Genomic DNA, 115343 nt, shown 5'->3' on the forward strand with positions numbered 1-115343 from the left:
CAGATCAGCTCGCTGGACAAGGACATCGCGCGCGGGCTGTCGGTCAAGTCGGTGCGCGTGGTCGACGTGATTCCGGGCAAGTCGGTGGTCGGCTTGGAGATCCCCAACGTCACCCGCGAGATGATCTTCCTGTCCGAGCTGCTGCGCTCCAAGGAATACGACAAGTCGGCCAGCCCGCTGACGCTGGCCCTGGGCAAGGACATCGCCGGGCGCCCGACGGTGGCCGACCTGGCGCGCATGCCGCACTTGCTGGTGGCCGGTACCACTGGCTCGGGCAAGTCGGTGGCGGTCAATGCGATGGTGCTGAGCCTGCTGTTCAAGGCCTCGCACAAGGAACTGCGGATGCTGATGATCGACCCGAAGATGCTCGAACTGAGCGTCTATCAGGGCATCCCGCATCTGCTGGCGCCGGTGGTCACCGACATGAAGGAGGCCGCCAATGGCCTGCGTTGGTGCGTGGCCGAGATGGAGCGCCGCTACAAGCTGATGAGCGCGGTGGGCGTGCGCAACCTGGCCGGCTTCAACAAGAAGATCAAGGACGCCATCGACGCCGGCCAGCCGATGATGGACCCGCTGTTCAAGCCCAACCCCGAGTTGGGCGAGGCGCCGCGTCCGCTGGAGACGCTGCCGTTCATCGTGATCTTCATCGACGAATTCGCCGACATGATGATGATCGTCGGCAAGAAGGTCGAAGAGTTGATCGCGCGCCTGGCGCAAAAGGCGCGTGCGGCCGGTATCCATCTGATCCTGGCCACGCAGCGGCCGTCGGTGGACGTGATCACCGGCCTGATCAAGGCCAATATCCCGACCCGCGTGGCGTTCCAGGTCAGCTCCAAGATCGACTCGCGCACCATCCTGGACCAGTCCGGCGCCGAAGCGCTGCTGGGCAATGGCGACATGCTGTATCTGCCGCCAGGCACCGCGCTGCCGGACCGCGTGCATGGCGCCTTCGTCAGCGACGAGGAAGTGCATCGGGTGGTCGAGCATCTCAAGGCCAGCGGGCCGGTGTCCTACGTCGAGGGCGTGCTGGACGAAGTGCAGACCATGGGCGATGGCACCGTGGTCGGTGCGACCGGCTTGCCGGAAAGCAGCGGTGGCGGTGGCGACGAGTCCGACCCCTTGTACGACGAGGCCTTGCGCATCGTCACCGAAACCCGGCGTGCCTCGATCTCCGGCGTGCAGCGGCGCTTGAAGATCGGCTACAACCGCGCCGCACGCCTGATCGAAGCGATGGAAGCGGCCGGCGTGGTCAGCCCGCCCGAGCACAATGGCGATCGCACCGTGCTGGCACCGCCGCCGCCCAAGTAATCGGCGGCCGGTAACGCGGCGCGTATCGGCTTGGCCGTGGCGCCGCGTTCCGGGCTTGTTCGGATTGCGTATGCGTAGACGCGTGGATGCGGCGATGTTGGAGGCCGGTGCCTGACGCTGCGGCGCACACCGGCTACCCTGTTGCACGAGGGCTGCTCCGGCCCGCCGCGATCAAGACCCATGCTGCGTCGTTCCGTGCTGCTGTTGCTGCTGCTGATCTCATTGCCGTTGCTGGCCCAGGCCGAGCAACAGGCCGCGCCCGCCGCCGCTGCGGCGCGCACGCAGGCCGACACCAACTACAGCTTCGTGCGCTATCGCGCCGACTATGAAGTGCGTGCCGATGCCAGCAGCGTGGAAACCGACGAGTACGAGATCCTGCTCAAGACCAAGTCGGCAGTGGAGCAGTTCAGCCAGGTGCGGCTGAGCTACAGCGAGAAGATGGAAACCCTGGAGGTGCTGCAGGCCTACACCGTCACCGCCGAAGGACTGCGCCAGGACGTGGCGCCCGACAAGATCTACACCCAGGAAAGCTATTCCAGCGCAGCGGCGGCGATGTATGCCGATCGCAAGGTCAAGGTGGTGGTGTTCCCGAATCTGGCGCCGGGCGCGCGCATCGTCTATCGCGTGCGGCGTGCGCAGAACACCCCGTACTTCCCCGGTTATTTCAGCCTGTGGGAGACCTTCAGCGTGTTCGCGCAATACGACGATGCGGTGGTCACGCTGGTGGCGCCGAAGGCATTGCCGATGCATTTGTCGGTGCGCGGCTTGCAGGGCGGGACCAAGCCGGTGGTGCGTGGCGATCAGGCGCGCTGGGAGTGGCGCTATCAGCGCACCACGCCGATGAAGAACCAGAACTGGAGCGCGGCGACCTGGGAGTTCAGCCCCACCTTGATGGCCAGCACCTTCGACAGCTGGGCGCAGATGGGCCTGGCCTATCACGTCAAGGGCGGCCGCGCCGCTGCGGTGACGCCGGCGATCCAGTCGCTGGCCGACGAGGTGACCCGCGGCATCGACGCGCCGCGGGCGCAGGCCGCTGCGCTGTACGCGTGGGTGGCGCGCAATATCCGCTATGTGGCGGTGTACCTGGGCAATGGCGGACTGGAGCCCAACAGCGCCGACAGCATCCTGGCCAACCACTATGGCGACTGCAAGGATCACACCGTGATCCTGGAAGCCTTGCTGGCGGCCAAGGGCATCGCCAGCACCCCCGTGCTGATCGGTGCCGAAGGCGGGCCGACGCTGCCGCCGATCCCGGTGCTCGGCCGCTTCAATCACGCCATCACCTATATTCCGGCGTTCGATCTGTATATGGATTCGACCAACCCCTACGCGCGCTTCGGCCAGTTGCCGGCCGGCGACCTCGGGGCGCCGGTGGTGCATACGCTGGACGGCAAGGTCACGCATACCCCGCCCAACGACCGCAAGGTCAACCGCTACGTCGCGCGTACCGAGTACCGCTTTACCCCGCAGGGCGGGCTGCACGGCCTGACCACGCTCGACAGCGGACAGACCGGCGAGGTGGGGCTGCGTGCGATGTTCGTGCAGCTCAATGCGCAGAACCGCAATCGCATCGAGGAGTCGATCATTGCGCAGTCCGGCTTCGATGGCACCGGCGATCTGTTGATCCAGGGCGACCCGCTGGATCTGGATGCGCCGTTCAACTATCGCTACACGTTCCAGGCCGAGGATGCGGTGGATTTTTCGGTGGTCGGCGGCATGACCTTGCCCGATATGCCCGGTGCCGAATCCACCCGAGGCATCTATACGACCACCTCGGCCGACGACAACCTGACCCCGTTCTACTGCAACGACAGCGTGCGCGAAGAGACCTATGTGGTGAGCTTCCCGGCGACGGTGCCGATCATCGCAATTCCGCGCAGCAGCCGCTTTCGCAATGCCGCTGGCGAGTACGCGGTCGAGTGGACGCGCCAGGGCCAGACGGTGACGGCGGTGCATCGCCTGCAACGCGCGGCAGTACGTGGGCCGCAGGCGCTGTGTCAGCCGCAGGATTACCGCGCGTTTCGCGAGCTCTACCAGCAGGTGCGGCGCGGCTTTCGCGGGCAGATCGTGTATGGCGATCTGTCCAGGGTGCAGACGGCGCAGTGAGATGGGCTAGCTGGCGGCGGCCGCGATCTGAACGCCTTGTGCGATAGCGCTCGCCCATTCATCCATGAAGTATCAGAATTCACGCATACCCTTTCTGGAACATCGCGATGCATCGCCAGCTCCGTTATGCCGTTCTTGCCACCGCCCTGTTCGCCGGCACCGCGTTTGCCGGTGCGCGCCAGGAGCTGGACACGTTCACGCGCGGCCTGAAAGGCCTGGACGGGCAGTTCAGCCAGCAGGTCTCCGATGCCAATGGCCGGGTCAAGGAGCGCGCGAGCGGGCGGGTGGCATTGTCGGCGCCGCGCCAGTTCCGTTGGGAATACGCCAAGCCCTACAAGCAGCTGATCGTGGCCGACGGCAAGAAGGTGTGGGTGTTCGACCCGGACCTGGAGCAGGTGACCGTGCGTGCGCAGGGCAGCGAAGAACAGAACAGCCCACTGGTTGCATTGATCGACCCGGCGCGCCTGGACAAGCAATACGACGTCAGCGAAGAAGCGGCGCCACGTGACGGACTGCAGTGGCTGTCGCTGACGCCCAAGGTCGACACCGAAGCCAGTTTCCAGATGGCCTCGCTGGGGTTCGGCAAGGATGGCCTGGCCAGGATGGAAGTGGTGGATGCGGTCGGCCAGCGCACCGCGATCAGCTTCAGCGGCTGGAAGCGCAACCCGGCATTCGCCGCCGACACCTTCCGCTACACGCCGGGCAAGGGTGTGGACGTGGTCGGCGACGCGCAGTAAGCCGTTGCTTGCAGGAGTCGTGCAGCCAACGGCCGTGTTCGCAGAAGGTCGTTGGCTGACGCGATACAATGCCGCGTGGCACGAACCAAGCTCCCCATCACTCCCGAAGCCGATCTGCTTAGCGTAGACGGCGAGCATCTGCGCCCGCTTGCCGAGCGCATGCGTCCGCGCACCCTCGACGAGATGGTCGGGCAGAAGCGACTGCTCGCGCCCGACAGCGCATTGCGACGCGCGGTGGAATCCGGCCGTGTGCATTCGATGATCTTGTGGGGCCCGCCCGGCTGTGGCAAGACCACCCTGGCGCTGCTGCTGGCGCATTACGCCGACGCCGAATTCAAGGCGATCTCGGCAGTGCTGTCGGGTTTGCCCGAGGTGCGCCAGGTGCTGGCCGAGGCTGCGCAGCGCTTCGCCGGCGGGCGCCGCACGGTGTTGTTCGTCGATGAGGTGCATCGCTTCAACAAGGCGCAGCAGGACGCGTTCCTGCCGCATATCGAACGCGGCACGATCCTGTTCGTCGGCGCGACGACCGAAAATCCCTCGTTCGAACTGAATTCGGCATTGTTGTCACGCTGCCGCGTGCACGTGCTGGAAGGCGTTTCTCCGCAGGACATCGTCGAGGCCTTGCAACGTGCGCTGCATGATCCAGAGCGCGGGCTGGGGCAGGAGAGTATCCAGGTCAGCGATGCCTCGCTGCTGGAAATTGCCAGCGCGGCCGACGGCGACGTGCGCCGCGCATTGACCCTGCTGGAGATCGCCGCGGAACTGGCAGGCGGCGAGGGTGGCGAGATCACCCCGCAGACGCTGCTGCAGGTGCTGGCCGACCGCACGCGTCGTTTCGACAAGAACGGCGAGCAGTTCTACGACCAGATCTCGGCGCTGCACAAATCGGTGCGCAGTTCCAACCCCGATGCTGCGCTGTACTGGCTCACGCGCATGCTCGACGGCGGCTGCGACCCGGCCTATCTGGCACGGCGGCTGACCCGCATGGCGATCGAGGACATCGGCCTGGCCGATCCGCGCGCGCAGAGCATGGCGCTGGAAGCCTGGGACATCTACGAGCGTCTGGGCAGCCCGGAGGGCGAGCTGGCGTTCGCGCAACTGGTGCTGTATCTGGCCAGCACCGCCAAGTCCAATGCCGGCTATGCCGCCTTCAACCAGGCCAAGGCCGAGGTGCGCGCCACCGGCACGCAGGAGGTGCCGCTGCATCTGCGCAACGCGCCGACCAAGCTGATGAAGACGCTGGGCTACGGGCAGGACTATCAGTACGACCACAACGCCGAAGGCGGGATCGCGCTGGACCAGACCGGCTTTCCGGATGCGATGGGCGAGCGGGTCTATTACAACCCGGTGCCGCGCGGGCTGGAGATCAAGCTCAAGGAAAAGCTCGATCGCCTGCGCGCCGCGCGCGAACAGGCGCGGGCTGACAAGGGCGGCAAGCCCACGGCATAATCGGCCGCATAGGAGATGGCATTCCTCCTTGAACCGCACGCACCCTGCGCGCTGATGATGCCTGCCCACCCCCGCCGGGGCGGCAGGTCTGTGCCCCGGCATCTCTTCTTGCTCAGAAAACCGGATGATGCCGACATGCACGACACCTTGTTGAAATCCCCTTCGGCCGCCTGCGGAGTGCGCGCATGAACGCACCGGTGTGGTGGCAGCAATTGCTGCTGGCGATGACCGGCGGTGCGCTGGGTTCCGGCCTGCGCTTTGCCATCGGTGCCTCGTTGCTGCAGCGCTTCGGCAACGGATTTCCGTGGGGCACGCTGACGGTGAATCTGCTCGGCTCGTTCGTCGCCGGCGTGCTGCTGGTCTGGCTGGATGCGCGCGGCCCGGCGAGCTGGCCGCTGCGGGCCTTGCTGATCGTCGGCGTGATCGGCGGGCTGACCACGTTCTCCTCGCTGATGATGGAATGCCTGGTGTTCGCACGCACGGATCGGTCCGCGATGATCGGCGTGTATCTGGCCATCACGCTGGTGGCCGGACTGGCGCTGGTGTTCGCCGGTGCGCGTACCGGCCAGTGGCTGGTGACGCGTTAGGCGCAGCTCTGCCGTGTAATCGCAGCAGTGAAGCCAAGGCCGGGATGCGGCGGCGTTGCGCGCGTAGCGCCACGCCGACGATCGAATGGCTGGCATGTGTTGGCGCCGCCGGGCGACGGTCAATGTGCGATCAGGAGCCCATGCTCGGACGCGACGCCTGGCCGCGTGCCTGTCGGGCGCGCCGACGGATGCATGATGTCGCTGGCATTCGCTGACGACCGTTTGCACTGGCGCATAAAAAAGGCGTGCTTGCGCACGCCCTGATTGATCGACAGCTTGGTCAGCACTGCGAGATCGGCCCGGCGGCCGATCCCGCAGTACATGACTTACAGCGCTTCGATGATGCCCGCCGCGCCCATGCCGGTGCCGATGCACATGGTGACCATGCCGTACTTCTGCTGACGACGGCGCAGGCCGTGCACCAGGGTGGCGGCACGGATCGCACCGGTGGCGCCCAGCGGGTGGCCCAGAGCGATGGCGCCGCCGAGCGGGTTGACCTTGGACGGATCCAGTTCGCTGTCGCGGATCACCGCCAACGCCTGGGCGGCGAAGGCTTCGTTGAGCTCGATCCAGTCGATCTGGTCCTTGGTCAGGCCGGCCTGCTTGAGCGCCTTGGGAATCGCCGCGATCGGGCCGATCCCCATCACTTCCGGACGCACACCGGCCACCGAGAAGCTGACAAAGCGCGCCAGCGGGGTGAGGCCGTAATCCTTGATCGCCTGCTCGGAGGCCAGCAGCACCGCACCGGCGCCGTCGCTCATCTGCGAGGAGTTGCCGGCGGTGACGCTGCCGCCGAACTGGCCGTTGCGGAACACCGGGCGCAGCTTGGCCAGGCCTTCGAGCGAGCTGTCCGGGCGCGGGCCTTCATCGGTGTCGACCAGCCGCTTGCGCAGCGCGATGACATTGCCGGCCAGGTCGGGCTGGTGCGACAGGATTTCGTACGGAGTGATTTCGTCGCGGAATTCGCCGGCGGCAATGGCGGCAATCGCCTTCTGGTGCGAAGCGAGCGCGAATGCATCCTGATCCTCGCGCGAGACCTTCCATTCCTCGGCCACTTTCTCGGCGGTGATGCCCATGCCGTAGGCGATCGCGACATGGTCGTCGGCAAAGACGTTCGGCGACATGGCGACCTTGTTGCCCATCATCGGCACCATCGACATCGACTCGGTACCGCCGGCCAGCATCAGGTCGGCATTGCCCAGACGGATCTGGTCGGCGGCCATCGCCACGGCCTGGATGCCGGACGAACAGAAACGATTGATGGTCTGGCCGGCCACGCTATTGGGCAGGCCGGCGAGCAGCACGCCGATGCGCGCCACGTTCATGCCTTGCTCGCCCTCGGGCATCGCGCAGCCGATGATGGCATCGTCGATCCGCGACAGATCGATGCCCGGCGCCTGCGCCACCACCGCACGCAGCACGTGCGCCAGCATGTCGTCGGGACGGGTATTGCGGAACACGCCCTTGGGCGCCTTGCCGACCGGCGTACGGGTGGCGGCGACGATGTAGGCTTCTTGAATCTGTTTGCTCATGGCTATCTCCGATAGCCGGGATTGGGGAGTCGGGATTAGGGATTCGCAACAGCGGATCCTGATTCCTGAATGTTCCTGCCCGGCGGATGAATTTGGTGGAAGCGAGAATATTGGAGGGCAGGGGAGCCGCTGTTACGAATCCCCAATCCCAAATCCCGAATCTCAGTTCCTCAACGGCTTACCCGTCTTGAGCATGTGCCCAATCCGCGCCTGGGTCTTTTCCTGCTGGGCCAGTTCGACAAAGTGCTTGCGCTCCAGCTTGAGCAGCCATTCTTCGTCGACCAGTGCGCCGCGATCGACTTCGCCGCCGCACATCACCGTGGCGATGCGGGTAGCGATTTCATAGTCGTAGTCGCTGATGAAACGGCCTTCCAGCATGTTGACCAGCAGCATCTTGAAGGTGGCGATGCCGACGTCGCCGGCGACCTGGATGCGGCGTGCCGGCAGCGGGGCGCGGTAGCCGCCTTCGGCCAGTGCGCGCGCTTCGGCCTTGGCGATGTGCAGCGTCTCGAAGCTGTTGAACACCACCTTGTCGGTGGCGCGCAGCAGGCCCAGCTCCTTGGCATTGACCGCCGAATTGGAGACCTTGGCCATCGCGATGGTTTCGAAGGTCTTCTTCAGCTCGGCGAACACATCGCCGCCCGGACCTGCGGCCTGCGAGGCGCGCACGGCGATTTCCTTCAGGCCGCCACCAGCCGGCAGCAGGCCGACGCCGGCTTCGACCAGGCCGATGTAGCTTTCCAGCGAAGCCACGGTCTTGGCACTGTGCATCTGGAACTCGCAACCGCCGCCCAGCGCCAGCCCGCGCACGGCCGAAATCACCGGCACCTGCGCGTACTTGATGCGCTGGCTGGTGGCCTGGAAGTTGGCGACCAGCGCTTCGAATGCATCGACCTTGCCGGCCTGCAGCAGACCCAGCGCGCCGGCCAGATCGGCGCCGGCGGAGAAGGGCTCCTTCTGCTGCCAGATCACCAGCCCGGCGAAGTCCTTCTCGGCGCGGCCGACGACCTCCTGCAGACCGTTGAGTACGTGATCGGAGACGGTGTTCATCTTGGTCTTGAAGCTGACCACGGCGATGTCGTCGCCGTCATGCCACATGCGCACGCCGTCGTTTTCGAACACCGTCTCGCCCGGCGAGAACTGCTCGCCCAGCAGCGGATCGGGGAAGCGCTGGCGCTTGTACACCGGCAGTGCCGAGCGCGGCAACTTGGCATCGCGCGCCGGGCTGTACGAGCCTTCTGCCGCATGCACGCCATCGCGGCCGTCGAACACCCAGTTCGGCAGCGGCGCGCTGCTCATGCTCTTGCCGTTGGAGATGTCTTCGGCAATCCACTGCGCTACCTGCTTCCAGCCGGCGGCCTGCCAAGTCTCGAACGGGCCGAGCGACCAGCCGTAGCCCCAGCGGATCGCCAGATCCACGTCGCGCGCGGTTTCGGCGATATCGGCCAGGTGGTAGGCGCTGTAGTGGAACAGGTCGCGGAACGTGGCCCACAGGAACTGCGCCTGCGGGTGCTGGCTCTCGCGCAGTTTGGCGAACTTCTCGGCCGGGTTCTTGATCTTGAGGATCTCGACCACTTCCGGCGCCGCGCTGCGATCGGCGGTTCTGTAATCCTGCTTCTCCAGGTCGAGGACCACGATGTCCTTGCCGACCTTGCGGAAGATGCCGGCACCGACCTTCTGGCCGAGCGCGCCCTTGCCGATCAGCGCCTCCAGCCACTTGGGCGACTTGAAGTACTGGTGCCACGGATCGTCGGGCAGGGTGTCGCCCATGGTCTTGATCACGTGCGCCATGGTGTCCAGGCCGACCACGTCCGAGGTGCGGTAGGTCGCCGACTTCGGGCGCCCGACCAGAGGGCCGGTCAGCGCATCGACTTCATCGAAGCCCAAACCGAACTCGGCGGTGTGGTGGATGGTGGACAGGATCGAGAATACGCCGATGCGGTTACCGATGAAGTTCGGGGTGTCCTTCGCATACACCACGCCCTTGCCCAGCGTGGTGACCAGGAAGCTTTCCAGTCCTTCCAGCACGGCCTTGTCGGTGCCCTTGGCGGGAATCAGTTCGGCCAGGTGCATGTAGCGCGGCGGATTGAAGAAATGCACGCCGCAGAAGCGGTGACGCAACTGCTCGGGCAGCACGTCGGAGAGCTTGTTGATGCCCAGGCCCGAGGTATTGGAGGCCAGCACGGCGTGATCGGCCACGAACGGGGCGATCTTCTTGTACAGGTCCTGCTTCCAGTCCATGCGCTCAGCGATCGCTTCGATGATCAGGTCGCAATCGCGCAGCTGCTCCAGACCGCTTTCATAGTTGGCCGGCGTGATCGCCTCGGCCAGGGCCTTGCTGGCGAGCGGGGCAGGGCTGAGCTTGCCGAGGTTGGCGATGGCCTTGAGCACGATGCCGTCGGCAGGACCTTCCTTGGCAGGCAGGTCGAACAGCACGGTGTCGACACCGGCGTTGGTGAGGTGCGCGGCGATCTGCGCGCCCATGACGCCGGCACCGAGCACGGCAGCACGACGGACTAGCAACGGATTGGACATAGCGATGAGCCTTTGGTGTGAGCGACTACGGTGTGGAATGGGTACGGAAACCGGGTTCCGCAAAACGAATCAGTTCGCGCGCGGCGCGCGTGCGGTGGTCGGCCTCGCTGACCCCGGCCGGGCGCTTGATCAGTCCGAAATCGGCCATCGCATAGGTGAGCGCACCGGCGAGGAAGTCCAGGCGCCAGTACAGCTCTTCCTTGCTCAGGCCCGGCACGCAGGCAGCGATGGCCTTGCCGAACTCGCGCAGCACATGCCCGTAGTGGTCGGACAGGAACTTGCGCAGGTTGTCGTTCTTTTCGGCATAGGCGCGCGCAATCACCCGCACGAACGCGCCGCCACTCTGACGGTCCTGCGCCATTGCCAGGGCCGGCTCGACGAAGGCCGCCAGCACCGCGGTGAGTTCGCCCGGCTGTGACTTCCTGGCCGCCTCCAGTTGCTGCAGGCGCGCGGCGGTCATCTCGTCCATGCGGCGACGGAACACCTCGTTGACCAGATTTTCCTTGGAACCGAAGTGGTAATTGACCGCTGCAATATTGACGTCGGCCTGGGTGGTCAGCTGGCGCAGCGAGGTCCCGGCGAAGCCATGCTGGGCGAACAGCTCCTCGGCCGCGCCGAGGATGCGGTCCTTGGTGGAGAAGTGGGCGGGCTTGGGCATGCGCGGGGCGGAACTCAATCAAACGATTGTTTGAGTCTACGGGCAGGATGGCGCACCGGTCATGCGGCAACGCAGCACGATTCAGGGGCCGGTGTGCAAACGCAGCGATGAAGAGATAGAATTGACCATCGCAAAGAAGCCTAAGCCCGCGTTTTGACGCGGGTTTTTTTCATGATAATCTCGGGCCTTCAGTGGCCCGCCCAACGGAGATCCTCCCATGGCGCTGGAGCGCACCCTGTCCATCATCAAGCCCGACGCCGTTGCCAAGAACGTCATCGGCGAAATCTACAGCCGTTTCGAAAAGGCCGGCCTGAAGATCGTGGCATCCAAGTACAAGCAGCTGTCGCGTCGTGAAGCCGAAGGCTTCTATGCCGTGCACCGCGAGCGTCCGTTCTTCAACGCGCTGGTCGAGTTCATGATCTCCGGCCCGGTGATGATCCAGGCGCTGGAAGGCGAGAACGCCGTTGCCGCACACCGTGACCTGCTGGGCGCGACCAATCCCAAGGACGCTGCGCCGGGCACCATCCGCGCCGACTTCGCCGACTCGATCGATGCCAATGCCGCCCACGGCTCGGATTCGGTCGAGAACGCTGCCAACGAAGTTGCGTATTTCTTTGCCGCCACCGAAGTGGTCTCGCGCTGAGGCCGAGAGAGTCGAATCGTGAATGAGGTCGTGATCCCCTCCGTGCTGCAGGACGTCCCCGTCCGTACCCCGGAACTGCGCAAGCAGAACCTGCTCGACCTCGACCGCGAGGGACTGGAGCGCTTCTTCGCCGACACGCTCGGCGAGGCGCGCTACCGTGCCCATCAGGTGATGAAGTGGATCCACCATCGCTACGTCACCGATTTCGACCAGATGACGGACCTCGGCAAGGCGCTGCGTGCAAAGTTGCACCAGCACGGCGAGGTCCTCGTCCCGAATGTCGTGTTCGACAAACCCTCCACCGACGGGACCCACAAGTGGCTGCTGGCCATGGGCACCGACGGCAAGAACGCGATCGAAACCGTCTACATCCCCGACAAGGGCCGCGGCACGCTGTGCGTATCGTCCCAGGTCGGCTGTGGTCTGAACTGCACCTTCTGTTCGACCGCCACCCAGGGCTTCAACCGCAACCTCACCACCGCCGAGATCGTCGGGCAGGTGTGGGTGGCGGCGCGCCATCTGGGCAACGTACCGCACCAACAGCGCCGCCTCACCAACGTGGTGATGATGGGCATGGGCGAGCCGTTGATGAATTTCGACAACGTCGTGCGCGCCATGAGCGTGATGCGTGACGATCTGGGCTACGGCCTGGCCAGCAAGCGGGTGACACTGTCGACTTCGGGCCTGGTGCCGATGATCGACCGGCTCTCGACCGAAAGCGATGTCTCGCTGGCGGTCTCGCTGCACGCGGCCAACGACACGCTGCGCGAAAGCCTGGTGCCGTTGAACAAGAAATACCCGATCGCCGAGCTGATGGACTCCTGCGCGCGCTATCTGCGCGGCAACAAGAAGCGCGATTCGGTCACCTTCGAATACACCTTGATGAAGGGCATCAACGACCAGCCCGAGCATGCGCGCCAGCTGGCCAGGTTGATGCGTCAGTTCGACAATGCGGTGCAGTCCAAGGACGCCGGCAAGGTCAACCTGATCCCGTTCAATCCGTTCCCGGGCACGCGTTACGAGCGCTCGGGCGAGACCGAGATCCGTGCCTTCCAGAAGATTTTGCTCGACGCGCAAGTGCTGACGATGGTCCGGCGTACCCGTGGCGACGATATCGACGCCGCCTGCGGACAGCTCAAGGGGCAGGTCATGGACCGCACCCGTCGTCAGGCGGATTTCCTGCGCACCCTGGAAGGGCAGGCCGGTCGAGATGCGGCAGCGTGATCTAGCAGCCATGGCGGCCGTGGCGATCGCACTGTGCGCGGTCGGCTGCGGTGGTCGCAATGCCAAGGCGGGCTCGGTCCAGACGGTCGAGGAGGTCGCGCAGGTGCATTCGTTCCGCGACAGCGCCACGACAAAGAATCGTCTGGCGGTGCAGGAGAAGCTCGGCCTGGCCAATAATCGGCTGCAGACAGGCGACTACGCCGCTGCCGAAGAGCAGGTCCGTGCAGCCTTGAAGAAAGATCCCCAGTCGGTGGATGCCATTGGTCTATTGGCGCTGATTCAAGGCGTCAAGGGCGATGTCGCCGGCTCCGGCGCGTCATACCGCCGGGCCGCGGAACTTGCGCCGCAGCGCGGCGATGTCCTGAACAATTACGGCGCATGGTTGTGCGCGAACGGCTCGCCGGCCGAATCGCTGATCTGGTTCGATCGCGCCCTGACCGACAGAAACTACGCATCGCCAGCCTCCGCGTTGGGCAATGCAGGTGGCTGTGCACTCAAGGCGGGGCAGCCGCAGCGTGCGGCCGGCGACTTGCGCAAGGCGCTGGAACTGGATCCGCGGAATCCGTACGCACTCGAGTCGATGGCGCGCTCCGAAGCAACCAATCGCAATTATTTCGAAGCGCGCGCGTTTATTGAACGACGGCTTGCGGCTGCACCGGCAACCGCTTCCGTGTTACAACTCGCCATTCAGATTGAGCAAGGGCTAGGCGACAAGGTAGCTGCCAGCCGTTATCAACAGCGGTTGGTCAAGGAATTTCCTGACGCAGCGACCGCTAACCCCGGGGCCAATGCATTGTGATCAGTGATTCCAATCCGAACCCTTTCGAGCAGGAAAAGGGCTGCGGACAGCATTTGCGCGACGCGCGCGAAGCGGCAGGTCTGAGCGTGGACGATGTCGCCGGCAAGCTGCGCATGCCGGCGCGCGTGGTGCGCTCGCTGGAGCAGGAAGAGTGGCAACGCCTGGGTGCGCCGGTCTTTGTGCGCGGTCAGTTGCGCAGTTATGCGCGCTTGCTGCATGTGGACCTGGAGCCGCTATTGCAGCAGGCGGCGATTGCGCCGATCGAGCCGGTCAAGCTGGTCAGCCACACGCATACGCCGCGGGCGCGGCGCATCCTGGAAAGCACGGCGCGCAAGGCGATGTATGTGGTGATCACCGGTGTGTTCGCGGTGCCCGTGTGGTACGCGACCCGTTCGCATCTGGATGGCAAGGCGCCCAGCACGGTATCGCTGGACAGCATGCCGGAAGCGCCCGGGACCGGCACCCCGGCCAACGCTGCCACGCAGCCGGCCAGTGCGCCGCGCGAGCAGCCGGCGCCGTACATCGCGTCGATGACGCCGGTGCCGCGGGCCACGCCCGAGGTCGAGACCCCTACAGCGTCGGCCGCCAGTGGCGGCAGTTTGTCGTTGAGTTTCAGCGGCGACAGCTGGGTGCAGATTCTGGCACCGGATGGCAGCGCGGTCGAAAAAGCACTGGTGCGTGCCGGCGAGCGTCGCAGTTATTCGCCAGGGCAGGTGGGCCGCATCGTGCTGGGTAATGCGTCGGCGGTAGAGGTTCAGCAAGGCGGCAGTATCGTCGATGTGAAACCGTTCCAGCGCGCTAACGTGGCCCGTTTTGCGGTATCCTCCGACGGCTCCGTGGTACCTGCTTCCGAGTGAAGCGGACTGCGGTTTTTCATTTTTCCCTATTGATGTTCCGCGCCTCCGGGATGACGGAGCGAGAGTACGCATGGCGATCGACGATCTGCTGGACGAACACGAACAAGGCGAACGCGTTCGTTCCTGGTTGAGAAAGAATGGCGCAGGGCTGGTAGGCGGCGTCGTTGTGGGCCTGGCCCTGATCCTGGGCTGGCAGTGGTGGCAGAAGCACACCGCCACCCAATCGGTGGAAGCCAATACCCGTTACGAAGCGGTGGTCAAGTCCATCCAGGGCAAGGACCTGGACAAGGCGGCCAAGGACATCGTGGCGCTCGATGACGGCAAGGGCAGTGTCTACGCCGAACTTGCTGCATTGCGTCTGGCCAAGGCCCAGGTGGATGCCGGCAAGCATGCCGAAGCGATCAAGACCCTGCGCGACGTGCCTGCTGAAGGCGAGCTCAAGCAGATCGTTCAGCAGCGCCTGGCGCGCGTGTTGACCGAAAGCGGCAAGCCGGACGAAGCGATCAAGCTGCTGGCCGATGCGCAGGACCACACCAGCCTGGAGATCCGCGCCGATGCGCTGGTCGTGCAGGGCAAGCCGGATGAGGCGCGTGCGCTCTACGCCAAGGCCCTGACCACGGTGGACGTGGCCTCGCCGCAGCGCCGTTTGCTGGAAACCAAGCTGATGGATGTGGGCGGCAAGGTGCCCGATCCGGCGGAGCAGATTTGATGAAGCAGGTTGATATGTACAAGCGCATTGCATTGATCGCCCTGATGGGCGTGTCGCTGGCCGGTTGCAGCACCGTCAAGGGCTGGTTCGCCGGGAAGGACGCTGCTGCCAAGAAGGCGCAGGAACCTGCCGAGCTGGTCAAGTTCGAGCCGTCGGTCAAGGTCGACAAGATCTGGTCCACCGGCGTGGGCAAGGGCGAAGGCCATATCGGCGTGCGCCAGCGTCCAGCGGTGGCCGATGGCAAGGTGTACGCCGCGGCGATCACCGGCGGCGTACAGGCGCTGGACCTGCAGACCGGCAAGCGCGTGTGGGAATACAAGCCCAAGAAGGAAGAGCGTAACGATCGCAAGTTCAAGCAGCGCCTATCCGGTGGTCCCGGCGTTGGCGAAGGCCTGGTGGTAATCGGCACGCTGTCTGGCGACGTGATTGCGCTGAACCAAGCCGATGGCACCGAAAAATGGCGTGCCAAGGTGCCGAACGAAGTCATCGCCGCACCGGCGATTGCACAGAACCTTGTGTTGGTGCGCAGCAACGATGGTCGCGTCAGTGCCTTCGACGCGGCTACCGGCGAGCGCCGCTGGTTCCATGCCGAAGAAGGCCCGACCCTGTCGGTGCGCGGCAATGCGCCGATCGTGACCGGCCCGGGCGTGCTGTTCGTCGGCAACGACAGCGGCACCTTGAGCGCCCTGGCGCTGCAGGACGGCCGCCCGTTGTGGGAGCAGGCGATCGGCGTGCCGGAAGGCCGCACCGAGCTGGAGCGCATGGCCGATGTGGACGGTGCCCCGGTACTCGACGGCACCACGCTGTATGCGACCAGCTTCAAGAACGAAACCCTCGCACTGGAAGGCCCGAGCGGCCGTCCGCTGTGGACGCGCGATCACGGCGGAGCCGGTGGCGTTGGCGTGTCGTCGGCGGTGGTGGTGGTGTCCGACAACGCCGGCTCGGTCTGGGGCCTGGACAAGAGCAGCGGTGCGGCGATGTGGTCGCAGGCCGCGCTGGCGCGTCGCTCCCTGACCGGCGTAGCTATCCAGGGCGATTACGCTGTGGTCGGCGATTACAAGGGCTATCTGCACTGGCTGAAACTCAGCGACGGTGCACTGGCCGCGCGCGCTCGCGCTGGACGCGACACGCTGCTGGCGCAGCCGATCGTCGTGGACGGCATTCTGTTGGTACAAAACACCGATGGCGATATCACCGCCTTCCGGTTGGCACAATAAGGACTTCGCGATGCTGCCCCTGGTCGCCCTGGTCGGACGGCCCAATGTCGGCAAGTCCACCATCTTCAATGCGCTGACGCGCACCCGTGACGCGCTGGTCCACGACCAGCCCGGCGTCACCCGCGACCGTAACTACGGGGTCTGTCGTCTCGACGAGGAACGCCCGTTCATCGTCGTCGATACCGGCGGTATCGCCGGCGACGAGGAAGGCCTGGCCGGCGCTACCGCGCGGCAGGCCCGTGCCGCTGCCGGCGAAGCCGATCTTGTGCTGTTCGTGGTCGATGGCCGCGAAGGTGCTTCCTCGCTGGATGACGAGATCCTGGCCTGGCTGCGCAAGCTGGCGCGGCCGACCGTGCTGGTCATCAACAAGATCGACGGCACCGACGAGGAAACCGTGCGCTCGGAATTCGCGCGCTACGGTTTCTCCGATGTGGTGGCGTTGTCTGCCGCGCATCGGCAGGGCATCGACGAACTGCTTGAGGAAGTCGGCGCACGTCTGCCCGAGGAAGGTGCCGGCGAGCTGCTGGATACCGACCCGGCGCGTGTGCGCATCGCCTTCGTCGGCCGCCCAAACGTGGGCAAGTCGACGCTGGTCAATCGCCTGCTCGGCGAAGAACGCATGATTGCCTCGGAAGTGCCGGGCACCACGCGCGATTCGATCGCCGTGGACATGGACCGCGACGGGCGTCAGTACCGCTTGATCGATACGGCCGGCCTACGTCGCCGCGGCAAGGTCGAGGAGGCGGTGGAGAAGTTCAGCGCGTTCAAGACGCTGCAGGCGATCGAGCAATGCCAGGTCGCGGTGCTGATGCTGGATGCCGGTGAAGGCGTCACCGACCAGGACGCGACCATTCTGGGCGCCATCCTGGACGCTGGCCGCGCCCTGGTGGTGGCGATCAACAAGTGGGACGGGCAGAGCGACTACCAGCGTGCGCAGGCCGAAGACCTGCTATCGCGCAAGCTGGGCTTTGTCAGCTGGGCCGAGGCGGTACGGATTTCCGCGCTGCACGGCTCGGGCATGCGCGAACTGTTCCAGGCGATCCACCGTGCACACGCGTCGGCCACGCACGAGTTCAGCACCAGCGAAGTCAACCAGGCGCTGGAAATCGCCTACGAGACCAATCCGCCACCGAGCATCCGTGGTCACGTCTCCAAGCTGCGTTACGTGCATCCGGGTGGCGCCAATCCGCCCACCTTCATCGTGCACGGCACGCGCCTGAAGGTGCTGCCGGAGTCCTACAAGCGCTATCTGGAAAATTTTTTCCGCAAGCGCTTCAAGCTGGTCGGCACGCCGGTGCGTTTCATCTTCCGCGAAGGTGCCAATCCTTACGAGGGCAAGAAGAACACGCTCACCGAACGGCAGGTGGCGCGCAAAAGACGGTTGATGAAGCACGTCAAGGGCAAGTAAGCAGGGAACGGTGCGTGCCTGGGGAATGATCGTCAGGTGAGGTGGCCGCAGCGCCTGCAAGCGTGGTCGAGTGCCGCGAGCTACGCCAGGAAAGTGAAGTGACTCCTTCTGGCATCTGCACTGGCAGCGCCTGGCGTTCTGAGTCGTCGTGGTGCACTGGTATCCTGCGTGCCATGACCGACTATCCCTCCCGCATTCCCTATGCACAGGCGCTGCAGATCCTGCAGGCCGTCGCCGCCAATAGCCGTCCGCCCGACGAGAACATCGCCACCTCGCGTGCCGACGGGCGAATCAGCGCTGCCGATTTGATCGCACCGATCGCATTGCCGCCCTTTGCCAACAGCGCGATGGACGGCTTCGCGTTGCGGCATGCCGATGTCGCTGGCGGCGATGCGGCGTTGCAGCTGGTCGGCGAACAGTTCGCTGGCGAACGTTGGACCGGCACGCTGAGCGCCGGCCAATGCCTGCGCATCACCACCGGTGCACCGCTGCCCGATGGCGCCGACACAGTGATCCCGAAAGAGGATGCGCAGGAACGCGATGGCGTGGTGCGTTTCCATAGCATGCCTGCGCCGGGTGCGGCGGTGCGTCAGGCCGGCAGTGACGTGCGCGCGGGCGATCTGGTGGTACAGAGTGGCCAGGTGTTGACGCCTGCGCGGATCGGACTGGCGGCTGCGCTCGGTCTGTCGCGGCTTGCGGTGGCGCCGCGGCCGACCATTGCGGTGCTGGCCACCGGCGATGAGCTGGTGGAGCCGGGCATGCCGTTGGGGCCGGGACAGATCTACAACAGCAACCGCGACATGCTGATGGCGCAGCTGCGCGCACTAGGCTACGCGCCGACCGCATGGCCAACCCTGCCGGACGATCCGCAACGCATCCGCACCATGCTGGAGGACGCGGCTGCGGCCTTCGACGTGGTGATCACCTGCGGCGGCGTCTCGGCGGGGGAAAAGGATTATCTGCCGCAGCTGATCGGCAAACTGGGCCGCATCCACTTCTGGCGCGTGCGCATGCGCCCGGGCATGCCGGCGGTGCTGGGCCAGATCGGCCGCTGCCTGGTGCTGGGCCTGCCGGGCAATCCGGTCTCGGTGCTGGCGACGCTGATCGCCTACGGCGTGCCGCTGCTGGATGGCCTGCAGGGACGTAGCGAGCCGCGCCCGCTGTGGCATGCAGCCCTGGCCAGTCCGTGGGAAAAACGCCACGAGCGCCTGGAGTTCCTGCGCGGGCGGCTGGAGTGCGGCGAAGACGGGCGTCTGACGGCGTTGCCGCATCGTGGTGATGCATCGCATCTGCTGCGTGGCGCGGCCGACAGCAATGCCTTGATCGTGTTGCCCGAGCAGGCACGGCGTTTCGAGGCGGGCGAGATCGTGCGGGTGATTCCTTACGCGCTCTGAGCGTTTGGTGCAGCACGCGCGACAGACAGCGGGGCCGCGCTCGCCGCCAGGCGGGCGCTATCGGCTGTACGCCGGTCCTTTCGCGCCTTCGACACTAAAAGCCGACGCTGCGCGAGCTGATGGCAACCACATGGAGGGCGCAGCCCGGTGTGGCAGACCGCCCCGTCCATGTCACACGCGGGAACGTGGCGTCTGGACGCGAGGCTGCAACCAGCACCGATCAGGCCGTTCTCAGCCGACGGCGCTGCCGCAGAACGCGGCGTAATCGGCATACCCGGTGAATGCGACACCGGGAGCACACACCGGGCAATGCGGGTCGGGCGGCAGCCGGATTTCGCGAAAGCGCATCGCCAATGCATCAAAGCTGAGCAAGCGCCCGGTGAGGGTCTCGCCGATGCCCAGCAGCAACTTGATCGCCTCGGTGGCCTGCAGCAATCCGATCACTCCGGGCAGCACGCCCAGCACGCCGGCTTCGGCGCAGCTTGGCGCAAATTCGGGCGGCGGTGGCTCGGGAAACAGGCAGCGATAGCACGGTGCATGGCCGCGCTTGCGGCCGGCATCGAATACGCTCAATTGCCCTTCGAACTGCTGTACCGCGCCGTAGACCAGCGGTTTGCCGATTTTGACGCAGGCATCGTTGAGCAGATAGCGCGCAGGAAAATTGTCGGCGCCGTCGACCACGACATCCACGTCCTTCAACAGGGCTTCGACATTGCCGGCAGTCACGCGTGCCTGCAGCGCCTCGACCTGCACGCGTGGATTGAGCGCGGCAATGCGCTGCGCGGCCGAGCTGACCTTGGCGACGCCGACGCTGTCTTCCACATGCAGGATCTGGCGCTGCAGATTGCTGCGGTCCACCACATCGTCATCGGCGATCCGCAGGTGGCCGACACCGGCGGCAGCCAGATAGAGCGCCGCCGGCGAGCCGAGACCGCCTGCACCGACCAGCAACACGCGCGAACGCGCCAGACGCTGCTGGCCTTCCAGACCGACCTGCGGCAGGCGCAGATTGCGCGAATAGCGCTCGAGAAAATCCTGCTCGTCGGGCGGCAGGGTAGGGCGCACCAAGGGAAGGCCGGCGCTGGTCCACGCGGCGGTGCCACCGAGCACCGAAGACACCTGCGTATAGCCGTGCGCGCGCAAGATCTCCGCCGTGTGTGCCGAGCGCTTGCCGCTCTGGCAGATCAGCACGATCTCGCGCGCCTGCTCCGACAGATGCTGTACGGGTGCGGCTTCCAGATCGTGTTGCGCAATCGCCAACGCGCCTTCGGCCTGGCCGCCGGCACGTTCGTGCAACTGCCGGATATCGATCAGCAAAGCGCCTTGCAGGGCGCGCAGGCGGGCGTCTGCGGGGGAGATGTGGTAGCTGCTCATGGCGTCATTGTCGCGCAAACACAGGCCGTGCGATGCACGGGATTGTCATGTTGGCATCAGGCTCACCAGCACGGCGGTAGCGTGGGCACACAAGGAGACCCTCAATGACACCCGATATCGACGCGCAATTGAAACAACTTGCCGACGCATTGCCTGATATTCGTCGCCAGCATCCGGACGATTTCTGGGATGTATTCCATGCACGTGCGGAGAAGATCACTGCTGCCGCAGAGTCGCAGGAGCAGGCGGCGCAAATCGTCAAACGCATCGACGAAATCCTGTCGGCGCATCAGTTGGGCCCTGCGGATCCCGGCGCCTGACCCAGCAGTCTTCGATGCGCGGGCGCTGTCGTAGCTCAGGTTGGCCTGCGCCCACTCCGCGTATCCATAACATCGACCGGCAGCAAGCTGGCGCAGCATTACGGTAGCGCCGGCTTGCCCTTGGCATCGCATAACGGTGCACGAAGGGATCCTGCATGGCACGCAGTCGCTGCATGCAATCGATTAGCGCATGGGGTCGGCCATCTCCGCAGATATGCGGATCGGTCGGCGTGGTAACGCTCGGCCTACTGCGACACCATTACGCCCGCCGTGCACGCGGCCGTTGTAAGCATATGCTTACAGCGCTTGATCGCAGCATCGGCGGTGCTGAGTGCTGGGTATTCCAAAGCAGTCTGACGGTCCCAACCATCTTCCGTCGGCGTAGGAGCCTGTTGCGCAACTTACCTGCACTATACGTAGCGCCGCGCCGAACAGGGACGCCACACCACCTTCACTCCATGTGAAACGCACTGCGGTGCAGCACCGTTTCCTCTCCGTCTTTCGACATCGGTACGACGATCGGGTCACGCAACCAGGTCCAGCATGGAGGCACACCCTCTGGCTGGAGATTTACATGAAAGTACGTCACCCGATGTTTGCGGCGCTGACCCTGTGTTTAGGCATCACCGCCGCTGCGCATGCGCAGAATGCAACGCAGGCCGGCATGCCCGCCACCACGCAGCAACAGGCGGGCAATAGCGCCCCGAGCGCGAAGGAGCGTGAGGCACTGGGCACCTTGAGCGCCATCAATACCAGTGAAATCAGTGCGGCCAATCTGGCGCTGCAGAAGCAGGTGCAAGGTGGCGTGCGCGACTATGCAATGCAGATGGTCAAGGAGCATACCGACAACAATCAGAAGCTGGCCAAGTGGTCGCCGGACCTGTCTGCTGCCGCTGCCAAGGCGCAGATGAGCAAGGGCAAGACCGAACTGGCGATGTTGCAGAAGCTCGATACCAAGGCCTTCGAGGCCGCGTACGTCACGGCAATGGTCAAGGACCACACCGATGCGCTGGCGGCGCTGGACAAGCAACTGATTCCTGCGGCCAAGACGGCACAGGTGCTGGCGCATCTGCAGACCACGCGCAGCCATGTCGCCGAGCATCTGGCGGCTGCCAAGACGCTGCAGGCCAGCAGCAAGGGTGCTGGGCGCTGAGGCATGCCTGGCTTGCCGGCAATACCGGTTGCCGTTGTTGAAGACCCGATGCTGCGGATACGTCGCCTGATCATCCTCGCAGAGCCGCACCAGATCCTGGATGCGTGGTGCGATGCCAATGTGCAGCGACGCATCCTGCGTGGAGTGGCGGAGCTGGTCGCTGGCGATGGGCATGCATCGCGCTGGGTGCCGCAGGCCACCTGGTGCCGGCGCGGTATTGTCGGGTTGCAGCGTGGTGAGGCGCGCCTGGGTGAATCGGTGCGTTACCAGGTTGATGGCGGTCGCGGCCTGCAGCTGGGCGTGTTGCTGCATGTGCAGACTGCGCCTGGATGCGAGGGCAGTTGTGTCACGTTGAGCCTGCAGGGTGCAGATGAGCGAGAGCGCGCTGGGCCATCGGTCGAGCGCATGCAGCGTGTCCGGCATCTGTGGATGGGCAAGGCGTTACGGCGCCTGCGTGACGGTATGGACGTGTGAGATCGCGTCCGCTAGGCAGCATCCTGTCGATGACTTCGAATACCTGGCCGCCCGATTGCAGTTGCAACGGGCGACCAGGTTTTGAGGATTCAGTGGGGTGAGGTGCTTGCGTCGACCACCCCGGGGATCGGTTCGGCATTGCCGAAGTGCGGCCGCAAGGCATCCACTCCGTGCTGCGGCCTGGCCAGCGGGGTCAGGTCCTGGCGATTGGCGCGACGTTGCGCCGTAGAGAACGTGGCCAGCTTGTCGCGCTGATCGATCAGCGGTTGCTGGACCTCGCCATCGCGATTGAACGACCAGGCCAGCATCGGCTCGCCCAGCGGCAATGCATCGCCCGCGGCGGTGCCGTTGCGCGAGTGCCAGGTCTTGCCATAGCTGTTGAGCTTGCTGCGCATCAGTTCTTTCTCCGCAACCAGCGGCAGGTTGGGCGCGGATAGCTGGCCCGACAGGATTTCGCCATTGTGCGGATGCCAGAAGCTACGCTCTTGCTGCGGCAACTGTGCGAACAGTTGTTCGGAAATGATGTACTCGATACCGGTCAGGTTGGCCTGATCGGTATTGCCGTCGTAGAGCGCGCATTGCGCCAGGTCTTCGTTGACCTGATGGCAGTAGTGATGCGCCTCCATCTGTACATCCGGTGCGTCTTTCATCGGATGGAAGCCCACCAGGTAGATGTCGAGCTTGCCGACCGGCCCGGTCGGTTGCAGGACCCTGGCGCCGGCTTCCAGCACATTGGTCTTGGCGCTTTCAGGCGCGCCCGGTGGGGTAACCGAAGGCGGGCTGCGCGAGCAGCCGGCGCACAGCAGGGCGATCCAGAGCGCGGACGGTCGCATGCGATCTCCAACAATGAGTAGTGGGGCCAGGCTACGGAGGCTGATGGTCTGCGAGGCGTGAGCGCGTGCGCAGATACCCAGCGGAGCTTCACCTCGCTTGAGCATCTGCTTAATGCCATGGCGGCGATGCTGGTTCCCTACGCACGCCTGGTCGCTCACCCATGTCCGCCACTACCCGCAAGATCGCGACATTCAATGTCAATGGCATCACTCGCCGGCTGCCGCATCTGCTGGGATGGCTACAGCGCGAGCAACCGGACATCGTCGGCTTGCAGGAATTGAAAGCCACGCAGGACGTCTTTCCGCAACAGGCGCTCCGCGATGCCGGCTACGGCGTGATCTGGCAAGGCGAGAAGTCGTGGAACGGTGTGGCATTGCTGGCGCGCGGCGCCGATCCGGTGGAAATCCGTCGTGGGCTGCCGTGGGACCGCGGCGATACGCAGAGCCGTTATCTGGAAGCTGCAATTCACGGGGTGGTGGTGGCCTGCCTGTATCTGCCCAATGGCAATCCGCAGCCCGGGCCGAAGTTCGACTACAAGCTGGCGTGGTTTCAACGCCTGATCCGGCATGCCAAGACGCTGGTGGACCTACCGCACCCGGTAGCACTGATCGGCGATTTCAACGTGGTGCCGACCGACGCCGACATCTACGACCCCAAGGGCTGGCGCAAGGATGCGTTGCTGCAGCCGGAGAGTCGCCAGGCGTACCAGACCCTGCTCGAGCAGGGCTGGACCGACAGCCTGCTTGCAGTGCATGGCGAAACGCCGATCTACACCTTCTGGGACTATTTTCGCCAGCATTTTGCGCGCGATCGTGGTTTGCGCATCGACCACCTGCTGCTCAACCGCACCCTGGCGTCCGAGTTGCAGGACGCCGGCGTGGACAAGTGGGTACGTGCATTGGAAAAGGCCAGCGATCATGCGCCGACCTGGATCAGCGTGCGTGTGCCCGAAGCGGTAGCCGAGCCAGCAACGCAGGCCAAGGCCGTGCCCAGGCCACGGAAGCGGGCCATGGCAAAGGCAAGCCCGGCACGCAAGTCCACGACGAAGAAAACGCCCAAGACCGCGGCAAAGACGGCCGCAACGCGGCCCGCCGCCAGCAAGTCAACCGGACCCACCAAGCCGCGCAAGCCGGCGAAGGAAAGCGCTGGGTGACGCTGCAGCGCTAGCCGATACTGCCCGCGTGATGCTCCATCCGACGCTGCTTGATCCGGTGCAGCACATGCCCGGTGAGGGCGGTCAGCAGGATCAACACGTTGCTGACGATGAACACGGCATTGCCGACCAGGTAGCTGTAGAGGATGAACAGCACCGAGGCGCTGATCTGGCCGGTGAACAGCCAGCGCGAAACGCCCTGTGCCGCATCCGAGCGCCATTGCTTGTAGATCTGGCGGATCAAGGTTGCAATCAGGATGGCGCTGGCGAGCCAGCCCACAAGGTCGACGAGTTGCATGCGGCACAGATACCGTGGGGGGAACTGCGTGCCACTGTGCGATCTGCCGTGTAGGCGCTGCGTTCTAGCGGCTTCAAGCGACGTGCGCACTGGTCGAGACGAGGGCATGCATGCAGCAGGATGCGGTGATGCCGCGATCGCCACGCCTGTACCGGCCGCGTCGGGGGCCGGTATCCTAGCCAGGTCATCCACCGGTCGACCGTGCCTTTCTCATGATCAGCTACGCCGACGCACTTGCGATTGTCCATCAGCAGATCGCCGTGCTTGCCGGCGAGTGGGTGGACAGCGCCGATGCCGAGGGACGGGTGCTTGCGCAGGCGTTGTCGAGCCCGGCCGAGTTGCCGGCGTTCGACAACAGCGCGATGGATGGATTTGCGTTGGTCACGGCCGGCCGTGGCGCGATCGCCGGCAGCGAACACGAGATCGGTGGCAGCGTTGCTGCGGGCGAAAATGTAGTTGGCATTGCGGCGGGCAGCGCGTGGGAAATCATGACCGGTGCCGGCTTGCCTGCCGGTGCAGATGCCGTGGTGCCAATCGAGCAGGTGGACGTGCTGGCGCACGATGGCGCGCGGCCCGGCCGCATCCGGCTGCGCGCCGATATCCGCGCCGGTCAGCATATTCGTCGACGTGGGGAAGATGTGGCCTTGCACGACCGCGTGATCGAGGCCGGTACCGTGCTGCGCGCCGCGCACCTGATGCTGCTGGCCGGGCTGGGCTGTGCGCGGGTGCAGGTGGTGCGGCGTCCGCGTGTGGCCTTGATTGCGACCGGCCGCGAGTTGATCTGTGATCCGGCGCAGCCGTTGCGGCCTGGCCAGATTCGCGATGGCACCAGCAGCTATCTGCTCAGCCAGCTGCGGGCAGCCGGTGCCGAACTGGTCTGGCATGGACAGGTGGGCGATGACGATGCCGGTTTCGATCTGGCGCTTGCGCAGGCGCGCGATGCGGGCGCCGAGGTGATTCTGAGCACTGGTGCGGTGTCGCGCGGTCGCTACGATTTCGTGCCCGATGCCTTGGCACGGCATGGCGCGGCGGTGCTGTTCCACAAGGTTGCGGTGCGGCCGGGCAAGCCGGTGTTGCTGGCGCGCTTCGCAGACGGTGCGCTGTATGTCGGTTTGCCGGGCAATCCGATGGCAAGCGCTGCCGGGCTGCGCTTTTTCGTGGAGCCGGCGCTGCGCGGTTTGCTTGGCATGCCGGCCGAGCGCGGCTTGCAGGTTGCGCTGGAGACGCCAATGCAGGCACGGCCGCTGTGGCGGCAGCATCTGCGCGCACGCTTGACCTGCAGCGCTGCCGGAGTGCTCTACGTGCAGATCCTGCCGCAGCAGGAGTCGTTCCGCGTGGCGCCGTTGTTGCAGGCCAATGTGTGGGCGGTACTGGAGCCGCAGGACGAAGGCGTCGCGCCCGGTACGACAGCGCAGGTGTTCGGGCTGGGGCATCTGCAGCCGGCTGCACCGGCGATTGCGCCATGAGCCAGCACTTGCACGTCGTGCGATGCCATGCCGGCAAGCAGGCGGTATGAGCGCGAGGCCTGCATGGACGGGCGTGGTGCTGGCCGGCGGCCGTTCCTCGCGGATGGGGCAGGACAAGGCGCTGCTGCACTGGCGCGGACGTCCATTGCTGGAGCACATGCAGGCGTTGCTTTGCGAGGCTGGCGCGCACAAGGTGGTGATCAGCGGCGATCGCCCGGGCTATGCCGGCATTGCCGACGCGCAGCCGGACCTGGGGCCGCTTGGCGGCCTGGCTAGCGTGATCGATCGGCTGGCCGATGCAACGACACTGGTGGTGGTGCCGGTCGACATGCCGCTGCTGTCCCGGTCATTGCTGGATCGGCTGCTGGCGCCACCGCATCGGCGCTGCGTTACCTTTGAAGACCAGATGCTGCCGATGCGTCTGTACGTGGATGGCGTTGTGCGTGAGGCGCTCACTGCGTTGATGGCCGGCCCCGGTTCGTCACGCTCGCTGCGCGCCCTGCAGGCTGCGCTGCAATGCCATCGCATCGCTGTCACCGCCAGCGAACGCGCCGCGTTCGTCAATTGCAATACGCCCGAGCAGTGGAGTCAGCTCATTCATGAAAATCCAGATTGAAGCTCAGCAGCTGCGCTTCCGTATCGACGAAGCCGAATTGGCCGACTTGCTTGCCGGGCGCACGGTCGAGAATCTGAGCCGTTTGCCGAGCGGGCAGGGCGCGCGACTGTTGCGCCACAGCGTCAGCCTGAGCGATGGTGACGCGGCCTGCAATTGCACTGCCGAGCATTGGCAGTTGTCAGTGCCGCGCGATGCGCTGGAACAGCATGCACGGCAATTGCCCAGCCGCGAGGGATTGCGCTTCAGCTTCGATGCCGGTGCTGGCCATGCCGAACAGACGGCGTTGCAGGTGACCTTCGATATCGATGTGCGCGACAGTGCGCGCAAGCGCTTTCCGAAGGCCTGACGTGCCGTAGACGCATACGCGCCGCGCTCATGCGTTGATTTCAAGCCCCGCAGCAATGCCGGGCACTCGATCGCAGGCCATGCCGCGCGCCTTTAGCGCCGCTTCGATGGCAGCAGCATCGGCATCGCTGTAGCCGGCGCCGCTGCGCAACGCGACCACGTGCAGGCCTTCTGTGGCCAGTTGCAGCACCAGATGCTGTTGTGCGTCGGCCTGCTGCGGCAAGGCGCGGCGTGCCGCATCGCGTCTTGCCAGTTCCAGTACCGCATCGGGGATGTCGTCGCCGATCAGCAGGACGTCGGCCAGATTCATCGCACGCAGCGCCTTGATGGTGAGCAGGCCGGGATCGCCCGGGCCGGTGCCGACCAGTTGCACGCTGCCGCGCGCCGGCACCGCGCCGGCATCGTCCAGTGCGGCGATAAAGGCGCTTTCGGCTGCGTCGTCGTTGCCGGCCTGCAACATCAAGGGCACGTCGCCGTCGATGACGCGATCGAACCAGCGCCGGCGCCGGTTCATGTCGGGGAACTGGCTGCGGATGCGCTCTCGGTGACGCGCGAACATGCCGGCGAAGCGGCCGACCGAGACATCCAGTTCGCGTTCCAGCCGTTCGCGCAGGCGGCGTGCCAGCATCGGTGCGGCACCGGCGGAGGAAATGGCGATGACCAGCGGGTCGCGATCCACGATGGCCGGCACCTGATAGGTCGACAACTCTGCATCGTCCACCACATTGACCAGGCGCTGACGCGCACCGGCGGCAGCGGCGACGCGTTGATTCAACTCGCCATCGTCGGTGGCGGCGACCACCAGCCACACGTCGTCGATCCAGGCGGGATCGAACTCGCCGTCCAGTTGTTCGAAACGGCCGGCCTGCATCAGTTCCGCCAGTTCGGGCGAGAGCGCATGCGCATACAGGCGGATCTGCGCGCCCGCCTTGAGCAGCGCCAGCACCTTGCGCGTGGCGACCTCGCCACCGCCGATGACCAGCACGGCGCGCGCTTGCAGGTTTGCGAACAGCGGGAACAACGGCATCAGACGTACTCCGAAAGGATGGCTCGCACCGACGGCATGTTGCATGGCACCATCAGGCCACGTCCACGCCTCGCTGCCGCCAATGCGTGTCTTGCTGGTCAACGATACCGAAAAGCCGATCGGCGAACTGCGTCAGGCACTGACACGCGCCGGTTACACGGTGCTCGACGATGTGGCCTCGGTCGGTGCACTGCTGCACGCGGTGCAGAGCCAGCAGCCGGATGTGGTGGTGATCGATGTCGACTCGCCCTCACGCGATACCCTGGAGCAACTGTCGATGCTGCGTGCCCATGCGCCACGGCCGGTGGTGATGTTTTCCGGCGATGGCGACGATGCCTTGATCCATGCGGCTGTCGGCGCCGGCGTCACCGCCTATGTGGTCGATGGCCTGGCGCCGGCGCGGCTGGCGCCGATCGTGCAGGTGGCGCTTGCGCGGTTTGCGCAGGAGAGCAGCATGCGCAAGCGCCTGGACGATGTGCAGCAGGCGCTGCAAGACCGCAAGCTGATTGATCGCGCCAAGGGCCTGCTGATGGAAAAACGCGGCCTGAGCGAGGCCGATGCCTACGCGGCGCTGCGCCAGCAGGCGATGAAGCAGGGCGTCAAACTGGCCGAAGTGGCGCGACGCATCGTGGCCATGGCCGAGTTGCTGGGATGAACACATGAGCCAAGCCGACCTCCCCGTATTGCGCGTGGCCTACATGCCGCTGATCGATTGCGCGCCCCTGGTCGCGGCGCAGCGGCTGGGCCTGGATCGCGTCCATGGGCTGCAACTGGACTTGCAACGGCAGGCCTCCTGGGCAGGCGTGCGCGACCGTCTGCTGGCCGGCGAGGTCGATGCGGCACATGTGCTGGCCAGCCTGGTGTATGCGATCGACCTGGGCATTGCCGGGCCGCAATGCCCGATGGCGCTGTTGATGACGCTCAATCACAACGGCCAGGCGATCACGCTGGCGCCTGCGCTTGCGCAGGCCATGGAAGAGGGGCGGAGCTTGCCGCAGGCGCTGGCCAGCCTGGGCCGCCGCGCCGTGTTTGCGCAGACCTTCCCGACCGGCACGCATGCGCTGTGGCTCTATTATTGGCTGGCGGCGCGTGGCGTGGACCCGATGCGCGACGTGGAGGTGCTCAGCATCCCGCCACCGCAGATGCCGGACGCCCTGGCTAGCGGCCTGGTCGACGGCTATTGCTCTGGCGAGCCGTGGGCTGCGGTTGCGCAGGCGCAGGGCAGCGGTCGCCGGGTGATCCGCAGTGGCGAGCTGTGGGCCGGCCATCCGGAAAAGGTGTTGGCCTGCCGACGCGAATTCGCCGCGCTGCAACCCGAGTTGAGCGAACGCCTGACCGCCTGCGTACTGGATGCCTGTCGCTGGCTGGATGCGGACCCGGCAAATCGGGCGCAATGTGCGCAATGGCTGGCCGAGCCCAAGCATATCGGGGTGTCGGCCGCGCATCTGGCCGCCTGTCTGGATGCCGATGTCGAAGCCGAGGCACATGCGAAGGATGTGACAGCGCTGGCCTTTCATCGCGACGGCGCGGTCAACATGCCGTGGCTGTCGGACGGGGAGTGGTTCCTGACCCAGTTCCAGCGCTGGGGCTGGCACGACATCCAGGAAGACGACATCGCGCGGCTGCGCGACATCCATCGACTGGACAACTATCGGCGCGCTGCCGCACGCGTGGGCGTGGTTTCCTCCGAGGGCGACCACCGCAGCAATCGGTTGTTCGATACGCCCTGAGCCCGGGTGCCGAGCGCATCAGGCGGTAAGTCAGGCTGGGGTGCGCTGGATGCATTGGATCGGACAGAAGCCGAGGCAACGGCAACGGCGCGAGGCATGTGGTCTGCGGCTTGGTGCAGGGCCCTTGCCCGCCCACCCTCGCAAAACACGCTGCAAGTACGTCCCTGTAGGCTCTTACGCGGCATCCATGCAGTGTAAGGTCCCGCGACGGTGGGCGGGCAAGGACTTGTCGAGATGCTCGGTGTGCATAGTTCTCAATAAAACAGCCTGCAAACTTCCTGGTGCGGTGTCCTCGCCGATTGCGGGACCGTGTGGCGGCATGGATGCTGCCACCGAGTCTCCACGGACGGATTCACGGCGTGTCCCGCGGGCGGCGAGGGCACCGCGCGCTCGACTGACACGGCTTTTGACCTAGATATTTGATCGGTATGCACGCGTCCTAGATGAGGCTTACGAGCACAGCCGTGTATTAGCTCTGTTGGGCGCTGTTAGTCATGCCAAGCGACAGAGCCTGCGATACAGGGTGCACGCTGTTGGTGCAAGGCTGCACGAAAGACGGGACTGGTGAGCTGCAATGGCGTGTCGGTAGGCTGTCGTGAAATCGGACGGACTGCATCCAAAGCGCTATTTTTCAATGACTTGTATCGTCGTGATGCTCGGGTGAGCAAGTTGGCACGTTGATTGCGTAGTGATTCCGTGCAGGTGCAACGGCGTACCTGCCACAACACGAACACGATGCAGCGGATCAACGGCGATCCGCACGCATCCAGGACAACGGCGTCCTTCCGGTTTTACCGGAGGGGCGCCGTTTTTTTTGGCCATCGCATTCGAAGAGGTCTCTATGCAGCGCTCGTTCTGGCGATCCGGGCACACGCCCACCTTGTTCGCATCCTTCCTGTATTTCGACCTGAGCTTCATGGTGTGGTATCTGCTCGGTCCGCTGCAGGTACCGATTGCGCAGTCGCTGGGGCTCGATACGCAGCAGCGCGCCTTGATGGTGGCGGTGCCGATCCTGTGCGGCGCGGTGCTGCGGCTGGTGCTGGGCATGCTGGCCGACCGTATCGGTGCCAAGCGCGCGGGTGTTGTTGCACAACTTGCGGTGATCGCTTCGTTGTTTGGTGCCTGGCAGTTCGGCGTGCACAGCATGGGGCAGGCGTTGCTGCTGGGCGTATTGCTCGGCATTGCTGGCGCTTCGTTCGCGGTTGCGCTGCCGCTGGCCTCGCGCTGGTACCCGCCCGAGCATCAGGGCACCGCGATGGGAATTGCCGGGGCGGGCAATTCCGGCACCGTGCTGGCGGCGTTGTTCGCACCGATGTTGGCGTTGGCGTTCGGTTACCAGAACGTGTTCGGACTGGCATGCATTCCGCTGCTGCTGACGCTGGTCGTATTCGTCCTGATTGCGAAAGAAGCGCCAGTACCGGTCGCGCGCAAGCGCTGGTCCGACTATGGCCGCGTGTTGGTGGCTAATCGCGACGCATGGCGCTTCATGTTTTTCTATTCGGTGACCTTTGGCGGTTTTTCCGGGTTTGCCAGTGCATTGCCCGGCTACTTCCACGACCAGTTCGGTTTCGATGCGCGTACTGCAGGATGGGCGACGGCTGCCTGCGTGTTGGCGGGTTCGGTGATGCGTCCGTTGGGCGGTGTGATTGCGGACCGCATTGGCGGCACGCGCGCCTTGCTCACCGTCTATCTGCTGGTGGCTGCGCTGGTGTGCATCGCAGGCTTTGGCGCGGGTGGGGCAATGGTGACGCTGGCCTTGTTCGTACTGACCTTGCTGTGCCTGGGTGCCGGCAATGGCGCGGTGTTTCAGCTGGTGCCGCAGCGGTTTGCGCAGGACATCGGCGTGATGACCGGCTTGATCGGCATGGCCGGCGGCATCGGCGGGTTTGCGCTGGCTGCGGGCCTGGGCGTGCTCAAGCAGCACACCGGCAGTTATGCGATGGGCATGTGGATGTTCGCGGCGTTCGCACTCGGTGGTTGGGCGCTGCTGGCCGGGGTCAAGACACAGTGGCGTAGCGAATGGTCCAGCGCCGGCGCGGCGCGGGTCTGACATGTCGACAGGAATCCAGGCAATGAAGCAACCCAGACTGGTCGTCATCGGCAATGGCATGGCCGGCATCCGCACCGTGGAGGAACTGCTCAAGCTGATGCCGGGCATGTACCAGATCACCGTGTTCGGGGCCGAGCCACATCCCAACTACAACCGCATCCTGCTGTCGCCGGTGTTGGCCGGCGAACAGGAGTTCGACGATATCGTGCTCAATCCGTTGCAGTGGTATCAGGACAACGGCATCCGCTTGCATCTGAACAAGGAGGTCACCCGCATCGATCGGGTACGTCGCCGCGTGATCGCCGCCGATGGCACCGAGGCGGAATACGACCGCTTGTTGATCGCCACTGGTTCGGTGCCGCTCGTGTTGCCGATTCCCGGTAACGAATTGAAGGGCGTGATCGGCTACCGCGATATCCAGGACACCCGCACGATGATCGAGACCGCGCGCAGCAAGCGGCATGCGGTGGTGATCGGTGGCGGTCTGCTTGGGCTGGAAGCGGCCAATGGCCTGAAGCTGCGCGGGATGGACGTGACCGTGGTGCATCTGGCCGGGTGGTTGCTGGAGCGCCAGCTCGATCCGGTAGCCGGCAATCTGCTGCAGCAGGCCCTGCGCGCGCGCGGGCTGGAGTTCAGGCTGAGCACGGCGACCAGTGCAGTGCTGGGCAACGCGCAGGGCGAGGTGATTGGCGTGAAGTTCGCCGATGGCAGCGAGATCCCGGCCGATCTGGTGGTGATGGCAGCGGGCATCCGCCCGAATACGCGGCTGGCCGAAGAAGCCGGCATCCACTGCGCGCGCGGCATCGTGGTCAACGACAGTCTGCAAAGCTTCGACCCACGCGTGTACGCAGTGGGCGAATGCGCAAACCATCGTGGCATTGCCTACGGACTGGTGGCGCCGCTGTTCGAGCAGGCCAAGGTGTGCGCGAATCACCTGGCGCAGTTCGGCATCGGCATCTATCGCGGCTCGGTGGCGTCGACCAAGCTCAAGGTCACCGGGATCGATCTGTTTTCCGCCGGCGATTTCATGGGCGGCGATGGCTGCGAGGAGATCGTGCTGTCCGACCCGGCCGGCGGGGTCTACAAGAAGCTGGTGATCCGCGACGACGTGCTGGTCGGCGCCTGCCTGTACGGCGACACCAGCGATGGCGGCTGGTACTTCAAGCTGCTCAAGGACGGCACGCCGATCCAGGCGCAGCGCGATCAACTGATCTTCGGCGAAAGCGCGCTGGGCGATGCCGGCACCGGCGGACAGGATCGCGCCAGTGCGATGGCCGACAGCGACGAGGTCTGCGGCTGCAACGGCGTGTGCAAGGGCACCATCGTCAAAGCCATCAGCGAGCAGGGGTTGTTCACCGTCGACGAGGTGAAGAAGCACACCAAGGCCGCCAGTTCCTGCGGGTCGTGTACCGGCCTGGTCGAGCAGATCCTGATGAACTGCCTGGGCTCCAACTTCCAGGAAACGCCGAAAACCAAGGCAGTTTGCGCCTGCACCGATCTGAGCCATGGCGATGTGCGGCGCGCCATTGCCGAACACAAGCTGCTGACCCATGCGCAGGCGTATGCCTTCATGGAATGGCGCACGCCCAACGGCTGCGCCACCTGCCGGCCGGCGATCAACTACTACATGTTGTCGAGCTGGCCGCATGAGGCCATCGACGATCCACAGTCGCGTTTCATCAACGAACGTGCGCACGCCAATATCCAGAAGGACGGCACCTTCTCGGTGATTCCGCAGATGAAGGGCGGGGTGACCAACGCCGGCGAGCTGCGCCGCATCGCCGATGTCGCCGACAAATACGCGGTGCCGATGGTCAAGGTGACCGGTGGCCAGCGCATCGACCTGCTCGGGGTCAAGAAGGAAGATCTGGTCGATGTCTGGCGCGATCTGGGCATGCAGTCCGGGCATGCGTACGGCAAGTCGATCCGCACGGTGAAGACCTGCGTGGGCAGCGAGTTCTGCCGCTTCGGCACACAGAACAGCACGCAGATGGGCATCGACCTGGAAACCATGCTGGCCAATATGTGGAGCCCGCACAAGGTCAAGCTGGCGGTGTCCGGCTGCCCGCGCAATTGCGCCGAATCCGGCATCAAGGATGTCGGCATCATTGCGGTGGATTCTGGGTGGGAGCTGCATGTGGGCGGTAATGGCGGCATCAAGACCGAGGTCGCCCGCTTCCTGGTCAAGGTGAGCACCGCCGAGGAAGTGCGCGAATACACCGGTGCGTTCCTGCAGCTGTATCGCGAGCAGGCGTATTACCTGGATCGCACCGTGCACTACATCGCACGGGTGGGGCTGGATTACATCCGCGCACAAGTGGTGGACGACGCGGCCAATCGGCGTGCGTTGTACGAACGCCTGCTGTACTCGCTGGAAGGTCTGGTCGACCCGTGGAAGGCGCGTATCGCCGGCGAACGGCGGCAGGAGTACCAACCCTTGCGCATCGCCGCGCCGGTCGCAACGGTGGAGGAATGAGCATGCAACAGGCCGCGTGGATTCGCGTGTGCGCGCTGCAGGAGCTACCTGCATTGGGTGCGCGCGTACTCGAGATCGAGGGCATTGCACCGATCGCCTTGTTCCGCACCGCCAGCGATCAGGTGTTTGCGTTGCGAGACCGTTGCCCGCACAAGGGCGGGCCGTTGTCGCAGGGCATCGTGGCCGGCGAAACGGTGACCTGCCCGTTGCATGGCTGGGCGATCGCCTTGCAGAGCGGCCAGGCCTGCGCACCGGATGTGGGCTGCGCGCCGCGTTACCCGGTCAAGGTGGAAGCCGATGCGGTATGGATCGTGTTGCAGCCGGTATCGCTGCCGGATGCAGTCGCCGAGCCGGCCGCATGAGCGACGGCCAGCAGCTACCTTTGATCGGTGCGGCGGTACAGCCGCATACGTCTGCGCCGATGCATCGCATCACCCGGTCGACCTGCTGCTACTGCGGGGTGGGCTGCGGGGTGCTGATCCACAGCGAGCACGACACGCATGGCGAACGCATCGTCGGCATCGAAGGCGACCCGCTGCATCCGGCCAATCATGGCCGGTTGTGCAGCAAGGGCCTGGCCTTACCGCAGACCGCCGCCGGTACGCAGGGGCGCGTGCTCGCGCCGGAGCTGCGTCGTCATCGGGAGGCACCGCGGGCGGCGGTGAGCTGGGATCAGGCGCTCGATCACGTCACCGGCAAGCTGGCGGCGATCGTCGAGGAGCACGGCGCGGACGCGGTGGCGTTCTATCTCTCGGGACAGCTGCTGACCGAGGACTATTACGTCTTCAACAAGCTCGCCAAGGGCCTGCTGGGCACCAACAACATCGACACCAACTCGCGCCTGTGCATGTCCAGCGCGGTTACCGCCTACAAGCTGGCGCTGGGCGCCGATGGCCCGCCCACCTGTTACGAGGATCTGGAGCTGGCACAGACGGTACTGTTTGCCGGCAGCAACATGGCGTATGCGCATCCGGTGCTGTTTCGCCGGCTGGAAGAGGCGCGGGCGAAAAATCCCGCCATTCGCTGGGTCGTGATCGATCCGCGTCGCACCGACACCGCGGCCATGGCCGACCTGCACCTGGCGATCGAACCCGGGACAGACGTCGCCCTGTTCAACGGCATGCTGCATCACCTGATCTGGGAGGGTCTGGTGGATGCGCGTTTCGTTGCGGCGCATACCGAGGATTTCGACGCCCTCAAGCACATGCTGCGCGAGTACACCCCGCGCATGAGCGCCGAGATCTGCGGTATCTCGCACGAGGACCTGGTGCAGGCGGCCGAGTGGTTCGGGCGTAGCCCGGCGGCGCTGTCGCTGTACTGCATGGGCCTGAACCAGTCCGCGCAGGGCACCGACAAGAATCTGGCCCTGATCAATCTGCATCTGGCGACGGGGCAGATCGGCAAGCCGGGCGCAGGGCCGTTTTCGCTGACCGGCCAGCCCAATGCGATGGGCGGGCGCGAGGTCGGCGGCATGGCGACGATGCTGGCGGCGCATCGCGAGATCGGCAATGCCGACGATCGTGCGGAACTGGAACGTCTGTGGCATTTGCCCGCCGGCCGTCTGAGTGCCACGGCCGGCACACCGGCCGTGCAGTTGTTCGAGCGTCTGCGTGCGGGCGCGTTGAAGGCGGTGTGGATCGTCTGCACCAACCCCGTGCATTCGATGCCGGAGGTGGAGGGCATTCGCGCCGCACTGGAACAGGCCGAACTGGTGATCGTGCAGGATGCGTTTTCCGGCACCGACACCGTGCCGTATGCCGACGTGCTGTTGCCGGCCGCCAGTTGGGGCGAGAAGGACGGCACCGTGACCAATTCCGAGCGCCGCATCACCCGCGTGCGCAAGGCGGTGGACGCGCCGGGCCAGGCGCGCGCGGACTGGTGGATCGCTCGCGAAGTGGCACGCCGGCTCGAAGCGCGTCTGGCACCTGCCAGCGGGGCGGGGCTGTTCGGGTTCGACAGCACCGTGCAGATCTTCGACGAGCATCGCGCGTTGACGGTGGGGCGCGATCTGGACATCGGCGGGCTGGATTACCCGCTGCTGGATGACGCGCCGCAGCAGTGGCCGTTCCCTGCCGGTGCCGCATACGGGCAGGCGCGGCGCTATACCGATGGCGTGTTCGCCACCGGCAACGGGCGCGCGCGCTTCCACGCCACGCCGTATCGCAAGGTGGCCGAGCCGACCTCGGCCCGCTTTCCGATGCGCTTGCTGACCGGCCGCCTGCGCGATCAATGGCATGGCATGTCGCGCAGCGGACGCGTGCCGGCAGCGTTTGCGCATAGCCCCGAACCCGCGTTGCGCATGCATCCGGACGACGCAGCGCGGCGCGGCCTGGTCGCCGGCGAGCTGGTGCAGATCGCCAGCAAGCGCGGTGCGCTGGTGCTGCCGCTGGAACTGTCCGACGAGCTGCGCTCGGGCAGCGTGTTCGCCGCAATGCATTGGAGCGGGCAGCACCTGTCCAGCGGCGGCATCAACGAAGTGAGCAGCCCGGCGGTGGATGCGCGCTCACAGCAGCCCGAGCTCAAGCATGCGGCGGTGCGGGTGGAGAAGGCGGCGTTCGGCTGGCATCTGCTCGCTGCCCGGCGCGGCGATGCGTTGGCCTTGCAACAGGCACTGCAGCCGCTGTTGCGCGACTGCGGCTATGCATCGCTGCGGCTGCATGCCGAGCCGCTGGCCGAGGCCGGCGGGCACTGGGCGGTCTTGCATGCGGCCTGCGAACGCGCGCCGGATGCGCAATGGCTCGATCGCCTGATCGTCGCATTGCAATTGCCGGCCGGCGCAGACGTGCTGGAGTACCGCGACCTGCGCCGCGGGCTGCTGCGTCGTGTGGGCTGGCGCATGCAGGACGGCCACAGCCATATCGACGGCCTGCTGCTCAGCGCGGCGCAGCCCAGCGAGGCCAATCAGGCGTTGCTGCGCAGCGCATTGGCAGGCCGGCCCTGGCGCGGTCCGCGGCTGGCGGTGTTTGCGCAGACGCAGGGCGCGCCCAGCGACCCGATCGTCTGCAGCTGCATGCAGGTGTCGACTGCTGCGATCCATGCCGCCATCGACGACGGCGCCGACCTGCACCAGCTCAAGCAACGCCTGGGCTGCGGCACGGTCTGCGGCTCCTGTGTTCCGCAACTCACCCGGCTGTGCCGGCAACCCCGACACGCCTGAGTGCCTGTCCCGACCTCCACATACTGCGAGACCTGCTCATGTCAGCCATTCCTTCCTGCGCACGTGATGTGGTGTTGTTGTCCGCCGGCCCCGGCGATCTGGACCTGCTCACCATCAAGGCGGTCAAGGCGCTGGCTGTCGCGCAGGTGGTGTTGCTGGACGATCTGGCCAACCCGCAGATCGTCGAGCTCGCGCCGCAGGCGCGGGTGATCAGGGTCGGCAAGCGCGGTGGCTGCCGCTCGACGCCGCAGGACTTCATCTGCCGGCTGATGCGGCGCTACGCCTTGCAGGGCTTGCGCGTGGTGCGGGTCAAAGGCGGCGATGCACTGCTGTTCGGGCGCGCGGGCGAGGAGATCAGCTTCCTGCGCCGCGCCGGTGTGGGCGTGCAGATCATCAACGGCGTCAGTGCCGCATTCGCCGCCGCATCCGCACTGGAAGTGTCGCTGACCCATCGCAGCCATTGCCACGGCATCACCTTCGTCACCGCGCATACGCACGATCACGGCGAGCCGAATTGGGGCGCACTGGCCGCCAGCGGCACCACGCTGGGCATCTACATGGGCCTGCGGCGTGCCGATGCCTTGGCCACCGCGTTGCTGGCGCATCTGCCGGCCAGCACGCCGGCGGCCATCGTGCAGGCTGCCACCCGGCCCGAGCAGCAGCGCCGGCTGACCACCCTGGGCGAGCTGGGACTCACCGCCGCCGGCATGCTGCCGGGCTTGCCGACCTTGCTGCTGGTGGGCGCTGCCTTGTCCGAGGCGGCAGCCCATTGCGACGATCGCTTCGGTATGGCGCTGGAGCAGGCGGCGGGGTGAGCGCGATTTGCCTAGCGCCGTGCGCGCCGATCACGCGCGGCTTGGTCGTAAAACTTCAATGGATCACGCGGCGTGCCAGCACGCGGCGCGCATGCCGCAATGCGATGCGCTCGTAGCACAGGTGATAGATCACGCCGAGCAGCAGCGCGGCGCTCACGCTGAGTAGCAGGTTCACCGGCCAGGTGGCCAGCGGCCCCATCCGCCGCGTGGTGCGTGCCACCAGCGACATCAACGGCATATGCACCAGGTAGATCGCATACGACGCATTGCCGAGCAATAGCAGCACCGGGCCGATACGCAGCCAGCCGCGCCATTCCGCGCGCACCAGGCCGACCACTGCGCCGGCGATCGCCAGGCCAAACAGCGGCGAATGCACGCGTTGCATGCCATCGAGCACGAAACACGCCGATGCCACGACCGCGACTGCAGCGCTCACCCACAGCGTCCATGCTGCAGCGCTCAATACCGCGCGTGCCGCCAGCATGCCGAACACGAATTCCAGCGTGATGGGATGCAGCAGCAATGCCCGCCAGGAAACTTCCACCGGTTGCGCGAACGGCGCGCCAAGCGCCGCGTACAGCAGCGTCACGCCGGCCCAGAGCAGCGCGCAGCGCAGCGGATGCCCGCTACGGAAGAACAGCCACGCCAGTGCATAGAATATCAGCTCGTAACTCAGCGTCCACGCCACGCCCAACGCGGATTGCCCATCGACCGGCAGCAGGGTCAGCGTGGCAAACCAAGACCAGCCCATGTCGCCATCGTCCAGACTGGGCCGCAGCGTATAGGCCAATGCCAACGCAACACCCACCGGCCAGTACGGCAGATAGATGCGGCTGATGCGGCTGCTGGCGTAATCGCGGCTCCAGCCCGGCGTGTCCGCGCCGGGCTGGTTGACGTAGTAGATGATGAAGCCAGACAGCACGAAGAAGAAGTCCACGCCCAGATAGCCGTGCGCCAGCGCCGCGGCCAGCCATGCCGGTAACGGCTGCACCAGATGCGTGGTGGGCAGCACGCTGTGGCTGAGCACCACCATCGTGGCGGCCAGCGCACGCCCGGCCTGCAGGACGCGGATGGTGGGACGGGCAGGCAGCGCGACCATCGGCTGCGACATCGCTACGCGGACGCCGGCCGATGTCCCTGCGCTCAGGCGGCCAGTTCCGCAGCGTCGGCGAAAACGCTGGCCTGCTCGGCACGCAGACGATCGATCAGGCGGTTGGCCGGCAACTGCACATCGTCGTAGGTCAGCACTTGGTCCTTGGCCACCGCATGGCGGAGTACACAGCCTTCGGCCACGCCCATCGGCAGCAGCCCGGCGTTTGCGGTGATATCGGCGCGCTCGCACTGGCCGTAGCTCATGTAGCCGCCGAGTCCGTCGATGGTTTCGCCAATGGCCAGGTCGCGCTTGGCGGTGGCAATCACTTCCACCAGCGGTGCCCCCAGCGGTTGCAGCACCGCATCGCCCAGCAGCACCACCCGCGCCACCGACAGCGGGACTTCGAAGTGGCAGAGGTGGTACGGGGTGTAGAAGCTGTACAGCGGGCCTTCGCCGAGCTTGTAGAGATTGAGGTAGTGCTGCTGCCTGGCATCGTCGTGGCTGGCCAGCACGAACACGCCGGGCGAGGGCAGGGCGCCGACCACGTAATCAACCGCGCCGCCCACCGCACGCAAGGCCTCGATGTCGTAGCGCCGGGTCAGTTCGTCGACATGTGCGCGATGCTCATAGCCGGTCATGCCGCGCTGCAGGATCGACATGCCGGTGCCATTGGCCACGATCGCCTGCTCGAAGCTGATCTTGGTGCCGTCGGCAAAACTGGTGACCATATGCGGGTCCTGGCCCCACTTCGCTGCAAAACCGGCCTGTGTCGCCGGTGTGCGATACGGGTCCTGCAAGCCCTTGATGTTGCCGCACAGCAGCGGCGTCAGACCGATCGAACGCACGAACCGGTACAGGTTCATCTGCACGCCGGGCTGGTCGCCATCGCAGGCGCTGAAGATCACCCCGGCTGCATCGGCCTTGCGCTTGAGCAGCGGGCCGACGGTGCCGTCGAGTTCGGCATTCATGGTGACCATGTGGCGGCCGTGGGCGATGGCGCCCAGACTGATGCGCGCACCATAGTCGATGGCGCCGGTGGCATCGATCAGGCAATCCAGCGCATCGCATTCGTACAGCAGTGCAGGGGCACCGGTCACGGCGGGAATGCCGGCAGCCATCTGGCGCTTCAACTCGCTGGCGCCATCCACCACGCGTGCGTGCTGGCCAGCCTGGCGGTAGGCTTCCAGCGCCTTGTCCACGCTGCGGTTGCAGATCACCGACACCCGCATGCCCGGCACCGAATGCGCTATCTGGTTGACGATGCCGCGCGCCATGAAGCCGGCGCCGTACAGGCCAACACGCAACGGGCGGCCTTCGGCGGCACGGGCCTGCAATAGACGATCAATATTCATGCGCGCTCCCGCGGGGTGAGTCCGGCAAGGGTGGGGATGCCGTGTTGTTGTTCGTTGAAATCCGGCCACGCGGCATCCTTTTCGGATACCAGCTGTGGTTCAAGCGGCCACTGCACGCCCAGGCGCGGATCGTTCCAGCGCAAGCCGCGCTCGGCCTGCGGCGTATACATCGCACTGGCGAAATAGAACGCCTCGGTCTGCGGCTGCAAGGTGATGAAGCCATGCGCAAAGCCGCGCGGCACGTACAGCGCCAGGCGATTGTCGGCAGTCAATTCGGTGCCGTACCACTGCAGGTAGGTGGGCGAATCCGGGCGCAGATCCACGATCGCATCCCACAGCGCACCGCGGATGCAGCGCACGATCTTGACCTCGGCAGCGGGCGGCAATTGGTAATGCATGCCGCGCAAGGTGCCGGCCTGTGCATTGAACGAGTTGTTGACCTGCACGAACTGATCGACCAGGCCGGCCTGCGCCATTTCCTGGGTGCAGAACACCCGTGCGAACCAGCCGCGTTCATCACCGCGTTGTTCCGGCTCGATCACGAACGCACCCGCCAGCGGAGTGGGGTGGAAGATCATGCCGCCACCCTCAGATCCGCTGCCAGGGTTCCGGTGTCGACCAGCTGCTGCAGGATGCGCAGACGAATGAAGTCCGACCGCTGGCGGAAGTCGCCATCGCTGAACCCGGCGCGCTGCAGATCGTCGCGCAGCTCGGTGATGGTGGAGCGCAGGGTTTCCTGCGGTTGATGTTCCGGCGCCAGGCGTTCGAACAGAGAGAAATCCACGCGATAGGAGCGGTTGTCGCTGGGTGCGCTGGTGGAGATCGCAACATGCGCAGAGGGGATCGCCACGCCGACCGCGTGGGCAAGATCGCGGATCTGCACGTTCCAGCGCTCCGAGCCGGCATTGACGAACAAAAACTGCCCGCCTGCTGCTGGCGTGCGGCGCAATGCCCAGTCGATGGCGCGCGCCATGTCGCGCACATGGATCAACGGCCGCCATGGCGAGCCGTCCGACAGCACTTCCACGGTGCCGTTGGCCACCGCGCTGGCGACGAAATCGTTGAGCACCAGATCCAGCCGCAGACGCGGGGAGGCACCGCAGGCGGTGGCAAAGCGCAGGCAGGTGATCACCATGTCGGTGTCCAGCTGCGCAAGCGCGCGTTCGGTGTCGATCTTGGAATGCGCATACGCGGTCAGCGGTGCGATCGCGCTGGTTTCCGAACGTGGCGTGCCATCGGCGGCGGCGCCGTACACGCTGCAGCTGGAGGCAAACACGAAGTGCCCCACACCGGCCTGCGCGGCCGCTTGCGCCACCGCCACGCTGGCGCGGCAGTTGATCGCATCGGTGACCAGCTCGAAACGCTTGCCCATCGCATCGTTGGAGATCGCGGCCAGGTGCACCACCGCGTCGAAGCCCTGCAATTGCTGCGCGGTGAGATCGCGCACATCGCCGAACCATTGCTGGTCCAGCACCACTTCCGGCAGGCGGCGCGGGTCGGACAGGCAATGCGCGAACCAGCCGCGATCCAGCCCAACCAACCAGGCCTGCGGATAGCGCTGCCGCAAATGCGCAGCCACGACCGGGCCGATGTAGCCCATGTTGCCGGTGATCAGAATACGCATGTTGTTACTCCCACACGCGCCAGGGCGCGCGATTGGACGACCAAAGGGTTTCGAGATGATTGCGGTCGCGCAGCGTGTCCATCGGCTGCCAGAAGCCGTCGTGGCGATACACGCTCAGCTCATCGCGATCGACCAGTGTTTCCAGCGGGCTGTTCTCCCAGACGGTGGCATCGCCGTCGATCACATCGATCACGCGCGGGTCCAGCACGAAGAAACCGCCGTTGATCAGGCCGTCGCCGTCCAGCGGTTTCTCGCGGAATCCGGTGACCTGTTCGCCTTCCACACGCAGGGCGCCAAAGCGGCCGGGCGGTTGCACTGCGGTGACCGTGGCCATGCGGCCTTCGCGCTGGTGCAGTGCGATGGCGGCGGTGATGTCCACATCGGCCACACCATCGCCATAGGTCATGCAGAACGCCGCCTCGTCGCGCAGATGCTCGCGTACCCGGCGTAACCGGCCACCGGTCATGGTCTGGGCACCGGTATCCACCAGCGTCACGCGCCAGGGTTCTGCGCGGGTGTTGTGCAGGGTGGTGGTGTTGCTGCCCAGGTCGCAGGTGACGTCGGATTCGCGCATGTGGTAATTCATGAAGAAATCCTTGATCACCTCACCGCGGTAGCCCAGACAGACGATGAAATCCTGGATGCCGTGGTGTGCGTAGATCTTCATGATGTGCCAGAGGATCGGCTTGCCGCCGATCTCCACCATGGGCTTGGGGCGGATGGCGGTTTCTTCGGAAATGCGCGTTCCCAGGCCGCCCGCCAGAATGACTGCTTTCATTGCTATTCCTTGAACTGACGCGCCAGTGACTCGGCGCAGTGCGATGGAGCGCTAGGCGGTCATGCTCAGCGCAATCGCCGGCGGGCAGGCGGCCTGTTCGGCCATCGTGGCCAGGTTGTCGAGCATGGCAAAGCGCTCGGCCATCAGTGGCGGGCGCGGCAACTGCAGCGTCTGCAGGATCTGCGCCCATCGGTGTGCCCAGTCGTGCCGTCGCAGGCATTGCACGGTGTTGTGCAGGCGGGCACACTCCAGTCGGTCGGTCTGCTGCTCCAGATCACGCAGGAACAGGCCAATCTCCTTGCCATCGGCCGGCAGTTCGATCACTGCATCTTCCCAATCGAAGTGCTCGGCAAATTCCGGGCATGCCTGTGCGGAGCCAAGAATCACCGCACCCCCGGCGGCACCTTCGAAATAGCGCGTTGCCAGCGCCTGTTTTTTCACACCCTTGAAAAATCCTTGGGTGTCGACCACGAAGTCGTGCGCCATGAAGAACTTGGCGCGTTTGATCATGGCTGCCGACTGCAGCCGATGGGCAGCCCAGTCCTGCACCGCGCCACCGCGCAGCACATCGTGCAGATAGAAAAAATCCGGGTTGGCCTGTGCATGCGCAAGCAACTGCGCGTGCACCTGCGGCATGCGCCGGCCGATGCTGACCACATCGATGCAGCGCTGCGGTGGCCGCGGCTGTGGCGTTGCCAGCAGGGTGTCGCAGGCGCTGGCCAGAAACGATACCGGCGTGCTGGTATAGCTACGCAGCGCATCGACGCAACTGGCATTGAGCACGAACACATGGTCGAACTGATCCAGCAGTTTCAACTCGGCTTTCTGCGATTCCAGCAATTCCGGCCAGGTTTCCAGCAGATACACCACGCGGGTACGGCAGCGCTCGCGCCGTCCCTTGATGCGCCCCAGCGTGCTCAATTCCCGGGGGAACTGGCACACGTAGAAGAACAGGTCATAGTCCTGTTCGACCACCCGTGGCTGTGCGTTGGAGAGCGCAGGTTGCCCGCTCAGCCGCTGCAGCGCAGAGACACTGCGGTATTTGAGTTCGTTGAGCAGATACGACACGCCGGGATTGACGCCGCGCCCGCGGGTGTAATCGGCCGCGGGCGGGCACAACAGCTGCGCGTGTTCCAGACTGCGGACCACGTTGAGCAATGCATATGCCTGCCCATTGAAGGCCTCTGGCCATGAAGGCCTCTGGCCATGCCTCGTAATTGGAGGCAAGCAGGACCGAACGCGTTGCGTCCATTCAAACTCCTTCGGTGATTGCAGCTTCGAACCGGACGCGACGGGGTGCGCTCGGGTGGGGGAAGAATGCACACCGCAAAATTCGGAAAACGTCTGTCGGCGTTGAATAACGTGATTTACGTCATGGCTTGAGCTGAATATAGAGCTGGATAGTGAGAAAACAGTGATAACGGTCGCGACAATCCTGCCCGTTCTAGTGTGCGGATAGACTGATCGGCCATCGTGTGAGAGCGGCCATGCAAGACGTCGAGTGCATCGTGATAGGTGCCGGAGTGGTGGGGCTGGCAATTGCGCGCGAGCTGGCGATGCGAGGGCACGAGGTGCTGGTGCTGGAATCCGACAGCGCCATCGGCACCGGCAGCAGCGCACGCAACAGCGAGGTGATTCATGCCGGCCTCTACTATCCGGCCGCTTCCTTGAAAGCGCAGCTGTGCATCAGCGGCAACCCGCTGTTGTATGCGTACTGCGAGCAGCGCCACGTGCCGCATCGGCGCTGTGGCAAATTGATCATCGCCTGCGACCACGCGCAGCGCGACCAGCTCGAGCAGTTGCACCGCAGTGCCATCGCCAGCGGCGCGCACGGCTTGCTGCCGCTCGACGCTTCGCAGGTACAGGCGCGCCAACCGGCCTTGCGCTGCGTGGCGGCGCTGGAATCCACCACGACCGGCATCATCGACAGCCATGCGCTGATGCTGGCGTTGCAGGGCGATGCCGAAGCGCATGGCGCCACTGTGGCGCTGCGCGCACCAGTCGCGCAGGTCGAGCCGCTTGCGCAGGGCTTGCGCGTGAGCGTCGCGGGCCAGGCGCCGGCAAGGCTGACCTGCGCCTGGCTGGTGAACGCGGCCGGCCATGGTGCGCCGCCACTGGCCGCGCGGATCGACGGTCTGCCTGCGCATGCACAGGTGCGCGGCTATTTCGCCAAGGGCAGCTACTTCACCCTGGCGGGGCGCTCGCCCTTCCAGCAGTTGATCTACCCCATGCCCGAACCCGGCGGCCTGGGTGTGCATCTCACGCTGGATCTGCATGGGCATGCGCGCTTCGGCCCCGACGTGGAGTGGGTCGCGCAGCCCGACTATCACTGCGAGCCAGCGCATGCGGCGCGTTTTGCCGCAGCGATCCGGCGTTACTGGCCTGGCCTGCCGGACGACGCATTGCAGCCCGGCTATTGCGGTGTGCGGCCGAAGATCAGCGGGCCGGGCGAGGCGGCGGCCGATTTCCGCATCGACGGTCCGTCCATGCACGGCATCGCCGGTCTGGTGAACCTGTTCGGGATCGAGTCGCCAGGCTTGACCTGCTGCCTGAGCATCGCGCGGCATGTGGCCGCATTGCTGGCTGACGGGCGCAGCGCCACTACGCTGCCGGTCTGACATCGCCGAACCTTGCGCCTGGTTGCGGTTCGCTGACGCATTGTGCGAGCCAGGCATCGATCGATCTGACGATGCTGCATGCCTGGGTGCTGCCGGCGGCGGCCGCATGGGCAGGCGGTTCGTGCGGGCTGCGTTGGTAGCGCTATCGGTGCCTCACGTGTGCAACATCAGCCCACGCAAGGCAGGAGTGCAAGATTTGCACAGCGAGCGCAGCTGTTTTTTCCTGCATCGTGCGGCGTGGCGCCGTCCGGCAAGGCTTTATGGGTTGGCACGATAGTTGCTTTCCCCCTCCTACCAGTGGCGTGATCGACGCATCGAGAGGAGGCACAGTGGAAGACGGACAAAGCAGTACTCGTAGCCGGCGCGGTTTTGCCGCATTGGATCCTGAAAAGCGCCGCGTATTGGCGAGCAGCGGCGGCAAGGCAGCGCATGCCAGCGGCAACGCGCACGAATTTACCAGCGACGAAGCACGCGAAGCTGGCCGCAAGGGCGGCCAGGCCGTCAGCCGCGATCGCGATCATATGTCGCGGATCGGCAGCAAGGGTGGGCGTTCCAAGCAGGCCAAACCTCAGGAAGAGGCCGTCTAGGCAAGAGTGCGGCGCGCATCTGGCGCGCCGTTCTTGCTGCAGCGGACTGCAGGCCCTGCACGCCATGTGCGGGGCCTGCTTCGTTTTGCGGAGCTGTCCGCAGCGCTGGCAGCATGTCTGGAACAATCGATTGCAGCGACATGTTGTTTTTAATCTGCTTGTGCGTTGCTTGGGTTGATTGAGACCTGATAAAGATATTGATGTGCAATGCATCACGACGAGATCGGAAGTTTTTTCACTCGTTGTCGCACGCACGCTATCGATTGCAGGGAAATATTTCGCGATTGCCTGGTGCACCTACCCAGGTGAATGCAGGATTTGCACCCACTGCAGAGTTGCAAAACCGGCAGATGGAGTAGGAGCCAAGCGCGTTCGGTGGAAGGCTAGGGATGCCACTGCATGGCAGCTCGCCTGTCTTGAACCCTTCGACCGCCCAACACTGAAACCGGGTCAGCGAATAGGGCAGGCCCAACCGCGGCCACAGTTGCGGCAATCCTTATCCAAAGCGGTATCGCGCCCAATGTCGACACAGCCTTGTTGACAGGCAAATTTGAAGGTCAGCAGCAACCGGGCTCGACCTTACGGGTCGTCACCATCATCGCATCTTCCGCCGAATGGACCGCCCGGCGCGCAGCGCTTACCCTGGCCGTCTTTCAATGGACGGCACCGGTAATGACAGAACGCATGGCCTATCCGATCGGCACTCCACAACAGGCCTGGGGCGAGGCGGAGCGCGCCGCATGGCGGGCACGTCAGCTGCGTCAGCGCAGTCATGCCGACGATGTGGTGCAGGTCATCGATGTACTGGATGCCAGCTATGAGCGTGTGCATTACGGGACGATCCGGGCGGCAGCCGAGCAATATCCGCTGATCGCGCTGCGCAGCGCGCAGTGGGACGCCGGTTTACCTTGCGCGCTGGTGACCGGTGGCGTGCATGGCTATGAAACCAGCGGCGTGCAGGGCGCACTGCAGTTCCTGCAGCAACGCGCGGCGGCCTACGCAGGCAAGCTCAATCTGCTGGTGGTGCCTTGCGTCAATCCGTGGGGCTACGAGCGAATCCAGCGCTGGAATGCCCATGCCATCGACCCCAATCGTGCGTTTCGGCCGGACAGCCCGGCCGCCGAGTCGGCGGCCTTGATGCAGCTGGTCGCCACAGTGGCCGGACAGATGCTGGTGCATATCGATCTGCACGAAACCACCGACAGCGACGAGAGCGAATTTCGTCCGGCCCTGGCCGCACGTGACGGCGTCGATTTCGTGCCCGGCAGTATTCCCGATGGCTTTTACCTGGTGGGCGATAGCGACGATCCGCAACCGCAGTTCCAGCAGGCAATCATTGCCGCCGTCGCCGAGCTCACTCATATCGCACCTGCCGACGCGAACGGCCAGATCATCGGCGCAGCGGTGGTCGCTCCTGGCGTGATCAACTACCCGGTACGGCGTCTGGGCCTGTGCGCGGGCGTCACCGACGCGCGCTATCGCACCACCACCGAGGTGTATCCGGACAGTCCACGCGCGACGCCCGCGCAGTGCAACGCTGCGCAGGTGGCTGCGATCTGCGCAGCGCTGGAATACGCGCTCGCACAGCGCTGACAGCGTGGGTTGGCGCCAGCACTGAAGCTGTTGCCGCAGCGACGCCAGCCATCCGCAGCACTGCCCAGGCACACGCGTTTTTGCCCGATCGCGCGGCTAGACTATGCAGTTCTTCAAATGCATGGACGACACTGAATGACCCACGATGCGATAGACGGTGCACGCAGACGCCTGCTGGGCGGCGCGATGGGAATGGCCATCAGCGGCGGTGTGCTTGCCAGGCAACCCAAGACGGAGAACACGATGGCGCAGGACACGCAGTGGCAGAATGGCAGCTGGCTCAATCGGCCACGGACCGTCGCAATCAGCGGCGGCACTTTGGACGTGGTCACCGACAAGGCCACCGATTTCTGGCGCAAGACGCATTACGGATTTACGCGCGATAGCGGGCATTTTCTCGGTATCACCGCCGCAGCGCGCTTCACTGCGCAGTTGCGGGTGCGTGCGCAATACGAGTCGCTCTACGATCAGGCCGGCATCATGGTGCGCGTGGACGAGCAGCACTGGGTCAAGGCGGGCATCGAGCTTAGCGATGGCCGTGCCATGCTCAGCAGCGTATTGACCAACCCGGTCTCGGATTGGGCGACCGGCCCTTACGAGGCCGACCCCAAGGACTTCTGGATACGCGCCACCGTTGCCGACGGCGTCCTGCGTCTGCAGGTATCGGCCGATGGCCGGACCTGGCCGCTGGTCAGGCTTTGCCCGTTTCCCGTCGCCGACGCGTACCAGGTCGGGCCGATGTGCTGTACGCCGGAGCGTGCCGGGCTGAAGGTGCGGTTTTCCGACTGGACGCTAGGTCCGCCGCTGGGCAAGGACCTGCACGATCTGAGTTGATGGTCGCGTGGCAACGCAGCGTGCGCGCTGCGTTGCCACGCGTATCACTGCAGCAGGCGAGGGCGGCGCTGTGTGAGTCGATCAAGGACGATGCACGCGCCTACTTGAGCAGATCGCATCACGGCAAGCGCTGTTCGGCCACCGCGCCTGCCACATAGGCCGCCACCAGCTCCGCTTCCATCGGCCGGGCCAGCAGATAGCCCTGCGCTTCATCGCATCCCCAGCTACGCAGCAGCGCAATTTCGTCGGCGTGTTCGATGCCTTCCGCAACGGTGCGATATCCCAGCGCGCTGGCCAGGCGTACCACCGCCTCGGCGCGCAACTGCATGCCGGCCTTGGTGGCGATGCCGGTCACCAGCGAGCGATCGAGCTTGAGCACGTTGACCGGCAGCTCGGTGAGGTAACCGAAGTTGCTGTAGCCGGTGCCGAAGTCGTCGATGGCCACACTGACCCCGGCGTCGCGCAGGGTGCGCAGCCGGGGCACGGCCTCGACATTGCTGCGCAACCAGCGGCCCTCGGTGATCTCCAGCTCGATGCGATGGGTGGGAATGGCCAGTTCCCTGCAACGTTGGATGACGTCTGCGGCGAGATTGCGGTTGCCGAAATCGCGCGAAGACAGATTGATCGACATGGAGAAATCCAGCCCCTGCGCACGCCAGCTGGCCAAGTGCACCAGCGCGTTCTCGATTACCCAGTTGGTGACGGTGCACATCAAGGCGGTCTTTTCGAACAAGGGAATGAATTCATCCGGGCCGATCGGGCCGAGGCTGGCATGCCGCCAGCGCAACAGCGCCTCGAAGCCGGTCACCGACATGTCTGCAAGATTGATCCGGGGTTGGAACACCAGGCGGAAATCGCCGGCTTCCAGCGCCTTTTCGGCATCCAGTGCCAACCGGTACGAGCGCTGGATCGCATCGTCGTGGGAGGCGCTGTACCAGCACACGATGGCGTGATTACTGATCGCATCGCCCAGCGCCACCAGCCCCTTGCGCATGACATCGTTGGTGTCCGGTTGCTGCGGTGCAAAGCGCACCACACCGGCATGAAAGGTCAAGGACATGGGGATGCCGGCCGCATCCATCGGCGCATGCAGCATGTCGCGCAGATCGAGCAACAGGTCTTCCATCTCGTCTGGCGCAGAATTCAACAGAAAAAACGCAAAGCGCATCGGTGCCACGTGATAGACGGTGGCTTTGCCGCGCAGCGCGCGCGTCAGTACATAGCTGGCGTGGCGCACCAGTTCTTCCAGCGGCTGCATGCCCAGTGCCTGACGTGCTTCATTGGCTGCCTGGGTGTCGTAGACCTCGATGAAGGCAGCGATGGTCGGTACGCAGTGGCTGCCGAAGGCGAGGGCATCCAGGTCCGATTGCAACTGGCGTGCATTGAGCAGGCCGCTGTGCGGTTCGCGCCGCCCGGCGCCGAACTGCAGTTCCAGTTGCGCCGCGGCCACATTGGCGAACATCAGCAGCTGTTGGTGTTCCTGGCTGGCCAGGCGACGCTCGCGCGTATCGATCACGCACAAGGTGCCGAAGACGCCGGTCTGCGGTGCACCGACCGGGACGCAGGCAATAAAGCGCGCCGGCAAGCCCGGGAAGGCGGCGTCGCCCAGTTGGATCGGGGCAAGGGCGGCAGGTTCAATCAGTTCCGTCACGCCATTGGGCGCCGCAGACGCATGCCGGCACAATTCAATGGCCTGCTCGACATGGGCGGCACTGATGCCGCGCGCCGCCAGCACGCGCACGCGGCCGCCCTCGACGATGGTCAGTGCGGCCGCAGGCGCAACCAGGGCGTGGCACAGCAGGCGCGCGATCTGATCGAGCGGCTCCATGCCACCCAGGTCGATCGGCACACCCGACCAGTCGAAGTGCTGTTCCTGCCGTTTGGTATCCAAAGCAAGCGTCATGTCGTCAGATTCCGTGTTGAAGATCACACACTGCATGGCTACTAGAAACAAACCGAGGTCATCGACAGGTGACGATCATCGGGCACTAAAACCTTTTCGAATAAGCCGGCCTCTTCAATAAAATCCACCGCAGGCTATCGAACGCGACAATAAACTGGACAGGCGGAGTGGCCGAATACAAATACCGCAATCAATGAGCGGCGTCGACGGTTGATGGTGGTCTTAATGGTGAAAGCGGGCTCATTAAAACAACTGGCGGCACTGCAGTGATCGGGAATTCATTCCTGCGCCGCAGCATTCCACACAAAGTTGTAGTCGAAATGGTTCGGTTCGCTAATATCCAGGCTGCCGCATCAGATCGCTTTAAATCATTCGACCTCATCCAATCAAATTCCGCTTTACAGCTGAATTATGCCATTTTTTTACTTGAAGCCTGCCGCGCATGATCTGTGGCGCATGCCGCATGAGGTGGCGCGACAACACTGACGGGCACGAGCAAACCAGTCGACAGTTTCGACGTGTGTCATGGATAGTTTTGTGGTTAGTGATATTCAGCACAGTTTCATGCATGGCGCTTTGCCTATTAATCTCCCAATATTATCCGCAGGGAATGGTATTAAACGTACTCATCCGTAGGCGATACCGGTTGGTGCGGCAAAAGCTGTTTTAAACCGACTCGACAGTAAATCAACTTTCTGCTGTTGGAGAGCGCGTGTGTGTGTGTGCGTCTCTGCACGGCGATACAGGGGGAATAAAATGAATCGTGCATTTGCGCTGGTCTGGAACGCGGCGATTGGCAATTGGGTGGTGACGCACGAGCTGGTACGTCGGCGGCGCAAGCCCGGTTCAACCCGCCGCAGTGTGGCGAGCCTGGTCGTCCTGGCGATGGGAGCCACCGCACCGATGCTGGCCTGGGGGGCATGCACACCTGCGCTCCCCACAGCGGGTGCAACCGTCACCTGCACAGGGTTGCCAATCACCAGCAACAGCTTCGCAAGCAACGCAAACAACCTGACCATCAACGTTGCGGCTGGCACGCAAATGACCGCCGGGCTGCTGGGTGGCACCGCCATTGCGCTCAGTGGCACCAATGCCACGCTCAACAACAGCGGTACGATCGATCCCTCGGTGCTCGGCCTGTTGTCGGTGTTGAGCACCGGCGTCACCATGGGCAACGCCAGTTCCACCACGGTGACCGCCAATAATCTCGCCACCGGCGCGATTTACGGTACCGGCGGCCTGCTGGGAGCGAACCTGCTCAATCTCGACGGCATGGCGCTTGGCATCACCTCGGCCAGCAATGGCGTCGTGCAGATCAACAATGCCGGCCTGATCGATAGCCGTGCATTGTTGAACCTGTCGGTACTGAGTGCGGATACGCCGGTGATTGCAGTCAGCGGCGGCGGTACCGTCAATGCGGTCAACACCGGCACCATCAACGGGCGTGTGGGCTTCCAGAGCTCGGCCACCGGCAACAGCTTCGTCAACGCCGGCACCATCAACGGCAGCGTGTCGATGGGGGCGGGCAGCACCAACAGCTTCACGGCGGTGACTGGCGGCAGCGTCAACAGCGGCGGCGGGCTCGCGCTCGAACTGCTCGGGCCGGGTGGCTTGCTGAGCTTTGCGCAGACCGGTGTGGTGGATGGCGGCGCAGGCGGCACCAATACGCTGATCCTGCAGAATTCGCCCACCGGCACTGGCAGCGGCAGCACCGGAGTCGGAACACTCAGCACCGCGCAGTACATCAATTTCGGCAGCCTGCGCGTCAACAGCGGCACCTGGTCGGTGGGGGGCGGAAGCAACTTCGGCAGCAGCGCGCTCAATGGCGGCGTACTGCAGTTTGCCAATCCTGCGCAGCTAGGCACTGCCATCACCGCCAACGGCGGTGCGCTGGAGGCGACGGCCGCCGGCCTGACCCTGTCGCCTGCCGGCGGCATCACGTTGGGAACAGGTGGCTTGATCTTGCAGGGCGCCAATGCCCTGACCGTTGCCAGCCCCATCATCGGCACCGGTGCGCTGACCAAGACCGGGACCGGTGCGTTGGGCCTGACCGGCAGCAATACCTTCAGCGGTGGCATCAACCTGCTCGGCGGCTCAGTGACCGTTGGCACCAATGGCGCACTGGGAACAGGCGCCGTCAATGCATCTGCCGGCAGCGTACTTTCCAGTGCGGCAGTCGACTTGCCGAACGCGTTCGTGCTCAACGATTTCATCGGCATCGGCGGTGCCAATAACCTGCGACTTGGCGGCGGCATCAGCGGTGCCGGCGCGCTGAACAAGATCGGCACCGGCACGCTCACCCTGGGCGGCAGCAATACCTACGCAGGCGGCACGACGCTGAGTGCGGGGACGCTGCTGATCGAAACCAACACCGCGCTCGGAGCGGGCACGGTGACAGCCGCCGGTGGGCAGCTGGATACCAGCGCTCCACTGACCCTGGCCAACAATGTTGCCTTGACCAATACGCTGGGCCTGGGTGCCAGCGGCAATGCGCTGACCCTGACCGGCACGCTTGCCGGTGCGGGTGGCGTCAACAAGACCGGCACCGGCACGCTCGCACTCAACGGCACCAACACCTTCGCTGGCGGAACCACACTGGCATCGGGCACCTTGCAACTGGGCAGTGCCTCGGCACTGGGAACCGGCGGCTTGAACGTCACCGGCGCGTCCAGCCTCAGCAGCAGTGCGCCACTGACGGTGGCCAACGGCATCAGCCTTGGCGGACCCTTGAACTGGACCGGCGCGCAGGCGCTGACATTGAGCGGTGCCATCAACGGTGGCGGCAGCCTGATCAAGAGCGGTGCGGGCGACCTCACCCTGACCGGTAACAACGCCTACACCGGTGGCACCAGCTTGAATACCGGGCGCCTGGTGGTGGGCTCGAACGCGGCACTGGGCACCGGCACCCTGACCGCAAGCGGCGGCGAGCTGGATGCCACCGCTGCGGCAACCCTGGGCAACACGATTGCACTCACCGGTAGCTTGGGCGTGGGCAGCAGCGGCAATGCCTTGAACCTGACCGGCGCCATTGGCGGCACCGGTGCGTTGAACAAGCTCGGCACCGGCAGCTTGACCCTGAGTGGCCTGAACACCTATGCCGGCGGCACCAACCTCAATGCCGGCATCTTGCAGGTGGCCAGCGGCACCGCGCTGGGCACGGGGGCGTTGAACGTCACCGGCAATGCGGCCCTGCAAAACACGGCGGCCACCTCGTTGAGCAACGCGATCGCGTTGACTCCAGGTGCGCTGACACTCAGCGGGGCGCAAGCACTGACACTGGGTGGCGCGATCAGCGGCACCGGGAGCCTGATCAAATCCGGCACCGGCGACCTCACGCTGAGCGGCAACAATCTGTACAGCGGCGGCACCACGCTCAGCGCCGGCAAGCTGACGGTAGGCAGCGACACCGCGCTCGGTGTTGGCGCGCTCAGCGCAGCAGCCGGTACCACCCTGGACAATGCAACTGTCAGCACGCTGGCCAATGCCATTGCGTTGGCAGGCCTGGTCAATGTGGGTGGCAGCAACGCGCTCACGCTTACCGGCGCCATCACCGGCGTGGGCAGCCTGGACAAGCTGGGGCCCGCCAGACTGACCCTGGCCGGCAACAACAGCTACACCGGCGGCACGCGCCTGAGTGCAGGCAGCCTGATCCTGGGCAGCGACACCGCCTTGGGTCTTGGCACCCTGACCGTCGGCGGCGGACTGCTCGACAGCACCGCCGCACGCGTGCTCGCCAACAACGTGGCGCTGGAAGCGGACCTGCAGCTCGGCGGCAGCCAGGATCTCACTCTCACCGGTGCGGTCAGTGGCGTGGGGGGCGTGGTCAAGGACGGCAATGCTGCATTGACGCTGGCTGGACCCAACAGTTTTGCCGGTGGCGTGGATCTCAATGCAGGCGTGCTGCTGATCGGCGACGGCGCAGCCCTGGGCACCGGGGCGCTGACCGCTGCCGATGGCACGCAGCTGCAGGCCACCGCCGCGACCACGATCGGCAACGCTGTAGTGCTCAACGGTGCGCTTTCGCTCACCGGCAACAACGATCTGGGCGTCACCGGCATCGTCAGTGGCGCAGGCAGCCTGATCAAGCAGGGCGCCGGTGCGCTGACCCTCACCGGCAACAATGTCTATACCGGCGGCACCTTGCTCGACACCGGCATCCTGTCGGTCGGCAGCGACAGCGCACTCGGCACCGGCGCGCTCACCGCTGCCGATGGCACGCAGCTCACTGCCAGCACTGCGGTGACCTTGCAGAACGCGGTCAATGTCGCCGGTCAACTCGCCATCGATGGTCAGGACCTTACCCTCGATGGCGTGGTCGACGGCACCGGTCGCCTGATCAAGAACGGCACGCAAACGCTCACGCTCAATGGCAACAATACCTGGGCGGGCGGACTGCAACTGCAGGGCGGCGCAGTGGTGGTCGGCAGCGACACGGCACTGGGCTTGGGCACGCTGAGCGCCGCCGCGGGCACCACACTGGATGCCAGCAGCGCGGTGACGCTGGGCAATGCGCTTGCCTTGAATGGCGCACTCACCTTGCCTGGCACGCAGGACATCACGCTCAACGGCGTGGTCAGCGGCAGCGGCAGTCTCGACAAGCAAGGCGCTGCCACGCTGACCTTGGCCAATGCCAATACCTTCAGCGGCGGCGTTGCGCTGAATGCGGGGCGTGTGGTGCTCGGCAACGACGCTGCGCTGGGCGTGGGTGCGCTGCTGGTCGGCGGCCCTGCCGAACTGGATGCCGCTGCCGCGCTGACGCTGGGCAATGCGGTGCAGTTGAACGATCAGCTCACGCTGGTCGGCAGCAACGATCTCGGCTTGAACGGTGTCATCACCGGCACCGGCAGCCTGATCAAGAATGGCGCCACCACGTTGTCGCTCAACGTGGGCAACAGCTATAGCGGTGGCACCACGCTGACGGCCGGCACCATTGCGGTCGGCGCCAACGATGCACTCGGCACCGGCAGCCTGTCGGTGGTCGGCAATGCAGCGCTGAGCAACGCGATTGCGGTGGCGCTGGGCAACGACATCGCACTTGGCGCAGCGCTCACCGTGGACAACGGTGCGGACATGCTGGTCAGCGGCAGCATCAGCGGTACAGGGGACTTGATCAAGACCGGTGCCGGCACCCTGACCTTGAATGGCAGCAACACCTACACCGGCCCGCTGGCGATCCAGGCCGGCACGCTGGTGGCCAGCACCGCCGCCTCGCTTGGCAACGCCAGCAACGTCGATGTCGCTGCAGGTGCGGTGCTGAATCTCAGCAACGGCGGCCTGATCAGCGCGCTCAGCGGCGCCGGCAATGTCAACACCGATGCCGGCGGCACGCTGCAGTTGGGCGGTGGCGATTTTGGCGGCAGCCTTGGCGGTGGCGGCAATCTGGACAAGGTCGGTGCCGGCACGGTGCGCCTGCTCGGCAACAGCGCGATCGGCGGTGCCACCCAGGTCAGCGGCGGCACCCTGGATGTGATCGGCACCCTGGGCACCAGCGCATTGAATGTGGCGCTGGGCGGCACGCTGACCGGCACCGGCACCACCGGCAATGTGGGAAGCAATGTGACCATCGCCGACGGCGGCCGGCTTGCATTGACCAGTGGCTCCTCGCTCAGCGTGGGTGGTCTGACCCTGGCACCGGGTGCGTTTTTGGATGTCGCACTGGCAGCGCCGAGCAATACGCGGCTGCTCGCGGTCAATGGCGACCTCACCCTGGACGGCACGCTCAACATCACCGACATCGGTGGGTTCGGCACGGGTGTGTACCGGCTGATCGACTACACCGGCCTGCTCACCAACAACGGTCTGGCGATCGGCCTGTTTCCGGGCAGCGTGGATCTCAGCCAGCTCGCGCTGCAGACCGCCATCGGCCAGCAACTCAACCTTGTGGTGACGGCGCCGGGCAGCATCGTGCAGTTCTGGGATGGTGTGCAAACCACCGCCAACGGCACCGTCGACGGCGGTGCAGGAACCTGGGGTGCGGCGACCAACTGGACCAACCAGGACGGCAGCGCCAACAGCACCTGGCAAGGCGATTTTGCGGTCTTTGCCGGCAACGCAGCCACCGTCGGCGTGGTGGGGACGCAGAGCATCGGCGGCCTGCAGTTCGTCACCGATGGCTATCAGTTGACCGACGCCGGTGCGGGTGGACTGGCTGTGACTGCGCCGTTGACCGCGATCCGTGTGGATCCGGGTGCAACCGCCAGCATCGATGTCGCCATTTCCGGCAGCGGTGGCGTGGAAAAACTCGACACCGGCACGCTGGTGCTCGATGCGGCCAACAGCTATACCGGCGGGACCGCACTCAGCGGCGGCACCCTGGTGCTGGGCGACGCGCAGGCGCTGGGCACCGGCACCCTGACCGCAGCAACCGGCACCAGCCTCGATAGCAACCAGGCATTGGCGGTCGGCAATGCGGTGGTGCTGGATGGTGCGGTCAATCTGGTCGGCAGCAACGACCTGCGCTTGTCCGGCCCGATCAGCGGCGCGGGCAGTCTGATCAAGAACGGCGCGTCCACGCTCACGCTCGACGGCGCCAACAGCTACGTCGGCGGCAGCGTGTTGAACGCAGGCACCCTGGCGGTTGGCAGCAACACCGCGCTCGGTGTCGGCAGCCTGTCGGTGCTGGGCAATGCCACCTTGAGCAACGCGATTGCGCTGGCACTGGGCAATGCGGTCAATCTTGGTGCCGATCTGACCATTGCCAGCGCGGACGATCTGGCCCTGACCGGGGTACTGAGTGGCGCAGGTGCCTTGACCAAGACGGGCCTGGGCACCTTGACCTTGTCCGGCGGCAACACGTTCACCGGCCCGGTGTCAGTGCAGGCCGGCGTGCTCGCCACCGGCGCCCCCGGCGCATTGGGCAACACCAGCGCCGTGGACGTTGCCGCAGGTGCCGGGCTCTCGCTCGGCAGCAATGCGGCCTTGGGCGCAGTGACCGGGCAGGGCAATGTCGCGGTGCTGGGCGGCACCACGCTGCAGCTTGGCACCAACAACGTCGGCAGTACTTTTGCCGGCAGCCTGAGCGATGCAGGCAATCTGGACAAGGTCGGCATCGGCACCTTGCAGCTCACCGGCACCAGCGCGCTCGGCGGTACCACCCAGGTCACCGCCGGCACGCTGGACGTGGATGGCACGCTGGCCAGTGCAGGTGGCCTGACCGTGGGCAGCGGTGCCAGCTTGAGCGGCAGCGGCGTGGTCGATGCGGCGGTCACGGTGAATGACGGCGGCCGTCTGGTGGTGACCAGTGGCGCAGTGTTGACCACCGGCAGCCTGAGCCTGGCTCCCACTGCCACGCTGGACGCGTTCCTGGGCATCCCCAGCCAGACCGGCGTGTTGGCGGTCAATGGCGATCTCACCCTGGACGGCACGCTCAACATCACCGACATCGGCGGCTTCGGCACCGGTGTGTACCGCCTGATCGACTACAGCGGTGGCTTGACCGACAACGGCCTGGGCATCGGCACGCTGCCCGGTACGATCGATCCCACCCAGCTGACGTTGCAGACCGCGCTGGCCCAGCAGATCAACGTGGTGCTGCTGGCGCCCGGCAGCAACGTGCAGTTCTGGGATGGTGCGCAGACGGTTGCCAATGGCAGCATCGATGGCGGCGCAGGCATCTGGGCTGCAGGCTCTACCAACTGGACCTCGATCGATGGGCTGAGCAACAGCGACTGGCAGAACAGTTTTGCCGTGTTCGCCGGCACCGCCGGCAATGTAGGCGTGCAGGGCACGCAAGGCATTACCGGCATGCAGTTCGTCAGCGACGGGTATGTGCTGAGCGATGCCGGCGGCGGTGCATTGAGCGCCAATGCGGCCACCACCATCATCCGGGTCGACCCCGGCGTCACCGGCACCATCGATGTGGGCATCGGCGGCACCGGCACGCTGCAGAAACTCGACACCGGCACGCTGGTGCTGAGCGCCGCCAACACCTACACCGGCGGCACCGCGCTCGGCGGCGGCACGTTGGTGCTGGGCGATGCGCAGGCATTGGGCACCGGCACGCTGACCGCGGCAGCCGGCACCAGCCTCGATACCGATCAGGCATTGGCCGTGGGCAATGCGGTGGTGCTCGACGGTGCGGTGACGCTGCTCGGCAGCAACGATCTGGCCCTGACCGGCGCCATCAGCGGTGCCGGCAGCGTGATCAAGGCCGGTGCATCCACGCTCTCGCTCAGTGGCAACAACAGCTATGCCGGCGGGACCGCGCTGAGCGATGGCACCTTGTCGATCGGCAGCAACAACGCGCTGGGCACCGGCAGCTTGTCGGTGGTCGGCGCTGCGGTGCTGACCAACCCTGTTGCCGCAACCGTGGGCAATGCGGTCGCCCTGGGCGCTGCGCTGAGCGTCGACAATCCGGCAGACCTCACGCTTGCCGGCGATATCAGCGGCAGTGGCGCCTTGATCAAGACCAACACCGGCACGCTGACACTGGACGGCAGCAACAGCTACATCGGTGGCACGACGGTCAACGCCGGCACGCTGGTCGGCGACAGCGACAGCCTGCAGGGAGCCATCGTCGACAATGCGACGCTGGCGTTCAACCAGGCGGCTGATGGCGTGTTCACCGGCTCGATCACCGGCACCGGCAGCGTGATCAAGGACGGCGTCGGCGCACTATTGCTCAACGGTGCGAACGGGTACACCGGCGGCACCACGATTGCGGCCGGTACCTTGATCGGCGACACCACCAGCCTGCAGGGCGATATCGCCAACAACGCGGCACTGGTGTTCAACCAGAACACCAGTGGCGTCTATGCCGGCACCCTCAGCGGCACCGGCTCACTGCAGAAAGCCGGTACCGGCGCGCTGCAACTGCTCGGGCCCAACACCTATACCGGCGGCACCGTGATCAGCGCCGGCAGCCTGATCGGCAACACCACCAGCCTGCAGGGCAATATCGTCGACAACGCCACGTTGGTGTTCGATCAGGCCAGCGATGGTGTGTTCGCCGGTGCAGTCAGCGGCACCGGCAGTGTGGTCAAGCAGGGAGCGGGGGCGTTGACGCTGGTTGCGCCCAATACCTATAGCGGTGGCACCACCATTGCCAGCGGCAGCCTGATCGGCAACACCACCAGCCTGCAGGGCAACATTGTCGACAACGCGACACTGGTGTTCGACCAGGCCGGCGATGGCACGTTTGCCGGCAACGTCACCGGTACCGGTACGTTGATCAAGAACGGCGCGGGCGCGTTGACGCTGGATGGCGTCAATGCCTATCTCGGCGGCACCACGATCAATGCAGGCACATTGATTGGCGATACCGACAGCCTGCAGGGCAATATCGCCAATGCCAGCGCGCTGGTGTTCCAGCAAACCGCCAATGGCACCTACGCGGGGACCTTGTCGGGTACCGGCAGTCTGCTCAAGGATGGTGTGGGCACCTTGCTGGTCACCGCAAACAGCAGTGGCTTCACCGGGCCGATCACGATTGCCGCAGGAACCTTGAGTGTGGGTAATGCTGCCAATCCAGGCGCCGCATTGGGCGGGCCGGTCACGGTGGGTCCGGGCGGCACGCTCACCGGCAGCGGCAGCATCGGCGGCCTGACCTCCGGTGGCACCGTGGCGATCGGTGGTACGGCTGGCACGATCAGCGTCGGCGGCAATGCCGCGCTCGGAAATGGCTCCACCCTGCAGGTCACGCCGGGCGCAGGCGGCACGGTGACACCGATCAGCGTGGGCGGGGCGGCCACGCTGGCACCGGGCAGCACCCTGCAACTGGTGCGTGCGACTGATCTGCCGTTGTTCACCGAGATCCCGGTCATCAGCGCCGCTGGCGGGCTGACCGGGCAATTCACCAACGTCGTTTCCGACTACGCCTTCGTCACGCCAAATGTCAGCGCCAGTGCCACTGCGCTGTCGGTGTCGTTTGGCCGCAATACCGTGGCCATGGTCGATGCAGTCACCGCGCCCAACCAGCAGGCTGCCGCAGCTGCGGTGGATGGCTTGCCGACCACCAGCCCGGTCTACCAAGCGGTAGTGCGTCTGCCCGACGACCCGCAAGCGATCAGCACGGCGTTTGCCTCGCTGTCGGGCGAAAGCCATGCCAGCACGGCGACCGCTTTGCTGGATAGCCGCTTCCTGCTGAGCGGCGTCGGCAATCATCTGCGTGGCGACAGTCAGGATGCGCGGGTGGGCGACACCACGGTCTGGATCACCGGCCGTAGCCTGCCCAATCGTGTCGATGGAGATGCCAACACCGCCTCGGTGCGGCGCGAGGACAACGGCATCATGGCCGGTGCAGAACGGCGCATTGGCGAGCGCAGCGTGGTCGGTGTCGCGGTCGGTAATCAGGATATCGAAACCCGCTCGCGCGAATCCTTGGATCGTTCCGATATCGATGGCACCCATGCGGGCATCTACGCCCAGGCCGATTGGTCCGCTTTCGCTGTGCAGGCTGCGGTCGACTATGCGGACTACAGCGTGGACAGCAGCCGTCGGGTGATGTTGCCCGGCGTGCTCGAAGAGCGGCTGACCAGCAATTACGATGCGAAGGCCGTCACCGTGTCGCTGGAAGCGGCCTGGAATCTGCGCACCGGCAATGCGGTGTACAGCCCGTTTGTTGCGGCGGACTACACGCACCTGAAGACCGACGGCTTCAACGAGCGCGGCGGCATAGCCGGGCTGTCGGTGGATAGTGCCAAGGACGAGTACACCACCAGCACGGTGGGCGTACGCGGGCGTTGGCAGTTGGGTGCGGCGGCCGGGGTGTACGCCTCGGTGGGTTGGCGGCATGCGTTCGGTGACCGCGCTGTGGAGCGGTCGGCCGGTTTCATCGGCACCGGCTCGCAGTTTTCGGTGCAGAGCGTCACGCTGGCGAAGAACGCGGTGGTCGGCGAACTGGGCGTCAGCCTGATCACCTCGCCCAACAGCCGCATGGCCTTGTCGTTGCAGGGACTCAACGGCGATGGCCAGACCGCATACGGCGGCCAGGTCACCTGGGGCTGGAGCTTCTGATTCACCGCAGACCAAAAAGCCCCGGCATTGCCGGGGCTTTTTTTTTGCCTGATGCGCAGTGCTGCATGGCATCAGTGGTTGCAGTGACCAAGTGCGGTCGGGTGCCGGTCGCGATCAGAACTGCCAGCGCAAACCGACATTGGCATTGATGCTGTTGGCATCGGAACGACCGCGCTCGGCGCCCACGTTGCCATAGATGGAGAAGGCATCGTTGAGCTGGTAGCGCACGCCCACCGAGGCACGCGCCGACTGCTTGGACACCGGCTCGCCGGCCACGTTGAAGCGCGCTTCCGGCAGACCGGTGAACCAGGCGGTGAAGTCCGAGTTCGGATTGCCGAGCAGCGAACGGTAGGCGATCAAGCCATCGAAGCCCCACTTGCCGCGCACCAGATGACCGCGCACACCCACCTCGCCGTAGCCGGCGCGCAGCGTGTCGCTGTTGGCGCTCAACCCCAGCCCGGTGGCCGAGGCTTCGCTGAAGGCATCCTGGGTCTGGCTGACCACGCCTGCGGCAATGAACGGCGACAACCCTGCCTGCGGCATCAGGCCGACTTCGGCACGCAGCGACCAGTTGGTGTCGTGGCGGCGATCCTGCAGGCGCTCGCCGATGCTGCCGGCCTGCACCGTGCGTTCGGTGTCCACATTGCTCATGCCGTAGGAACCGATCCCGGACACGTACGCCTGGCCGATCGGCTGATACAGATACGCGGTCATCGCGTAACGGTCCGAGCGCAGGCGGCTGGCCGATGCATCGATGTGCGCACGGTCCTGCCCCGAACTCAGCGCCGCACCCACGATGGTGCCGGCGTTGCCCATCGGCAGATCCACGCCGACGGTGGTGGCCTGCTGGGTGTAGTCGGCCGAGTCGAAGCCCTTGCCGCCCAGTTCGCCGTCCAGATAGCTGCCCTGCATCCAGGTGGTTAGCGTGGTGGTGTCGGCCAGGTAGGGCAGGCGATCGGCCGCCACGCGTGCATCGTTAAGTGCGGACTGGAAGCCCAGCGTGCGCTCGATGCCGTGTACCTGGCCGGCCAGGGTCGGCAGCGATGCGGCAACCTGCGCATCGTTGGCCGCCAGCAGCGCGCCGGTAGCGCTGATCAAGCCACCCAGGTTATCCGTATCGCCGGAGGCCACACGCGTATCCAGCACCTTGACCAGCGTATCGGCCTGCGTGGCACCGTTGACCACCGACTGCGGCGCACCGGCCGCTTGCGCGCTGGCAGCGGAGGCATTGCGGGTCAGCGTGGCGGTGACGGTAGTGGGGTCGTAGGCGAGCGAAGCAGTCCAGAAGAAGTTGTTGGCGTACTGCACGCGGTCGAAGGTGCCCTGCAGCGCGCCGGCCTTGACGATCTTCTCGCTGCTGCCGACGTTGTAGCCAGCCGCTTCCGGCAGTAACAGCAGGTTGCCCTTCAGGCTGGCCTGGCCGGTGACGGTCAAGCCCTTGCCCAATTCGATGGCGGTGGTGCCGGTGTTGTTCGCCAGGCTGTAGCCGCCGTTGATGACACCGCCGCGCGATTCGAACGTGGCCGAGTTGAGCACAATGACATCCGAACGCAGGCTGCCGGACAGTGCGAGCACGCCGTCGCTGACGCTGGTGCCGCCGGTGTAGGTGTTGTTGCCGCTGAGCGTGAGCTTGCCGGTGCCGTTCTTGGTCAGGCCGCCGGCGCCGGAGATGTCATTGCTGAAGGTGCTGTCGTAGCCGGAGGTCACATTCGCCGACCAGTTGCTGGCGAACTGGCCCGGGCCCTTGATCGCCTTGGCCGCATTGACCAGGCCGAAGCCGTACAGCGCATCCACGCCGGGGTCGCCCAGGTCGGTGGCGGTGGTCAGCAGGGTCTGCTGCAGGTTGGAGGCGCTCATCCACGGATACACGCCCAGCACCTGCGCCGCGATGCCGCTCACTGCGGCAGTGGAGAACGAGGTGCCGGCGATCTGGCCCTGCAGCTCGGTGCCGGCCAATGCCGGTGCGAAGTAGCTGCCCGGCGCCACCAGGCACCACTGTGCAGCGGCGCCGCAATGGTTGGAATAGCTGGTCAGACCGGCGGCATTGCCGGCGCTGTCGATGTTGACCGCGCCCACGGCCAGCCAGTTGTTACGCAGGCTGGCTTCCTGCACCGGCGTCGCTGCAGGGTAGGAGGCTTCCGCCGCGCCTTCGTTGCCAGTGGCGGCCACGATCAGCGCATCGGCCTGCACCAGCGGGGTCAGCGCGTACTTCCAGGCCAGCGCGGCATTGGCACTGCTGGCCGCATCTGCATACGAGGCGCCGATCGACAGGTTGGCGATCCGCACGCCGGCTGCCGCCAGGTCCACCGCCGCGCGGCGGGTCTGCTGGGTACCGCAGGAGTTTTCGGCGCAGATGCGCGCATAGAACAGGTCAGCATCCGGCGCGATGCCGCCGGCGAAGCCATCCTGCGCGGTGCCCAGCACCAATGCCGAGATGACGGTGCCGTGGCCGCGCAGCGCGTTCGACGTGGATTCCGGTGTGCCGGGGCTGGCGGTGTAATCGTTGAAGGAATCGACCTTGCCGCTGATCGGCGCGTAGCTGCCGTAGAGGTTGTCGTCCAGCACTGCCAGCTTGACGCCCTGGCCCCTGGCACCGGCCTGCTGTGCCAGATCCGCATTGGTCGGCACCAGCAGGTTGCTGCCCAGGCCCTGGTAGCGGGCGGGCGCAGGTGCCGGCGTCGGCGCGGTCTTGGGCAACGGGTCGGCCGTGGTGGTGCCCGGCGTCGTCGGCGTCGTTGGAGTTGTCGGGGTTGTCGGCGTAGTAGGCGTCGGAGCGACCACCGTGGTCTGCGGCGGATCACTGCGGACATTGCCGCCGCCGCCACCGCCGCCACAGGCAGTCAGGACAAGGCAGGAGGCGATCGTGGTTGCGAGTAGCGAGCGATTCATAGGTTGGTCGATTCCGGTAGTGGCGCGCCGCAACTGCAAAAGATCTAAAATTTGGCGCAGACGATTCCATCACCGGGGATTACCGGCGTGGCATTTGATTTCACGTGTTATTCACTTTATCCGCCGCGAATCCGTCCCCTCAGATAAGCGCTTCGGATAACACGGTGATGCGCCGACGCATTGAACCGTGTGCTTGCGAGATTGTTTAACGGCGCTATCCGTAAACTCTAAAACCTGAACGGACAGTTGCTATTCAGAGAAAAACATCACGCATAGGGTTTTACGATTTAATCCATAGCCAAATTGGATTAGAAAACTCCTTATCAGGCCCGACTGCAAAGAAATGTCAGAGCGGACGCGACAATAAGCGGTCACGAATCTCCGGGGGCGGCAATCCTAAATGCGATGCATATCGCAGGTAATCGGGAAATGCGTCGAAGATGTCGGTGAATTGCCCACACGCCGTAGCGGATTCGACTGTAAGTTAGCAGCTCTAACGGACTCTTCCGTATCAGGCCTGACCGGGTGCGGTTCATCGAAATGACACCGGTGTTATATTAAATTTTCTGCTACTAGACGAATATATCCGCCGGATTTATATTGACCAAAAACGAGCAAGCCCGGCCATTGTGCCCAATTCTCCGCATTTCCTATATGAAATTCGCAAGGAGATATGCTCGAAGAAACGATGGATGTTCAATGCGCCGAATAAAAATTCGAGGCCGGTGCGCCTTTGCTTCAGGCCATCAAAGCTGAATGCCAGGGGAATATTCAAGCCGATTGTTTCCGGGGGGAACTCAAAATTCGGCGTTCCCCTACAGCAGATTATTCTGATGATGTCTCTCGTCGGTGCCGCTGCGTGCACCACGCAGGGTGCGACATCGGTGTCATCGCAGCATGGTGGGCCTGCTCAGGCTGCGGCAGTCCTGTCAGGAGTGCGCCGCTGGTGCTGCGCTAGCGTCTGCATAAATTGTTCAAATTGCCACGCCACCAAATTTGGGCATCACAGCTATGCTCGAGCCCGATGAGTACCCACTGCACCGAAAGAATGTCCACGGAAGGCACCGACCAGGGCCTGCCGTACCGCGTGGTCGCTCGACAGCTCGGGCACCGGCGCATCGTGCTGGAGACCTTGCAGGTCTGTGGGCATCCCGTGCCGCTGCCGGCTGCGCCCACCTTCGGCTCGCTACAGACCGCGCTGGAGATCGGTACCAGGCTGGCCGAGCAGTACATCGGCCAGTTGGTCGTCAAGCAGGCCGGCGTGCGGCCTGCGCTGGCGGCTGGCCCGGCGCCGCTTTAGCGGGGTCCGATCGGTTTCGACGTGGTGCCGTGGGCAGCCGCATTCGCGCCGGCAGCATGCGCTGCGGTTGTCGAATCCCGCCGCAAGTTCACTGGGCCCTGGCTTTGGCCAGCGCCGCCTTGGCGCGTGTGCCGGCGGCCGCACCGACGCGCTTGTCCAGCACCTGGGCCAGTTCGTGCAGTTGTGCCTCGGTCACACCGATGTTCAGGCCGATCTTCAAATGCGATTGCAGCTGCGCCTCCACGCCTTCCAGGGCGGCGAGCACGCTGATCGTGGCCAGTTCACGGCTCACCCAGTCCAGGTTGTCGCGGGCAAAGATGTCGCCGAACAGATGCGTCTTGAGGTACTGATCGATTGCCGGCGCAAACGTAAACAACGGCCCGGTCACCGGCGCGCCGGCCAGGCGGGTCTGGTTGGCAGTGCCCAGCGCCAGCAGCGCATCGCCGCTCGGTACCGGGCCGGGGTCGTGTCCCGGCGCATCGGCGATGCCGCGCTGCTTGCGTGCATCGGCGACCTGCATCAGCGCAGCCAGTGCATTGAGGCTGCGCGGAAACCCGGCGTACGCGTACAGCTGGACCAGTACCTCCTTGCAGTCGCTGATGCTCAAGCCAGCATCGAGGCCCGTCTCCAATGCGGTGTTCAAGCGGTCGATATCGCCGGTGGCCGCAAACGCGGCAATCGGCGCAATGGCCTGCTGCGTGGGCGACAAGGTGGCGTGTGTCGTCATGGACGTGATCTCCGAAGGGTGTGCTGCCGCGGGGGAGGGGGCAACAGAGAGCAAGACAACTGCGCCCAACAACAGCGCAGCCATGGAGGGGAGAGTGCGGCGCAGCGCGCTTGCGCATGGCATCGCATCTCTCCACCGATTTAGGGGCAAGGCAGCGCGAATCCAAGCATCCGATGCCGGACCATGCGGTACAGATGGCGCCCCAGCTGTGCGTACACCATGCCGAGTCGAATGCACCAGGCTTGCGTTTTTCATCGCCGTCTCCTCGCCGTACATACCGGCAAAGAGCATGACGCAGATGCAACGCCGCTCCATCCATCCAGCTTGCATGGTCCTATGACCGGCGCTCATCACTGCAGACCCGCACTGGAACTCAAGCCATCCTGGATGCGTGCTGCTGGCGACACCGGCGGCTAACGCTGACGTGGTGCCGGCAAGGCGCGCAATGGACAGCGCCATCTTCATCAAGGACAGCGAGCACTGCTTCTGGTCAGGCCGTGCGATGTGCGGGTGATCGAGGCGGTCGGCGATACAGCCGGGACTATTTCCAGGCGTATGCGCCGCTGCTGTATCGTCCGCTGGGTGCGATCGAAAACGCAGCTGGTGCCGGAGAAGTTCTTCGCGCCAGCCGATTGCGAAGGCTTTCATCTGTCTGTTCCTCCAGTGGATGGGGCCCAGCGTAGAGAGCGGCCTGGAGCACGCACATCTTTCTATGACCTTTGGTCACGGCGGCGGTCCAGCGGTCACTCGGCAGGATGAGTGGTTTTGGGTTCCTACTTTTTTCGCAGCACCCATCGCGTAGAGAAGACTCAGCATCACCGCGCTCATCACGTGGCAGCTGGCAGCATCGGGGCACGTTTCACCAACGCGCCCAATGAGTCCGCCATGAATTCAACTGCCACGCCCGCCCGATCCTGGGCAATCCATCCGTTCCATGCAGCCGTGCTCGGCGGTGTGTGGCCGCTGTTTCTCGGTGCCTTGCTGAGCGACTACGCGTACTGGAGCAGTCATCAGATCCAGTGGGCCAATTTTGCTGCGTGGCTGCTGATCGGCGCGATGGTATTGACGACCATCGCCTTGCTGTGTGCGATCGTCGGCTTCGTTCGCGGAAGCCGCAACGTGATCTATGTGATCGCGCTCGGTGCCGCATGGATTGTCGGCTTCTTCGACGCCCTGCATCATGCCCGCGATGCCTGGGCCATCATGCCGGCAGCGTTGGTATTTTCTGCGATTGCGACCGCATTCGCGCTTGTTGCAACCTGGTCGGGGCTGTCCAGCCTGCGCGTGGGAGGTGCCCGATGAAGCGTCATACCATTACCGTCGTGTCGGTTTCCATCCTCGCTGCCGCACTCGCGTCTTGTGGCAAGGCACCCGAGCTCAAGCAACACGGCACCAGTCCCGAGCTGCCAGCGCCGGATCGCGGCCTGCTGCCCGACATGACCATCGCCGAGCCGGCAGCCTGGGGCGAGCGCAAACCCACCGTGCCTGCGGGTTACCGCATCACTGCAATCGCCACCGGTCTGGGCATTCCACGCCAGACGCTGGTGTTGCCCAATGGCGACATCCTGGTGGCCGAAGGCCGCGGCGGCAATGCACCCAACCTCAAGCCCAAGGACGTGATTGCCGGTGCGATCAAGGCCAAGGGCAACACCTCGGTCAAGAGCGGCAACCGGCTGACGCTGCTGCGCGATGCCGATGGCGACGGTACCTATGAACTGAAGACGGTGTTCGCCGACAAGCTCAATGCACCGTATGGCTTGGCGCTGATCGGCAACGCACTGTACGTGGCAAATCAGGACGCGCTGGTGCGTTTTGATTATCAGCCAGGGCAGACCAAGGCCAGCGCCGCGCCCAGCAAGGTCACCGACTTGCCGTCGGCCATCAACCATCACTGGACCAAGGCGCTGACCGCCAGTGCCGATGGACGCTATCTGTATGTTGCGATTGGCTCCAACAGCAATATCACCGAGCGCGGCATGATTGCCGAAGTCGACCGCGCCCAGGTCTGGCAGGTGGATCCGGCAACCGGCGCCCACAAGAGCTATGCCACCGGGCTGCGCAATCCCACTGCATTGGCGATCCAGCCAGGTAGCGGCGCACTGTGGGCGGTGGTCAACGAGCGTGACGAGATCGGCCCGAACCTGGTGCCCGACTACCTCACCTCGGTACGCGAAGGCGGTTTCTACGGCTGGCCCTACAGCTACTGGGGCAAGAATGTGGACACGCGAGTCATGCCGCAGGATCCGCAGAAGGTCGCCTCGGCCATCGTGCCCGACTACGCGCTGGGCTCGCATGTCGCCGCACTCGGTGTCGCGTTTTCGGCGACTACGATGGGAGCGCAGTTCGGCGACGGCGTGTTCGTCGGCGAGCACGGCAGCTGGAATCGCGACCCGCCGGTGGGCTACAAGGTGGTGTTCGTGCCGTTCCGCGATGGCCGCCCGGCGGGCGACCCGATCGACTTCGTCTCCGGCTTCCATGGCGACGATGGCCTGACCCGCGGCCGCCCGGTCGGTGTCACGCTCGATCCACGTGGTGCGTTGATCGTCGCAGACGATCTGGCCAATACGATCTGGCGCGTGACGCCGGATGCGGCGCCTGTCGCGCCGCAAGCGGCCGCGCAGTAAGCCTGACTGCATGCCCGGTTCTGCAAAGAACCGGGCAGTACTCGGTGTGTTACTTGCGCCGAGGGTGAGGGGGCAGGGGCTATCTGTAGGTCTCATCAGGAACAGTCCAACTTTTCAGAGGCACCGGCCTTCAAGGCAATGGGTTTCTATTCGCCGTCTATCGGCACCGCGATTGATCGGCCTCCAATGCAGCCGGAACGAATGCGCATCGATGAACACCGAGCGCAACACCGTCTTCGCGGACCACCGCAAGGGATAGGCATCGCCGTCCCGTTGGCATACAGTGCCGGCCCCGCGTCGGCCTGGACGACGCAGGCATCAGTGCGACGGATCTCTGGTGAGCCAATCGGCTAGACGCTGTCACCAAGGCAAGAACAGACGGACCATGCTCTGCCGATCACCCGAGGCTTGTCGTTGATGTTGTTCAGATGTTCGGTTGTGGTTGTCGTTGCACTCTTCGCTTCACCCCTTACTGCAGCGGAGTTGGTCGGCCGGGCAACCGTGACCGATGGCGACACCATCACTGTCGCGCAGAAACGTATCCGTCTGTGGGGCATCGATGCACCGGAAAGCGCGCAGCAATGCACCAGCAACGCTGGCAGCGCATGGCCTTGCGGCCGACGCTCCGCTGCCGCACTGGATGGCTATCTGCTCGACAAGACGGTTCGCTGCCAAGCCAAGGACACCGATCGCTATGGACGGATCGTGGCGGAGTGTTACGTGCAGGGGCAGTCGGTCAACCGTTGGATGGTGCAATCCGGTTGGGCGGTGGCCTACCGCGAGTACGCCACAGCGTTCGTTGCCGACGAACGCAACGCGCAGCAACAGCGGCGCAACCTCTGGGCCGGCAGCTTTCAGATGCCTGCCGATTACCGACGCAGCAAGCGCACGCAATCGGCACAGCGTGCACAGGCGGCAGTGCAGACGCAAACGCCTGCGCACTGCGCCATCAAGGGCAATATTTCTAGCAAGGGCAGCAAGATCTTTCATATGCCCGGGCAACGCGATTACACGCGGACCAGCATCTCACCTGCCAAGGGTGAGCGTTTTTTCTGCACCAGCCAGGAAGCCATCAACGCAGGCTGGCGGCGTGCGGTGCGCTGATGGCTGGCAATGTGTTCGATCCAGCATCGAGCAACTTACCGCGACGCCTGTCGATCCTGCTGGGGTGTTTTGGTCAATCAACCCAGCGCGGCGCAATGACCACGACCTGACACATGCGCATGCGCCGACAGGTAGCTGCGCTCTGACCGTCACGCCAAGAGCGGCTAACAAAATGTAGCCAGCGTTCGTCAGGTGATGCGGGCGGCGTGCTCAGGCCCGGAGTGTACGAGCGGTACATGCCGATGCCGGGCACCGGCCGCCCGCCTGAGGGCGGCGCAAGAGTCTTGTCAGCCACTCTAATGCCCGACAAAGGCCTCAATATTTTGGACCAGGCTGCGGCGGGTGTAGGGCTTGCTTAAGAACGTCGTCCGGCTGGGTAACCCATTGGGGGAATGTCCCAGACCCGATGTCAGGATCGCCGGCAGATTGTTGCCATCCGCGCGCAGATACGAAATCAGGCCGTATCCATCCAATAACCCCGGCATCTGCAGATCGGTAAAAACCAGCGCGATCGCCGGGTGCTTATCGATATGCTCCAGCGCGCCCTGCGCATCGGTTGCGGTGACGACCGCATAACCGCTCTCGGTCAGCAGCAGCGTGGCCAACTCGAGAGTGTCAGCATCGTCCTCGACGACAAGAATCAGTTTTTCGTTTGTAGAGCCCATAAAGCAGGTTTTCTGAGGATGCATGCATCACACTACGTTTCCCACGCGAAAAACACGTGATCGATTTGAGAACCATGAACAGCACGCAGGACTTTCCCGACCATCGCTATCGACAGGTCGTCGAGCTGTCGCTGGATTCCATCAAGGAAATTGCCTTGGACGGACGCGTCAGGTTCGTCAACGCGCATGGTCTGGCGCGCGTGGCGTCTGTCGATGCCGCCTCTGTGGTGGGTCTGCCCTGGGTATCGTTATGGCCGAAGCGATTCAGGCCGCGCGTGCGGCAGGCGCTCGCCGCTGCCGAGCGTGGCGAGTCGCAGCAGTTCGAGACCGAATGTACGAATGCAGACGGGCAGCTCCAGAGCTGGTTGGTATCGACAAGCCCGCTGCGTAACGCTGATGGCCAGATCGAGGGCGTGCTGGCGGTCAATCGCGACATCACCGAACGCCGGCAGTCGCAGCAGGCATTACGCACGCTCAACCAGACGCTGCAGGCCCGCAGCGAGGCTACAACCAGGCACGATGAGCAGGCTGCTGCGGCGACGCACGACCAAGTACGTGCAGAGGCGCAGTCTCCAAGCATCGAGGTTGAGCTGGATATTGCACGCGCCGCGCAGCGTCTGGCTGAGCGCGTAGCCGAGCGTGCGCAGGAGGGCGAGGCAGTCGGTCAACTGTTGGCCGGTGTCGTTCACGACCTGAACAATGTGCTGCAAACCGCGGGCGCTGCCATCGATGTGGTTCAGTCGCGTGGCTCGATCGTAGAAGAGGATCAGAAGATTTTGCGCATGGCAGAGACCGCTCTGCAGCAGGGCTCGGTCATGGCCCAACGCCTGCTGGGCTTTGCACGCAAGCATCCTTATGCTCCCGAACGCGTCGAGCTCAATGCGCTGGTCGCGCGCCTGCTGCCCCTGCTTCAACAGGCAGCAGGCGCTGCGGTATCGGTCGAGTGGGAAACCACGACTTGCGACAGTGCCATACTGGCGGATCCACACACGCTGGAACGGGCCTTGTTGAACCTGGTGATCAATGCGCGCGATGTCTGCGCGGTGCGTGGCAGGGTCTGCATCACCGTGGCGACGCGGACGCTAGCAGATGTGGAAGCCGCCGGTCGTCGCGCCGGCGATTATGTCACCCTCTCTGTCCAGGACAATGGCAGCGGCATTGCGCCGGAGATCCGCGACCAGCTGTTCGACGCCTACTTCACCACCAAACCGGCAGGCAAGGGTACCGGGCTGGGCTTGGCGCAAGTGGATGGGGCGGTCAGGCAGGCCGACGGCTATATTGAAGTGCAGTCGATGCCAGGGCAGGGCGCCTGTTTCACGCTTGGCTTCCCGGCAGCGGAGCCGTCTGGTTCCTGACATCAGAGGTAGCGGCGTCGCTCAGAGACTCTCGAGAATGCCCAGCGACGTAATGGTGCATCTGCCCATCCATTGTCTGGCGTAGTGGTGCGCGGCAAGTTGCGTGTCGAATCGCATCTCGCGCCTGTGCCCATACAAGGTGATCCCATCGTCGAACGACACCAGAATCTCCGGGAAGAAGACGCCGTCCAACGGAACCGTATGTGCAGTCAAGCGATAACGACCAATCTGCCGGAACATCGTGGAGTCCATCATGACCTCGGTAGCGGCAGTGGCCGGCGTGTGCTGGCGCATTAAGTCGAGAACAGTTGCACCTTGAGCGCTATTTTTTCAACTTGCAAGCGATAAAGGCAATAATCAGCAGATGACGATTAAATCAAAAAGAACACGACCGCAGTGGATTATGCACAGCTCGCTTATGCAGATAAACGCAGCTTCCATTGTCGCGACAGCTGGTGGTGATCGAGGTATCGATCGCTGGATAAACTGATTTATTTGCGCCGTTTCCAATGGCGATCCCATCCAATGCCTGGAACCGACGCGACTGCTTGCTGCTGAACAATAGTCGGCGACACACCCAATGATTAAGAGTGACCAGCAAGGCGCAGTAGGCAGTCGCCACGCGAGTGCGGATGACGCGCAGGAATCGCAGTGCAAGAGTGGTGCATGTAATTTCCAGCACCAGCCACGCCCGCCTGGCGGCTACGCAGTAATGTTGATAGCCGCTTTAAACCTGATTACCCAATACCGGCTCGCCTGCCAGTACGGCCATCTCCAGTCGAGCCAGGTGATCGCTGAATCCGCCGGTCGCACGGGCGATGCGGCGGGCGCTGGTATTGACGACCGGCTTGACCAGGCGGGCAATCTGCATGCCCGCGCGCTCCAGTGCCGAGACCAGCGCCACGTCTTCGCTGCACTTGAGCGCAGAGAAACCACCGGCTGCCACGTACGCAGCCACACTCATGCCGAGATTGGCGCCATGCACATGCGGATGCCCATCGCGGCGAATTTCCTTGGTCAGGAAGGCCTGCCGTGTCTCAGGACGGAAATCGTGCCAGTCGGTCACCTCCACCACGCCACAGAACACATCCGCAGCGCAATCGAGCTGTGCCGAAAGCCAGTCCGGCGGCACGCAGGTGTCGGCATCGGTAAACGCGAGCCAGCGCGCCCCGCGCGCAATCGCCGCCGATGCGGCCGCTGCACGCGCAATGCCGACACCACCGGAGGTGGTGACGGTTCTTGCGCCGTGCGCGCGTGCGATGGCGCCGGTGCCGTCGCTGCAGCGATCGAGCGCGACATGGATTTCCACGCGCTCTCCAAACAGATGCGGATGCGCGGCCGCCACCAGAATGGATTGCAGGCACTTGCCGATCAGATCCGCTTCGTTATGCGCCGGGATGGTCACCGCGATCATCGCAGCTGCTCCTGTTGCGCAATCGACGGCCCGGACATCCAGGCCTGCAGCACGAAGTCCGCATCCTGATAGGAACACAGCGTGTCCATTGCCAATGCCTGGTTCAGTGCGCTGTGGACCTGCTCGGCACTGCGCAACGCACCGTCAAAGTCATGCCGCCAGTGACATGCCACGAGACAGCCCTTGACGGTGAGCGAGCGGGCGAACAGCGCGACGGTCTTTTCGAAAGCCGGAGTGTCGAGGTAATAACCCACTTCACTGAAGACGATCAGGTCGAACAGCCCTTCCGGCCAGTCCGACGGATGCGCCGCCTGCTGCAGCGTGACCGCAGGCAGCGCCTGCACGCGCACGCTCGCCAGCTCGACCGCCTGCTGCGACAGATCCGTCGCCAGCAGCGTGTCGCAGCGCTGCGCCAGCTGCGCGGTCAGCTCGCCATTGGAACAGCCAAATTCCCAACCACGCGCGAACCTCGGGTAGGGCAGGACACCGAGCAGGATGTCGCGCTTGCGTTGCTCGTACCAGCGCGAGCGATAGCCGAACGGATCTGCATCGGCATACATCTGCTCAAAGTGCTCAACGCTCAGCGCGGTCATCGGATGAAGACCTCGAACGGCCGCGCAAAGCGCTCCAGCACCGAAGGCGGCAGGATCGGTGCTGCAACGGCCGGCGTGCAGTTGCCAAGCTGCGTGGCAAAGCACGCAATGGCGCGCTGCTTGGCACTCAGCACCGCAGGCGATAGATCGAAGCGCACGGCAGTGCCACCGGCAAATACCCCATCTTCCGGACGCGACCAGTGCCACGCCCAGACCGGATATTGCAGACGCCGCGCCGACTGCGCCTTGCACGCGGCATGGGTCGCACGCGATGCGGCTTCATGATCGGGATGGCCATCGCGGTCCCAGGTCACCAGCACTGTGTCCTGCGCAGTGATCAGATCGCCGAGGGCCTGTGCCATGCGCGCTTCGCATGCCGCCAGCGCGCCATCGCCCAGTGCGAGATGGGTCAATGTGCCAGGCACTACACCCAACTGCTGCGCGGCAGCTTCCAGTTCCAGGCGCCGCGCCGGGCCCAGCACCTGTGGATGCCAGCCGGGTTCGTCGGGATAGGCCTGCTCCCCATCGGTCAACGCAATGATCAGCACCGGTACGCCTGCGGCACGCGCGGCGGCAATCAACCCGCCACATCCAAGCACCTCATCGTCCGGGTGCGGCGCCACCACCACCAGGCGCTGGCCGCCTTGCATCAGTTGCAACAGCGTGGCGCGTGACAGCTCGCTCAGGTACGGCGAGGCGCGCCATGCGGCTTCCGGCGTGCCTGTGCCCTCGATGGGCTGCCCGGCTAGATCTTCCAAGGCGATGTCTCCTGTTGGCACAACTCGCCCAGGGCCTGCAGGTCGCGTTCTGCATGGTGTTGCCGAATGAACACCGACAGGTCGGCACAACGCTGCGCATGCGCGCGGTTGCCGCACAGCGGCCCTGGACCCAGCGCACGCGCGACCCTATCCAGCGTGTCACGTGCCACCGCCTCGACCACGCTGCGCACCTGCAGTACGTCACGCAGATGTGCCTGCTCCGGCTGCGCATCGATGCGCATTGCCAGCTGACGCAACAACGCAGCGGCAGATGCCAGGCCTGCATCGATGGCGCCCAGGTGCGCGGCGGCATGCGGATCCTTGCTCACACGCGCAGAGGCACGCAGCACATCGGCAACTGCAACGGTGGCGCCGAACCAGCAAGCAGCGATGCCGGCACCTCCGTGCCAGAATCCAGGCCGGGTCAGGTACGCATCACTTGCGCCAATCTGCCGCGCAGGCGTATCGGTGAAGCGGACATTGGCCGTCTCGATGCCTTGCATGCCGACCGCCTGCCACGCACTGCTGTCGATCTGAATGCCGGGCTGATCCAGCGCCACGGCAAACAGGCAACTGGCGCCTGCATGACGCGTCGTCACCAGCGCATGCGTCACTTGCGCGGCACCCGAACACCATGCCTTGGTGCCGTTGAGTACTTGTCCGGAAAAACGCATATCGGAGCCAGGCGGCTCGGCCGCCCACACCGCCCAACGCTGGGTCGGCGTGATGAGATCCACGCCCAGATCGGCGCAGATGGCTTGCGCGTCGTAATGCGCTTCCAGGAACTTGGCCGCGCACAGGTCATCTGCCGCGATATCGGCAAGCGTCTGCCAGCGTTCTATGGTGTGACCGCGCCCGGGAAGCGGCAGCGTCGGATAGGTCTCGAGCCACCTGTCCGCAATCGAATGCTTGAGTCCGGCAGTAGGGGCTGAATCCGTGGGCGATGCAAAGGCAAGGGTGTGCGATGAAATACGTGCGCTCATTGGAACAAGCTAAGCAGCACACGGTGCAAGGCGTGTGACGCGTGAAGAGGGCTCTCCACGTGAAAAGCGAGCAGAAGTGCAGGGGTATTGTCGCAACTTGCTGCGCGAATCGATGCACAGACGACAATGTCGCTCCAGTGGAATATGTGGTCACTGACTCGTCTGCGTTGTGCCACCAGTCAATAGCAGCGCGCTAATCGGCGCGATGTATCTCGACCACAGGCTCCGAATCGGGAGCGATCACAGCGACGCGATGACGAACTTGATCGCCCACGCGTTCGACGCCAGCGCTGCGGCGTCGATCGACTTCTGGTGCAGGGAGTTCCAAAGATGCAGAGCATCAAAAGGCAAATGCTGCAGCCAAAGACCTAAGATTGACAATATGTTGTCAAATAGGCAGCATGTTGCTAATGAGCACTCAAGACGATTTACTGGCTGTCCGCAACCTGGTGATCAAGATCTTCGAAACGAACGGCCGTCTGGTCGAGACCGGTAATGCATTGGTACGCCCTGCCGGGCTGACCACCGCGTGGTGGCAGGTCCTGGGCGCGTTGGGCTATTCACCGATGCCACTGCCGGTGGCGCATATCGCGCGCAACATGGGCATCACCCGGCAGGCGGTGCAGCGTGTCGTCGATCTATTGCTCGAGCAAGGCTTCGTTGCGCTCCAGCCCAATCCCCACCACCAGCGCGCAAAGCTGGTGGTGCTCACGTGCACCGGCCGCGCCGCGCTGGATGCAGCCGAAGCCGCCGCCGCTCCGCTGGACCAACGCATGCTGGACCGCATCGGAGCCAGACGCGTGGCAACCGCGCTCGCCGTGCTGGTCGAAATGAACGAAGTCATGGCGGACGACGTCAGTGCGCCGAGCGCGACCACCGACGCAACACACGTCTCCCGAAAAAAAGGCGGGCCATGAACGCTTCCGTACAACGCGACGTCGACACCGACGTCATCATCGTCGGAGGCGGCCCGATCGGTTTGACCACCGCCTGTGCGCTCGCCCATCACGGCGTCGACTTTCGCGTCTTCGAACAACGCGTGCAAGCCAGGCCGCATTCGCGCGCCAACAACCTCTGGGCGCGGCCGCAGGAGCTGCTCCACAGCATTGGTATCCGCGATGCGCTGGCGGAAAAGTCGTATCGGATCACTAAGGTCAACACCTTGCTCAACGGGCAGACCGTCGACCCGGTGGAAATTGCCGATATCGCCAGCCCCTATGCGCAGGTGCTTTACAGCGGGCAGGACGTCATCGAAACCGTGCTGGCCGAGCAGCTCGAGGCGAAAGGCGGCAGCGTCGAGCGCGGCCGCAAGATCATCGGCTTCGAACAGGATGCCGACGGCGTCACCGTCACGCTTGCAACCTGCGGCAGCGGCGACCGGGCCGACGGCCCGACCGAGCAATTGCGCTGCCGTTACCTGATCGGCGCCGATGGTGGCGACAGCGCCGTGCGCAAACAGCTCGGACTGGATTTCGAACCGAAAAAGCTACCCAATCGCATGAACCGTCAGGTCGATGCCAAGCTGCGTTGGCGACGTTCCACCGATTTCGATCAGCTCTGGTTTTTCTATTACCCCAAGGGTTTCTGCGGTGTGCTGCCGGTATGGGGCGGCTACCACCGGCTGTTTTTCCTGGCCGACGACACCGGCATCCCGGAGCGGGACCCGACCCTGGAGGAAATGCAGACCATTGCGCGCGAGGTGACCGAAGACCCGACGCTGACGCTGAGCGATCCGATCTGGCTGACGCATAGCCGCTTCCAGCATGGCACCGCCGCGCATTACGCCAAGGGGCGCGTACTGCTGGTCGGCGACGCCGGCCACCGCACCTTGCCGATCGGCGGGCAGGGCATGAATGCAGGCCTGCACGATGCGATCGGCCTGGCATGGCGGCTGGCGATGACCTTGCAAGACAAGACCGCGCCGGTGGTGCTCGATTCCTACGACGTGGAGCGTGGCGGCGAGCACCGTGAACTGGACGAACGACAGGCGCGTGGCTTCCACAACAGCGTCTACCGCGGCCCGATCAAGGATGCGGCCATGGGCATCGCCGCCAAGCTCATCCCCACCATCGGCACACTGATTCAGGGCTCGGATGATCTGCAGCAGTTGTCGGTGGCGTATCCGCAAAGCCCGCTCAACGACGATCATCTCGGCGGCCTGCGCGAGCTGCTTCAGCGCCGCGTGCCGCACTGCGGCGACCGCGCGCCAGATGCGAATGTCGTCGCCGCCGATGGCACCTCGACAACGCTGTTCGCCCATCTCTACAACCCGGATGGATGGAGTTGGGGATGGGCGCTGCTTGCCTTCGACGGGCGGCAGCACGATGCCATGCCACAGCTGCGGCTGGCGCTTGCCGGGCTGGAGGCGTGGCCGTGGCTGCGGCCCAGACTCATCCTGGGCGCCGCCGTGCCGCAGCCCGACGACGCCACCGCACTCTCGGATCTGGACGGTGCTGCGCACGCCGCCTATGGCATTGCGGACGCCAGCGCGCTGATCCTGGTGCGGCCGGATGGCCACATCGCCTTCCGCGGCCGTGCCGATACGCCGGAACTTTTGCGCGCGTACTGCGAGCGCGTCTTTCGCCCGGCGACAGAAGGCGCTGCACGCTGAGCCTGCCGTGATCCATCCAAACCGCTCGATGACGCTGCGCAAGCTGACACCACCGGGAACGCTTCCCCCACTTTGCTAGCATGCGTGCACATGCTACCCAGGAGGCCAATCGCATGACGCCCACAGTGTTTCCCGAGCCCGAGCTGTTCCTGCCGCAGCGCGGCGAGCCCTCGTTGCGGTGGGGAGTGCTGGGGCCTGGAGCAATCGCCTCCGCGTTCGTAAGCGCGCTGCGCCGCCATACCAGGCAACAGCCATTTGCAGTGGCCTCGCGCACGCGTGCGCGTGCCGAGGCCTTTGCGAGCACCTGGGAGATACAGCGCGCCTATGACAGCTACGAGGCGCTGGTCGAGGACCGCGATGTCGACATCGTCTATATCGCCACACCGCACAGCGAACATCTGCAGCAGGGTTTGCTGGCGCTGCGCGCCGGCAAACATGTGTTGATCGAAAAGCCCATCACCACCTGCGCCGACGATGCGCGCGTGCTGGTGCAGGAGGCGCGGCAGCGCGGTCTGTTCCTGATGGAAGCCATGTGGAGCCGCTACTTGCCGCATACCTCGGTGCTGCGGCAACTGCTGGCCGATGGCGCGTTGGGCGAGCTCCGCCATGTGTTCGCCGATCTGAGCCAACGCGGCCCTGACGATGCGACGCACCGCCAGCGCAATCCTGCGCTCGGCGGCGGCGCGCTGCTGGATCTGGGCGTGTATGCGGTGCAGTTCTCTTCGATGATCCTGGGCGCACCGACCGCGATCACGACCACCGGCGCGCTGACCGACACTAGCGTGGATGCTTTCTCCACCATGGTGCTGTCGCATGGCGGCACCGCGCAATCCACGCTGATCAGCTCCATCGTGGCCCGCAGCAGTTCCACCGCCTATGTCACCGGCAGCAAGGGCCGCATCGACCTTGCCGGCGAGTTCCACAACCCGACCGCGCTGAGCCTGGTCGGCAACGACCACGCCGGCACGCCCGCGATGTGGACGGATCCGACCGGAATCAGCGGCTACGCGGGCCTGTCGTGGCAAGCGACAGCCGCGGCGCGTTACATCGGGGAAGGGCGCAAGGAGTCTCCGCTCCATCCGCTGGATGAAGTGATCCAGATCATGACCACCCTGGATACCGCGCGGGCACAGCTGGGATAGCGGGTAGGGCGTCTGCATCAGCCAAGGCGCGTTTGCAGAGAGTGCAGCGCATGGTCATGCACGATGTTCAAAAACCGCATTGCCAAGTGCAGCACGTATTGCAGCTGATGCAAGCCCGCCCGCGCAGGCGAGCTGCGATCAACGCGTAGTGCGCCGCAATGCGGTTTTTTACGAACAGGAAGAAATCGACGCTCTTCAAGCGCCACCCCGACGCGCAGGGCCGGCCGCCGTAAAACAAAACCCCGCGTGTGCGGGGCCTTGTGGTGATCTAGGTGCCCGATGCGCGATGGACGCGCTTTGGCACTGCCAGGCGCGTTTAGTTAGCCGCGCTTAGGGCAGGTCGCATTTGATTTTCGCGTCCACATAATAGGGCTTGGGAACATCCGGGTTCTTGCTGGTCTTCTCGAACACCACCTCGAACGAATCCAGATCCACGCTGCCGTTGCGCGACTTGCAGGCATCCTGCAATTTCTGCTTTACCGCCGCGATACCCGCATCGCGATTGGCGCCATCGGCGCTATTGGTCAGATTGGCGATCTCGGCAAATGCAGGCGAACTCAGACCCAGCAGGCAACCGACAGCCATAAGCGTGTGCAGCTTCTTCATACAGTCTCCTTTGCGATGTCTTTGATCTTCCGGGGGCATGGACGACAACGGCGATCGATATTCAGCGCGACAGGGCACCGCGCGGTCCAGCCCGGCGCAGCATAGGCCGGGCGGGTTAAGGCATCGTGCAGGCGTTCGCACATCCGGTACCGGATCGCTTTGGCGCCAGAGTTAGCTGCATTCGCTCAGCCCTCAAAAGCAAACGGCCCGGACTAGCCGGGCCGTTTGCGATGCGACAGATCAGAACTCCTGCCAGTCGCTTGCATCATGCGATGCGCCTGCGGCCACCGCCCGTTTCGCTACAGGTGCCTGGCGTAGCGGGCTTCTGACAGCGGCCGGTCGGCCGGCAATCTCGGTGAGCTTTGCCGCAACCGGCGCTGCCGGCCGCGTGGTGCGCGTGCTGCCCTCGCTGATCTTGAACACCGATACTGCCTGCGTCAGCTGCACGGCCTGTTCTTCCATCGAGCGTGCGGCGGCGGTGGCTTCTTCCACCAGCGCTGCGTTTTGCTGCGTGGTTTCGTCCATCTGTGTCACGGTAGTGTTGACCTGTTCGATACCGGCCGACTGTTCCTGCGATGCCGCAGAAATCTCGCCCATGATGTCGGTCACGCGCTGCACGCTGGCCACGATTTCGGCCATCGTGGAACCTGCCGTATGCACCAGCGTCGAGCCTTCGGCGACCCGCTCGACCGAATCGTCGATCAGGCTCTTGATCTCCTTCGCCGCAGCGGTGGAGCGCTGGGCCAGGGTGCGGACTTCCGACGCCACCACCGCAAAGCCGCGGCCTTGTTCGCCGGCACGTGCGGCTTCCACCGCCGCGTTCAAGGCCAGGATATTGGTCTGGAACGAGATCCCGTCGATGACGGAGATGATGTCGGCAATCTTCTTGGACGAGGCCTCGATACCGGCCATGGTGCCCACCACCTTGCTCACGATCTCGCCGCCCTGCGATGCCACGCCGGCCGCACCGATCGCCAGTTGATTGGCCTGACGGGCGTGTTCGGCATTCTGGCGCACGGTGGAGGTGAGCTCTTCCATCGACGCGGCGGTTTCTTCCAGATTGGCCGCCTGCTGCTCGGTGCGCTGCGACAGATCCTGATTGCCTGCGGCGATTTCGCTGGCGGCAGAATTGATCGACACGGCCGAGTGCTGGATACGGCCGACAATCTCGGCCAGCTGCGCGGCAGTGGCGTTGGCGTCGTCACGCATCTGCGCGAACACGCCCTTGAATTCGCCGGTCATCCGCGCGGTGAGGTCGCCTGCGGCGATGGACTGCAGCAGCGACGACAGCGATTGCAGGTTGCCGTCGGCAGTGGCCATGAGCTGGTTGAGGCTGTCGACCATCACATGGAAGTCGTACTGGAAACGCTCGGCATCGCCGCGTGCGCTGAAGTCGCCGTTGGCTGCGGATTGCGCCAGCTGCTTGATCTCGCGGTTCATCGCAGACAGGTTGGCCTTTACCTCGTCCATGGTCTGCGTGAGCACGGCCTTCTCGCCGGGCAGGCGGTCCATGCTCTCGCTGAGGTCGCCGACGGCGTAGCGCCCCATGATGCGTGCCAGGTTAGTCTGCACCGCCAGATGCGACGCCACCAGCGTATTGGTGTCCTTGGCCATGCGGCCATAGTCGCCAGGAAACGCCGCGGCATCGATGCGGAAACTGGTCTGGCCATCATCGTGGCGTCTGGCCATGTCGCTCTGCGCGTCGAGCAAGGATTGCAGCTGCCTCTGCATGCCACGCATCGCGCGCAACAGACGGCCGGTTTCATCCTTGGCGTCGCTTTCCACGTCATTGTCCAGCTGGCCGTTGGCAATCGCCTCTGCGGCCTTGGTTGCGCGTGCGAGCGGCTGGGTCAGGCTGCGGGTGATGAGCCAGGCAAGCAGGCTGCTGATCACCACCACGGCAACGCCACCGGAGATGATCAGCAGCTTGCCGCGGTTCATCGACGCCACTGCGTCGGCATAGGCTTGCTGGCTCTGGTTTTCCTGACGCGTCACCAGCTCGCGGATCTTGTCCTGCCATGCCATCGTCGCCGGGCGCGCCTTTTCGCTGAGCAAGGCCTGCGCCGGCGCATTATCGTTTTTAGCGGCAAGTACCATGACCTGGTCGTTGATCTTGCCCGAGATGGCACGTCGCGCATCCATCTCGGCGCGAATCTTGCGACCTTCTTCGGAGCTGGGCAGCGTATCGAGCTTGGCACGCAACTCGTTGTAGCGCTGGCGCTGCGCCTTGATGGTGGTCAGCGCTTCGTTGTTGAGTTCATCGCTGGTGGCCATGGCATAGGTGCCCAGCGCGATCAGGATCGATGAGTTGGCATCCAGCATGCCATTGCCGATCTGGATCTTGGCCATGCGATCGAGCACGATGAAATCGAATTGCTGCCTTGCATTGGCCATGGTGACCAGGCCCGTCGCCACCAGCAGGCTCGACAGCAGAATCAGGATTCCGAAGGCGACGCCGAGACGGCGCCCGACGTTATAGCGTTGCAAATAGGCAGTCATGCGAGTCGTCCTGATTTCCAGTGGATGGCACCGGCGGGCAGGCCACGTGATGTTCGCGTGAATGCCTCGGCAACGTGATAACGACGCAAAAAACAGAAACTTAAACCGCCCGCTCCAGGCCGCGTTTAGCTCGCATTTTTGTTCACGCAGGTCAGGAAAAAACCGACTTTCGGCGCAGCGATTCGCAGCGTGATAATGCTGACGTTGCTTGCCTCAGCATCGTGCTCGATGCTTGGCTTGTTCGTATGGACGGCCGTTGCGGCAGCGAACGGCCTGGCTGACCAGATTCGCTGGTTTACGGCGCGTGACGTAGCGTCCAGCGAAAGCTGCGTGGCGGTGTCGATGGGTGTCAATCGTGCTGCTTCATCGCTTGGTTCACGTGCTTGGCCTGGGCAATGGCCTGCAGCCATCGGCGCTGGCGCGGGATATGCCGTTGGCTGGCTCTCAGCGCGTTGGTCAGCCGGCGCGTCCGCTCTGGATGCCATGTCGTGCCATCACCGGCTCACTCCGCCACCACGCCTTAAGCGTGATCATGTTCACCATGAACAGCAGTCAGATCACCGCGCGAACGATCACGGTCACCCCGGCAAGCACCGCATCTGCCGGCAGCGAGGTGGTGGTGCAATTGTCGGCCAGCCCGGACCCGCGCTGGCAAGCGTGTTTCCATTTCGTCGTGCAAGGCCGCGATGGCTTCTTCCTGCAGGGCAGGCCGGTGTTCGACAACGCAAGCTTTCACGGGGTCTTGCAGGCCGGGCAAGCCGAGGCATTTCGCCAGGAGCTGCCGGATGTGCTGGTATCGGCCAGCGTGCTCGCGCGTGCCCAGGTGAACAAGGACGCAGCGCGATAAGCGTGTTGCTTCAGCAGTAGGAAGTGCTCAGAGAGTCGTGTTCGGTGGCGGGTACTTGGTGACCAAAAGCGGTGATACGGCGAGGCTGGGTGTCTGCACGACCGCTCGGGCATCCCTACACCGTGAAAAACATCGTCACTGCGCAGGTCAGCATCGCCCGCAGATAGCACGCAGCACTACAGATCGAGCGCCATATCCCATCGTTCCAGACCCGGCGCATAGCCATCCACGGTCACTTGCTGCACCACAAAGCCGAAGCGGGCATAGAACTGCCGCGTGTGTTGACTCGTATCCAGGATGACACGCCGGACATCCGGCATCTGGCGCAATGCTTCAAGCCGGGCCAGGAGCAACTGCGTCCCCACGCCGCAGCGGTGCAGGCGCGGGTGGACCATGCCCCAGCACAAGCTCGCCGTTGTGCCATCACCGCTGATTGCATAGCCGGCGCAGCCAGCGACAGCGTTGCCGCGCTCTAGCAGTTGGTAGTGCCACGCCGCGGCGTGATGGCTCAGGAAGCCGGCAAAGTCGGCACGTTCACCGGCGCTGAAGAACACCGGCACATTCGCATCGAAGAGCGCCATGCAGGCGTCGAAGTCCCGAGATTGATACGGCCGAATCGTGTCCATCTGCATAGTCTGCCTCAGACGCGCAGATGCCATGCAGTGGCATGACATCCTGCCCGTGATCGCCACGCTTGCCGCGCCACCTACGCTCAGGCCCGGGCCGTCGCCTCGCGCACAAAGTCTTCGTAGGTACGCAGCGGACGCCCCAGCATGGCCTGCAGTTTTTCTACCGCACCATCGGCCGCCTGCATGCCGTGGGTCTGGATGCCGGCCATCATCAGGCGCATGTCATAGGCCAGCCAGGAGGGGCCGTAGGCTGCCATCTGCGCTTCGAAGGCAGCCACGTCATCGCCCGCATAGGCGATCTCGCGCCCAAGCGCCGCACTCCAGACCTTCGCGGCGGAAGGGCCCGTCATTGCATGCGGGCCGACCAGTTCGAGCGTGACACGCTCAAGTGCGGCGGGTGCGCGGTCGCGGCGCAGCAACTCGGCAACCGCGATGTCTGCAATGTCGCGCGCATCGATCATGGCCACACCTGCCGAGCCGATCGGCATCGGGTAGACGGCGTACTGTTGAATCGTCTGCTGGATCATCGCTTCGTTCTGCATGAAATACGCCGGGCGCAGAACCGTCGCAGCAATGTCGAGGCTTTCGAGCATGCGCTCGACCGTGTGCTTGCCGGTGAAGTGCGGCACGTTGGTATACCTGTCGGCATGGATCACCGACAGGTACACGATGCGCTCGATCCCTGCTTCCTTGGCAAGATTCAAGGCGATCAGCGCCTGCGTCACTTCGTCGGGAGTGACCGCATTCAAGAGGAACAGTGTGCGCACCGACGACAACGCGGCGCGCATCGACGCGACGTCGGTGAGGTCTGCGACCACTTCGGTGACACCGGTCGGGAAAGTGCGCTTGCCGGGTTGGCGAACCAGTGCCTTGACCTTGGCGCCTGCGTCGGCCAGGCCCTGGGTGATCAGAGAACCGATGGTGCCGGTGGCACCGGTAACGAGAATGCTCATGTGAATCTCCTGCTATGGATGGAAGAGGCGTCAGTGCGACCTGTCCGCCGCGACTGGCGTTGCGGTGACGAGACGATAGGCCGTTGCACCCACAATACGAAGACGCCAAGATGTAGACGCCTGGTTTCAAATGTGGAACACCATGGATCTCAATGCATTGATCGATTTCGCGCTGGTCGCGGCGAACCAGGGCCTGGGAAAGGCGAGCCGTGCCAGCGGCAGATCCAAGGCGACCCTGTCGCGTCGCATCGCCGAGCTGGAGGAGCAACTGGGAGTGCGACTGGTCGAGCGCAGCGCACGTGGCCTCAGGCTCACCGAGGCCGGGCAGCTGCTGATGGAGCGCACCGAAGTGCCGTTGAGCGAGGTGGCCGAGGCCATGGCAGCCGCACGCGAGGGGCTCTCGAGCCCGCGTGGGCGCTTGCGGGTGGCATCGCCGGTGCTGTTCTCGCAACTGGCGATGGGACGGATCGGCGCAGAGTTCTGCGCGGCCTATCCGGAGATCACGCTGGAGGTGGTGGCCGAGGACCGCACGGTCGATCTGGTGGAAGAGCAGTTCGATGTGGCCATCCGCATCAATCCCAGCCCGGACAGCAGCCTGGTCGGGCGCTGCTTCGCCAGGGATCGGCTGGTGGTCGTGGCCGCCCCCGGCATCGCCATGCCGACCGGCGGCGCGGTCACACCCATTCCCGCCGTGGTGATGTCGAGCTTCCAGCCGAGCACATGGACGCTCGATGACGGACGTCTGGTCCTGGAACCCATTCCAAGACTGCGGTTTTCCTCGTTCCTGATGGTCCGCGACGCGGCGATGGCGGGCGGTGGCGTCGCGCTGATTCCGCAGTCGATCGCCTGGAACCAGCTCGCCCGTGGCGAACTGGTGCAGTGGGGCATCATCGCTGGCGCGGAGCCGGCGCTGTGGGTGCTGCACACGTCCAGGCGCCTGGCTGCCCCGAAGGTGCGCGCCTTCGTGGACTTCATGTGCGACAGGTTTCCGGATGCGTCGCTGGTGCTGAAGGGGTAGGGCGCTGCGTCCAGCTTGCGCGCGCCAGCTTGTGTGGCAGCCAGCGTGGACGCGTTATCGCCTGGACAGATCCACCACCGAGGCGCAGATAGCGCTGCGAAAGCGCTGGATCGATAAGCCGGTCAACACGCTGATGGCAGGCCCGCTTGCGCGTCCTCGAATATGCTGGCTCGGGGACGCACCGCTGGGTCATGACGTCGGTAGAACCGCCTCGTGCTCAGGGATGCATGCCGCAATGAGGCAAGCCCTCCCTTGCACAGTTGACGACTGCAGATGCCCAGCCAGCCGCTCTCCGAGCACTCGGTTGCCTCACACGCGCAAGAGCCGCCTGGCCAGGCGGCGGCCGGGCGCGGCTTGCTCGCCACCAGCGCCTATGATCGGGCGGCGTAGATGGGGTGGCGGCAGGCAGATCAGCACGCAGGGCGTCTTTGCCAGTGCCGACTGCAGCGAGGAGCGCCAGACGCCGCGGCGGACGACGGCGTCGTGTTCGACCACCAGCACATCGGCGCAGGCGCGTTTGAGCAGGCCGGCGATCTCGCGCCGCGGATTGCCGACGGCCACGTGGATGCGCACGCGCAGGTCCTCGTCGGGCAGTTTCTGGACCAGGTCGCCAAGCCAGCTGGCGGCCGCGTCTTCGCTCAGCGGCTTGTCGTTGAACAGGCTGTCCACCAGCAGGCCTTCGCTGATTTCCGGCACGACGTGCAGCAGGTGCAGGTCGGCGCCGCGGCGACGCGCCAGGGCGGCGGCATCGCGCAGCGATTCCAGGCTGGTTTCGCGGCCGGTGATCCAGCAGGCGACGTGACCGCCGACCGCGCCATCGCGCGGGATCGCATCGGCATAGGGCAGGGTGAGCATGGGCGTGGCCACGCGCTGCAGCACCCGCGCGCGCAGCGACACATGCAGCGGGCGCGGCAGGCCGGTGCGCTCGGACGGCGGCATGATCAGCAGCGCGTCGTCGCGGCTGCGGCAGAACGAGACGATGCCGGCAGCGGCGGGGCCGCCGGCAAGTGCACGCTCGCAGCCCGGGTAGTTGGAGGCCTCGGCAAAGAACGCATCCAGCGACTGCTGGGCCTGCGCACGCTTGCCCTTGGCGTGCACGTGCAGGATGGTCAGGCGTGCGCGCAGGCGGTCCACCAGTTGCGCCACGGTCGGGATGGCGGCATGGCAGGTCTCGGAAAAATTGGTGGCAAAGATCAGGTGGGTGGGGGTGGTCTGCATGGCTGGCTCCGTGGTCAGTAGATGAAACCGTCGATGGCGCGCACTTCGCGCAGCGGTACGCGCTGGCCCAGCATTTCGCGCAAGGTGAGTTCGATGCCGCGCGACAGTGCGGTCATCGGGGTGTCGTGCACGGTGTTCTCGAACGGGTCCTCGATGGCGCTGCTGGCGCTGTCGATGGCGATCAGGGTGAAGCTGATCAGCACCGAGGCGATCGGCATGGCCAGGCCCATGCCAGCAATCAGGCCCAGCGGGACCAGCCAGCAATACATGTTCACCAGCGTGCGCGGCAGCGAGGAGAACTGCCGCGGCAGCGGGGTGTTCTTGATGCGTTCGCAGGCGCCCTGGATATTGGCCAGCGTGGTGAGGTTGGCGTCCAGCGACGACCAGCGCAGGCTGTCGAGCATGCCCCAGTCGCGCGCCTGCTGCAGTTGCTGGCCCAGCCGCAGGGTCAGCGCGTTGGGGATGTTGGCGTAGCCGCGCAGGTCGTCGGCGCATGCCTGGCCGAGCAGCCCGGCCAGCTCGGGGAACGGGTTCTGCCGGCGCAGATGGCAGCGCAAGGCGTGCACGAAGGCGACCTGGTGCACCACGATATCGTCGCGCAGTGCGGCCTGGCGCGGGTCGGCCGGGTCCACATCCAGCGCGGTCAGGGCCTGGCGTGCGATGGCGCGCGAGGTGTTCACCAGCGAGCCCCAGAGTTGCCGCGCCTCCCACCAGCGGCCATAGGCCGCATTGGCGCGGAACGCCAGGAAGATGGTGAGCGCCGAGCCGAGCTGGGCCAGCGGCAAGGCTTCGATCGACAGCCACTGCCAGCCGAAGAAGGTGTAGAGCACGGCCACAGCGCAGTCGAACGCCAGCAACACCAGCAGGCGCTTGTAGGTCTTGGGCCAGATGCGTCGCAACGGGAACGTATCGCGGGTGATCATGGGAGAGGCAACATCGACGTGGGGTGGATGCATTACACCCAGCCTCCACGGTCGTGTCTGCCATCCTTGCGCCAGCGTTGGACAGTGCATGCACCGTCCGAACGATGCAGCCGGACTATCTTTCGATAGGGTGAAATCCGCAGCCCTGGCCACGATGCTGTGGCATCAACCACCGCAAGAGAGGAGCGGCATTGCAGCGCACGTGCATGGGTAGGCAATGGACAGACTGAGACTGCCATTCAAGTGGCGCGGGCAGGTGGTCAAGCTCAATCGCGGCCCGACGCTATGGGCGTCGCTGGCGATGCTGGCCTCGCTGGTGTGGGCGGAGTGGTACTCGCACCTAGGCGTATCGCTGGGGCTGCTGTACATCCTGCCGGTGGTGCTGGCGGCCACGGTGTTGTCGCGGCGCGACATCGTCATCGCCGCGATCGCCTGTGCGGTGCTGCGCGGCCTGTTCGTCACCGACGAAACCATGGTCGAACAGGCACTGCGCTTTTTCATGGCGACGATTGCCTATGCCGGCTGCGGGCTGCTCGTGGCTGAAATCAGCCGCACCCGCCGGGTGATCCTGGCCCATTACGTGCAGCTGCGCGCCGAACAGCGGCTGCGCCGGCGGCTGGAGCGGCAATTGCGGCTGCTTGCCGAGAGCAGCCCGGCGGCGTTGCTGACCGTGGCCGGCGACGGCCGCATCGTGGCGGCCAACCGCGCCGCGCACGAGATCCTGGACATGGCCGAAGAGGGCGGGCTGGAAGGCCGCGCGGTGCGCGAGTTCCTGCCGCTGCTGGACGATGCGCTGAGCATGAGCGCCAATCTGGATGGCATGCGCACCTCCGCCAGCACCTGGGGCTGCCGCAGCGACGGTACCCGCTTCCCGGCCACCACCTGGTTCTCGGTCTACGAAGACAGCGCCGAGCGTCACCTGGCCGCGATCCTGGTCGACACCAGCGAGGAAGTGCGCGCGCGCGAATCGGCGCACTTCGACGATGTGCTGAAGAACAATCGCCTGCTGGCCGGCGCGGTGTCGCACGAGATCCGCAACCTGTGTTCGGCGGCGGGTGTGGTCACCTCCAATCTGGCGCGGCATCCGGCCATTGGCGCTGATCCGGACCTGGCCGCGTTGCGTAGCCTGGTGGCGGCATTGATGGAGCTGGCGTCCTTCAACCTTCGTCGGCAGCTGCCCGACGACGCGCATGAAACGCGGCTGCAGACGCTGTGCAGCGAGCTGGATGTGATCATCCGTTCGGACTGGGAGGACGTTGAGGGCCAACTGGTGATCCAGATCCCGGCCGACTTCCCCTCGGTGCACGGCGATCGCCATGCATTGCTACAGGTGCTGCTCAATCTGGCGCGCAATTCGCTGCGCGCGGTGCAGGCGCTGCCACCGCAACGCCGCCAGTTGATCGTCAGTGCGCGCCTGGAGCAGGAGCGTGCAGTGCTGAGCGTGCGCGACACCGGGCCCGGCATCGCCGAGCCGGGCCGCCTGTTCCAGCCGTTCCGCAGCGACAGCGACGGCTCCGGGCTGGGGCTGTACATCTCGCGTGCGCTGATGGCCAACCAGGGCGGTCTGCTGCGTTACGCGCCTGGCGGCGAAGGCGCCTGTTTCGAGCTGCATCTGCCGCTGGCGCACGCACCATATGCGGAGGCGCTGGATGGATGAGTCGTGGCGCGCACCGGTGCGCCTCTACCTGCTGGACGACCACACCCTGTTCCGCGAGGGCCTGCTGCGCCTGCTCGGTGCCGACGCCCGCTTCGAGGTGGTCGGGCAGTCCGGCGCATTGGCGCAGGCCATCGTACAGATCGCCTCGCTGACGCCGGACGTGGTCATCCTCGACTACGACATGGGCGAGTACAACGCGCTGGACTACATGCGGCGCCAGGCCGAGCAGGCGCGCCGTCCGGCCACGCTGGTCGTCACCGCCGGGCTGCCCGAGCGCGACGCACTGGCCTTGATCCGGCTCGGCGTGTCCGGTATCTGCCGCAAGGATGTCTCCACCGATGAACTGATCGACAGCATCCATGCGGTGGCGATGGGCCGGGTGCTGATCGACCAGCGTTATTTGCAATCGCTGGTCGCCCAGGGCACCCAGGAAAGCCGGCCCAGCTTTACCGACCGAGAGCGCGAAGTGCTGCGTGGCCTGCTGCGCGGGCAGTCCAACAAGTTGATCGCACGCCAGCTCGGCAGTTCGGAGAGCGCGATCAAGGCCACCTTCCAGCAGCTGTTCAACAAGCTCGACGTGCGCTCGCGCAGCCAGTTGGTGATGGTGATCCTGCAGGATTATCGCGACCTGGTGTGAGGCGTCTTGTTCCTTTGAAAGACATCGGGCCAGCGATGCAGATGCTTATCCGCTGAACCCGATGCAGTTGCAACGGCACGCTGACAGATAGGGCGTGCGACAAGGCCGCATGTGTGACGCTGATCTGCCGCCTTGCAGGCATGCCGATCGGGATGCAACAGACGTTGTTCGCGGACAAGCGCCAAGCCTCACGTCATCACACGATGTCGGACTCATCTGCACGAGGCATGGACAAAGCGCCGGTCATCATGCGCGCCTGATGGAGAGAGGTGTTACATGGCGAAGCCGACGCTGTTCTTCCTGCACGCCCTTGGGTCCAGCAGCAACGAGTGGTCTGGCGTGATCCAGCGACTGGAAGCGCGCTTCGATTGTGTGGCGCTCGATATTCCCGGCTTTGGAGACGCGCCGCCGCTGCAGCATGTCGACACCGCCGCACTGGTTGCCTGGTTTGTCGAAGAGGTGATCCGGCGACAACCGACCTGCTGGTTTGTGGTCGGACACAGCATGGGCGGAAAGATCGCCACCCTGGCGGCGGCGCAGGCGCGCGATGGCGTGGCCGGGCTTGCCGGCTTGGCCGGCGTGATCCTTGTCGCGGCATCGCCGCCGGCGCCCGAGCCGATGGAGGAGTCACGCCGACAGACCATGCTGGCCTGGTTCGAAAAGGGCCATCCCACCCGGCAAGAGGCCGAGCAGTTCATCGACGACAACTGTGCGGCGAGGTTGCCTGCGCCTGTGAGGGACGCGGCTGTAAACGATGTGCTGCGAACCAGTGCAAAAGCATGGATCGCCTGGCTTGCGCACGCCAGTCGTGAGGACTACAGCGCCCAGGCCGGCTGCATGCACGTGCCGGCGTTGATCCTCGCCGGCAGTGAGGATGGCGACCTCGGCGAAGCCGCGCAAACCGCGTTGAACGCCCCGCATTATCACGCTGCGCGTCTTGCCGTCGTGGCCGATGCCGCGCACCTGATCCCCTACGAACAACCGCAACACCTGGCGCAGCTGATCGCAGCGCATGTGGAGCGCAGCATGGACAAGTGCCTGCCTGATGACTTCGTCAGGCTGCTCAATGCAGACCGGGTTGCCCCGCGCATGCGCAAGCTGCTGCTCAGTAGGCATGCCGGCCCGGCCGCAGATGCGCAAGGCGTGCTGAGCCAGCACCAACTGGAGATACTCGTCGCAGTCGTTGCGCGTGTATTGGATGGGGCAGGGGATGCGCGCGGGATTGCACGGCGGATCGACGTCCAGCTTGCCGAGGGCGCAGGAGATGGTTGGCGCCATGCCGCGTTGCCACCCGATCGGCTGGCGATGCCGCTGGGGCTCGACACGCTCGACGCGCTGAGCAATGGATTCGTCGGCTTGTCTGCCGATATCCAGGACCGTTGGCTGCGTGAGGTGTCGCGCGCGACGGCTGGCGATTCCTCGGCGCATGGGCTGGATGCAGCGCAGCTGGCGCATTGGTTCGAGGACGTGCGCGCCGAAGCCGTGCGGACCTGGGTCAGCCTTCCCGCCACGATGGCCGCATTGGGATACGACGGCTTTGCGGTTGGCGGTGTCGGTATCGACAGCCTGGGCTATCAGCACACCGCAGCCGACCGGCAGGAAGCCTGGCAGCTTCCTGCCGAAGGCCTGCGATGAGCCCGGGCATCCACGACGCTGCAGTCGATGTGGTGGTGGTAGGCAGCGGGGCAGGCGGCGGCCCGCTGGCCGCACGGCTTGCACAAGCAGGTCTGTCGGTGGTGGTGCTGGAGGCAGGTGCGGCCTTCAGTCCTGCGTCCCATCTGCCCGATGAGCTGACCACCGGCATCTACTGGATGGAGGAGCGCCTGAGCGGCGGGCAGACGCCCACTGCATTTGGCGCCAACAATTCCGGTTCGGGCCTGGGCGGTTCGACCCTGCATTGGGGCGCCTTCTGCCCGCGTCCGGACAAGCGCGATCTGAGCCTGTCGACGCACACTGGGCAGCGCAGCATGGACTGGCCGATCGCGCATGAAGAGCTACTGTCCTATATCCGCCGCGTGGAGGAGTTCATCGGCGTCTCCGGGCCGGCGCACTATCCGTGGGATCCCGAGCGCAGCTACGCCTATGCGCCGCCGCAGCGCAATGCATCGGCCAACGCGATGGAGCGCGGTTGCCGCACGCTCGGCATCACCGCCACCGACGCGCCTGCCGCGTTGGTGACCAGGGCGCACGCGCAGCCGCACTACGGAATGCGCGCGGCCTGCAACAATTGCGGCGCCTGTCATCAAGGTTGCAGCAACGGCGCCAAGGTGAGCGTCGATACCACCTGGCTGCCGTTGGCGCGCGCGCACGGTGCCCAGTTGCGACCCGGTTGCCGGGTCATCGACATCGAGCTCGACGCCCGTGGCATGGTCAGCGCGGTGGTCTATCAACAGGACGGACGCGAACTGCGCCAGCGTTGCGCAAGCCTGTTCCTGTGCGCAGGCGGCGTGGAAACACCGCGCTTGCTGCTCAACCTGGGGCTGGCCAACTCCAGCGGTCAGGTCGGGCGCAATTTCATGGCGCATGTGGCCACCCAGGTGTGGGGGGAGTTCGACGCGGACATGCGCATGAACCGTGGCTACCCCTCGTCGCTGATCACCGAGGACATGCTGCGCCCGGCCAATGCCGATTTCATCGGAGGCTATCTGGTGCAGAGCCTGGGCGTGCAGCCGATCACCCTGGCCAACACCCTGGCACGTGGTGCAGGCTTATGGGGGAGGGAGCTCGTCTCGACCATGGCGCGCTACAACCGCCTGGCCGGCATCGGCATCAATGGCGAATGCCTGCCGCAGGACGCCAACCGGCTGAGCCTGTCCGACGAGCGCGATGCCTTCGGCCAGCGCAAGGCGCGCATCGACTTCAGCTACGGGCCCAACGAACGCGCGATCGATGCCCACGCGCGCGCATTGCTGCATGCAATCTGGGAGGCGGCAGGTGCACAACGCATCTTCGCCGCCGCCCGCTCCGCACACACGTTGGGCACCTGCCGCATGGGCACCGATCCGGAGCAGGCCGTGGTGGATCCGGATGGTCGCGCATTCGACATCGCCAATCTCTACATCTGCGACAACTCGATTTTTCCAAGTGCGCTGGCGGCCAATCCCGCGCTGGCGCAGATGGCACTTGGCCTACGCACGGCGGAGCGCTTTCTCGCCCGCTAGTTGCGTGCCTACCACCACCTCTCTCTACCACCAGGAGTTCAGCATGGATCTCGGAATCAACAATCGGATCGCCCTCATCAGTGGCGGCGACTCGGGAATGGGCAAGGAGACTGCGCGGCAGCTGCTCGAAGCCGGCGTGCGCGTGGCGATCACCGATCTTCCGGACGGTACGCTCGACCAGGCAGTGGCCGAGCTGTCGGGCCTGGGGCAGATCATCGCCATCGAGGGCGACGTCACCCGCGAGCAGGACGTCGCCGCCATCTGGACACAGGTGCGCGAACAACTGGGCGACCCCGACATCTACATCAACGCAGCGGGCGTTACCGGCGCAACTGGCGACTTCCTGGAGGTCAGCGACGCCGGCTGGCTCGAAACGCTGGACATCAACCTGATGGGCGCAGTGCGCATGTGCCGCCAGGCCATTCCCGCGATGCGCCGCAATCAATGGGGAAGGATCGTGCTGTTCGCCTCGGAAGACGCCGTGCAGCCCTACGTGGACGAGCTGGCCTATTGCGCATCGAAGGCAGGAATTCTGAGCCTGGCCAAGGGCCTGTCCAAGGCCTACGGACCGGACAACGTGCTGGTCAATACGGTGTCGCCCGCCTTCATCGCAACCCCGATGACCGACAAGATGATGCAAAAGCGCGCCAGCGAAAACGGAACCACGTTCGAGCAGGCGATCGAATCGTTCCTGGACGAAGAGCGTCCCGGCATGGTGCTCAAGCGACGCGGCCGCCCGGAAGAAGTGGCCTCGGCGGTTGCCTTCCTGTGCTCCGAGCGCGCCAGCTTCATCAACGGCGCCGGGATCCGGGTGGATTCGGGGTCTGTCTTTACCATCGCGGGTTGAGGCAGGCGTCGTTCCGAGATGCGGCGAGCCACATAAGCTGCCCCATCCTTTCTCTGCACCCGGTACCAGGTGCGGGTAAGTAAGCGCATGTGTAATCGGCTGCAGGAATACTGCAGCCGCGTTGCCCAGGAAACCAGCTCGTTCAGCGGAGTGGGGCGCTCACGTTTGCGGCAACGCACCCACCACAGGCTTGGCAACCGCCTGCGGTGTACGGGCCGCGCAACTCCCCTCGATACCCATCCCACGCCGTATCGCAGGCATTTTCTTCTGCAGGGTAGGAGACGCTACCTTCTGCTTCTCGCTGCGGCATCGCTGTTACCGGCCGCGGCCAACGCTTTCGGCGCGAACTGATACCCCATCGAGCGCCAGGACGATGCGATGCCCAGGTCATAGCCATAGACCAGCGTGACGTGGATGGCCGACATGGCGGCCGCCTTTTTGTCGTTGGCGAGGACGACCTTGGCAATGTGCTCCGCCAACGCTTTGTCGTCGATGCGCCGTTCGGACAGGTTGACCTGCACAACCACAGATTCGACATTCGGCGTGCCGAACACCGTGTTGTGCACGACGCGCGCGGACTGCACGCCCGGCTCGGCACTGACGGCTTCATGGGCCGCCAGCAAGTCCTTGAAGTAGTCACTCTGCGCAAGTTGCCCGGTAAACGCCGGGACTGCCGCGGCTGCGATCATCAACACAGCGACCACCACCAAGTGCACACGCCACACCGGCATCGGCCTGACAGCGGCGAGCGGTGTCTGCGCGGTCACCACCGAACTTCCCACCGCAAGGTCGTGCAACGAACGACGGCCGCGGCGATTGAACAGATACAGATAAAGGATCGAAAGGGTCCCGCCGAAGATCAGCAGCGTCAATACATACTGCAGCGGCGAGAGCAACACATCGCGATCGAACTGTGCGCCGTTGAGGAAGAACGGGATACCCAATACCGAGTAACGCAGCAGCGATCGCGGAAGTGCCAACAGGGCATCGTCCCTGCCAGCGACGCGCACGCCCAGCAGGCGCTTGCCCAGGGTCTGCCCCTTGCAAAGCACGCTGTTCATGACGCCGAAGTAAGTCAGTGCAACGAAGAATCCGACCAAACGCCCATAACCGCCCATCCGCACGAACACATCCAGCAACGCCCAGCCAGCCAACGCGCCGGCCATGCCAAGCACCAGGCAATCGACCAAGAACGCAGCAGACCGCCGCCAAAAACCCGCCGCGCAAGGCGCAGTATCAACTTCCATGTAGTTCCCCGTAAGGTGTTCTCCCGGACGGGATGATGCCATGCTGCAGTCAAGGAGACCACGAGTCGGCGGCTTTACCTGGCGATTCCCGGAAATTTGGTGGCAGATAAAATCTCCGTTTCTGGCCGACAACGGGAGTGGCTGGGGAGGACAGCTTGGGAGAGCCGCGCTGGGGATTTTCGCAAGATGTCGCACAATGAGCTGACTTCTAAGGAACCGCGTCAATGCCTAGTACTGTCCGGCAACACTATGTACCGCGCACCTACTTGAAGGCTTGGGCGGACGCTCGTGGCCAAGTTCGCGTCGAAGATCGAGTGTTGGATAGGGATTTCTCATCGTCGCCTGAAAACGTGTGTGTCGAGCGCTTCTATTACGAAGCCGACGCCACGCGCCCAGATAACGCGATCGAGAAGATGTTCCAGCCTTACGAGAGTAATTATGATCCGCATGCGGCGACCTTGAACGCGATTGCGGCTAGTGGGTCCAACACTGCGCAAGTCTTGGCCGATTTGGCTGCTGCAGGTGCGGATGCAAGCCTCGACACTGCCATTAAGGGCCTCGCGGCAGTAGCCTATTTCCGGACGCCGGCTGCACTCGAGGCTTTGCAGAATGAACTTAAGCATGATCAGTCGGATGCGGCTCAAGCAGCGGCGCTTGTGTCGCAGACACCGCATGACATGGCCAAATTAGCTTTTGATTCAACCTTGCTCAAGCGCTTTCAAGGTCTAGTTCCAACCTATTTTTTGTCGAAAACCCGCCTCTTCACCTGCGATCGAGCCTGCTTTCCATTGCAGTCAGCGCAGTTGTCATCGGGCAACTTCGGCTGGGCCATCGGCAACGATCCAGGAACGCACGCTCTTATGCAGATAGGGCCACATCTGCTAGTCATGCTCTCCATGGAATCTGCTGTCCACCGGCTCAAGGCCATTCAGTTGCCACCTAATCTTTACGATCTGACCTTGCAGATAGTTCGAGCCAACGCACGGCGTTTCCTTATTCTCTAGTGCAAATCGCGCGCAGATTCAAAAGAATCCGCACCCCGCTCAGGGGGAGGTGACTCTGGGGCGGAGCAGGGTAGAGATTAGGACGATTTATGGGGGTAGGGCATGGCAGCTCCCGACTGAGGCTGTGTGAAAATCCCAACATCGCTGACAAGATCTAAGCAATCCTCGATTGTTGCTGATCATGAAGCGATTCGTCGATGTCGTAGATCGGTCACAGACGCTCCTGCTGCCTGACCGCGGCGAGGACTATGTCCACCAGAACAGTCCGGTTCGCCTCGTCGATGCCTTTGTGGATGTACTAGATCTCGGGGAACTGGGCCTCAAGGCTGCCAGCCGCGCCGCAGGTGGCCGACCCACTTACCATCCGGCTGCGCTGCTCAAGATCTACATGTATGGTTACCTCAACCGGGTGCAGTCAATCCACCGGTTGGAACGCGACGCGCAGCGCAACCTTGAGGTGATCTGACTGACCGGGCGGCTGGTGCCTGACTTCAAGACGATCGATGACTTCTGCAAGGACAACGGTGTTGCGATTGTGGCAGTGTGCAGTAGCTTCACTGCGCTGTGCCGCAGGAGGAAGGTGTTCTCGCTTGATGTGGTCGCGATCGATGGCAGCAAGTTCAAGGTGGTCAACAGCCGCGATCGCAACTTCACTGTCGGCAAGATCAAGGCGCGGCGTAGCCAGCTCAATGAGAGCGTGGCCCGTTATCTGGCCGAGCTGGACCGTGCCGATCGCGATCCGGTGCTGCTGTCCGAGGCACGTATCCCGCAGCTGCGCGACAAGCTTGCCAAGCTGCGCGAGCAGATGGCGGCGCTGGATGCCTAACGTTGCACAACCGGCGAGCAGGCCACACATCGCTTTTACCAGCGAAGAGAACGGTCTGACCCTGCACAAGTATTGGTCATCGGCGACGTCAGTTTCCGAGCAACTGTCGAGGCTGCCAGTATTTGAAGGTTAGTCGTCATATTGGAACGAAAGGACACGAATTAAAAAAAAACTGACAGATAGGCCGCCAGGGCGCACAGGAGCGTCAACAGAGCCAATTTCGCATAATGTATATTATGTCAGAATCAGCTTAGCAGCCGACTACCTCACAGCCCCGTTGTCTTCCTGCAGCTCCCGCTTGAACGGCACATCCGGCGGCGGTCTGGCTGTTGCCGGCTGATCGTTGAGATTCGGGTCGCTCAGGCCGCAGCCGCCGCCGAACTGCAGCAACGACACCACACAACTGATCTTGGTGGTCGTGCCCGGGATCGGGATTTCGATCTTCTTCAGGCCGCGCCGTACCCACTCCTGCAGCAGCGACTGGTTCGGCATCCAGTACTTGTCCAGCGAGGTCGGCGTGTAGCCGTACGGCGGACGCTTGAGCCAGGTGCCGCCCTGGGCGATCTGGTCGCGGGTCCAGGTATCGGTTTCGCTGCCTGGCGGTCCTCGATCACCGGCGCCGTTGCCGGCATCGCCGGCTCCGGCGGCGACGTGAACGCTGCCGTCTGCGTTGAACATGCCATTGCGTGTTCCATTGGCGCCTGTGGCTTCACCGGCGCGACGACGGTCGGATTTACTCCAGTCGTCTGCATTGGCCGCAACATCCCAGCCGCCGCTGCGATCTGCTGGCGCCGGGCCGGCATTGCTGGTCGCCGGCTTGGCTGCCGATGCGGCTGCCGCCGTAGTGCTGCTGGGTTGCGCCGATCGCGCCAAATTCGCCTGTGCCTGATTGGGCTGCGTGGACGCCGCCGATGGTTGCGTTGCCGCAGCTACCGACGTCGACGATGTCGGCGCTGGAGTCGCCGGCGTCTGCTGGGCTGGCCCGGCCGGTGCCGGTTGCGGCGCGGGATCCGGCACGCTTGGCAACTCGGTCGTTCGAATGGCCACGTCAGGCATGCGCACAGTCGGCGTGATCTCGCGGCTGCGCACCGATGGCGCAACGACCTGGGGCCGGTCCGGAACGACGATTTCCCGCTCGCGCACCGTCGGTGCGTTGGCAGTGCGCATCGCGACGGTCGAAGCGGGACGCTGCAATTCGCGTAGCTGCGGTTGCTCGGTCACGGTCTGGACATCGCGCTGACGCACCTGAATCTGCGGTGCGGCCGGCTCGACCGGACGCGGCGCCACCGTGATCGTCGGCGGTGGCGGCACGACAAAGTCGTTCGTGGCCACCGGTGTTTCGGTGACCTGTAGCGGCGATTCGATCGTCACCGGCGGCACCTGTACGGTCACGCGTGGCACCTCTGGAGCCACCGGTTCGCTGGCAGCGGCAGCCACCGGTTCCGGCGCGATGTCCTGGGCCTGGGCTGTGCTTGAAGGAGGGTCGACGGACTCGACAGGCGCAGGCACCGACGGCGCTGCGCTTGGCCTGCCGGTCGCAGCGGACTCACTGGATTGTGACGCCGAAGCCGCATCGCCCGAGGCGGCCTGCGCAGCGTCAGTGGGCTGCCCTTGCCCACCGCCCTGCTCTGCCGCACCGTCGCCAATGAAGGTCATGCGCACCCGTGATTCGTCGCCGGTCTGGGTGTCATCCGGCGCCCAGCGCACCGTGACGACCCAAATGAGCAGTGCGATGAAGCCAAGATGGATCAACAGGCTGCCGAGCAGCGCCAGCCAGTGCTGTGGTCGCTGGTCTTTCGGTCGCGGCTCCCAGTGCTGCCACCACAGGCTGCGAAATGCCTGGAACGGCGACAACACCGACGCCACACCAGTACCTGCTGGCGGCGCTGGCCGTGCCAGCAGCACGCCCATCATCTGGTCGTCGTCGAACGCAGCCGCCGGCCCGATGCGACTGCTCATCCAGGTTGCCCAGCCGTAAGGCAGGCCGGTGCGCCGATCCAGGATGAGCTTGCCCGGCATGCGCGCGCGCAGTGCCTGCAGCAGATCGGCGGCCGTGGTCACCGGTGGCGGGGAATCAGGCCGCGCTGTCGCGCGGGATATACGGCGCGTCGCCAGTGGCGTGGTCGGTCGCGTCGCGCACCGCAATCACGCCGGGCACGCGCCCCATCAGGGTCTTCTCGATGCCCTGCTTCAAGGTCACATCGGCCATGCCGCAGCCGTGGCAACCGCCGCCGAAGCGCAGCAGCACGACACCCTCTGCCGAGACCTCCTGCACCGCCACACGGCCGCCATGCGACGCCAGCTGCGGGTTGATCTCGTTCTCCACCACCCAGCGCACGCGCTCCACCATCGATGCGGACTCGGCCGGCGCTTCGCCCTTGATCTTGGGTGCCTTGATGGTGAGCTGCTGGTTGCCGGTGGACTGGGTGACGTAGTCGATCTCGGCGCCATCCACCCAGGGCACGCTGGCGGCGACGATATATAAGGTGAAGCCGTCGCAGTCGATCGCCCATTCGTCGCCGCTCAGGTCCGCCGGTTCGGCGAACTCCAGCCGGGCGTCGGCGCGCGGGGTGCCCGCGTCCACCGCGCTCAGGCGCACGCCCATGCCGGGCACGCCCTCGCGTTCGATGAGCTTGCGGAAATAGGTTTGGGCTTTGTCGGATATCTGGATCATGCGGGTTATTCTACCGCTCAATGCGCCTGCGCTCATGGAACACCGTGATCCTGAGTGAACGCGCTGTCCGCCACCCCTGCGAGACTGTCATGACCGATCTGATTCCCCTGGAACAGGCCCATTGCCTGCCGCGCAAGGGCAGCGACCACAAGCTTGGCGAAGCGCGTCTGGCTGAACTGCTGCCGCAGGTGCCGGGCTGGGAGCTGGCCGAACTGGGCACGGCGATCACCCGCACCTTCCGCTTTGCCGACTATTACCGCACGCTCGCCTTCGTCAACGCGCTGGCCTGGATCGCCCACCGCGAAGACCACCACCCTGACCTGGGCATGCATTACGACCGCGTGGTGGTGCGCTATTCCACCCACGACGTCGGCGGATTGAGCGAAAACGACTTCATCTGTGCGGCCAAGGCCGCCCAGCTTTACGATCAAGGAGCCACCCCATGACCCTGTCTCGCGCCGCCCTCGCCGGCCTGTTCCTTGCCGTCGGCATCAGCGGGTGTGGCAAGTCGTCGCAGCAGCCCGCCGCCCCGGCGGTGGCACCGACCGAACTGGCCGCCTTGAAGACCCCGCCGCCGGAATACTCCCCGCAGCTGGCCTGTGCCGGCATCGGTGGCACCTCGGTGCTTCGGGTCGTGGTGGGTGTCGAAGGCACCCCGACCGATGTCTCGGTATCGCAAAGCAGCGGTCAGCCGGTGCTGGACGAAGCCGCGCAAAAACGCGTGCGCGAATGGAAATTCCGGGCCGCCACGCGTAATGGCCAGGCAGTGCCGCAGACGATCCAGGTGCCGGTCGCGTTCAAGCCGCCGGTGCCGCGCCCGGACGAATGCTTCGCCATCGAAGAGCGTGCGCGTCGAGGCGGCTGAGCCGCGTTTGATGTAGTGCGCGCAGAAGTGCGGCCGCGCCGGCCCGCAACACGCAAGGCTGAGCACGGCGAACGGCCTGCATCAGCTCCAGCTACCCACGGTGCACGCCTGATGCCGGCGTGCACACGTCAGGGTTATCGCGCCAGACACCACGCCTTCGTCATCCAGGCATGGCCATCCTGCAGCCGCAGTGTGGTCATGCGCAAAGTGCGCAGCAGCAGTCGCCACGCTCCCCGCCGAGTACGTTCTATTCCACGAGGTCGTGCGTCACATGCTCGAAGTGTCATCCCACAATGTCTGGACCGCATTTGCGGTCACGCTGGCCGCTGGCCTGGCGACCGGACTCGGCAGCCTGATGGTCGTGTTCTCCAAGAAGCCCAACCCGCGCCTGCTGGCATTCGGGCTGGCATTCGCCGGCGGCGCGATGGTATATGTGTCGCTGTCGGAGATTCTCAACAAGTCGATCGCCTCGTTCTCCAACGCCTACAACGACAAGCTCGGCTTCACCTTCGGCACGCTGGCGTTTCTGGCCGGCATGCTGCTGATCATGGTGATCGACCGCCTGGTGCCCAACCCGCACCAGAGCCTGTCCAGCGACGATCCGCTGTTCCGCGACGACAACCGTGCCTATATCCGCCGGGTCGGCTTGATGACCGCCATCGCCATCACCGCGCACAATTTCCCCGAAGGCCTGGCGACCTTCTTCGCCACACTGGAAAGCCCCGCGGTCGGCATGCCGCTCGCGTTCGCCATCGCGATCCACAACATTCCCGAGGGCATCGCCATTGCGGTGCCGGTGTACTTCGCCACCCGCAACAAGTTCTACGCCTTCGGCGCCAGCCTGCTCAGCGGACTGGCCGAGCCGATCGGCGCCGGCATCGGCTATCTGGCCTTGTCCAGCGTGCTGTCCGAAGCGGTGTTCGGCACGGTCTTCGGCCTGATTTCCGGGGTGATGGTGTTCCTGGCGCTGGACGAATTGTTGCCGGCGGCCAAGCGCTACGCGCAGGGCCACGAGACGGTCTACGGCCTGGTGGCCGGCATGGGCACACTGGCGATCAGCCTGGTGTTGTTCCGCTTCGCCACGCCTTAACGCCCGGCCGAACCGCAGCCGCGGTGCCGGCACGACCATCGGCTCGACCGCCAGGACACATCGGCGACGCGCTGGCGGCCACGACCGGGACGGATGCGTCGCCGCGGCGCAATGGCGGCCTCAGCGCCCCAGCCGGTCCAATGCCTCGGCCAGTTCCGGCGCCAGCGGCGCGCTCAACACATAGGGCGTCTTGCCGGCATCCAGCGCAAATTCCAGCGAAGCGGCGTGCAGGAACAGGCGCTTCAGGCCGAGCTGGTCGCGCAGGCGCTTGTTGACCTCCGCTTCGCCGTACTTGTCGTCGCCGGCCACCGGGTGCCCCAGGTGCTGGGCGTGCACGCGGATCTGGTGGGTGCGGCCGGTTTCGATACGGACTTCGCAATAGGAGTGCCCGCCGCGTCGCTCCAGCAGCTTGAAGTGGCTCAGCGAGGGCTTGCCGATCGCATTGACCTGCACATGCCGCTCGCCGCCCTGGCGCAGCCCGATGTGCAGCGGCGCATCGACCGTCATCACCCCGTCCGGCATACGGCCGACCAGCAAGGTCAGATAGCGCTTGGTGATGCCACGGCCTTCGACACGGTCGTCCTCGCGCATCAAGGCCTGCAGCTCGGTCAGCGCCGAACGCTTCTTCGCCACAATCAGCAGGCCGGAGGTATCGCGGTCGAGCCGGTGCACCAGTTCCAGGGTCTGGTTCGGGCGCAGGGCGCGCAGGGTTTCGATGGCGCCGAAGCTGATTCCGCTGCCGCCATGGCTGGCGACCCCGGACGGCTTGTTGAGCGCCAGCAGCCGCGCGTCCTCGAACACGATCGCCGCTTCCAGCCGTGCCAGGAATGACGCCGGTGGCGCCGCCTTGTCGCCCTCCTCGGCCACGCGCACCGGCGGGATCCGCACTTCCTCGCCACCCTCGAGCTTGCGCTCGGCCTTGGCCCGCCCACCGTTCACCCGCACCTGGCCGCTGCGCACCAGCTTGTAGATCAGACTGCGTGGCGCGCCCTTGAGCTGGCCGAGCAGGAAATTGTCCAGCCGCTGCCCAGCACGGTCTTCCGGAACTTTGAGAATGCGCACGCCCACACGGTCGGTGGGCGGCTTGGGGGTATGGGGGTCGGTCATCCGGCTCTTTATTCTGTTACACTCGGCGAGCGAGATAAGGGTTTGATTTCGTTGGAAGTTGATTGGCCAGAAGCCTGCCTTCCGATGATTCCGGCACAGTGCGCGACCACCGCCCCCGGGGCGGCCATGTTAGCGGCTCACCGGCCTACCCGGCCATCGCCGGCGGTTTTTGACCGTCGCGCTGAACATGTCCCGTGCGCTGCCCCGGTTCGTCCGGACGCGGCTGCCGGCCCTGAAACACCTATAAAAACTTAAGACAAGCGCTCCCGCGGCCTGCCGTGGTGTTGCAGCGCTGGAAACCCTGGTCAGGCCTGTCCGCGCGTTGCGCGAAGGGCCGACAAGCTGTTCCAGAGGCGAAACGTCACGGCGTTCCGCGCGGTAGAGCGCGAGAGGAACGCAACAATGAAGCGAATGCTGATCAACGCAACGCAGGCAGAAGAGCTGCGCGTGGCGATTGTGGACGGCCAGACCCTGTACGACATCGACATCGAACAGCCGTCCAAGGAACAAAAGAAGTCCAACATCTACAAGGGCCGTATCACCCGGCTCGAGCCCTCGCTGGAGGCGGCGTTCGTGGACTATGGCGCCGAGCGCCATGGCTTCCTGCCGCTGAAGGAAATCTCCCGCGACTATTTCCAGGCTGGTGTCGACCACAACAAGTCGACCATCCGCGAGTTGCTGCGCGAGGGCCAGGAAATCGTGGTGCAGGTCGATAAGGAAGAGCGTGGCAACAAGGGCGCGGCCCTGACCACGTTCATTTCGCTGGCCGGCCGCTACATGGTGCTGATGCCCAATTCGCCCAGCGCCGGTGGCGTCTCGCGCCGGATCGAAGGCGAAGACCGTGCCGCGCTGAAGGAAGCGCTGGACAAGCTCGACATCCCCGACGACATGGGCGTGATCATCCGCACCGCGGGTGTCGGCCGTGACGCCGAAGAGCTGCAGTGGGATCTGGACTACCTGCTGCAGACCTGGAAGGCGATCGCCGAGGCGGCGCTGAGCAAACCGGCCGCGTTCCTGATCTACCAGGAATCGCGCCTGATCATCCGCGCCCTGCGCGACTACCTGCGCGCCGACATCGGCGAAATCCTGGTCGATACGCCGGAGCTGTATGCCGACGCCCAGGAGTTCATGCAGCAGGTGATGCCGCAGAGCCTGCGCAAGCTCAAGCACTACACCGACGACATTCCGCTGTTCAACCGCTTCCAGATCGAATCGCAGATCGAAGGCGCCTACGAGCGCAACGTGCGGCTGCCGTCGGGCGGCTCGATCGTGGTCGATCAGACCGAAGCGCTGACCGCCGTCGACGTGAACTCCTCGCGCGCCACCAAGGGCAGCGACATCGAAGAAACCGCCTTCCAGACCAATCTGGAAGCGGCCGAGGAAGTGGCCCGCCAGTTGCGCCTGCGCGACCTGGGCGGCCTGGTGGTGATCGACTTCATCGACATGGCCTCGACCAAGCACCAGCGCGAAGTCGAAAACAAGCTGCAGAACGCGCTCAAGTACGACCGCGCACGCGTGCAGTTGGGCCGCATCTCGCGGTTCGGCCTGATGGAAATGAGCCGCCAGCGCCTGCGTCCGAGCCTGGGCGAATCCAGCCAGATCGTGTGCCCGCGTTGCGATGGCCATGGCCGCATGCGCAGCGTCGAGTCGCTGTCGCTGTCGATCATCCGAGTGGCCGAAGAGCACGCCATGAAGGAAAACACCGGACAGGTGCTGGTCCAGGCCCCGGTGGAAATCGCCAACTACCTGCTCAACGAAAAGCGCAGCGCGCTGCGCGAGATCGAGCAGCGTCACGAGTCGCCGATCATCATCGTCGCCGACGAGCAGCTGCACACCCCGCACTACGAAGTCACGCGTCTGCGTGAGAACGAGCTGGGCGAAGACAGCGGCAAGCCGAGCTACCAGCGCGGCACCCCGCGCAAGTTGCCGGTGCATGCCCTGACCAAGGCACAGTTGAATATCCCGGCTGCGCCGGCAGTGACCTCGATCAAGCCGAGCCAGCCGGCTCCGCTGCGTGAGGAGGCCCCTGCCCCGGTTGCCGCTGCACCTGCACCGGCTCCGGTCGCGCCACTGCCGCTTCCCGCGCCGGTCACCGGCGTGGTCGGCTGGCTGAAGCGCATCTTCGGCGGCGTCGAGCCGGTCGCGCCTGCGCCCGAGTCGACCCAGCGTCCGCGTCAGAACGATGCCGGCCGCAGCAGCCGCAACGAGCGTGGCGATCGTGGCGGCCAGCGTCGCGACGGCCGCGATGCCCGCAATGGTGGCAACGGTGGCAATCAGCACCGCGGCAATGGCGGTAACGGCAACGGCAATGGCGCCAACAAGGAGCGTCGTGACGAGCGTCGCCAGCCGGCCAACGGCCAGGCTGCGCAAAACGGCGGTCAGGCGCAGCAGGTGCAGGTGCCCAAGCCGCCGCGCAACGAGGCACAGCAACAGCCCAAGCAGCCGCAGCAGGCCCAGCAGCAGAAGCAGAAGCCGCAGAACCAGGCACCGCGCCCGCCGCGTGCAGCTGCGCAGCAGCAGCAGGACGGCGCGCCGTCCGAGCGGCAGCAGCGCCCTGCGCGTCAGGAAGAAGGCACTGCCTCGGCGCAGACGCTGACCTCGACTGCTGCAACCGCAACGACTGCAACCGTGGTCGCGGCAATTGCCGACACCGCAGCACCGGCAACGCCGGTGGTAGCAGCTGCGGCCACCCCGGCGCATCCGGTCGAGGTCATCGTGACCGAGTCGCATGCCGATCGCGGTACCGACGCAAATGCGGAGGGCCAGGCACCGGAGGCAGCAGGCGATGATGCGGCAAATGGCGAAGGCGGCAGCCGTCGTCGTCGCGGCCGTCGTGGTGGCCGTCGCCGCCGTCGCGGCGCTGGCGCAAACGGTGAAGGCGGTACCGGCGTCGATGGTCTGGAGACAGACGATCTGGACGGCGACGCCGAAGGCGATTTCGATGGCGACAACGAGAGCGACGAAGCCGGTGCGCAGGTCCACACCTCGGCTGCCCCGCGCGCCGGTCAACCGGAGTTCGACTTCGACGACGACGCGAGCACGCCTGCGGTATCGGCACGCGCCAAGCCGGAGTCCAGCACTCCGGCCGCAGTGAAGCCGCGCCCGGTCCCGAAGGAGCGTGCGGAAGCACCGCTGGCGGCCGACACGACGTCGACCACGGCGCCGGTTTCCAATGCCACGCCGTCGTTCGAGCAGCAGGCTGCAACTCCGGCAGTCACCGCAGCCGAACACGCACGTGGCGACGCATCGGCGGCCTCTCCGGCACCGGCTGCAACCGCACCGGCCAGCAACACGGCGCCGGCTGCATCGGCACCGGTTGCGCAGGCTTCTGCCGCTGCATCGACGCCCCCGCAAGCGCCGCAGGCTCCCGTTGTTGCGCAGGAATCGGCGAGCTCGCCGGCTCAGGCCCCGGTTGCCGCTCCGGCTCCGTCCGCTGCCTCGCCATCGGTTGCCACCTCGGCTCCGGTCGCGACGCCAGCCGCGGCTCCTGCAGCTCAGCCGGTCGAGCGTGCTGCTCCTTCGGCCGTGCGTTCGCCCGAGCCGGCTGTGCAGTCAACGCCGGTGCCGTCGGCATCCGCCGACGCTGCAGCGTCTGCGGTTGCTCGGCAGGAACAGGCAGCACCGGTTGCAGCCGCGGCAGCAACGCAAGCGGAGCCGGTGAAAACCGACGCAGCGCCGGCAGCCGTCAGTGTGCCCAAGCCGGTCGCTGCTGCGTCTTCGAGCGCGCAGGCGGACGTGGTGACATCCAAGCCGCAGCATGCCGAGCAGTCATCGGCTGCAAGCCCGGTAGCCGATGTTGCCGCGACGTCCACCGCAACCGTGCCGCAGACCTCGCCGTCTGCCGACGCTGCGCCGGCACGCAAGCCGTATGCTCCTGTGCAGACCACGCTGCTTGACGCATTGGCTCCGGCCGACGCAACAGCAGCGACCGTGGCATCGACGCAGGCCGAAACGCCGGTGCCGTACAAGGCGCCCGAGCGGCCTGCAGCGGTCGCGCCCGTGCTGTCTGCGGACGCCAACGAGCAGACTGCTGACAGGCCGAAGCCGACCGTCGTCGTGTCCGAAGCTGCAAAGCCTGCAGATGCAGTGCGCAATGGCGATGACGCGCAGGAGCAGCAGGACGACACCAACAAGCCGCGTGGCGATCACTGATCGTTTCCCAGCCGGTTGAACCCGACTGCGTGAATCCAGGCGGGTAGTGTCAAACAAGGCGGCCTTCGGGCCGCCTTGTTTTTGTGTGCGGCAGTGTCATGCCGATGCTGGATGACCAGGCTTTGCAGGGATCGCAACGAGACGGTTGCTGCGCTCGCAGTCGCGCTTGTCCCGGGCACTGTTCCCACCGCATCAACGAGCGCCGGAGCTGCTGTCGCCAATGTCGCGACTCAGGCAGAAGCCAGCACCATCATGGCCCGACGCCGTAAGTACATCCACGCCAGCAAACCGAAATGTCCGCTGCTACGCACCGGCAACCGCTCGTCATCGAATGCAGCGGCGTTCAAACCGATTCGATCGGCCTGCTCCAATGGCGCGGCGCACTGCGCTGCAACGACAGGTCATCATCGGCAGCCGTCGCAAGCGAAGCGCCTCTCGGGCAGTGAATGCCGAAGCGAACATGTGCACTTGCGTGCACGCAGAAGTGCGGCTCCCGCGCAGAACAGCGCGAATGCTCTTTTCACCGGCTTGTTGTGCAGCAGCATCTCACTGCTGCATCTGCAAGATCGAAACCCGAGGGCGTGGCTTACAAGGTACGCGCCGGATCGGTCAGGCCGTACTGATTGGCCAGACGCGCCAGGGCGATGTTGTCCTGGATGCCGACCTTCTCGAACAGGCGCGCCTTATGCGTGTTGATGGTCTTGGCGCTGAGATTCAGGCGCTTGGCGATGTCTTCCTGGCGCAGGCCCTGGGTCAGCAACAGGGCAACCTCCAGTTCGCGCGGCGATAGCGCGTCGAAGGGCGAGCTGCCCCCTTCCAGGTTGGACAGGGCCAGATTCTGCGCAATGGTATTGCCGAGATAGCGCCGGCCCAGTGCGACTTCGCGCACCGCACGCAGCAACTCCTGCGCATCGCCGCCCTTGCCGACATACCCCGATGCGCCGGCTTCGAGCAGACGCTTGGGCAATGGGCCATCTTCCAGCACCGAGACGATGATGACGCGGGTGCCGTAATCGCCCTTGACGATGCGCTCGGTGATTTCCAGGCCGCTGACACCGGGCAGGTGCAGATCGCACAGCACGATCTCGGGCTTGAGCTGACGAATTTGCGGCAAGGCCGCTTCCCCGCTCTCCGCTTCTCCCACCACATCGATGTCCACTTCCTTGGACAGGATCATCTTCATGCCGGTACGCACGAGTGCATGATCGTCGATCAGAAAAACTCTGATGGTCATCCTTGTTGTCCTCGCTGTGCGGCTGGCTGGTGCAGCCTATCTCCGTGAATAATTCAGGGCAAGCTCGATGCGACGTATTACGTTCGAGTAAGAGCGCAAAGCGCTCTGCCGCCACGCTTCATGGTAGGCATTGCATGCACTATCGCGGCGTGATCGGATGATGCGAGCGCGCCCAATACACGAACATCGGGCATTTCACTCGCGCTCGGTCAGATTTTTCCTGCTTCGGTGCTGCGCTCGGCATCCACCAATGGGCGCAATTGCGCATCGAGTGCAACGCGTGCGTCGAACACGAAGCAGCGGCCGTCGTAGCCTTCGCCCCCGACCTCTTCGAAGTAGCCGAGGATGCCGCCCTCGAGCTGCAGCACGTTGTCCATGCCATCGGCCTGCATCCACAGCGCCGCCTTCTCGCAACGAATGCCGCCGGTGCAGAAGCTGACCACGGTGGCGTCGGCCAACGCAGCGCGATGTGCTTCCAGCGCAGCCGGCAAGTCGGTGAACTTGTCGATCGGCAGCGTCAACGCGCCCTGGAACGTGCCGTACGCCACTTCCTGGGCATTGCGCGTATCCAGCAGCACCAACGGGCGGCCGCGATCGTCGCGCCCTGCCCGCATCCAGTCGCGCAGCGTGGCGGGCGTCACTGCCGGCGCACGGCCCTGCAGCGGCGAGGCATCGTCGCGACGAAAGCTGATGATCTCCGGCTTGACCTTCACCTTGAGCCGCGCAAACGGCTGCAACGCGCTCAGGCTGTACTTGATGCGCATCTGCGCAAAGCGCGCATCGGCCTGCAGCCACGCATAGAACGTGTCGACCTGCTCGGCTTCGCCGGCCAGAAATAGGTTGATCCCCTCTTCGGCCACCAGTACCGATCCCTTCAAGGCCTGCTGCCCGGCGTGTGCCAGGACGCTGTCGGCGAGCGACTGCGGGTCCTGGATGGTGACGAATTGGTAGGCAGCGGTATTGGTGATCATGCGGCCATTTTAAGCCGATGCGGCCGCAGGTGCGATCAGCCGCGCAACAGCAGGAACGGCAGCAGGATCAGAGAGGCGACAACCAGCATGCCGATCAACGTGGCGATCACGAACAGCGGACGCTTGCGCAGCAGCGCGCCGAAGGTTTCGGCCGTGCCGGCAGCGAGCGCATCCTGGCGCTGCGCTCGCGCCACGGCGCCGCGCTGGGCCTGATACGCATCCATCAGCGCCTTGGCGCGCGGGTGATCGGCATCGTCGCTGAGCCAGATGCCGCCGGCGGAGATGCCCCAGTTGCTGGGCCGGGTTTCGTAGATCTGCACCAGATGCTCGCGCATCAGCGCCCGCACCTCGTCGGCTTCGTCATCGGGAACGTTGCGCAGATTGAGCAGCAGCTTGGCCATGGGCGCGATGATACCGGGAGCCAGGTGCGATAATGACGCACTCCCTTTGCTGGACCATCCCATGCGCCTTCTGTTGACGCTTTGTGCTGCCCTGCTGCTCGCGGGCTGTGCGCCTGCCCTGCCGCCGTCCGGCGGCACCATCGCCACGTTCGAGCGGATCGACCGCAACATCGGCACCGGTGCCGAAGCCACACCGGGCGCGATGGTCACCGTGCATTACACCGGCTGGCTGTATGACGAAAAAGCCGCCGACAAGCATGGCAAGAAGTTCGACAGCTCGCTCGACCGCGCCGAGCCGTTCCAGTTCGTGCTGGGCGGCCATCAGGTGATCCGCGGCTGGGACGAGGGCGTGGCCGGCATGCGTGTGGGCGGCAAGCGCAGCTTGATGATTCCGCCCGAGTACGGCTATGGCGACAACGGCGCTGGCGGCGTGATCCCGCCCGGCGCATCGCTGGTGTTCGATGTGGAATTGCTCGGCGTGCAGCCGCGCTGAAGGGCTGAGCAATGACGGATGCGAGCAAGCGGCGGTTGGCCATCATCGGTGGTGGACCGGCCGGCCTGATGGCGGCAGAGGTAGCATGTGCGGCAGGCCTTGCGGTCGACCTGTACGAAGCCAAAGGTTCGGTGGGGCGCAAGTTCCTGATCGCCGGCAAGGGCGGCTTGAACCTCACCCACTCCGATCCGATGCCGTTGTTTGCGCAACGCTATCGCGAGCGCAGCGAGGCGGTTGCATCGTGGTTGCAGCAGTTCGATGCGGACGCGCTGCGCGCCTGGGCGCGCGACCTGGGCGTGGAGACCTATGTCGGCACCTCGGGGCGCGTGTTCCCGATGGATCGCAAGGCCGCGCCGCTACTGCGTGGCTGGGTGCGCCGACTCAAGGAACAGGGCGTTGTGTTTCATGTGCAGCATCGTTGGCTTGGCTGGAGTGATGACGGTGCGCTGCGTTTCCACTCTCCCACCGGTGATGTCGAACGCACCGCAGATGCCGTGGTGCTGGCGCTCGGTGGCGGCAGCTGGCCGCAGCTCGGCTCCGATGGTCGCTGGCAAGGCGTGCTGCAGGAACGCGGCATTGCGGTGGCGCCGCTGGTGCCGGCCAACTGCGGCTTCGACATCGCCTGGAGCGCGCATTTTGTGCAGCGGCATGCCGGTGCGCCGCTCAAGCCCGTGGTCGCGCACTGGCAGGATCGCAGCGGCACACCGCAGCAGTTGCAGGGCGAGTGCGTTGCGACGTCCACCGGCATCGAGGGCAGCCTGATCTATGCGCTGGCTGCGGATCTGCGCGCGCAGATCGATGCCGATGGCGTCGCCGAGCTTGGCCTGGACCTGCTCCCGGGACGCTCGCTGGAACGCGTCAGCGGCGAACTGGAAAAACCGCGCAAGGGACGCAGTTTCAGCGAGCACCTGCGCCGGCAGGTCGGCATCGACGGCGTCAAGGCCGCCTTGCTCTACGAACACCTGGGCAAACAGGCGGGCGACGATCTTGCGCTGGTGGCGCGTACGCTCAAACACTTGCCGTTACGCCTGCTGCGACCGCGCCCGCTTGCCGAGGCGATCAGCTCGGCCGGTGGCGTGCAGCTGGAGGCACTGGATGCGCAGCTGATGGCGCGCGCGCGGCCTGGCGTGTTCTGCGCCGGCGAGATGCTCGACTGGGAAGCCCCGACCGGCGGCTATCTGCTGACCGCCTGCTTCGCCAGCGGATTACGTGCCGCGCATGGCGCGGTGCAGTGGCTGCAGCAGACCGACCGCGCTACAGACGATCGCTGACTGCCTCGCGCGGCCACACCGATTTGACGTCGTAAATCACCGCACCCGGTTTGCCCAGTGCGGCAATACGCTGGGTGTCGTAGTCGCGGTATTGCGCATGCGCGACTGCCAGCACGACGGCATCGTACGCACCTTCGTCCGCAAGCTCGCACAACTGCACGCCGGCATGTTGCAGCGCCTCTGCGGGGTCGGCCCACGGGTCGCAGGTGTCGACCTGCACGCCCGCGGCTTGCAGCAGTTGCACCAGCTCCAGCGCTCGGCTGTTGCGCAGGTCCGGGCAGTTCTCCTTGAAGGTGGCGCCCAGCACCAACACCCTCGCCTGCGCAAGCACCACGCCACGTGTGGCCAGCATGCCGCAGACGCGCTCGGCCACGTGCCGGCCGACGCGGTTGTTGACCTGGCGCGCGGTGTGGATCAGGTCCGGGTGATAGCCCACGCTTTCGGATTTGTGCATCAGGTAATACGGATCCACCCCGATGCAGTGACCACCGACCAGGCCGGGGCGGAACGGCAGGAAATTCCACTTGGTTCCGGCGGCTTCCAGCACGTCCAACGTATCGATACCCAGCTTGTCGAAGATCAAGGCCAGCTCGTTAACCAGCGCGATATTGACGTCGCGCTGGATGTTTTCCACCACCTTGGCGGCCTCGGCCACGCGCATCGACGGCGCCCGCCAGGTGCCGGCAGTGATGATGCTGGCGTACAGCGCGTCGACCGCATCGGCGGCTTCTGCGGTGGAGCCGGAGGTGATCTTGCGGATATCGCGCAGACGCCGCTGGCGGTCACCCGGATTGACGCGCTCGGGGCTGTAGCCGCAGAAGAAGTCGTCGTTGAAACGCAGCCCCGATGCGGCTTCGAGCAAGGGCACGCAGACTTCTTCGGTAGTGCCCGGGTAGACGGTGGATTCGTAGATCACCAGGTCGCCGGGTTTGAGCGCAGCGGCGATCAGCGTGGTGGCACTACGCAGCGGTTCCAGGTCGGGCTGCTCGAAGCTGTCGATCGGCGTCGGCACGGTGACGATGAAGATGCTGCACGCAGACAGGTCCGCAGCGTTCGCGGTGTAGCGCAACCGGGTGGCGGCAGCCAGCTCGGTGTCGTCCAGCTCCAGCGTGGCGTCGTGACCGTCGCGCAGCTGCGCGACCCGCTGCGCATCGATGTCGAAGCCCAACGTATCGCGTTGCTCGCCGAATGCAACGGCCAACGGCAGGCCGACATAGCCCAACCCAATCACGGCGATGCGGGCCTGCTGCGGAGCGAGTAGCGTGGTGCTGGACATGCGGTTCCTTCGATCGTGCGCAGCTGGTTGCTGCGCGCCTGCGCGGTGGGAGCATAGCGCAGGCAGCCATCCGGTCATCAGTGCGGCGAATCGGCGACGCGGCGATTCACAATCGGCGCGCAATCAGGCACGCTATCGCAATGCCCGGGTGGCGAAACTGGTAGACGCAAGGGACTTAAAATCCCTCAGCTGCAAGGCTATGCGGGTTCGATTCCCGCCCCGGGCACGCTCTGATGGCGCTGCAAATCGCACAAGGCCATCGACGCGCAAGCAAACCTTGCCTGCTGCGATGTTGCAGCGCTCTCGCATTACGCAGTCCAGCCTCCGCGTCGCGCTTACAAATGCGTGGCGCGCCCTCAGCCAGCTCCCCTGTCCCGGACATCACCGCAACCGTCAGCGCATCGCAGGCTGAGATGGAATAGCGCGAGCAGATTGGTGATCACGGCTGCGATAGACGTGGACAGCGATGCCAAGGCCTGCTCCGAGTGAGATGAAGCGGCGCGCCATTGCATAGCGATGCAGACCGCGGTGCCCTTCCGTGCGTCTGGAGAGCAGCAACTGCAGCATCCACGCAGTGCCACGCACAACGATGCGATCTTGTTTACGACAGAAGTCCTGGCGCCAGCGGTGCACTAGGCGCAATGCACCTCTGGCATCAAGCACGCGGCCCTATGTCAGCAAGAAGAAGGCGAATAGTTGCCCTTCAAGTGCTACGTCCAGCACCAGCGTCGGCCAATAAAAAACCCTGTATATCGTTCGATATACAGGGTTCGAATTTGGAGCGGGAAACGAGACTCGAACTCGCGACCTCAACCTTGGCAAGGTTGCGCTCTACCAACTGAGCTATTCCCGCGTGGAGCAAAATTGTACAGCTTGTTACTTCGTTGCGCCAGTCCTGTCGTCGTTGCCGACGCATGAAACAACGCATGCAATGTGGAGGCCTGGGCCGGAATTGAACCGGCGTACGCGGATTTGCAGTCCGCTGCATAACCACTCTACCACCAGGCCGAAACATCAAACCCAAGGCATCCTGCCTTGAAACAACGAGACCTCCGGCAAGGGGCCTTGTCTACATCTGGAGCGGGAAACGAGACTCGAACTCGCGACCTCAACCTTGGCAAGGTTGCGCTCTACCAACTGAGCTATTCCCGCTTGGGAGGCGAAATTCTACAGCGAACAGCATCGCTGTCAACTATTGCTTTCGACTTTTTTCGGTTTGCTGGTGATCGCGGCTTTTTCGTCGGCGCGCAGGCTCGGCCAAGCGGCCTGCAGGTACTGGAATCCGGACCACAGCGTCAGCAATGCGGCGATCGCCAGCGTCCAGTAACCGGCGCGGAAGATCAGGTTGCCGAACCAGATTTCGTGCGTGGGCATCTGCCCCGGCGTCACCGAATACAGCAAACACAGCAGCGCGACCATCTGGGCGGTGGTCTTGACCTTGCCGATCACCGCCACCCGCACCTTGGCACGCTGGCCGATTTCGGCCATCCATTCCCGCAATGCGGACACTGCGATTTCACGGCCGACGATGACCGCCGCCCAGAACGCCATCCACGGCGTGGGGTGTCCCTGCACGATCAGGAACAACGCCACTGCGACCATCAATTTGTCGGCCACCGGGTCCAGGAATGCGCCGAAGGCCGAATACTGGTGATAACGCCGCGCGACCCAGCCATCCAGCCAGTCGGTAATGGCAGCCAGCGCGAACACGCCGGCGGAGGCGAAATTGGTCCAGGTGTACGGCAGGTAGAACACCACGACCAACACCGGGATCATCACGATCCTC

The 115343-nt window shown here is 64.9% G+C and carries 96 protein-coding genes, 4 tRNA genes, 2 other RNA genes and 1 riboswitch (2 of these 103 cut by a window edge); of the genes, 57 read left to right on the plus strand and 45 right to left on the minus strand.

Features of this window, described 5'->3' with window-relative positions:
- The 5 genes from ABQY74_RS10335 to crcB all read left to right on the plus strand — a co-directional run.
- On the plus strand, window positions 1-1308 hold the 3' portion of the coding sequence (locus ABQY74_RS10335; protein WP_104590920.1) for a DNA translocase FtsK. It extends 1050 nt beyond the left edge of the window; 1308 of the gene's 2358 nt are visible here — the last part of the coding sequence; its start codon lies off the left edge, out of view; the stop codon is at window positions 1306-1308.
- Between the two features lie 180 nt (window positions 1309-1488).
- Complete coding sequence (locus tag ABQY74_RS10340; RefSeq protein ID WP_349791309.1) at window positions 1489-3414, plus strand: DUF3857 and transglutaminase domain-containing protein; 1926 nt, start codon at window positions 1489-1491, stop codon at window positions 3412-3414.
- Between the two features lie 107 nt (window positions 3415-3521).
- Window positions 3522-4151: an outer membrane lipoprotein chaperone LolA gene (gene lolA / locus ABQY74_RS10345; protein WP_016901760.1), complete on the plus strand. Its 630-nt coding sequence runs from the start codon at window positions 3522-3524 to the stop codon at window positions 4149-4151.
- 159 nt (window positions 4152-4310) lie between these two features.
- On the plus strand, window positions 4311-5600 hold the full coding sequence (locus ABQY74_RS10350; RefSeq protein WP_349792217.1) for a replication-associated recombination protein A: 1290 nt from the start codon (window positions 4311-4313) through the stop codon (window positions 5598-5600).
- Between the two features lie 2 nt (window positions 5601-5602).
- Window positions 5603-5671: riboswitch (Fluoride riboswitch) on the plus strand.
- A gap of 114 nt (window positions 5672-5785) precedes the next feature.
- A complete protein-coding gene (crcB, locus tag ABQY74_RS10355; protein ID WP_039527322.1) occupies window positions 5786-6187 on the plus strand; it encodes a fluoride efflux transporter CrcB in 402 nt (133 codons plus the stop codon).
- Between the two features lie 119 nt (window positions 6188-6306).
- Here crcB and ABQY74_RS10360 read toward each other — a convergent pair whose 3' ends face one another.
- The 4 genes from ABQY74_RS10360 to ABQY74_RS10375 all read right to left on the minus strand — a co-directional run bounded on the left by ABQY74_RS10360 (window position 6307) and on the right by ABQY74_RS10375 (window position 10912).
- Window positions 6307-6474: a hypothetical protein gene (locus ABQY74_RS10360; protein ID WP_349791311.1), complete on the minus strand. Its 168-nt coding sequence runs from the start codon at window positions 6472-6474 to the stop codon at window positions 6307-6309.
- Window positions 6475-6513: 39 nt separating this feature from the next.
- The gene (locus ABQY74_RS10365; protein ID WP_024940117.1) at window positions 6514-7719 is read right to left on the minus strand and encodes an acetyl-CoA C-acyltransferase; all 1206 of its coding nucleotides are present in this window, start codon (window positions 7717-7719) and stop codon (window positions 6514-6516) included.
- Between the two features lie 162 nt (window positions 7720-7881).
- Complete coding sequence (locus ABQY74_RS10370) at window positions 7882-10254, minus strand: 3-hydroxyacyl-CoA dehydrogenase/enoyl-CoA hydratase family protein (RefSeq protein WP_349791313.1); 2373 nt, start codon at window positions 10252-10254, stop codon at window positions 7882-7884.
- Between the two features lie 25 nt (window positions 10255-10279).
- Window positions 10280-10912 (minus strand): TetR family transcriptional regulator, encoded by a 633-nt coding sequence (locus tag ABQY74_RS10375; RefSeq protein WP_349791315.1) that lies wholly within the window; start codon window positions 10910-10912, stop codon window positions 10280-10282.
- A 217-nt stretch (window positions 10913-11129) separates the two neighbouring features.
- Between ABQY74_RS10375 and ndk the strand changes: the two genes are divergently transcribed.
- The 8 genes from ndk (at window position 11130) to glp (ending at window position 19163) form a co-directional block, all read left to right on the plus strand.
- The gene (gene ndk, locus ABQY74_RS10380) at window positions 11130-11555 is read left to right on the plus strand and encodes a nucleoside-diphosphate kinase (protein ID WP_024940120.1); all 426 of its coding nucleotides are present in this window, start codon (window positions 11130-11132) and stop codon (window positions 11553-11555) included.
- A gap of 18 nt (window positions 11556-11573) precedes the next feature.
- Window positions 11574-12779, plus strand: coding sequence for a 23S rRNA (adenine(2503)-C(2))-methyltransferase RlmN (gene rlmN / locus ABQY74_RS10385; protein WP_372470081.1), 1206 nt, complete (start codon window positions 11574-11576; stop codon window positions 12777-12779).
- Window positions 12780-12789: 10 nt separating this feature from the next.
- Window positions 12790-13578 (plus strand): type IV pilus biogenesis/stability protein PilW, encoded by a 789-nt coding sequence (gene pilW, locus ABQY74_RS10390; protein WP_349792219.1) that lies wholly within the window; start codon window positions 12790-12792, stop codon window positions 13576-13578.
- A complete protein-coding gene (locus tag ABQY74_RS10395; protein WP_349791319.1) occupies window positions 13575-14435 on the plus strand; it encodes a RodZ domain-containing protein in 861 nt (286 codons plus the stop codon). The genes pilW and ABQY74_RS10395 overlap by 4 nt, the downstream gene beginning before the upstream one ends.
- A 70-nt stretch (window positions 14436-14505) precedes the next feature.
- The gene (locus tag ABQY74_RS10400) at window positions 14506-15144 is read left to right on the plus strand and encodes a tetratricopeptide repeat protein (RefSeq protein ID WP_349791321.1); all 639 of its coding nucleotides are present in this window, start codon (window positions 14506-14508) and stop codon (window positions 15142-15144) included.
- Complete coding sequence (gene bamB / locus ABQY74_RS10405; protein WP_039521550.1) at window positions 15144-16361, plus strand: outer membrane protein assembly factor BamB; 1218 nt, start codon at window positions 15144-15146, stop codon at window positions 16359-16361. Before ABQY74_RS10400 ends, bamB begins: the two co-directional genes overlap by 1 nt.
- A 10-nt stretch (window positions 16362-16371) precedes the next feature.
- Entirely contained in the window at window positions 16372-17769 is a 1398-nt protein-coding gene (gene der, locus ABQY74_RS10410; protein ID WP_016904421.1) for a ribosome biogenesis GTPase Der, read from the plus strand.
- A 173-nt stretch (window positions 17770-17942) separates the two neighbouring features.
- Window positions 17943-19163, plus strand: coding sequence for a gephyrin-like molybdotransferase Glp (gene glp / locus ABQY74_RS10415; RefSeq protein ID WP_349791323.1), 1221 nt, complete (start codon window positions 17943-17945; stop codon window positions 19161-19163).
- Window positions 19164-19394: 231 nt separating this feature from the next.
- On the opposite strand, the gene moeB is transcribed toward glp, so the two are convergent.
- Window positions 19395-20537 carry a molybdopterin-synthase adenylyltransferase MoeB gene (gene moeB / locus ABQY74_RS10420; protein ID WP_349791325.1) on the minus strand — a complete coding sequence of 381 codons (1143 nt, stop codon included), beginning with the start codon at window positions 20535-20537 and terminating at the stop codon, window positions 19395-19397.
- Window positions 20538-20641: 104 nt separating this feature from the next.
- Here moeB and ABQY74_RS10425 point away from each other — a divergent pair, with 104 nt between their 5' ends.
- The 3 genes from ABQY74_RS10425 (at window position 20642) to ABQY74_RS10435 (ending at window position 22484) form a co-directional block, all read left to right on the plus strand.
- A complete protein-coding gene (locus ABQY74_RS10425) occupies window positions 20642-20857 on the plus strand; it encodes a hypothetical protein (protein ID WP_016904861.1) in 216 nt (71 codons plus the stop codon).
- Between the two features lie 574 nt (window positions 20858-21431).
- Complete coding sequence (locus ABQY74_RS10430) at window positions 21432-22010, plus strand: DUF4142 domain-containing protein (RefSeq protein ID WP_166773535.1); 579 nt, start codon at window positions 21432-21434, stop codon at window positions 22008-22010.
- Between the two features lie 48 nt (window positions 22011-22058).
- The gene (locus ABQY74_RS10435) at window positions 22059-22484 is read left to right on the plus strand and encodes a hypothetical protein (RefSeq protein ID WP_349791327.1); all 426 of its coding nucleotides are present in this window, start codon (window positions 22059-22061) and stop codon (window positions 22482-22484) included.
- A gap of 89 nt (window positions 22485-22573) precedes the next feature.
- Here the strand turns inward: ABQY74_RS10435 and ABQY74_RS10440 are convergent, their stop codons facing one another.
- Window positions 22574-23317, minus strand: a complete 744-nt coding sequence (locus ABQY74_RS10440) for an OBAP family protein (protein WP_349791329.1) — start codon at window positions 23315-23317, stop codon at window positions 22574-22576.
- Between the two features lie 161 nt (window positions 23318-23478).
- Between ABQY74_RS10440 and xth the strand changes: the two genes are divergently transcribed.
- On the plus strand, window positions 23479-24471 hold the full coding sequence (xth, locus tag ABQY74_RS10445) for an exodeoxyribonuclease III (RefSeq protein ID WP_349791331.1): 993 nt from the start codon (window positions 23479-23481) through the stop codon (window positions 24469-24471).
- A gap of 10 nt (window positions 24472-24481) precedes the next feature.
- On the opposite strand, the gene ABQY74_RS10450 is transcribed toward xth, so the two are convergent.
- Window positions 24482-24769, minus strand: coding sequence for a hypothetical protein (locus ABQY74_RS10450; protein WP_349791333.1), 288 nt, complete (start codon window positions 24767-24769; stop codon window positions 24482-24484).
- Window positions 24770-24981: 212 nt separating this feature from the next.
- Between ABQY74_RS10450 and ABQY74_RS10455 the strand changes: the two genes are divergently transcribed.
- From ABQY74_RS10455 to ABQY74_RS10465, 3 genes are read left to right on the plus strand one after another with little or no spacing between them, the layout of a single operon-like run.
- On the plus strand, window positions 24982-26235 hold the full coding sequence (locus tag ABQY74_RS10455) for a molybdopterin molybdotransferase MoeA (protein WP_349791335.1): 1254 nt from the start codon (window positions 24982-24984) through the stop codon (window positions 26233-26235).
- A 46-nt stretch (window positions 26236-26281) separates the two neighbouring features.
- A complete protein-coding gene (locus ABQY74_RS10460) occupies window positions 26282-26851 on the plus strand; it encodes a molybdenum cofactor guanylyltransferase (RefSeq protein ID WP_104600524.1) in 570 nt (189 codons plus the stop codon).
- Window positions 26835-27197, plus strand: a complete 363-nt coding sequence (locus tag ABQY74_RS10465; RefSeq protein WP_104554327.1) for a hypothetical protein — start codon at window positions 26835-26837, stop codon at window positions 27195-27197. Before ABQY74_RS10460 ends, ABQY74_RS10465 begins: the two co-directional genes overlap by 17 nt.
- 27 nt (window positions 27198-27224) lie before the next feature.
- Here the strand turns inward: ABQY74_RS10465 and ABQY74_RS10470 are convergent, their stop codons facing one another.
- Window positions 27225-28223 (minus strand): NAD(P)-dependent oxidoreductase, encoded by a 999-nt coding sequence (locus ABQY74_RS10470; RefSeq protein ID WP_349791338.1) that lies wholly within the window; start codon window positions 28221-28223, stop codon window positions 27225-27227.
- Window positions 28224-28305: 82 nt separating this feature from the next.
- On the opposite strand from ABQY74_RS10470, the gene ABQY74_RS10475 reads away from it, so the two are divergent.
- The 7 genes from ABQY74_RS10475 to cobA all read left to right on the plus strand — a co-directional run bounded on the left by ABQY74_RS10475 (window position 28306) and on the right by cobA (window position 38451).
- Window positions 28306-28878: an ANTAR domain-containing protein gene (locus ABQY74_RS10475; protein WP_349791340.1), complete on the plus strand. Its 573-nt coding sequence runs from the start codon at window positions 28306-28308 to the stop codon at window positions 28876-28878.
- A 4-nt stretch (window positions 28879-28882) separates the two neighbouring features.
- A complete protein-coding gene (locus ABQY74_RS10480) occupies window positions 28883-29953 on the plus strand; it encodes a CmpA/NrtA family ABC transporter substrate-binding protein (protein WP_349791347.1) in 1071 nt (356 codons plus the stop codon).
- Window positions 29954-30833: 880 nt separating this feature from the next.
- On the plus strand, window positions 30834-32003 hold the full coding sequence (locus ABQY74_RS10485; protein ID WP_349792220.1) for a nitrate/nitrite transporter: 1170 nt from the start codon (window positions 30834-30836) through the stop codon (window positions 32001-32003).
- A 58-nt stretch (window positions 32004-32061) separates the two neighbouring features.
- Complete coding sequence (nirB, locus tag ABQY74_RS10490; protein ID WP_349792221.1) at window positions 32062-34479, plus strand: nitrite reductase large subunit NirB; 2418 nt, start codon at window positions 32062-32064, stop codon at window positions 34477-34479.
- Window positions 34476-34841 (plus strand): nitrite reductase small subunit NirD, encoded by a 366-nt coding sequence (gene nirD, locus ABQY74_RS10495; protein WP_039521569.1) that lies wholly within the window; start codon window positions 34476-34478, stop codon window positions 34839-34841. Before nirB ends, nirD begins: the two co-directional genes overlap by 4 nt.
- The gene (locus tag ABQY74_RS10500) at window positions 34838-37636 is read left to right on the plus strand and encodes a nitrate reductase (RefSeq protein WP_349791349.1); all 2799 of its coding nucleotides are present in this window, start codon (window positions 34838-34840) and stop codon (window positions 37634-37636) included. The genes nirD and ABQY74_RS10500 overlap by 4 nt, the downstream gene beginning before the upstream one ends.
- A 68-nt stretch (window positions 37637-37704) precedes the next feature.
- Window positions 37705-38451 (plus strand): uroporphyrinogen-III C-methyltransferase, encoded by a 747-nt coding sequence (gene cobA / locus ABQY74_RS10505; protein ID WP_181141842.1) that lies wholly within the window; start codon window positions 37705-37707, stop codon window positions 38449-38451.
- Window positions 38452-38506: 55 nt separating this feature from the next.
- Here the strand turns inward: cobA and ABQY74_RS10510 are convergent, their stop codons facing one another.
- From ABQY74_RS10510 to ABQY74_RS10535, 6 genes are read right to left on the minus strand one after another with little or no spacing between them, the layout of a single operon-like run.
- Window positions 38507-39550: an acyltransferase family protein gene (locus ABQY74_RS10510; protein ID WP_372469820.1), complete on the minus strand. Its 1044-nt coding sequence runs from the start codon at window positions 39548-39550 to the stop codon at window positions 38507-38509.
- 44 nt (window positions 39551-39594) lie between these two features.
- The gene (locus ABQY74_RS10515; RefSeq protein WP_349791353.1) at window positions 39595-40896 is read right to left on the minus strand and encodes an SAF domain-containing protein; all 1302 of its coding nucleotides are present in this window, start codon (window positions 40894-40896) and stop codon (window positions 39595-39597) included.
- Window positions 40893-41474 carry a dTDP-4-dehydrorhamnose 3,5-epimerase gene (gene rfbC, locus ABQY74_RS10520; protein WP_065047344.1) on the minus strand — a complete coding sequence of 194 codons (582 nt, stop codon included), beginning with the start codon at window positions 41472-41474 and terminating at the stop codon, window positions 40893-40895. The genes ABQY74_RS10515 and rfbC overlap by 4 nt, the downstream gene beginning before the upstream one ends.
- Window positions 41471-42520: an NAD(P)-dependent oxidoreductase gene (locus ABQY74_RS10525; RefSeq protein ID WP_039527254.1), complete on the minus strand. Its 1050-nt coding sequence runs from the start codon at window positions 42518-42520 to the stop codon at window positions 41471-41473. The genes rfbC and ABQY74_RS10525 overlap by 4 nt, the downstream gene beginning before the upstream one ends.
- Before the next feature lie 4 nt (window positions 42521-42524).
- Window positions 42525-43298: a glucose-1-phosphate cytidylyltransferase gene (rfbF, locus tag ABQY74_RS10530; RefSeq protein ID WP_039527250.1), complete on the minus strand. Its 774-nt coding sequence runs from the start codon at window positions 43296-43298 to the stop codon at window positions 42525-42527.
- 51 nt (window positions 43299-43349) lie between these two features.
- Window positions 43350-44447 carry a glycosyltransferase gene (locus ABQY74_RS10535; protein WP_349792223.1) on the minus strand — a complete coding sequence of 366 codons (1098 nt, stop codon included), beginning with the start codon at window positions 44445-44447 and terminating at the stop codon, window positions 43350-43352.
- A 338-nt stretch (window positions 44448-44785) separates the two neighbouring features.
- On the opposite strand from ABQY74_RS10535, the gene ABQY74_RS10540 reads away from it, so the two are divergent.
- From ABQY74_RS10540 to ABQY74_RS10555, 4 genes are all read left to right on the plus strand, one after another.
- Window positions 44786-45916 (plus strand): NAD(P)/FAD-dependent oxidoreductase, encoded by a 1131-nt coding sequence (locus tag ABQY74_RS10540; protein ID WP_349791355.1) that lies wholly within the window; start codon window positions 44786-44788, stop codon window positions 45914-45916.
- A gap of 329 nt (window positions 45917-46245) precedes the next feature.
- Window positions 46246-46503: a KGG domain-containing protein gene (locus ABQY74_RS10545; RefSeq protein WP_024940389.1), complete on the plus strand. Its 258-nt coding sequence runs from the start codon at window positions 46246-46248 to the stop codon at window positions 46501-46503.
- A 672-nt stretch (window positions 46504-47175) separates the two neighbouring features.
- Window positions 47176-48096: a M14 family metallocarboxypeptidase gene (locus ABQY74_RS10550; RefSeq protein ID WP_039521589.1), complete on the plus strand. Its 921-nt coding sequence runs from the start codon at window positions 47176-47178 to the stop codon at window positions 48094-48096.
- 135 nt (window positions 48097-48231) lie between these two features.
- A complete protein-coding gene (locus ABQY74_RS10555; RefSeq protein WP_039521591.1) occupies window positions 48232-48930 on the plus strand; it encodes a DUF1349 domain-containing protein in 699 nt (232 codons plus the stop codon).
- A 118-nt stretch (window positions 48931-49048) separates the two neighbouring features.
- Here the strand turns inward: ABQY74_RS10555 and ABQY74_RS10560 are convergent, their stop codons facing one another.
- A complete protein-coding gene (locus ABQY74_RS10560; protein ID WP_349792224.1) occupies window positions 49049-50860 on the minus strand; it encodes an EAL domain-containing protein in 1812 nt (603 codons plus the stop codon).
- Window positions 50861-51589: 729 nt separating this feature from the next.
- On the opposite strand from ABQY74_RS10560, the gene ABQY74_RS10565 reads away from it, so the two are divergent.
- A complete protein-coding gene (locus ABQY74_RS10565) occupies window positions 51590-61786 on the plus strand; it encodes an autotransporter-associated beta strand repeat-containing protein (RefSeq protein ID WP_349791358.1) in 10197 nt (3398 codons plus the stop codon).
- Between the two features lie 114 nt (window positions 61787-61900).
- On the opposite strand, the gene ABQY74_RS10570 is transcribed toward ABQY74_RS10565, so the two are convergent.
- Entirely contained in the window at window positions 61901-64675 is a 2775-nt protein-coding gene (locus tag ABQY74_RS10570; RefSeq protein WP_349791360.1) for a S8 family serine peptidase, read from the minus strand.
- Window positions 64676-65270: 595 nt separating this feature from the next.
- Window positions 65271-65450, minus strand: coding sequence for a hypothetical protein (locus ABQY74_RS10575; RefSeq protein WP_146098498.1), 180 nt, complete (start codon window positions 65448-65450; stop codon window positions 65271-65273).
- A gap of 249 nt (window positions 65451-65699) precedes the next feature.
- Between ABQY74_RS10575 and ABQY74_RS10580 the strand changes: the two genes are divergently transcribed.
- On the plus strand, window positions 65700-65975 hold the full coding sequence (locus ABQY74_RS10580) for a hypothetical protein (RefSeq protein ID WP_047125078.1): 276 nt from the start codon (window positions 65700-65702) through the stop codon (window positions 65973-65975).
- A gap of 88 nt (window positions 65976-66063) precedes the next feature.
- On the opposite strand, the gene ABQY74_RS10585 is transcribed toward ABQY74_RS10580, so the two are convergent.
- A complete protein-coding gene (locus ABQY74_RS10585) occupies window positions 66064-66702 on the minus strand; it encodes a carboxymuconolactone decarboxylase family protein (RefSeq protein ID WP_349791363.1) in 639 nt (212 codons plus the stop codon).
- 885 nt (window positions 66703-67587) lie between these two features.
- Here ABQY74_RS10585 and ABQY74_RS10590 point away from each other — a divergent pair.
- The 3 genes from ABQY74_RS10590 (at window position 67588) to ABQY74_RS10600 (ending at window position 70430) form a co-directional block, all read left to right on the plus strand.
- Window positions 67588-68004 (plus strand): hypothetical protein, encoded by a 417-nt coding sequence (locus tag ABQY74_RS10590; RefSeq protein ID WP_016904791.1) that lies wholly within the window; start codon window positions 67588-67590, stop codon window positions 68002-68004.
- Window positions 68001-69326 (plus strand): sorbosone dehydrogenase family protein, encoded by a 1326-nt coding sequence (locus tag ABQY74_RS10595; RefSeq protein ID WP_349791365.1) that lies wholly within the window; start codon window positions 68001-68003, stop codon window positions 69324-69326. The genes ABQY74_RS10590 and ABQY74_RS10595 overlap by 4 nt, the downstream gene beginning before the upstream one ends.
- A gap of 417 nt (window positions 69327-69743) precedes the next feature.
- Entirely contained in the window at window positions 69744-70430 is a 687-nt protein-coding gene (locus tag ABQY74_RS10600) for a thermonuclease family protein (RefSeq protein ID WP_372470094.1), read from the plus strand.
- 162 nt (window positions 70431-70592) lie between these two features.
- Here the strand turns inward: ABQY74_RS10600 and ABQY74_RS10605 are convergent.
- Together ABQY74_RS10605 and ABQY74_RS10610 are read right to left on the minus strand one after the other, a co-directional pair.
- Window positions 70593-70668: non-coding RNA, sX9 sRNA (locus tag ABQY74_RS10605), on the minus strand.
- A gap of 58 nt (window positions 70669-70726) precedes the next feature.
- Complete coding sequence (locus ABQY74_RS10610; RefSeq protein ID WP_372358761.1) at window positions 70727-71119, minus strand: response regulator; 393 nt, start codon at window positions 71117-71119, stop codon at window positions 70727-70729.
- Window positions 71120-71169: 50 nt separating this feature from the next.
- On the opposite strand from ABQY74_RS10610, the gene ABQY74_RS10615 reads away from it, so the two are divergent.
- Window positions 71170-72450 carry a PAS domain-containing protein gene (locus tag ABQY74_RS10615; protein WP_349792225.1) on the plus strand — a complete coding sequence of 427 codons (1281 nt, stop codon included), beginning with the start codon at window positions 71170-71172 and terminating at the stop codon, window positions 72448-72450.
- Between the two features lie 21 nt (window positions 72451-72471).
- On the opposite strand, the gene ABQY74_RS10620 is transcribed toward ABQY74_RS10615, so the two are convergent.
- From ABQY74_RS10620 to ABQY74_RS10645, 6 genes are all read right to left on the minus strand, one after another.
- Complete coding sequence (locus ABQY74_RS10620; RefSeq protein ID WP_230582112.1) at window positions 72472-72690, minus strand: hypothetical protein; 219 nt, start codon at window positions 72688-72690, stop codon at window positions 72472-72474.
- A gap of 352 nt (window positions 72691-73042) precedes the next feature.
- A non-coding RNA gene (locus ABQY74_RS10625) (sX9 sRNA) lies at window positions 73043-73118 on the minus strand.
- Between the two features lie 59 nt (window positions 73119-73177).
- Window positions 73178-73864, minus strand: coding sequence for a glycosyltransferase family 2 protein (locus ABQY74_RS10630; protein ID WP_104574310.1), 687 nt, complete (start codon window positions 73862-73864; stop codon window positions 73178-73180).
- Complete coding sequence (locus tag ABQY74_RS10635) at window positions 73861-74457, minus strand: class I SAM-dependent methyltransferase (RefSeq protein WP_039521608.1); 597 nt, start codon at window positions 74455-74457, stop codon at window positions 73861-73863. Before ABQY74_RS10635 ends, ABQY74_RS10630 begins: the two co-directional genes overlap by 4 nt.
- A complete protein-coding gene (locus tag ABQY74_RS10640) occupies window positions 74454-75215 on the minus strand; it encodes a PIG-L deacetylase family protein (RefSeq protein WP_016903853.1) in 762 nt (253 codons plus the stop codon). The genes ABQY74_RS10635 and ABQY74_RS10640 overlap by 4 nt, the downstream gene beginning before the upstream one ends.
- Entirely contained in the window at window positions 75203-76198 is a 996-nt protein-coding gene (locus ABQY74_RS10645) for an acyl-CoA dehydrogenase family protein (protein WP_349791368.1), read from the minus strand. The genes ABQY74_RS10640 and ABQY74_RS10645 overlap by 13 nt, the downstream gene beginning before the upstream one ends.
- A 401-nt stretch (window positions 76199-76599) precedes the next feature.
- On the opposite strand from ABQY74_RS10645, the gene ABQY74_RS10650 reads away from it, so the two are divergent.
- The 3 genes from ABQY74_RS10650 to ABQY74_RS10660 all read left to right on the plus strand — a co-directional run bounded on the left by ABQY74_RS10650 (window position 76600) and on the right by ABQY74_RS10660 (window position 79951).
- Window positions 76600-77115, plus strand: coding sequence for a MarR family winged helix-turn-helix transcriptional regulator (locus ABQY74_RS10650; protein WP_372469821.1), 516 nt, complete (start codon window positions 76600-76602; stop codon window positions 77113-77115).
- Window positions 77112-78809: an FAD-dependent monooxygenase gene (locus ABQY74_RS10655; RefSeq protein WP_349791371.1), complete on the plus strand. Its 1698-nt coding sequence runs from the start codon at window positions 77112-77114 to the stop codon at window positions 78807-78809. Before ABQY74_RS10650 ends, ABQY74_RS10655 begins: the two co-directional genes overlap by 4 nt.
- Before the next feature lie 113 nt (window positions 78810-78922).
- Window positions 78923-79951 (plus strand): Gfo/Idh/MocA family oxidoreductase, encoded by a 1029-nt coding sequence (locus tag ABQY74_RS10660; RefSeq protein ID WP_349791374.1) that lies wholly within the window; start codon window positions 78923-78925, stop codon window positions 79949-79951.
- Between the two features lie 330 nt (window positions 79952-80281).
- Here the strand turns inward: ABQY74_RS10660 and ABQY74_RS10665 are convergent, their stop codons facing one another.
- The 3 genes from ABQY74_RS10665 to ABQY74_RS10675 form a co-directional block, all read right to left on the minus strand.
- Entirely contained in the window at window positions 80282-80557 is a 276-nt protein-coding gene (locus ABQY74_RS10665; protein WP_016903859.1) for a hypothetical protein, read from the minus strand.
- 240 nt (window positions 80558-80797) lie between these two features.
- Window positions 80798-83056 (minus strand): methyl-accepting chemotaxis protein, encoded by a 2259-nt coding sequence (locus ABQY74_RS10670; RefSeq protein ID WP_127159928.1) that lies wholly within the window; start codon window positions 83054-83056, stop codon window positions 80798-80800.
- 125 nt (window positions 83057-83181) lie between these two features.
- Entirely contained in the window at window positions 83182-83409 is a 228-nt protein-coding gene (locus ABQY74_RS10675) for a hypothetical protein (protein ID WP_127159927.1), read from the minus strand.
- Between the two features lie 188 nt (window positions 83410-83597).
- On the opposite strand from ABQY74_RS10675, the gene ABQY74_RS10680 reads away from it, so the two are divergent.
- Window positions 83598-83903 carry a hypothetical protein gene (locus ABQY74_RS10680; protein ID WP_039529927.1) on the plus strand — a complete coding sequence of 102 codons (306 nt, stop codon included), beginning with the start codon at window positions 83598-83600 and terminating at the stop codon, window positions 83901-83903.
- A 176-nt stretch (window positions 83904-84079) separates the two neighbouring features.
- Here the strand turns inward: ABQY74_RS10680 and ABQY74_RS10685 are convergent, their stop codons facing one another.
- The gene (locus tag ABQY74_RS10685; RefSeq protein WP_104600508.1) at window positions 84080-84484 is read right to left on the minus strand and encodes a GNAT family N-acetyltransferase; all 405 of its coding nucleotides are present in this window, start codon (window positions 84482-84484) and stop codon (window positions 84080-84082) included.
- 131 nt (window positions 84485-84615) lie between these two features.
- A complete protein-coding gene (locus tag ABQY74_RS10690) occupies window positions 84616-85485 on the minus strand; it encodes an NmrA family NAD(P)-binding protein (protein ID WP_115511025.1) in 870 nt (289 codons plus the stop codon).
- A 142-nt stretch (window positions 85486-85627) separates the two neighbouring features.
- Between ABQY74_RS10690 and ABQY74_RS10695 the strand changes: the two genes are divergently transcribed.
- Window positions 85628-86503, plus strand: coding sequence for a LysR substrate-binding domain-containing protein (locus ABQY74_RS10695; RefSeq protein ID WP_349792226.1), 876 nt, complete (start codon window positions 85628-85630; stop codon window positions 86501-86503).
- A gap of 309 nt (window positions 86504-86812) precedes the next feature.
- On the opposite strand, the gene ABQY74_RS10700 is transcribed toward ABQY74_RS10695, so the two are convergent.
- Both ABQY74_RS10700 and ABQY74_RS10705 read right to left on the minus strand, forming a co-directional pair.
- Entirely contained in the window at window positions 86813-87721 is a 909-nt protein-coding gene (locus ABQY74_RS10700; RefSeq protein WP_349791377.1) for a universal stress protein, read from the minus strand.
- Between the two features lie 14 nt (window positions 87722-87735).
- A complete protein-coding gene (locus ABQY74_RS10705) occupies window positions 87736-88644 on the minus strand; it encodes a bestrophin family protein (RefSeq protein ID WP_372469822.1) in 909 nt (302 codons plus the stop codon).
- Window positions 88645-88861: 217 nt separating this feature from the next.
- Here ABQY74_RS10705 and ABQY74_RS10710 point away from each other — a divergent pair, with 217 nt between their 5' ends.
- From ABQY74_RS10710 to ABQY74_RS10730, 5 genes are all read left to right on the plus strand, one after another.
- Entirely contained in the window at window positions 88862-90301 is a 1440-nt protein-coding gene (locus ABQY74_RS10710; RefSeq protein ID WP_349791382.1) for a PAS domain-containing sensor histidine kinase, read from the plus strand.
- Window positions 90294-90938, plus strand: coding sequence for a response regulator transcription factor (locus ABQY74_RS10715; RefSeq protein WP_349791384.1), 645 nt, complete (start codon window positions 90294-90296; stop codon window positions 90936-90938). Before ABQY74_RS10710 ends, ABQY74_RS10715 begins: the two co-directional genes overlap by 8 nt.
- A gap of 276 nt (window positions 90939-91214) precedes the next feature.
- On the plus strand, window positions 91215-92573 hold the full coding sequence (locus ABQY74_RS10720; protein ID WP_349792227.1) for an alpha/beta fold hydrolase: 1359 nt from the start codon (window positions 91215-91217) through the stop codon (window positions 92571-92573).
- Complete coding sequence (locus ABQY74_RS10725; RefSeq protein ID WP_349791386.1) at window positions 92570-94099, plus strand: GMC family oxidoreductase; 1530 nt, start codon at window positions 92570-92572, stop codon at window positions 94097-94099. Before ABQY74_RS10720 ends, ABQY74_RS10725 begins: the two co-directional genes overlap by 4 nt.
- A gap of 43 nt (window positions 94100-94142) precedes the next feature.
- On the plus strand, window positions 94143-94946 hold the full coding sequence (locus tag ABQY74_RS10730; RefSeq protein WP_024939964.1) for an SDR family NAD(P)-dependent oxidoreductase: 804 nt from the start codon (window positions 94143-94145) through the stop codon (window positions 94944-94946).
- Between the two features lie 284 nt (window positions 94947-95230).
- On the opposite strand, the gene ABQY74_RS10735 is transcribed toward ABQY74_RS10730, so the two are convergent.
- Window positions 95231-96112: an RDD family protein gene (locus ABQY74_RS10735; RefSeq protein WP_372470095.1), complete on the minus strand. Its 882-nt coding sequence runs from the start codon at window positions 96110-96112 to the stop codon at window positions 95231-95233.
- Between the two features lie 305 nt (window positions 96113-96417).
- On the opposite strand from ABQY74_RS10735, the gene ABQY74_RS10740 reads away from it, so the two are divergent.
- The 3 genes from ABQY74_RS10740 to ABQY74_RS10750 all read left to right on the plus strand — a co-directional run bounded on the left by ABQY74_RS10740 (window position 96418) and on the right by ABQY74_RS10750 (window position 98023).
- A complete protein-coding gene (locus tag ABQY74_RS10740) occupies window positions 96418-97197 on the plus strand; it encodes a DUF4238 domain-containing protein (RefSeq protein ID WP_104554299.1) in 780 nt (259 codons plus the stop codon).
- A 181-nt stretch (window positions 97198-97378) separates the two neighbouring features.
- Window positions 97379-97663, plus strand: a complete 285-nt coding sequence (locus ABQY74_RS10745; RefSeq protein WP_146095837.1) for a transposase — start codon at window positions 97379-97381, stop codon at window positions 97661-97663.
- 114 nt (window positions 97664-97777) lie between these two features.
- Window positions 97778-98023 carry a hypothetical protein gene (locus ABQY74_RS10750; RefSeq protein ID WP_104554297.1) on the plus strand — a complete coding sequence of 82 codons (246 nt, stop codon included), beginning with the start codon at window positions 97778-97780 and terminating at the stop codon, window positions 98021-98023.
- 261 nt (window positions 98024-98284) lie between these two features.
- Here ABQY74_RS10750 and ABQY74_RS10755 read toward each other — a convergent pair whose 3' ends face one another.
- Together ABQY74_RS10755 and ABQY74_RS10760 are read right to left on the minus strand one after the other, a co-directional pair.
- Complete coding sequence (locus ABQY74_RS10755; protein ID WP_349791392.1) at window positions 98285-100084, minus strand: transmembrane repetitive protein; 1800 nt, start codon at window positions 100082-100084, stop codon at window positions 98285-98287.
- 13 nt (window positions 100085-100097) lie between these two features.
- The gene (locus tag ABQY74_RS10760) at window positions 100098-100697 is read right to left on the minus strand and encodes an NfuA family Fe-S biogenesis protein (RefSeq protein ID WP_024938663.1); all 600 of its coding nucleotides are present in this window, start codon (window positions 100695-100697) and stop codon (window positions 100098-100100) included.
- An 89-nt stretch (window positions 100698-100786) separates the two neighbouring features.
- Between ABQY74_RS10760 and ABQY74_RS10765 the strand changes: the two genes are divergently transcribed.
- The 3 genes from ABQY74_RS10765 (at window position 100787) to zupT (ending at window position 102652) form a co-directional block, all read left to right on the plus strand.
- Entirely contained in the window at window positions 100787-101143 is a 357-nt protein-coding gene (locus tag ABQY74_RS10765; RefSeq protein ID WP_104554285.1) for a 4a-hydroxytetrahydrobiopterin dehydratase, read from the plus strand.
- Window positions 101140-101562 carry an energy transducer TonB gene (locus ABQY74_RS10770; RefSeq protein WP_016904560.1) on the plus strand — a complete coding sequence of 141 codons (423 nt, stop codon included), beginning with the start codon at window positions 101140-101142 and terminating at the stop codon, window positions 101560-101562. Before ABQY74_RS10765 ends, ABQY74_RS10770 begins: the two co-directional genes overlap by 4 nt.
- A gap of 271 nt (window positions 101563-101833) precedes the next feature.
- The gene (zupT, locus tag ABQY74_RS10775; protein WP_016904561.1) at window positions 101834-102652 is read left to right on the plus strand and encodes a zinc transporter ZupT; all 819 of its coding nucleotides are present in this window, start codon (window positions 101834-101836) and stop codon (window positions 102650-102652) included.
- Window positions 102653-102772: 120 nt separating this feature from the next.
- Here zupT and ABQY74_RS10780 read toward each other — a convergent pair whose 3' ends face one another.
- Window positions 102773-103759: an RluA family pseudouridine synthase gene (locus ABQY74_RS10780; protein WP_104554283.1), complete on the minus strand. Its 987-nt coding sequence runs from the start codon at window positions 103757-103759 to the stop codon at window positions 102773-102775.
- A 411-nt stretch (window positions 103760-104170) separates the two neighbouring features.
- On the opposite strand from ABQY74_RS10780, the gene ABQY74_RS10785 reads away from it, so the two are divergent.
- Entirely contained in the window at window positions 104171-107911 is a 3741-nt protein-coding gene (locus ABQY74_RS10785) for an Rne/Rng family ribonuclease (RefSeq protein WP_349792228.1), read from the plus strand.
- Between the two features lie 586 nt (window positions 107912-108497).
- Here the strand turns inward: ABQY74_RS10785 and ABQY74_RS10790 are convergent.
- The 3 genes from ABQY74_RS10790 to ABQY74_RS10800 form a co-directional block, all read right to left on the minus strand.
- Complete coding sequence (locus tag ABQY74_RS10790) at window positions 108498-109145, minus strand: response regulator (RefSeq protein WP_016904564.1); 648 nt, start codon at window positions 109143-109145, stop codon at window positions 108498-108500.
- Between the two features lie 209 nt (window positions 109146-109354).
- Window positions 109355-110116 (minus strand): sulfurtransferase, encoded by a 762-nt coding sequence (locus ABQY74_RS10795; protein ID WP_349791395.1) that lies wholly within the window; start codon window positions 110114-110116, stop codon window positions 109355-109357.
- 35 nt (window positions 110117-110151) lie between these two features.
- Complete coding sequence (locus ABQY74_RS10800) at window positions 110152-110517, minus strand: DUF6164 family protein (protein WP_349791397.1); 366 nt, start codon at window positions 110515-110517, stop codon at window positions 110152-110154.
- A gap of 61 nt (window positions 110518-110578) precedes the next feature.
- Here ABQY74_RS10800 and ABQY74_RS10805 point away from each other — a divergent pair, with 61 nt between their 5' ends.
- The gene (locus tag ABQY74_RS10805; protein WP_181142676.1) at window positions 110579-111010 is read left to right on the plus strand and encodes an FKBP-type peptidyl-prolyl cis-trans isomerase; all 432 of its coding nucleotides are present in this window, start codon (window positions 110579-110581) and stop codon (window positions 111008-111010) included.
- A gap of 11 nt (window positions 111011-111021) precedes the next feature.
- The gene (locus tag ABQY74_RS10810; protein ID WP_349791399.1) at window positions 111022-112281 is read left to right on the plus strand and encodes a TIGR03862 family flavoprotein; all 1260 of its coding nucleotides are present in this window, start codon (window positions 111022-111024) and stop codon (window positions 112279-112281) included.
- Here ABQY74_RS10810 and ABQY74_RS10815 read toward each other — a convergent pair.
- The gene (locus ABQY74_RS10815) at window positions 112265-113557 is read right to left on the minus strand and encodes a nucleotide sugar dehydrogenase (protein ID WP_349791402.1); all 1293 of its coding nucleotides are present in this window, start codon (window positions 113555-113557) and stop codon (window positions 112265-112267) included. The genes ABQY74_RS10810 and ABQY74_RS10815 overlap by 17 nt on opposite strands.
- 142 nt (window positions 113558-113699) lie before the next feature.
- Between ABQY74_RS10815 and ABQY74_RS10820 the strand changes: the two genes are divergently transcribed.
- Window positions 113700-113783, plus strand: a tRNA-Leu gene (locus ABQY74_RS10820).
- A 551-nt stretch (window positions 113784-114334) separates the two neighbouring features.
- Here ABQY74_RS10820 and ABQY74_RS10825 read toward each other — a convergent pair.
- From ABQY74_RS10825 to pgsA, 4 genes are all read right to left on the minus strand, one after another.
- Window positions 114335-114410, minus strand: a tRNA-Gly gene (locus ABQY74_RS10825).
- 81 nt (window positions 114411-114491) lie between these two features.
- Window positions 114492-114565 (minus strand) — tRNA-Cys (locus tag ABQY74_RS10830).
- Window positions 114566-114633: 68 nt separating this feature from the next.
- Window positions 114634-114709: transfer RNA gene (locus ABQY74_RS10835), tRNA-Gly, on the minus strand.
- A gap of 36 nt (window positions 114710-114745) precedes the next feature.
- Window positions 114746-115343 carry the 3' portion of a CDP-diacylglycerol--glycerol-3-phosphate 3-phosphatidyltransferase gene (gene pgsA / locus ABQY74_RS10840; RefSeq protein ID WP_016902574.1) on the minus strand. Its footprint extends 35 nt past the window's final position, so only the last 598 of its 633 coding nucleotides appear in the window; its start codon lies off the right edge, out of view; the stop codon is at window positions 114746-114748.

The sequence above is a fragment of the Xanthomonas sp. WHRI 7064 genome, assembly GCF_040202355.2.
GTDB classification, from domain to species: Bacteria; Pseudomonadota; Gammaproteobacteria; order Xanthomonadales; family Xanthomonadaceae; genus Xanthomonas; species Xanthomonas arboricola.

Bases quoted from the DNA above. Each gene is read 5' to 3' on its own strand.
- ABQY74_RS10340 (WP_349791309.1), top strand. From the start codon at position 1,489: ATGCTGCGTCGTTCCGTGCTGCTGTTGCTGCTGCTGATCTCATTGCCG.
- lolA (WP_016901760.1), top strand. From the start codon at position 3,522: ATGCATCGCCAGCTCCGTTATGCCGTTCTTGCCACCGCCCTGTTCGCC.
- ABQY74_RS10350 (WP_349792217.1), top strand. From the start codon at position 4,311: ATGCGTCCGCGCACCCTCGACGAGATGGTCGGGCAGAAGCGACTGCTC.
- crcB (WP_039527322.1), top strand. From the start codon at position 5,786: ATGAACGCACCGGTGTGGTGGCAGCAATTGCTGCTGGCGATGACCGGC.
- ABQY74_RS10365 (WP_024940117.1), bottom strand. From the start codon at position 7,719: ATGAGCAAACAGATTCAAGAAGCCTACATCGTCGCCGCCACCCGTACG.
- ABQY74_RS10370 (WP_349791313.1), bottom strand. From the start codon at position 10,254: ATGTCCAATCCGTTGCTAGTCCGTCGTGCTGCCGTGCTCGGTGCCGGC.
- ABQY74_RS10375 (WP_349791315.1), bottom strand. From the start codon at position 10,912: ATGCCCAAGCCCGCCCACTTCTCCACCAAGGACCGCATCCTCGGCGCG.
- ndk (WP_024940120.1), top strand. From the start codon at position 11,130: ATGGCGCTGGAGCGCACCCTGTCCATCATCAAGCCCGACGCCGTTGCC.
- pilW (WP_349792219.1), top strand. From the start codon at position 12,790: ATGGCGGCCGTGGCGATCGCACTGTGCGCGGTCGGCTGCGGTGGTCGC.
- ABQY74_RS10400 (WP_349791321.1), top strand. From the start codon at position 14,506: ATGGCGATCGACGATCTGCTGGACGAACACGAACAAGGCGAACGCGTT.
- bamB (WP_039521550.1), top strand. From the start codon at position 15,144: ATGAAGCAGGTTGATATGTACAAGCGCATTGCATTGATCGCCCTGATG.
- der (WP_016904421.1), top strand. From the start codon at position 16,372: ATGCTGCCCCTGGTCGCCCTGGTCGGACGGCCCAATGTCGGCAAGTCC.
- glp (WP_349791323.1), top strand. From the start codon at position 17,943: ATGACCGACTATCCCTCCCGCATTCCCTATGCACAGGCGCTGCAGATC.
- moeB (WP_349791325.1), bottom strand. From the start codon at position 20,537: ATGAGCAGCTACCACATCTCCCCCGCAGACGCCCGCCTGCGCGCCCTG.
- ABQY74_RS10425 (WP_016904861.1), top strand. From the start codon at position 20,642: ATGACACCCGATATCGACGCGCAATTGAAACAACTTGCCGACGCATTG.
- ABQY74_RS10430 (WP_166773535.1), top strand. From the start codon at position 21,432: ATGAAAGTACGTCACCCGATGTTTGCGGCGCTGACCCTGTGTTTAGGC.
- ABQY74_RS10435 (WP_349791327.1), top strand. From the start codon at position 22,059: ATGCTGCGGATACGTCGCCTGATCATCCTCGCAGAGCCGCACCAGATC.
- ABQY74_RS10440 (WP_349791329.1), bottom strand. From the start codon at position 23,317: ATGCGACCGTCCGCGCTCTGGATCGCCCTGCTGTGCGCCGGCTGCTCG.
- xth (WP_349791331.1), top strand. From the start codon at position 23,479: ATGTCCGCCACTACCCGCAAGATCGCGACATTCAATGTCAATGGCATC.
- ABQY74_RS10450 (WP_349791333.1), bottom strand. From the start codon at position 24,769: ATGCAACTCGTCGACCTTGTGGGCTGGCTCGCCAGCGCCATCCTGATT.
- ABQY74_RS10455 (WP_349791335.1), top strand. From the start codon at position 24,982: ATGATCAGCTACGCCGACGCACTTGCGATTGTCCATCAGCAGATCGCC.
- ABQY74_RS10460 (WP_104600524.1), top strand. From the start codon at position 26,282: ATGAGCGCGAGGCCTGCATGGACGGGCGTGGTGCTGGCCGGCGGCCGT.
- ABQY74_RS10465 (WP_104554327.1), top strand. From the start codon at position 26,835: ATGAAAATCCAGATTGAAGCTCAGCAGCTGCGCTTCCGTATCGACGAA.
- ABQY74_RS10470 (WP_349791338.1), bottom strand. From the start codon at position 28,223: ATGCCGTTGTTCCCGCTGTTCGCAAACCTGCAAGCGCGCGCCGTGCTG.
- ABQY74_RS10475 (WP_349791340.1), top strand. From the start codon at position 28,306: ATGCGTGTCTTGCTGGTCAACGATACCGAAAAGCCGATCGGCGAACTG.
- ABQY74_RS10480 (WP_349791347.1), top strand. From the start codon at position 28,883: ATGAGCCAAGCCGACCTCCCCGTATTGCGCGTGGCCTACATGCCGCTG.
- nirB (WP_349792221.1), top strand. From the start codon at position 32,062: ATGGCCGGCATCCGCACCGTGGAGGAACTGCTCAAGCTGATGCCGGGC.
- nirD (WP_039521569.1), top strand. From the start codon at position 34,476: ATGAGCATGCAACAGGCCGCGTGGATTCGCGTGTGCGCGCTGCAGGAG.
- ABQY74_RS10500 (WP_349791349.1), top strand. From the start codon at position 34,838: ATGAGCGACGGCCAGCAGCTACCTTTGATCGGTGCGGCGGTACAGCCG.
- ABQY74_RS10510 (WP_372469820.1), bottom strand. From the start codon at position 39,550: ATGGTCGCGCTGCCTGCCCGTCCCACCATCCGCGTCCTGCAGGCCGGG.
- ABQY74_RS10515 (WP_349791353.1), bottom strand. From the start codon at position 40,896: ATGAATATTGATCGTCTATTGCAGGCCCGTGCCGCCGAAGGCCGCCCG.
- rfbC (WP_065047344.1), bottom strand. From the start codon at position 41,474: ATGATCTTCCACCCCACTCCGCTGGCGGGTGCGTTCGTGATCGAGCCG.
- ABQY74_RS10525 (WP_039527254.1), bottom strand. From the start codon at position 42,520: ATGCGTATTCTGATCACCGGCAACATGGGCTACATCGGCCCGGTCGTG.
- rfbF (WP_039527250.1), bottom strand. From the start codon at position 43,298: ATGAAAGCAGTCATTCTGGCGGGCGGCCTGGGAACGCGCATTTCCGAA.
- ABQY74_RS10540 (WP_349791355.1), top strand. From the start codon at position 44,786: ATGCAAGACGTCGAGTGCATCGTGATAGGTGCCGGAGTGGTGGGGCTG.
- ABQY74_RS10550 (WP_039521589.1), top strand. From the start codon at position 47,176: ATGACAGAACGCATGGCCTATCCGATCGGCACTCCACAACAGGCCTGG.
- ABQY74_RS10555 (WP_039521591.1), top strand. From the start codon at position 48,232: ATGACCCACGATGCGATAGACGGTGCACGCAGACGCCTGCTGGGCGGC.
- ABQY74_RS10565 (WP_349791358.1), top strand. From the start codon at position 51,590: ATGAATCGTGCATTTGCGCTGGTCTGGAACGCGGCGATTGGCAATTGG.
- ABQY74_RS10570 (WP_349791360.1), bottom strand. From the start codon at position 64,675: ATGAATCGCTCGCTACTCGCAACCACGATCGCCTCCTGCCTTGTCCTG.
- ABQY74_RS10580 (WP_047125078.1), top strand. From the start codon at position 65,700: ATGAGTACCCACTGCACCGAAAGAATGTCCACGGAAGGCACCGACCAG.
- ABQY74_RS10585 (WP_349791363.1), bottom strand. From the start codon at position 66,702: ATGACGACACACGCCACCTTGTCGCCCACGCAGCAGGCCATTGCGCCG.
- ABQY74_RS10590 (WP_016904791.1), top strand. From the start codon at position 67,588: ATGAATTCAACTGCCACGCCCGCCCGATCCTGGGCAATCCATCCGTTC.
- ABQY74_RS10595 (WP_349791365.1), top strand. From the start codon at position 68,001: ATGAAGCGTCATACCATTACCGTCGTGTCGGTTTCCATCCTCGCTGCC.
- ABQY74_RS10600 (WP_372470094.1), top strand. From the start codon at position 69,744: ATGTTGTTCAGATGTTCGGTTGTGGTTGTCGTTGCACTCTTCGCTTCA.
- ABQY74_RS10610 (WP_372358761.1), bottom strand. From the start codon at position 71,119: ATGCATCCTCAGAAAACCTGCTTTATGGGCTCTACAAACGAAAAACTG.
- ABQY74_RS10615 (WP_349792225.1), top strand. From the start codon at position 71,170: ATGAACAGCACGCAGGACTTTCCCGACCATCGCTATCGACAGGTCGTC.
- ABQY74_RS10620 (WP_230582112.1), bottom strand. From the start codon at position 72,690: ATGTTCCGGCAGATTGGTCGTTATCGCTTGACTGCACATACGGTTCCG.
- ABQY74_RS10630 (WP_104574310.1), bottom strand. From the start codon at position 73,864: ATGATCGCGGTGACCATCCCGGCGCATAACGAAGCGGATCTGATCGGC.
- ABQY74_RS10635 (WP_039521608.1), bottom strand. From the start codon at position 74,457: ATGACCGCGCTGAGCGTTGAGCACTTTGAGCAGATGTATGCCGATGCA.
- ABQY74_RS10645 (WP_349791368.1), bottom strand. From the start codon at position 76,198: ATGAGCGCACGTATTTCATCGCACACCCTTGCCTTTGCATCGCCCACG.
- ABQY74_RS10650 (WP_372469821.1), top strand. From the start codon at position 76,600: ATGTTGCTAATGAGCACTCAAGACGATTTACTGGCTGTCCGCAACCTG.
- ABQY74_RS10655 (WP_349791371.1), top strand. From the start codon at position 77,112: ATGAACGCTTCCGTACAACGCGACGTCGACACCGACGTCATCATCGTC.
- ABQY74_RS10660 (WP_349791374.1), top strand. From the start codon at position 78,923: ATGACGCCCACAGTGTTTCCCGAGCCCGAGCTGTTCCTGCCGCAGCGC.
- ABQY74_RS10665 (WP_016903859.1), bottom strand. From the start codon at position 80,557: ATGAAGAAGCTGCACACGCTTATGGCTGTCGGTTGCCTGCTGGGTCTG.
- ABQY74_RS10670 (WP_127159928.1), bottom strand. From the start codon at position 83,056: ATGACTGCCTATTTGCAACGCTATAACGTCGGGCGCCGTCTCGGCGTC.
- ABQY74_RS10680 (WP_039529927.1), top strand. From the start codon at position 83,598: ATGAACAGCAGTCAGATCACCGCGCGAACGATCACGGTCACCCCGGCA.
- ABQY74_RS10685 (WP_104600508.1), bottom strand. From the start codon at position 84,484: ATGGCGCTCTTCGATGCGAATGTGCCGGTGTTCTTCAGCGCCGGTGAA.
- ABQY74_RS10690 (WP_115511025.1), bottom strand. From the start codon at position 85,485: ATGAGCATTCTCGTTACCGGTGCCACCGGCACCATCGGTTCTCTGATC.
- ABQY74_RS10695 (WP_349792226.1), top strand. From the start codon at position 85,628: ATGGATCTCAATGCATTGATCGATTTCGCGCTGGTCGCGGCGAACCAG.
- ABQY74_RS10700 (WP_349791377.1), bottom strand. From the start codon at position 87,721: ATGCAGACCACCCCCACCCACCTGATCTTTGCCACCAATTTTTCCGAG.
- ABQY74_RS10705 (WP_372469822.1), bottom strand. From the start codon at position 88,644: ATGATCACCCGCGATACGTTCCCGTTGCGACGCATCTGGCCCAAGACC.
- ABQY74_RS10710 (WP_349791382.1), top strand. From the start codon at position 88,862: ATGGACAGACTGAGACTGCCATTCAAGTGGCGCGGGCAGGTGGTCAAG.
- ABQY74_RS10715 (WP_349791384.1), top strand. From the start codon at position 90,294: ATGGATGAGTCGTGGCGCGCACCGGTGCGCCTCTACCTGCTGGACGAC.
- ABQY74_RS10720 (WP_349792227.1), top strand. From the start codon at position 91,215: ATGGCGAAGCCGACGCTGTTCTTCCTGCACGCCCTTGGGTCCAGCAGC.
- ABQY74_RS10725 (WP_349791386.1), top strand. From the start codon at position 92,570: ATGAGCCCGGGCATCCACGACGCTGCAGTCGATGTGGTGGTGGTAGGC.
- ABQY74_RS10730 (WP_024939964.1), top strand. From the start codon at position 94,143: ATGGATCTCGGAATCAACAATCGGATCGCCCTCATCAGTGGCGGCGAC.
- ABQY74_RS10735 (WP_372470095.1), bottom strand. From the start codon at position 96,112: ATGGCCGGCGCGTTGGCTGGCTGGGCGTTGCTGGATGTGTTCGTGCGG.
- ABQY74_RS10740 (WP_104554299.1), top strand. From the start codon at position 96,418: ATGCCTAGTACTGTCCGGCAACACTATGTACCGCGCACCTACTTGAAG.
- ABQY74_RS10745 (WP_146095837.1), top strand. From the start codon at position 97,379: ATGAAGCGATTCGTCGATGTCGTAGATCGGTCACAGACGCTCCTGCTG.
- ABQY74_RS10760 (WP_024938663.1), bottom strand. From the start codon at position 100,697: ATGATCCAGATATCCGACAAAGCCCAAACCTATTTCCGCAAGCTCATC.
- ABQY74_RS10765 (WP_104554285.1), top strand. From the start codon at position 100,787: ATGACCGATCTGATTCCCCTGGAACAGGCCCATTGCCTGCCGCGCAAG.
- ABQY74_RS10770 (WP_016904560.1), top strand. From the start codon at position 101,140: ATGACCCTGTCTCGCGCCGCCCTCGCCGGCCTGTTCCTTGCCGTCGGC.
- zupT (WP_016904561.1), top strand. From the start codon at position 101,834: ATGCTCGAAGTGTCATCCCACAATGTCTGGACCGCATTTGCGGTCACG.
- ABQY74_RS10780 (WP_104554283.1), bottom strand. From the start codon at position 103,759: ATGACCGACCCCCATACCCCCAAGCCGCCCACCGACCGTGTGGGCGTG.
- ABQY74_RS10785 (WP_349792228.1), top strand. From the start codon at position 104,171: ATGCTGATCAACGCAACGCAGGCAGAAGAGCTGCGCGTGGCGATTGTG.
- ABQY74_RS10790 (WP_016904564.1), bottom strand. From the start codon at position 109,145: ATGACCATCAGAGTTTTTCTGATCGACGATCATGCACTCGTGCGTACC.
- ABQY74_RS10795 (WP_349791395.1), bottom strand. From the start codon at position 110,116: ATGATCACCAATACCGCTGCCTACCAATTCGTCACCATCCAGGACCCG.
- ABQY74_RS10800 (WP_349791397.1), bottom strand. From the start codon at position 110,517: ATGGCCAAGCTGCTGCTCAATCTGCGCAACGTTCCCGATGACGAAGCC.
- ABQY74_RS10805 (WP_181142676.1), top strand. From the start codon at position 110,579: ATGCGCCTTCTGTTGACGCTTTGTGCTGCCCTGCTGCTCGCGGGCTGT.
- ABQY74_RS10810 (WP_349791399.1), top strand. From the start codon at position 111,022: ATGACGGATGCGAGCAAGCGGCGGTTGGCCATCATCGGTGGTGGACCG.
- ABQY74_RS10815 (WP_349791402.1), bottom strand. From the start codon at position 113,557: ATGTCCAGCACCACGCTACTCGCTCCGCAGCAGGCCCGCATCGCCGTG.